The 115,343-nt window shown below is 31.6% G+C and carries 110 protein-coding genes, 4 tRNA genes and 2 pseudogenes (2 of these 116 only partly in view); 71 read left to right on the forward strand and 45 right to left on the reverse strand.

Going from position 1 to position 115,343, the window contains the following annotated elements:
- The 5 genes from ACMC9J_RS05760 to ACMC9J_RS05780 all read left to right on the forward strand — a co-directional run.
- Positions 1 to 1,395: the 3' portion of an McrB family protein gene (locus ACMC9J_RS05760; RefSeq protein ID WP_019266499.1), read on the forward strand. 387 nt of this gene lie to the left of the window's left edge; the window shows 1,395 of its 1,782 coding nt (coding positions 388–1,782); its start codon lies beyond the left edge, outside the window; it ends in the stop codon at positions 1,393 to 1,395.
- A 12-nt stretch (positions 1,396 to 1,407) separates the two neighbouring features.
- Entirely contained in the window at positions 1,408 to 3,252 is a 1,845-nt protein-coding gene (locus tag ACMC9J_RS05765; RefSeq protein ID WP_427003037.1) for a DUF2357 domain-containing protein, read from the forward strand.
- Between the two features lie 83 nt (positions 3,253 to 3,335).
- Positions 3,336 to 3,722 carry a (deoxy)nucleoside triphosphate pyrophosphohydrolase gene (locus ACMC9J_RS05770; protein ID WP_404806233.1) on the forward strand — a complete coding sequence of 129 codons (387 nt, stop codon included), beginning with the start codon at positions 3,336 to 3,338 and terminating at the stop codon, positions 3,720 to 3,722.
- A 5-nt stretch (positions 3,723 to 3,727) separates the two neighbouring features.
- The gene (locus tag ACMC9J_RS05775) at positions 3,728 to 6,598 is read left to right on the forward strand and encodes a DUF3427 domain-containing protein (RefSeq protein WP_427003038.1); all 2,871 of its coding nucleotides are present in this window, start codon (positions 3,728 to 3,730) and stop codon (positions 6,596 to 6,598) included.
- A gap of 9 nt (positions 6,599 to 6,607) precedes the next feature.
- On the forward strand, positions 6,608 to 6,934 hold the full coding sequence (locus tag ACMC9J_RS05780; protein WP_427003039.1) for a hypothetical protein: 327 nt from the start codon (positions 6,608 to 6,610) through the stop codon (positions 6,932 to 6,934).
- Between the two features lie 13 nt (positions 6,935 to 6,947).
- On the opposite strand, the gene dmpI is transcribed toward ACMC9J_RS05780, so the two are convergent.
- Positions 6,948 to 7,136, reverse strand: coding sequence for a 4-oxalocrotonate tautomerase DmpI (dmpI, locus tag ACMC9J_RS05785; RefSeq protein WP_004036440.1), 189 nt, complete (start codon positions 7,134 to 7,136; stop codon positions 6,948 to 6,950).
- Between the two features lie 67 nt (positions 7,137 to 7,203).
- On the opposite strand from dmpI, the gene ACMC9J_RS05790 reads away from it, so the two are divergent.
- Together ACMC9J_RS05790 and ACMC9J_RS05795 are read left to right on the forward strand one after the other, a co-directional pair.
- Positions 7,204 to 7,659, forward strand: coding sequence for a dCTP deaminase (locus ACMC9J_RS05790; RefSeq protein WP_019267770.1), 456 nt, complete (start codon positions 7,204 to 7,206; stop codon positions 7,657 to 7,659).
- 2 nt (positions 7,660 to 7,661) lie between these two features.
- Positions 7,662 to 9,200, forward strand: a complete 1,539-nt coding sequence (locus tag ACMC9J_RS05795; protein ID WP_427003040.1) for a thiamine pyrophosphate-binding protein — start codon at positions 7,662 to 7,664, stop codon at positions 9,198 to 9,200.
- Here the strand turns inward: ACMC9J_RS05795 and ACMC9J_RS05800 are convergent.
- From ACMC9J_RS05800 to ACMC9J_RS05825, 6 genes and pseudogenes are all read right to left on the reverse strand, one after another.
- On the reverse strand, positions 9,193 to 9,483 hold the full coding sequence (locus tag ACMC9J_RS05800; RefSeq protein WP_427003041.1) for a hypothetical protein: 291 nt from the start codon (positions 9,481 to 9,483) through the stop codon (positions 9,193 to 9,195). The genes ACMC9J_RS05795 and ACMC9J_RS05800 overlap by 8 nt on opposite strands.
- Complete coding sequence (locus tag ACMC9J_RS05805; RefSeq protein ID WP_427003042.1) at positions 9,473 to 9,982, reverse strand: DUF2953 domain-containing protein; 510 nt, start codon at positions 9,980 to 9,982, stop codon at positions 9,473 to 9,475. The genes ACMC9J_RS05800 and ACMC9J_RS05805 overlap by 11 nt, the downstream gene beginning before the upstream one ends.
- A gap of 89 nt (positions 9,983 to 10,071) precedes the next feature.
- Positions 10,072 to 10,485, reverse strand: a complete 414-nt coding sequence (locus ACMC9J_RS05810; RefSeq protein WP_019264578.1) for a GerW family sporulation protein — start codon at positions 10,483 to 10,485, stop codon at positions 10,072 to 10,074.
- Between the two features lie 126 nt (positions 10,486 to 10,611).
- Positions 10,612 to 10,839: pseudogene (locus ACMC9J_RS05815) on the reverse strand (hypothetical protein); the annotation flags it as partial.
- Positions 10,839 to 11,657: a hypothetical protein gene (locus tag ACMC9J_RS05820; protein ID WP_427003043.1), complete on the reverse strand. Its 819-nt coding sequence runs from the start codon at positions 11,655 to 11,657 to the stop codon at positions 10,839 to 10,841. The pseudogene ACMC9J_RS05815 and the gene ACMC9J_RS05820, both read right to left, overlap by 1 nt.
- Before the next feature lie 384 nt (positions 11,658 to 12,041).
- Positions 12,042 to 13,184: a pyridoxal-phosphate-dependent aminotransferase family protein gene (locus tag ACMC9J_RS05825; RefSeq protein WP_427003044.1), complete on the reverse strand. Its 1,143-nt coding sequence runs from the start codon at positions 13,182 to 13,184 to the stop codon at positions 12,042 to 12,044.
- A 112-nt stretch (positions 13,185 to 13,296) separates the two neighbouring features.
- Here ACMC9J_RS05825 and ACMC9J_RS05830 point away from each other — a divergent pair.
- The 6 genes and pseudogenes from ACMC9J_RS05830 to ACMC9J_RS05855 all read left to right on the forward strand — a co-directional run bounded on the left by ACMC9J_RS05830 (position 13,297) and on the right by ACMC9J_RS05855 (position 17,895).
- Positions 13,297 to 13,971: pseudogene (locus ACMC9J_RS05830) on the forward strand (YczE/YyaS/YitT family protein).
- On the forward strand, positions 13,971 to 14,636 hold the full coding sequence (locus ACMC9J_RS05835; RefSeq protein ID WP_019266490.1) for a YczE/YyaS/YitT family protein: 666 nt from the start codon (positions 13,971 to 13,973) through the stop codon (positions 14,634 to 14,636). Before ACMC9J_RS05830 ends, ACMC9J_RS05835 begins: the two are co-directional and overlap by 1 nt.
- Positions 14,637 to 14,645: 9 nt before the next feature.
- Positions 14,646 to 15,299 carry a YczE/YyaS/YitT family protein gene (locus tag ACMC9J_RS05840; protein WP_427003045.1) on the forward strand — a complete coding sequence of 218 codons (654 nt, stop codon included), beginning with the start codon at positions 14,646 to 14,648 and terminating at the stop codon, positions 15,297 to 15,299.
- Positions 15,300 to 15,371: 72 nt separating this feature from the next.
- Positions 15,372 to 15,977: a YczE/YyaS/YitT family protein gene (locus ACMC9J_RS05845; RefSeq protein ID WP_427003635.1), complete on the forward strand. Its 606-nt coding sequence runs from the start codon at positions 15,372 to 15,374 to the stop codon at positions 15,975 to 15,977.
- 51 nt (positions 15,978 to 16,028) lie between these two features.
- Positions 16,029 to 16,748: a 6-hydroxymethylpterin diphosphokinase MptE-like protein gene (locus tag ACMC9J_RS05850; protein ID WP_094516247.1), complete on the forward strand. Its 720-nt coding sequence runs from the start codon at positions 16,029 to 16,031 to the stop codon at positions 16,746 to 16,748.
- Positions 16,749 to 16,776: 28 nt separating this feature from the next.
- Entirely contained in the window at positions 16,777 to 17,895 is a 1,119-nt protein-coding gene (locus tag ACMC9J_RS05855) for an ORC1-type DNA replication protein (RefSeq protein WP_427003046.1), read from the forward strand.
- A gap of 3 nt (positions 17,896 to 17,898) precedes the next feature.
- Here the strand turns inward: ACMC9J_RS05855 and ACMC9J_RS05860 are convergent, their stop codons facing one another.
- Positions 17,899 to 18,195 (reverse strand): zinc ribbon domain-containing protein, encoded by a 297-nt coding sequence (locus ACMC9J_RS05860; protein WP_019264569.1) that lies wholly within the window; start codon positions 18,193 to 18,195, stop codon positions 17,899 to 17,901.
- A gap of 71 nt (positions 18,196 to 18,266) precedes the next feature.
- The gene (locus ACMC9J_RS05865; RefSeq protein WP_019264568.1) at positions 18,267 to 18,446 is read right to left on the reverse strand and encodes a hypothetical protein; all 180 of its coding nucleotides are present in this window, start codon (positions 18,444 to 18,446) and stop codon (positions 18,267 to 18,269) included.
- 92 nt (positions 18,447 to 18,538) lie between these two features.
- Here ACMC9J_RS05865 and ACMC9J_RS05870 point away from each other — a divergent pair, with 92 nt between their 5' ends.
- From ACMC9J_RS05870 to ACMC9J_RS05915, 10 genes are all read left to right on the forward strand, one after another.
- Positions 18,539 to 18,961 (forward strand): archease, encoded by a 423-nt coding sequence (locus ACMC9J_RS05870; protein ID WP_019266486.1) that lies wholly within the window; start codon positions 18,539 to 18,541, stop codon positions 18,959 to 18,961.
- A 36-nt stretch (positions 18,962 to 18,997) separates the two neighbouring features.
- On the forward strand, positions 18,998 to 19,318 hold the full coding sequence (locus tag ACMC9J_RS05875) for a hypothetical protein (RefSeq protein ID WP_019264566.1): 321 nt from the start codon (positions 18,998 to 19,000) through the stop codon (positions 19,316 to 19,318).
- Between the two features lie 198 nt (positions 19,319 to 19,516).
- The gene (locus ACMC9J_RS05880) at positions 19,517 to 20,965 is read left to right on the forward strand and encodes an RtcB family protein (RefSeq protein WP_304129643.1); all 1,449 of its coding nucleotides are present in this window, start codon (positions 19,517 to 19,519) and stop codon (positions 20,963 to 20,965) included.
- Positions 20,966 to 20,971: 6 nt separating this feature from the next.
- The gene (gene mtnP, locus ACMC9J_RS05885) at positions 20,972 to 21,730 is read left to right on the forward strand and encodes an S-methyl-5'-thioadenosine phosphorylase (RefSeq protein ID WP_427003047.1); all 759 of its coding nucleotides are present in this window, start codon (positions 20,972 to 20,974) and stop codon (positions 21,728 to 21,730) included.
- A 58-nt stretch (positions 21,731 to 21,788) separates the two neighbouring features.
- The gene (locus tag ACMC9J_RS05890) at positions 21,789 to 22,358 is read left to right on the forward strand and encodes a flavodoxin family protein (protein ID WP_427003048.1); all 570 of its coding nucleotides are present in this window, start codon (positions 21,789 to 21,791) and stop codon (positions 22,356 to 22,358) included.
- Position 22,359: 1 nt separating this feature from the next.
- Entirely contained in the window at positions 22,360 to 22,683 is a 324-nt protein-coding gene (locus tag ACMC9J_RS05895; protein WP_019264562.1) for a NifB/NifX family molybdenum-iron cluster-binding protein, read from the forward strand.
- 124 nt (positions 22,684 to 22,807) lie between these two features.
- The gene (locus ACMC9J_RS05900) at positions 22,808 to 23,161 is read left to right on the forward strand and encodes a hypothetical protein (RefSeq protein ID WP_427003049.1); all 354 of its coding nucleotides are present in this window, start codon (positions 22,808 to 22,810) and stop codon (positions 23,159 to 23,161) included.
- Positions 23,152 to 23,224, forward strand: a tRNA-Thr gene (locus tag ACMC9J_RS05905). The genes ACMC9J_RS05900 and ACMC9J_RS05905 overlap by 10 nt, the downstream gene beginning before the upstream one ends.
- A gap of 28 nt (positions 23,225 to 23,252) precedes the next feature.
- Positions 23,253 to 23,630, forward strand: a complete 378-nt coding sequence (locus ACMC9J_RS05910; protein ID WP_019264561.1) for a hypothetical protein — start codon at positions 23,253 to 23,255, stop codon at positions 23,628 to 23,630.
- 452 nt (positions 23,631 to 24,082) lie between these two features.
- The gene (locus ACMC9J_RS05915) at positions 24,083 to 24,664 is read left to right on the forward strand and encodes a 30S ribosomal protein S3ae (protein WP_427003050.1); all 582 of its coding nucleotides are present in this window, start codon (positions 24,083 to 24,085) and stop codon (positions 24,662 to 24,664) included.
- Positions 24,665 to 24,732: 68 nt separating this feature from the next.
- Here the strand turns inward: ACMC9J_RS05915 and ACMC9J_RS05920 are convergent, their stop codons facing one another.
- Positions 24,733 to 25,308: a LemA family protein gene (locus ACMC9J_RS05920; RefSeq protein ID WP_427003636.1), complete on the reverse strand. Its 576-nt coding sequence runs from the start codon at positions 25,306 to 25,308 to the stop codon at positions 24,733 to 24,735.
- A 151-nt stretch (positions 25,309 to 25,459) separates the two neighbouring features.
- Here ACMC9J_RS05920 and ACMC9J_RS05925 point away from each other — a divergent pair, with 151 nt between their 5' ends.
- From ACMC9J_RS05925 to ACMC9J_RS05980, 12 genes are all read left to right on the forward strand, one after another.
- Positions 25,460 to 26,158, forward strand: coding sequence for a TIGR00297 family protein (locus ACMC9J_RS05925; RefSeq protein WP_019264558.1), 699 nt, complete (start codon positions 25,460 to 25,462; stop codon positions 26,156 to 26,158).
- Positions 26,159 to 26,194: 36 nt separating this feature from the next.
- Positions 26,195 to 26,383, forward strand: a complete 189-nt coding sequence (locus ACMC9J_RS05930; protein WP_427003051.1) for a hypothetical protein — start codon at positions 26,195 to 26,197, stop codon at positions 26,381 to 26,383.
- A 59-nt stretch (positions 26,384 to 26,442) separates the two neighbouring features.
- Positions 26,443 to 27,681: a 2,3-bisphosphoglycerate-independent phosphoglycerate mutase gene (locus tag ACMC9J_RS05935; RefSeq protein WP_304146987.1), complete on the forward strand. Its 1,239-nt coding sequence runs from the start codon at positions 26,443 to 26,445 to the stop codon at positions 27,679 to 27,681.
- Complete coding sequence (gene glmM / locus ACMC9J_RS05940) at positions 27,659 to 29,032, forward strand: phosphoglucosamine mutase (protein ID WP_427003052.1); 1,374 nt, start codon at positions 27,659 to 27,661, stop codon at positions 29,030 to 29,032. Before ACMC9J_RS05935 ends, glmM (ACMC9J_RS05940) begins: the two co-directional genes overlap by 23 nt.
- Before the next feature lie 124 nt (positions 29,033 to 29,156).
- Positions 29,157 to 30,443: a bifunctional sugar-1-phosphate nucleotidylyltransferase/acetyltransferase gene (gene glmU, locus ACMC9J_RS05945; protein ID WP_019264554.1), complete on the forward strand. Its 1,287-nt coding sequence runs from the start codon at positions 29,157 to 29,159 to the stop codon at positions 30,441 to 30,443.
- Positions 30,444 to 30,458: 15 nt separating this feature from the next.
- Positions 30,459 to 30,935 (forward strand): gamma carbonic anhydrase family protein, encoded by a 477-nt coding sequence (locus tag ACMC9J_RS05950; protein WP_019264553.1) that lies wholly within the window; start codon positions 30,459 to 30,461, stop codon positions 30,933 to 30,935.
- A 9-nt stretch (positions 30,936 to 30,944) separates the two neighbouring features.
- Entirely contained in the window at positions 30,945 to 32,045 is a 1,101-nt protein-coding gene (gene hisC, locus ACMC9J_RS05955) for a histidinol-phosphate transaminase (RefSeq protein WP_019268387.1), read from the forward strand.
- Positions 32,045 to 32,749: an anaerobic ribonucleoside-triphosphate reductase activating protein gene (locus ACMC9J_RS05960; RefSeq protein ID WP_427003053.1), complete on the forward strand. Its 705-nt coding sequence runs from the start codon at positions 32,045 to 32,047 to the stop codon at positions 32,747 to 32,749. Before hisC ends, ACMC9J_RS05960 begins: the two co-directional genes overlap by 1 nt.
- A 20-nt stretch (positions 32,750 to 32,769) precedes the next feature.
- On the forward strand, positions 32,770 to 33,906 hold the full coding sequence (locus tag ACMC9J_RS05965) for a tetratricopeptide repeat protein (protein WP_427003054.1): 1,137 nt from the start codon (positions 32,770 to 32,772) through the stop codon (positions 33,904 to 33,906).
- A gap of 1 nt (position 33,907) precedes the next feature.
- Positions 33,908 to 35,434, forward strand: coding sequence for a DUF2142 domain-containing protein (locus ACMC9J_RS05970; RefSeq protein WP_304170350.1), 1,527 nt, complete (start codon positions 33,908 to 33,910; stop codon positions 35,432 to 35,434).
- 92 nt (positions 35,435 to 35,526) lie between these two features.
- Entirely contained in the window at positions 35,527 to 36,150 is a 624-nt protein-coding gene (locus tag ACMC9J_RS05975; protein ID WP_427003055.1) for a TetR/AcrR family transcriptional regulator, read from the forward strand.
- Positions 36,143 to 37,006, forward strand: a complete 864-nt coding sequence (locus ACMC9J_RS05980) for a DUF116 domain-containing protein (RefSeq protein WP_427003056.1) — start codon at positions 36,143 to 36,145, stop codon at positions 37,004 to 37,006. The genes ACMC9J_RS05975 and ACMC9J_RS05980 overlap by 8 nt, the downstream gene beginning before the upstream one ends.
- Positions 37,007 to 37,023: 17 nt before the next feature.
- Here the strand turns inward: ACMC9J_RS05980 and glmM (ACMC9J_RS05985) are convergent, their stop codons facing one another.
- The 3 genes from glmM (ACMC9J_RS05985) to ACMC9J_RS05995 are packed head-to-tail and all read right to left on the reverse strand — an operon-like array spanning position 37,024 to position 39,924.
- Complete coding sequence (gene glmM / locus ACMC9J_RS05985; protein WP_019264545.1) at positions 37,024 to 38,403, reverse strand: phosphoglucosamine mutase; 1,380 nt, start codon at positions 38,401 to 38,403, stop codon at positions 37,024 to 37,026.
- A 44-nt stretch (positions 38,404 to 38,447) separates the two neighbouring features.
- The gene (locus tag ACMC9J_RS05990) at positions 38,448 to 39,476 is read right to left on the reverse strand and encodes an acyltransferase (RefSeq protein ID WP_250416783.1); all 1,029 of its coding nucleotides are present in this window, start codon (positions 39,474 to 39,476) and stop codon (positions 38,448 to 38,450) included.
- Between the two features lie 52 nt (positions 39,477 to 39,528).
- Positions 39,529 to 39,924, reverse strand: a complete 396-nt coding sequence (locus tag ACMC9J_RS05995; protein ID WP_250416781.1) for an exodeoxyribonuclease VII large subunit — start codon at positions 39,922 to 39,924, stop codon at positions 39,529 to 39,531.
- 102 nt (positions 39,925 to 40,026) lie between these two features.
- On the opposite strand from ACMC9J_RS05995, the gene ACMC9J_RS06000 reads away from it, so the two are divergent.
- On the forward strand, positions 40,027 to 40,665 hold the full coding sequence (locus tag ACMC9J_RS06000) for a queuosine precursor transporter (RefSeq protein WP_019266469.1): 639 nt from the start codon (positions 40,027 to 40,029) through the stop codon (positions 40,663 to 40,665).
- Here ACMC9J_RS06000 and ACMC9J_RS06005 read toward each other — a convergent pair.
- From ACMC9J_RS06005 to ACMC9J_RS06025, 5 genes are all read right to left on the reverse strand, one after another.
- On the reverse strand, positions 40,659 to 42,314 hold the full coding sequence (locus ACMC9J_RS06005) for an ATP-dependent DNA ligase (protein WP_019266468.1): 1,656 nt from the start codon (positions 42,312 to 42,314) through the stop codon (positions 40,659 to 40,661). The two genes, ACMC9J_RS06000 and ACMC9J_RS06005, sit on opposite strands and share 7 nt — an antisense overlap.
- Positions 42,315 to 43,589: a phosphomethylpyrimidine synthase gene (gene thiC / locus ACMC9J_RS06010; protein WP_304129640.1), complete on the reverse strand. Its 1,275-nt coding sequence runs from the start codon at positions 43,587 to 43,589 to the stop codon at positions 42,315 to 42,317. It abuts the gene before it with no gap.
- A 21-nt stretch (positions 43,590 to 43,610) separates the two neighbouring features.
- Positions 43,611 to 44,444: a methanogenesis marker 8 protein gene (locus ACMC9J_RS06015; protein WP_427003057.1), complete on the reverse strand. Its 834-nt coding sequence runs from the start codon at positions 44,442 to 44,444 to the stop codon at positions 43,611 to 43,613.
- A 289-nt stretch (positions 44,445 to 44,733) separates the two neighbouring features.
- A complete protein-coding gene (locus ACMC9J_RS06020) occupies positions 44,734 to 46,926 on the reverse strand; it encodes a CDC48 family AAA ATPase (protein WP_019264538.1) in 2,193 nt (730 codons plus the stop codon).
- A 380-nt stretch (positions 46,927 to 47,306) separates the two neighbouring features.
- On the reverse strand, positions 47,307 to 48,617 hold the full coding sequence (locus ACMC9J_RS06025) for a prephenate dehydrogenase (RefSeq protein ID WP_427003058.1): 1,311 nt from the start codon (positions 48,615 to 48,617) through the stop codon (positions 47,307 to 47,309).
- A 46-nt stretch (positions 48,618 to 48,663) separates the two neighbouring features.
- Between ACMC9J_RS06025 and ACMC9J_RS06030 the strand changes: the two genes are divergently transcribed.
- The 3 genes from ACMC9J_RS06030 to ACMC9J_RS06040 all read left to right on the forward strand — a co-directional run bounded on the left by ACMC9J_RS06030 (position 48,664) and on the right by ACMC9J_RS06040 (position 51,844).
- Positions 48,664 to 49,725, forward strand: a complete 1,062-nt coding sequence (locus ACMC9J_RS06030) for an mRNA surveillance protein pelota (RefSeq protein ID WP_019264536.1) — start codon at positions 48,664 to 48,666, stop codon at positions 49,723 to 49,725.
- 103 nt (positions 49,726 to 49,828) lie between these two features.
- A complete protein-coding gene (locus tag ACMC9J_RS06035) occupies positions 49,829 to 50,791 on the forward strand; it encodes a hypothetical protein (RefSeq protein ID WP_019264535.1) in 963 nt (320 codons plus the stop codon).
- A gap of 6 nt (positions 50,792 to 50,797) precedes the next feature.
- The gene (locus ACMC9J_RS06040) at positions 50,798 to 51,844 is read left to right on the forward strand and encodes a glycosyltransferase (protein WP_019264534.1); all 1,047 of its coding nucleotides are present in this window, start codon (positions 50,798 to 50,800) and stop codon (positions 51,842 to 51,844) included.
- Positions 51,845 to 51,846: 2 nt separating this feature from the next.
- Here ACMC9J_RS06040 and ACMC9J_RS06045 read toward each other — a convergent pair whose 3' ends face one another.
- On the reverse strand, positions 51,847 to 53,148 hold the full coding sequence (locus ACMC9J_RS06045) for an FAD-dependent oxidoreductase (protein WP_427003059.1): 1,302 nt from the start codon (positions 53,146 to 53,148) through the stop codon (positions 51,847 to 51,849).
- 92 nt (positions 53,149 to 53,240) lie between these two features.
- On the opposite strand from ACMC9J_RS06045, the gene ACMC9J_RS06050 reads away from it, so the two are divergent.
- Positions 53,241 to 53,516: a HypC/HybG/HupF family hydrogenase formation chaperone gene (locus ACMC9J_RS06050; RefSeq protein ID WP_004032388.1), complete on the forward strand. Its 276-nt coding sequence runs from the start codon at positions 53,241 to 53,243 to the stop codon at positions 53,514 to 53,516.
- Here ACMC9J_RS06050 and ACMC9J_RS06055 read toward each other — a convergent pair.
- From ACMC9J_RS06055 to ACMC9J_RS06085, 7 genes are all read right to left on the reverse strand, one after another.
- Positions 53,510 to 54,025 carry a hypothetical protein gene (locus tag ACMC9J_RS06055; RefSeq protein ID WP_019264532.1) on the reverse strand — a complete coding sequence of 172 codons (516 nt, stop codon included), beginning with the start codon at positions 54,023 to 54,025 and terminating at the stop codon, positions 53,510 to 53,512. The genes ACMC9J_RS06050 and ACMC9J_RS06055 overlap by 7 nt on opposite strands.
- A 103-nt stretch (positions 54,026 to 54,128) precedes the next feature.
- Positions 54,129 to 54,203 (reverse strand) — tRNA-Ile (locus ACMC9J_RS06060).
- Between the two features lie 90 nt (positions 54,204 to 54,293).
- Positions 54,294 to 54,578, reverse strand: coding sequence for an iron-sulfur cluster assembly protein (locus tag ACMC9J_RS06065; protein ID WP_094516228.1), 285 nt, complete (start codon positions 54,576 to 54,578; stop codon positions 54,294 to 54,296).
- 204 nt (positions 54,579 to 54,782) lie between these two features.
- Complete coding sequence (locus ACMC9J_RS06070; RefSeq protein ID WP_019266461.1) at positions 54,783 to 55,697, reverse strand: DUF5591 domain-containing protein; 915 nt, start codon at positions 55,695 to 55,697, stop codon at positions 54,783 to 54,785.
- Positions 55,698 to 55,699: 2 nt separating this feature from the next.
- Complete coding sequence (locus tag ACMC9J_RS06075; RefSeq protein WP_019264529.1) at positions 55,700 to 56,194, reverse strand: TIGR00295 family protein; 495 nt, start codon at positions 56,192 to 56,194, stop codon at positions 55,700 to 55,702.
- A 6-nt stretch (positions 56,195 to 56,200) separates the two neighbouring features.
- A complete protein-coding gene (gene tfe, locus ACMC9J_RS06080; RefSeq protein ID WP_019264528.1) occupies positions 56,201 to 56,722 on the reverse strand; it encodes a transcription factor E in 522 nt (173 codons plus the stop codon).
- 85 nt (positions 56,723 to 56,807) lie between these two features.
- Complete coding sequence (locus tag ACMC9J_RS06085) at positions 56,808 to 57,665, reverse strand: coenzyme F420-0:L-glutamate ligase (protein ID WP_427003060.1); 858 nt, start codon at positions 57,663 to 57,665, stop codon at positions 56,808 to 56,810.
- 64 nt (positions 57,666 to 57,729) lie between these two features.
- Here ACMC9J_RS06085 and ACMC9J_RS06090 point away from each other — a divergent pair, with 64 nt between their 5' ends.
- Positions 57,730 to 58,299, forward strand: coding sequence for a pyruvate kinase alpha/beta domain-containing protein (locus ACMC9J_RS06090; RefSeq protein ID WP_019266459.1), 570 nt, complete (start codon positions 57,730 to 57,732; stop codon positions 58,297 to 58,299).
- Positions 58,300 to 58,376: 77 nt separating this feature from the next.
- On the opposite strand, the gene mtrH is transcribed toward ACMC9J_RS06090, so the two are convergent.
- Entirely contained in the window at positions 58,377 to 59,318 is a 942-nt protein-coding gene (gene mtrH, locus ACMC9J_RS06095) for a tetrahydromethanopterin S-methyltransferase subunit H (RefSeq protein ID WP_019264525.1), read from the reverse strand.
- 830 nt (positions 59,319 to 60,148) lie between these two features.
- On the opposite strand from mtrH, the gene ftsZ reads away from it, so the two are divergent.
- The 12 genes from ftsZ (at position 60,149) to fbp (ending at position 85,963) form a co-directional block, all read left to right on the forward strand.
- Entirely contained in the window at positions 60,149 to 61,282 is a 1,134-nt protein-coding gene (gene ftsZ / locus ACMC9J_RS06100) for a cell division protein FtsZ (protein WP_427003061.1), read from the forward strand.
- Positions 61,283 to 61,417: 135 nt separating this feature from the next.
- A complete protein-coding gene (locus tag ACMC9J_RS06105) occupies positions 61,418 to 61,597 on the forward strand; it encodes a protein translocase SEC61 complex subunit gamma (RefSeq protein WP_019264523.1) in 180 nt (59 codons plus the stop codon).
- A gap of 233 nt (positions 61,598 to 61,830) precedes the next feature.
- Positions 61,831 to 62,301 carry a transcription elongation factor Spt5 gene (locus tag ACMC9J_RS06110; protein ID WP_004032377.1) on the forward strand — a complete coding sequence of 157 codons (471 nt, stop codon included), beginning with the start codon at positions 61,831 to 61,833 and terminating at the stop codon, positions 62,299 to 62,301.
- On the forward strand, positions 62,301 to 62,783 hold the full coding sequence (locus ACMC9J_RS06115; RefSeq protein WP_004032376.1) for a 50S ribosomal protein L11: 483 nt from the start codon (positions 62,301 to 62,303) through the stop codon (positions 62,781 to 62,783). The genes ACMC9J_RS06110 and ACMC9J_RS06115 overlap by 1 nt, the downstream gene beginning before the upstream one ends.
- 156 nt (positions 62,784 to 62,939) lie before the next feature.
- Positions 62,940 to 63,608: a 50S ribosomal protein L1 gene (locus ACMC9J_RS06120; RefSeq protein ID WP_011954010.1), complete on the forward strand. Its 669-nt coding sequence runs from the start codon at positions 62,940 to 62,942 to the stop codon at positions 63,606 to 63,608.
- On the forward strand, positions 63,608 to 64,615 hold the full coding sequence (locus ACMC9J_RS06125) for a 50S ribosomal protein L10 (RefSeq protein ID WP_019264522.1): 1,008 nt from the start codon (positions 63,608 to 63,610) through the stop codon (positions 64,613 to 64,615). Before ACMC9J_RS06120 ends, ACMC9J_RS06125 begins: the two co-directional genes overlap by 1 nt.
- A 68-nt stretch (positions 64,616 to 64,683) precedes the next feature.
- Entirely contained in the window at positions 64,684 to 64,989 is a 306-nt protein-coding gene (gene rpl12p, locus ACMC9J_RS06130) for a 50S ribosomal protein P1 (protein ID WP_427003062.1), read from the forward strand.
- Positions 64,990 to 65,166: 177 nt separating this feature from the next.
- On the forward strand, positions 65,167 to 67,860 hold the full coding sequence (gene alaS / locus ACMC9J_RS06135) for an alanine--tRNA ligase (RefSeq protein ID WP_427003063.1): 2,694 nt from the start codon (positions 65,167 to 65,169) through the stop codon (positions 67,858 to 67,860).
- 119 nt (positions 67,861 to 67,979) lie between these two features.
- Positions 67,980 to 69,167 (forward strand): potassium/proton antiporter, encoded by a 1,188-nt coding sequence (locus tag ACMC9J_RS06140; protein ID WP_019264519.1) that lies wholly within the window; start codon positions 67,980 to 67,982, stop codon positions 69,165 to 69,167.
- A gap of 1 nt (position 69,168) precedes the next feature.
- Positions 69,169 to 70,314 (forward strand): tRNA uracil 4-sulfurtransferase ThiI, encoded by a 1,146-nt coding sequence (gene thiI / locus ACMC9J_RS06145; RefSeq protein WP_427003064.1) that lies wholly within the window; start codon positions 69,169 to 69,171, stop codon positions 70,312 to 70,314.
- A 277-nt stretch (positions 70,315 to 70,591) separates the two neighbouring features.
- Complete coding sequence (locus ACMC9J_RS06150) at positions 70,592 to 84,694, forward strand: Ig-like domain repeat protein (RefSeq protein WP_427003065.1); 14,103 nt, start codon at positions 70,592 to 70,594, stop codon at positions 84,692 to 84,694.
- Between the two features lie 174 nt (positions 84,695 to 84,868).
- The gene (fbp, locus tag ACMC9J_RS06155) at positions 84,869 to 85,963 is read left to right on the forward strand and encodes a fructose-1,6-bisphosphate aldolase/phosphatase (RefSeq protein WP_019265680.1); all 1,095 of its coding nucleotides are present in this window, start codon (positions 84,869 to 84,871) and stop codon (positions 85,961 to 85,963) included.
- Between the two features lie 278 nt (positions 85,964 to 86,241).
- Here fbp and ACMC9J_RS06160 read toward each other — a convergent pair whose 3' ends face one another.
- On the reverse strand, positions 86,242 to 86,487 hold the full coding sequence (locus ACMC9J_RS06160) for a DUF357 domain-containing protein (protein WP_427003066.1): 246 nt from the start codon (positions 86,485 to 86,487) through the stop codon (positions 86,242 to 86,244).
- On the reverse strand, positions 86,484 to 87,050 hold the full coding sequence (gene pgsA / locus ACMC9J_RS06165; protein WP_304159316.1) for an archaetidylinositol phosphate synthase: 567 nt from the start codon (positions 87,048 to 87,050) through the stop codon (positions 86,484 to 86,486). Before pgsA ends, ACMC9J_RS06160 begins: the two co-directional genes overlap by 4 nt.
- A 59-nt stretch (positions 87,051 to 87,109) precedes the next feature.
- Here pgsA and ACMC9J_RS06170 point away from each other — a divergent pair, with 59 nt between their 5' ends.
- The 5 genes from ACMC9J_RS06170 (at position 87,110) to ACMC9J_RS06190 (ending at position 90,829) form a co-directional block, all read left to right on the forward strand.
- The gene (locus tag ACMC9J_RS06170; protein WP_019265677.1) at positions 87,110 to 87,691 is read left to right on the forward strand and encodes an L-threonylcarbamoyladenylate synthase; all 582 of its coding nucleotides are present in this window, start codon (positions 87,110 to 87,112) and stop codon (positions 87,689 to 87,691) included.
- A gap of 39 nt (positions 87,692 to 87,730) precedes the next feature.
- Complete coding sequence (radB, locus tag ACMC9J_RS06175) at positions 87,731 to 88,435, forward strand: DNA repair and recombination protein RadB (protein WP_019265676.1); 705 nt, start codon at positions 87,731 to 87,733, stop codon at positions 88,433 to 88,435.
- Between the two features lie 65 nt (positions 88,436 to 88,500).
- Entirely contained in the window at positions 88,501 to 89,688 is a 1,188-nt protein-coding gene (locus ACMC9J_RS06180; RefSeq protein ID WP_400223058.1) for a pyridoxal phosphate-dependent aminotransferase, read from the forward strand.
- A 2-nt stretch (positions 89,689 to 89,690) separates the two neighbouring features.
- The gene (locus tag ACMC9J_RS06185; RefSeq protein ID WP_427003067.1) at positions 89,691 to 90,446 is read left to right on the forward strand and encodes a DUF362 domain-containing protein; all 756 of its coding nucleotides are present in this window, start codon (positions 89,691 to 89,693) and stop codon (positions 90,444 to 90,446) included.
- 5 nt (positions 90,447 to 90,451) lie between these two features.
- On the forward strand, positions 90,452 to 90,829 hold the full coding sequence (locus ACMC9J_RS06190; protein WP_019265673.1) for a putative zinc-binding protein: 378 nt from the start codon (positions 90,452 to 90,454) through the stop codon (positions 90,827 to 90,829).
- Here ACMC9J_RS06190 and ACMC9J_RS06195 read toward each other — a convergent pair.
- Both ACMC9J_RS06195 and ACMC9J_RS06200 read right to left on the reverse strand, forming a co-directional pair.
- Positions 90,826 to 92,604 carry a ribosome biogenesis/translation initiation ATPase RLI gene (locus tag ACMC9J_RS06195; protein WP_427003068.1) on the reverse strand — a complete coding sequence of 593 codons (1,779 nt, stop codon included), beginning with the start codon at positions 92,602 to 92,604 and terminating at the stop codon, positions 90,826 to 90,828. The genes ACMC9J_RS06190 and ACMC9J_RS06195 overlap by 4 nt on opposite strands.
- Before the next feature lie 150 nt (positions 92,605 to 92,754).
- Positions 92,755 to 93,117 (reverse strand): hypothetical protein, encoded by a 363-nt coding sequence (locus ACMC9J_RS06200; protein ID WP_019265671.1) that lies wholly within the window; start codon positions 93,115 to 93,117, stop codon positions 92,755 to 92,757.
- A gap of 125 nt (positions 93,118 to 93,242) precedes the next feature.
- On the opposite strand from ACMC9J_RS06200, the gene pth2 reads away from it, so the two are divergent.
- The 6 genes from pth2 to ACMC9J_RS06230 all read left to right on the forward strand — a co-directional run bounded on the left by pth2 (position 93,243) and on the right by ACMC9J_RS06230 (position 96,739).
- Entirely contained in the window at positions 93,243 to 93,581 is a 339-nt protein-coding gene (gene pth2, locus ACMC9J_RS06205) for an aminoacyl-tRNA hydrolase (RefSeq protein ID WP_019265670.1), read from the forward strand.
- Positions 93,582 to 93,648: 67 nt separating this feature from the next.
- Positions 93,649 to 94,305, forward strand: a complete 657-nt coding sequence (locus ACMC9J_RS06210) for a delta 1-pyrroline-5-carboxylate synthetase (RefSeq protein WP_049780185.1) — start codon at positions 93,649 to 93,651, stop codon at positions 94,303 to 94,305.
- Complete coding sequence (locus ACMC9J_RS06215; protein WP_011954006.1) at positions 94,306 to 94,467, forward strand: zinc finger domain-containing protein; 162 nt, start codon at positions 94,306 to 94,308, stop codon at positions 94,465 to 94,467. It abuts the gene before it with no gap.
- 24 nt (positions 94,468 to 94,491) lie between these two features.
- Positions 94,492 to 94,761 (forward strand): elongation factor 1-beta, encoded by a 270-nt coding sequence (locus tag ACMC9J_RS06220; protein WP_427003069.1) that lies wholly within the window; start codon positions 94,492 to 94,494, stop codon positions 94,759 to 94,761.
- A gap of 158 nt (positions 94,762 to 94,919) precedes the next feature.
- Positions 94,920 to 95,393 (forward strand): MarR family winged helix-turn-helix transcriptional regulator, encoded by a 474-nt coding sequence (locus tag ACMC9J_RS06225; RefSeq protein WP_019265667.1) that lies wholly within the window; start codon positions 94,920 to 94,922, stop codon positions 95,391 to 95,393.
- 92 nt (positions 95,394 to 95,485) lie between these two features.
- The gene (locus ACMC9J_RS06230) at positions 95,486 to 96,739 is read left to right on the forward strand and encodes a tripartite tricarboxylate transporter permease (protein WP_427003070.1); all 1,254 of its coding nucleotides are present in this window, start codon (positions 95,486 to 95,488) and stop codon (positions 96,737 to 96,739) included.
- Here the strand turns inward: ACMC9J_RS06230 and ACMC9J_RS06235 are convergent.
- The gene (locus tag ACMC9J_RS06235) at positions 96,736 to 97,689 is read right to left on the reverse strand and encodes an SAM-dependent methyltransferase (RefSeq protein WP_427003071.1); all 954 of its coding nucleotides are present in this window, start codon (positions 97,687 to 97,689) and stop codon (positions 96,736 to 96,738) included. The genes ACMC9J_RS06230 and ACMC9J_RS06235 overlap by 4 nt on opposite strands.
- 112 nt (positions 97,690 to 97,801) lie before the next feature.
- Between ACMC9J_RS06235 and ACMC9J_RS06240 the strand changes: the two genes are divergently transcribed.
- Positions 97,802 to 99,271, forward strand: a complete 1,470-nt coding sequence (locus ACMC9J_RS06240) for a CpaF family protein (protein ID WP_427003072.1) — start codon at positions 97,802 to 97,804, stop codon at positions 99,269 to 99,271.
- A gap of 4 nt (positions 99,272 to 99,275) precedes the next feature.
- Positions 99,276 to 100,193, forward strand: coding sequence for a type II secretion system F family protein (locus tag ACMC9J_RS06245; protein WP_019267739.1), 918 nt, complete (start codon positions 99,276 to 99,278; stop codon positions 100,191 to 100,193).
- An 8-nt stretch (positions 100,194 to 100,201) separates the two neighbouring features.
- Here the strand turns inward: ACMC9J_RS06245 and ACMC9J_RS06250 are convergent, their stop codons facing one another.
- The 4 genes from ACMC9J_RS06250 to ACMC9J_RS06265 all read right to left on the reverse strand — a co-directional run bounded on the left by ACMC9J_RS06250 (position 100,202) and on the right by ACMC9J_RS06265 (position 103,622).
- A complete protein-coding gene (locus ACMC9J_RS06250) occupies positions 100,202 to 100,924 on the reverse strand; it encodes an ABC transporter permease (RefSeq protein WP_427003073.1) in 723 nt (240 codons plus the stop codon).
- Between the two features lie 25 nt (positions 100,925 to 100,949).
- Positions 100,950 to 101,672: an ABC transporter permease gene (locus tag ACMC9J_RS06255; RefSeq protein ID WP_427003074.1), complete on the reverse strand. Its 723-nt coding sequence runs from the start codon at positions 101,670 to 101,672 to the stop codon at positions 100,950 to 100,952.
- A 9-nt stretch (positions 101,673 to 101,681) separates the two neighbouring features.
- Positions 101,682 to 102,626 carry an ABC transporter ATP-binding protein gene (locus ACMC9J_RS06260; RefSeq protein ID WP_427003075.1) on the reverse strand — a complete coding sequence of 315 codons (945 nt, stop codon included), beginning with the start codon at positions 102,624 to 102,626 and terminating at the stop codon, positions 101,682 to 101,684.
- Positions 102,627 to 102,905: 279 nt separating this feature from the next.
- On the reverse strand, positions 102,906 to 103,622 hold the full coding sequence (locus ACMC9J_RS06265; RefSeq protein WP_019265660.1) for a DUF4012 domain-containing protein: 717 nt from the start codon (positions 103,620 to 103,622) through the stop codon (positions 102,906 to 102,908).
- A 1,869-nt stretch (positions 103,623 to 105,491) separates the two neighbouring features.
- Between ACMC9J_RS06265 and feoB the strand changes: the two genes are divergently transcribed.
- The 3 genes from feoB to ACMC9J_RS06280 all read left to right on the forward strand — a co-directional run bounded on the left by feoB (position 105,492) and on the right by ACMC9J_RS06280 (position 108,201).
- The gene (gene feoB, locus ACMC9J_RS06270) at positions 105,492 to 107,507 is read left to right on the forward strand and encodes a ferrous iron transport protein B (RefSeq protein WP_019264516.1); all 2,016 of its coding nucleotides are present in this window, start codon (positions 105,492 to 105,494) and stop codon (positions 107,505 to 107,507) included.
- A 228-nt stretch (positions 107,508 to 107,735) separates the two neighbouring features.
- Positions 107,736 to 107,966, forward strand: a complete 231-nt coding sequence (locus ACMC9J_RS06275) for a FeoA family protein (protein ID WP_004032343.1) — start codon at positions 107,736 to 107,738, stop codon at positions 107,964 to 107,966.
- Positions 107,967 to 108,000: 34 nt separating this feature from the next.
- Positions 108,001 to 108,201, forward strand: a complete 201-nt coding sequence (locus ACMC9J_RS06280) for a hypothetical protein (protein ID WP_019264515.1) — start codon at positions 108,001 to 108,003, stop codon at positions 108,199 to 108,201.
- Here the strand turns inward: ACMC9J_RS06280 and ACMC9J_RS06285 are convergent.
- From ACMC9J_RS06285 to ACMC9J_RS06320, 8 genes are all read right to left on the reverse strand, one after another.
- Positions 108,191 to 109,036 (reverse strand): ATP-binding cassette domain-containing protein, encoded by an 846-nt coding sequence (locus tag ACMC9J_RS06285; RefSeq protein ID WP_427003076.1) that lies wholly within the window; start codon positions 109,034 to 109,036, stop codon positions 108,191 to 108,193. The genes ACMC9J_RS06280 and ACMC9J_RS06285 overlap by 11 nt on opposite strands.
- A gap of 15 nt (positions 109,037 to 109,051) precedes the next feature.
- Entirely contained in the window at positions 109,052 to 109,882 is an 831-nt protein-coding gene (cbiQ, locus tag ACMC9J_RS06290; RefSeq protein ID WP_019267733.1) for a cobalt ECF transporter T component CbiQ, read from the reverse strand.
- A gap of 62 nt (positions 109,883 to 109,944) precedes the next feature.
- Complete coding sequence (locus tag ACMC9J_RS06295) at positions 109,945 to 110,250, reverse strand: PDGLE domain-containing protein (protein ID WP_019264512.1); 306 nt, start codon at positions 110,248 to 110,250, stop codon at positions 109,945 to 109,947.
- A complete protein-coding gene (gene cbiM / locus ACMC9J_RS06300) occupies positions 110,251 to 110,892 on the reverse strand; it encodes a cobalt transporter CbiM (protein WP_019264511.1) in 642 nt (213 codons plus the stop codon). It abuts the gene before it with no gap.
- Between the two features lie 247 nt (positions 110,893 to 111,139).
- On the reverse strand, positions 111,140 to 112,183 hold the full coding sequence (msrA, locus tag ACMC9J_RS06305) for a peptide-methionine (S)-S-oxide reductase MsrA (RefSeq protein WP_427003077.1): 1,044 nt from the start codon (positions 112,181 to 112,183) through the stop codon (positions 111,140 to 111,142).
- Positions 112,184 to 112,219: 36 nt separating this feature from the next.
- Entirely contained in the window at positions 112,220 to 113,506 is a 1,287-nt protein-coding gene (locus ACMC9J_RS06310; protein WP_019264509.1) for an oligosaccharide repeat unit polymerase family protein, read from the reverse strand.
- A 12-nt stretch (positions 113,507 to 113,518) separates the two neighbouring features.
- Positions 113,519 to 114,307, reverse strand: a complete 789-nt coding sequence (locus ACMC9J_RS06315) for an adhesin (protein WP_304159337.1) — start codon at positions 114,305 to 114,307, stop codon at positions 113,519 to 113,521.
- Between the two features lie 17 nt (positions 114,308 to 114,324).
- Positions 114,325 to 114,492: a 4Fe-4S binding protein gene (locus ACMC9J_RS06320; RefSeq protein ID WP_019264507.1), complete on the reverse strand. Its 168-nt coding sequence runs from the start codon at positions 114,490 to 114,492 to the stop codon at positions 114,325 to 114,327.
- 175 nt (positions 114,493 to 114,667) lie between these two features.
- On the opposite strand from ACMC9J_RS06320, the gene ACMC9J_RS06325 reads away from it, so the two are divergent.
- A tRNA-Leu gene (locus ACMC9J_RS06325) sits at positions 114,668 to 114,750 on the forward strand.
- 34 nt (positions 114,751 to 114,784) lie between these two features.
- Positions 114,785 to 114,857, forward strand: a tRNA-Thr gene (locus tag ACMC9J_RS06330).
- 51 nt (positions 114,858 to 114,908) lie between these two features.
- On the opposite strand, the gene ACMC9J_RS06335 is transcribed toward ACMC9J_RS06330, so the two are convergent.
- Positions 114,909 to 115,343, reverse strand: the 3' portion of a protein-coding gene (locus ACMC9J_RS06335) for a UPF0254 family protein (protein ID WP_427003078.1). Its footprint extends 126 nt past the window's final position; the window shows 435 of its 561 coding nt (coding positions 127–561); the start codon falls outside the window, past its right edge; its stop codon occupies positions 114,909 to 114,911.

Genomic DNA, 115,343 nt, shown 5'->3' on the forward strand with positions numbered 1-115,343 from the left:
ATGCAATTAGAATATGATAAAAATAATGAAAAATTAAAAAATTATTTTAAAAATTTATTTTCTCAAGATTCTGCCAAAATTGTTGATTTAAAAATAAATATTGGGGCATTTAAAGAGATTTATGATCGTAAATCTAATAATGAAGATTTTATAATTTTGGAACAAAATTCAAACAAAACAGCATTTAATGAAAGGCAATGGTTTATGAATAATAATATTTTTAATTATTTGCCATTTAAATCAGGTTATGTTAATTGTAATATTGTAGTTAAAAATATTAAATCTGCTGCCAAAATTAGGCTGATGCCTAGGTTGTATTTTAAGAAAAATGAAGAATTACAAAACTATTTAAAAGAAAATGAAGGCAAAAAAGTTGAAGTAAAAATCAAAACAGACAATTTCAATTTTGAAAATTTTCGTCCAATATGGGAAAAAGAAGAAGATTCAACAAACCATAAAAAAGATCCAAATTATAAGATCGTTCCTGTGGGTGCTAATTGGACGGAAAATAGGCATGTTTTGGGATTCTATAATGTAATTACTGGGGAATATCATGAAACACCATCTTATTCTTTAATTAAACTTGCTAAAAATGATATTGATTCACCATATTTTTTAATTTTAGATGAAATGAATTTATCTCATGTTGAAAGGTATTTTGCTGACTTTTTATCAGCTATTGAAAGTTCACAACCAATTCCATTGTATTCCAATGATGATGAAAATTATGAATTGGATATTCCAGATAATTTATTGATAGTAGGTACTGTTAATGTTGATGAAACAACTTATATGTTTTCACCTAAGGTTTTAGATAGGGCAAACACTATTGAATTCCCAACAATGTCTGCTAAAGAATATATGAACTCTGATTTTAAAGAATTTGACTTTAAAAACATAAACTATCTAATGAATCCACTTGAAGATTTGGATGTGAGAAATATGAATGTTCATAATTTAAAAGATATTTTCATGTTTATTAATTGTTCTAGAGGGAATTTGTGGGATGTTTTATCTATTGAATTGGATTTATTCCAAAGCATTCTTAAAAAAATAAATTTTGACTTTGGTTTTAGGGTTATTAATGAAATTCTCAGGTTCATGTTTGTTTCATGGAGATATGAAGGATCTCCAAAAAATTGGGAAAATTGGGAGAGATATTTCGATACACAAGTCAAACAAAAAGTTCTTCCAAAACTGCATGGTTCACAAAAAGCTATTGGTCAAACTATCAATGAATTATTTAATGCATGTTTAATTGAAAGAAAAAATAATGCAGATGCAAGACTTGTTGATTTAACTAAAAAAGATTGCAGGTATTATACTTCTGCAGTTAAACTTCAAAATATGGCTAAAATATTATCTAATCAAAGATATGTATCTTTCATAAATTAAATTTAGATTCAAATGATCGAGCAAAAAGTTATTATTGAATTGAGAAATAATCTGGGGGGAGTAGGTACTCTTTATATTAGTGCACTAAATCCTCAGATGACTAATCATTCTAAACATATTATAAATGATTATTTAACATTAGAAAATATTGATTTAGTTGAAACTCCGGATAATTTAACCCCTATTCAATATTGTGTTGATGCATCAACTCATTTTGCAAATTTGATGCTTTTAGAAGAAACTGATTATCAAATTTTATTTGAATCAAAAGATGTAAATTCATCTTATGATATTTTATATTCATTAGTTAAAATGAATAATGATTTTTTTAATGAATTTAGGTTTTCTTTAACTGAATTTGAAAAATATAAAGTTGTTGGAACTCTAAATTTTAGAAGTTATGTTGGTAAATCATTTTTGGATGTTAAAAAGAATGGTTATTTGTCTAATAAGGTTCCAATTGAAGTTAGATCTAAAAAAATAGATTATTTTAATCAATATTCTGCCATGATAGCGGAATTATCTCAATATGCATTAGGTTTGATTTTTGAAAGTGATTCTCCTCTTTATCAGGAATTCGAAATTGATTATAAAAATAAAACAACATATTATGAAGATTTCATGTTTTTGGAATATTTGTTCAGGCCTGAGAACTTGCCGTCTATTTTTGAATACTTGTCTAAGAATTTATATTCTAGGTTGGAAGAATGTGACGATGTGGTTCCAACTTCTTTTGCATCAAATATTGGTGATAAAGAGTTAATTAATATTTTAAACAATCCTGATAAGTTGCAAAAAACAGATTCTGATATGAAATTGGCCAATTATCTTGGAGGGTTTTTACCAATTGAAGTTGAGGAAATGGACTATAATGATTCAATTGATGTTGCTGAAAATAGATTTTTTAAATATTTTTTAGAATTGGTAAGAGATTTGATTGAAAAGTTGTTAGACAATTCAAAAGAGGGTTATATTAAGGATAAATTAACTTTTTTCAATGAAGAAATTGTATATTATCTTTCCAATAAATTATTTGCAGATATTGGTACTTTAGATTACATTCCATTTAATTCACAAGTTTTACAAAAGAGAGAAGGTTATAGGGATATTTTCCAATTCTTTTTAATGTTTGAATTTTCTTTTAAATTAAGTTGGGATGAACTTAACAATCAATTCAAAGGTTTTGAAAAGAAATTAAGTGAATTATATGAATATTGGTGCTATTTCAAAATTTTAAAAGTTTTAAACGAAATGAGTGTTTCTAAAGTTGATTTTGAAGATGTTTTTGAAATTAATAAGAATAATTGGTCAATGGATATTAAAAGAGGACATAAATCAATTAAAAAATTTAAATTAAATTTGTTTGATCAGGATATTTTCATTGAATTATTTTATAATAAAACATTTTCAAATAATACAAAATATAGGTCATATTCTTTAGCTTTTAGGCCAGATTATTCATTACTTATTTATTTAAATGGAGAAAGATATTTTATTCATTTTGATGCAAAATATCGCTCTGAATTGGATGTTATTAATTTTTATAACAAAATTCAAGATAAAACATTCTCTGAAGTTGAAAATGAAGTTAATAATAGGGATTCTAAGGAAAATAAAGATAGAATTTTTAAAAATGGGGATATTTATAAGATGCATACTTACAAGGATTCCATTTTAAAAACTGAAGGATCATACGTTTTATACCCAGGTAATGTACATAAATTGTTTAGAGAAGATAATGATCTAATTATTCCTTCTGTTGGCGCTTTTCCCTTAGCTCCTGGAAATGGTGGCGAGGAGGAGTATAATCTATCTATTTTTATTAAAAATGTAATAAGAAGTTTAATTGTTAATTAATTAATTTATAAACTGAATTAAGAATATTTAAATACAAAGCAGCCAATATATTCAATTAATATTTTAATTCAGGTGTAAAAAACATGAAAGAAATAAAAGTAGTGGCAGCTATTATTAAAAATGAAGATAAAATTTTAGCTACTAAAAGAGGATATGGCGAGTTTATAAACATGTGGGAGTTTCCTGGGGGAAAAATCGAATCAGGCGAAACCAAAAAGCAGGCTCTAGTTCGTGAAATTAAAGAAGAATTAAACATTGAAATTAATGTTGATAAATTCGCCTTAGATATTGAGTATCAGTATCCTAACTTTTATTTATTCATGTCCTGTTTTATGTGTTCAATTAAGGAAGGTTCAATCGAACTTTTAGAACACAATGACGGTAAATGGATTACAAAGGAAGAATTAAACACTTTAAATTGGCTGCCGGCGGATATTGATGCAGTCAATTATCTAAAAGAAAACATGTGATTTTTATGGATAATCAGAATGATATTTTAGAGGGAGCTAAAACCGCTTTTATTAATGAAACTTATAATCCTGCAAATGATTTTAAACCTAAATTCCTTTCAAACAATTTTAATCATAAGGTTTTAAATTCCATTAAGGAGGAACTGCAGAATTGTGATGAATTTTTTATAAGCTCTGCTTTTATTACTTTAGGTGGTCTAACCCCTCTTTTGCAGGATTTTTTGGAACTTGAACAAAGGGGAATTAAAGGTAAGATTCTTACAACTGATTATCTTAATTTTACAGATCCTAAAGCTTTAAAAAAGCTTCAGTCTTTAGATAATATTGAAGTTAAGCTGTATGCTCAGGAAAAGAATGGTTTTCACACTAAAGGTTATGTTTTTAGAAAAAATAACATTTACAAAGGTATTGTAGGCAGTTCTAATTTGACTTTAAATGCTTTGACTGTTAATAAGGAATGGAATGTTGAATTTACTTCTTTACATGACGGTGAAGTGTTGAATAATTTATTGGATGAATTTAACTCATTATGGCAGGAAGCAAGCAATCTTGAAGATGTTCTTCCTGCTTATGAAAAATTATATGATTCTCAAAAGAACTTTACAAAGCTAAAAGAAAACTACAAGAAACTCAGCTCTGAGGATTTGGTTCCAAATTCTATGCAGATTGGTTTTATGGAAAGTTTAAGGTCTTTAATTCAAAGTGGTGAATCAAAGGCACTTCTGGTATCGGCAACTGGTACTGGTAAAACTTATGCTTCTGCTTTTGCTGTTCAGGATTTCAATCCTAAAAAGTTTCTTTTTGTAGTTCACAGAGAACAAATTGCTAAACAGGCTATTAATGCTTATAAAAATGTTTTTAAAAATACAAAAGATTTCGGATTGCTGACTGGTAATTCTAAAGATTATGATTCTAATTTTTTATTCTCAACAATTCAGACATTGTCTAAAGATGATGTTTACACTAAATTTGAAAAAGATGAATTTGATTATATTGTGATTGATGAAGTTCATAAAGCCGGTGCTTATTCTTATCAAAAAATCATGGATTATTTTGAACCTGAATTCTGTTTGGGAATGACTGCTTCACCTGAGAGGCCTGACGGTATTGATATTTATGAACTCTTTGACCATAATCTGGCCTGTGAAATCAGACTTAAGGACGCCTTGGAAGAGGATTTGTTGTGTCCTTTTCATTATTTTGGAATATCTGACTTGGAAATTGACGGAGAAACTGTTGATGATTCAACAGAATTTAATCAGTTGGTTTCAGATGACCGGGTAAATTATTTGCTTGAAAAATCAGCCTATTACGGATATTCTGGAGACAGAATTAAAGCTTTGGTATTTTGCAGCAGGAAAAAAGAAGCAAATGAGCTTTCAAAAGCTTTCAATAAAAGAGGCCATCCGTCAATTGTCCTGACAGGTGATGATTCACAGCAGACAAGGGAAGATGCAATTTACAGACTGACTAATGATGAGGCTAAAAACAAGTTGGAATACATTTTTACAGTTGATATTTTTAATGAAGGGGTAGATATTCCTGAAATTAATCAGGTTTTACTTGTAAGGCCAACACAATCTCCAATTATATTTATTCAGCAATTGGGAAGAGGCCTTAGGAAATTTAAAAACAAAGACTATGTTGTTATTCTGGATTTTATTGGAAATTATAAAAACAATTTCATGATTCCAATAGCTCTTTCAGGTGACAGATCCTATGATAAGGATAATATTCGCCGTTATCTGATGGAGGGAAATAAAGTGATTCCTGGAGCTTCTTCAATCAGTTTTGATGAAGTTTCTAAAAAGAGGATTTATAATTCAATAAATAGTACTTCATTTTCAAGAATAGCTCTTTTTAAGGAAAAATACAACAATCTGAAGTTTAAATTAGGCAGAATTCCAATGCTTTTGGATTTCTATGAAAATGGTGAAATGGATCCTTTATTAATCTTAAATCATACTGCAATGGATTGCTATTATTCATTTTTAAAAAAGGCAGATAAAGATTATGATGAATACCTTTCAGAAGAGGAAATTTCATCTTTAAAATTCATATCCAAAAACTTGGCCAGTGGAAAAAGACCTCATGAGTTGCTGATTTTAAAATCTTTAATTTATAATGGTTATTTCTCAGTTGAATCAATTGAACACTTATTAAAAGCAGAATATGATATTCAAAATGATGTAAAATCAATTAAAAGTGCAATTGATGTTTTAAATCTTGATTTCAGTAAAAAAGATAAAAAAGATTTTCCCGAATTGTCTTTCATGAATGAATTTCAAATCTCAAATGATTTTAAAGAGTATCTGTCTCATGAAACTTACAGAAAACATATTCTGGATGTAATTGATTATGGATTGCTTAAATACAAAACAGAATACAATGCTCAAGTTGAAGGTGAAAATTTAACATTATATGCCAAGTATTCAAGAAGGGACGTTTGCAGATTACTTAATTGGCCAAATGATGACAGCTCCACATTATACGGATATAGAGTAAAACATAACACCTGTCCGATTTTTGTAACTTATGATAAAAAAGAAGACATTTCAGATAGTACTAAGTATCTGGATGAGTTTGTAAATAAAGATGTTTTCAGTTGGATGACTAGAAGTAGGCTTAAATTAGATAGTAAGGAAGTACTTGCAATTAAAAATTATCAGAAAACTAATTTAAAGATACATTTATTCATTAAGAAAAGTGATGATGAAGGTAAGGATTTCTACTATATGGGTCAGGTTGAACCATTTGATTTTATTCAGACAACTATCAGAAGCAAAGACAAGGACTTGCCGATTGTTAATATTAAATATAATCTCCATACTCCTGTTAAAGATGAGCTGTATGACTATTTTGAGAACAAGATATAGGTGAATTAAGTGAATAAGAAAATTAATATATTAATTGTGGTTATGGTGCTTGTACTTTCATTGTCAATTGCTTATATGTTTTTATCAATTAATATGCAAGAAAATAAGAATCCTCCGGCAGTTAACATAACAAACAATGAAACAAATAATGCTGAGACTATAGATCAAAGCTACTATGAAACTGATTATAGTAATGATCCTATGGATGCGGATACTGAATGGTATTTGGATGAAAGACCTCATAAGCAGATGCATAGTATGGATGAAGTCCCCAGTGGTGAACGGGAAGTTCATTATACAGAAGATGGCAGCGGATGGTATGAATATTATGATTAAATGATAAGGAAATTTATTCCCTATCACTTAATAATTCACCAGCTACTCCGATGCTTTCTTTCGGATAAGCTTGAACAAGTACTGTTATTGCTTCTATTGGTAATCCGTAACTGTCAGCTACTATTTCACTTACTTTTTTTACCATTTCTCTTTTATCTTCAACACTGATTGTGTCATTTCCGGCTATTGTTATTACTGGCATAATGTTTTCCTCCCTGTTTTTAAAATTTATTAATCAGATATAATAAACTATCTATTAAGTGATTATTATGCTTGGTGAAAATGAACTTGTTAAACTGTTTCCGGATTTTAAAGATTTGGTTCAGCCTTCAGGAATTGATTTGGCTTTAGATAAAATTTATACTCAGGAAAGTGAAGGTTCCCTGATTGACAATGAAAAAAATCTTCCTGAAATTAAAGAATTGGAAGGTCCTGTTTACACTTTAAAACCCCACACCGCTTATCTTGCTTCAATTGACAGGAAAATCAAAATTCCGAAGGGCTATTCAATGTTATATCTGCCAAGATCAACATTACTGAGGTCTTTTGTCTCAGTTCAGACAGCTGTTGGAGATCCTGGTTTTTTCGGAACTTTAATGTTTATGATTTATAATCACGGAGATTATGAATACAAAATCAAAAAAGGAGACAGAATAGCTCAGGGAGTTGTTTTTGAAGTTGAAGGCTCCGGCCAATACAGCGGATCTTATCAGGAAGAGGAATAATAATGAATGTAGCTGCTTATTTAGTTAAAATCCTTGAAGAGGAAGGTCTGGAAAATATTTTCGGACTTCCCGGAGAACAGATATTGCCGTTTTATAAAGCTCTCAAAGACTCCAAAATAAATCATGTTCTGGTAAGGCATGAACAGGCGGCTATGCATGCAGCAGATGCATATTACAAATCATCTCATAAATTAAGTGCATGTGTAGCTACTGCAGCACCTGGAGCACTTAATTTTACAATGGCTCTGGCCGGAGCATACAAAGACAATGTGCCTCTTCTGGTTTTAACAGGAGATAATCCAACAGATTTAAGAAATAAAGATGTTTTCCAGTCACTTCCGACATCAGAGATTTTTAAAAATATTGTTGATGAATCATTCAATCCATTAAACGGAACTGAAGCAGTATATGCACTAAGGGCAGCTATCTATAAAATTAAACACGATCCTAAAGGTCCGGTTCATATAAATTTGTCAAGTGATGTTCTGTTAAGCGAGGACTTTCAGGACTTTGATTTATGTTATTTGTGTGAAAATGACCTGTCAAATGTTAAAAAAGCTCAGAAATTAATAAACAAATCTAAAAAACCTCTCTTTGTATTGGGTTCAGGAGCCATATCACAAAGGGAAGTTTTAAAACTGATAGCTGAAAGTAATGGAATTCCGGTAACAACTACCTTTAATTCAAAAGGAATCATAGATGAAAACAATCCTTTAAATCTGGGAATGGCCGGTACAAGAGGAACTCCCAGAGCAGATTATGCTCTAAAAAATTCGGACTGTATCATAGCTTTAGGTGCAAGAGCTTCTGAAAGGACATTTACATCATTGGAAGAAATTGAAGACAGATTAATTCATGTAAATATTAATAAAAAGCATCTTAAAGGAGATTATCCGATTCAGGGAAGTGTTGAAGACTTTTTATGTGAAGCTGACTTTAAAAAAGCAGACTGGTTAGATGAAATATTGGAAATTGACAATAAAATAGCTGTTGAAGGATTGGGAGATAAAACACTTCCGTTAAGACCGCAGGTAGCTATTGATGAAATTTTAAAGCAATATAGGGATAATATTGTAATCGGTGATGCTGGAAGTCATATTACATGGGTAACACTGCTTAAAAAATCCTCTGATTTTGGCCAGCTGCTGTTTCAGTCAGCACTTGGACCAATGGGTTACGGAATTCCTGGTGCTATTGGAGCAGCAGTTGCAAATCCTGATAAAAAAATAATTGTAATCAACGGAGACGGAGATTTCCAGATGAATATTCAGGAACTGGCTACAATAAAAGAGTATGGTTTGAATATTTTAATTTTCATAATAAACAACTCACAATATGGCATTATAAGACAGCATGAAGTTAATAAATATGATATGGAACCCTATCAGACAGATTTAAAAAATCCCGATTTTGTAAAAGTAGCTGAAGCATACGGATTAAAAGCAAAAAGAGTAGAAAAGCTTGAAGATTTCCAGGATGCAGAGGATTATGACATTGTGGATGTTGCTGTAAGGTTTGAAGATATTCCCCTTCCTAAATAAGGCATTTTTCAACAAATTTTTTTACAATATCTTCATAGCCATGGCAGTTGCCGTCAAATGAGTAGTAATAGTATTCATCATCTGTGTTGTGGATAAATCCGAGGGGTATCAGTTCATAACTGGCTATTTTATCTTTTAAGATAACTGCTTTTGATTTATAGATAAAATAAAAGTTATCCTCTCCAACAGCTATTTTTTTAAAGGTTAGCTCTTCATCTTTCCTGAAGTATTTGTCAAGCTTTTCCTTTTGGTGTTTTGCAAATCCTGTAAAATCATTTTTCATTTTTATCACCTCTAAAAGCCTTAATCAAAATCCTGATTTCTTTTTTGGAAATTAAACTGACAACAGGCAAAATCAGCTTTAAAAGATTAATATCAACATCTAAGCATCCTTTAAAATCAATTACAGGATCTCCAAAAACAGGTTCGGCACTTACTTTAGAAACAGGATATAATGTTTTAATAAATCCGTTAATTGCCCAGATATATCCAATATATTGTGCAGTATCTGCATAGCTGGCCAGTCCAAATTTAAGATGATTTTCTAATTTTGTAACTTTAATGGATTTTGCGGTTTTTTTTAAAAAATCTGTAATGTAAGGCAGAGCATTTTTAAGAGGGTTCATTAAATTTTTAGGCCCTTTTTTCTCGTCTGCTTCTTCTTCGGATTCTTTTTCTTTTGAAGAATTATAAACAGTTATTTTTTTAAAAATATTTATTTTAACAATAGCTGAAAGCTTGCTTCCAGTTTTTTCAAAGTTAAGTGATATTCTAAGGCCCATATATAAAAAAATAATAATGATTAGAATGATTAAGAGTAAAATCATTCCTAGGATGTATATGGTATTCAAAATATCCCTTTTTAAAAAATTTATTGGTCTTCTTCATCGGTAGTTGTAAACTCAGGTTCAATATATTCTGATTCATCGTAGTCGTCTGAAGATTGTGAAAAATAATTTTTAACAAGATCAGATACAATTAGTCCTAAATCAGACAATGCTTTGTTGGTTTCAGTTCCTTTAGTTAAGTTAACAACTTTAACTCCTTCTCCGCTTTTAGCATTTTTTGGAATAATTACCATGGAAACAGGTTCAACACCAGCACCGGCACCTACAGTATCATTTCCGTCATTGCCCAGTATGTTTTCACAGGCTCCAAAACCTACTCCCATTCTCATTACCGGAATTAAAAATTGGTCTCCTGCATCAATAGGTTTTCCAACAACATTTTCAATACTGATAAGTTTACGTAATTCTTCTACACTTGTTTTAATATTTTCAGCCATATTTTGACACATCCATTTTTTTAGTTAATTATAATATTAGCTATCAAATATTAAATATTTTGTTTATTTAAAAAAATTTCAGGCTTAATAATTTAGCTATTATCAAGCCTATTTTATGAATCATTTTTATGTTTTTAAGGAAGTTATTTTGTCTAAAGTGTCTTTAGGCAGTTTTCCTTTTTGAATTAGTGTTGTTATTTCGTTTTTTATTTCTGTTTTTCCTTCTTTTATTCCTTCAGTTTTTCCTTCTTTTATTCCTTCAGTTTTTCCTTCTTTTCTTCCTTCTTTTCTGGCTTGGTCGTATAGTGTGTTTCTCATTTTTGTTTCCTCCGTTATTGATTGCTGGTGTTTTTTTACATTTTTAAGGAATGTATTTGGTTTAATGTGTCTTGGGGTAGTTTTCCTTTTTGAATTAGTGTTGTTATTTCGTTTGTTATTTCATTTTTCATTTCATTTTTTCCCTCATTTCTTCCTTCTTTTCTTCCCTCGTTTATTCCTTCTTTTCTTCCCTTGTTTCTTCCTTCTTTTATTCCTTCTGTTTTTCCTTCTTTTCTTCCTTCTTTTCTGGCTTGGTCGTATAGTGTGTTTCTCATTTTTATTTCCTCCATTATTGGTTGTTGGTGTTCTTTTTTTATTACTTTGGAACATACTGCCTGTTGAATGTACTTGATGTTGTTAAGTTCGTCTATGGTTAATGTTGTTATTTTATTGGTTAATTGAGCAGTTTTCAATGTTATTTCTTCTGTTGTTTCCTTATAGCTTGTAAACGGCATTAATTTCAAAGCAAGTATTTCTGTTGGTGTTAGTTTTTCGTTGTTTTCTATTTTTTTACTTATACTATTTATTTTTTTATTTCCGTCAATGTTTTTTAAGGACATGATGTTAATTTTAAAAACATTGTCTTTACTGTACTGATGGATGATCTGGTCGTTCGGTATTGCTTGAACACAAATGATGTAGGTTTCAACAAAACAGCCGGTGTATTCATGTAGTAATGCGACATAAGCGAAGATTCTTTGCAATTCCTTTTTTGTTGGAAATCTTGCTTGAAATTCTATATGGATATAAATTTTGTCTTTTGTTTTACCTACGTAGTCCAGATGATATCTTTTATTTTTTAATTCGCTGAATTCTGTTTTGGCTGATTCTACAATTTCATAATCGATGTTCATAAATTCTAACAGTTCATTTATTGAGGTATTCGCTATTTCTTTTAATGTTATGTCCAGTATGTGATAGTTGATGATTAAAACCCCCTGTTGCTTTTATTGGATATCCAATATCTCATTGGTTTTTATAGTTTATAAATTGGTCAGTTTTTTCTAAAAACAATTTTACATTCTTAAATCAATAAAATAATGATTTTAATGTAATTTTGAAATCTTGATTTTTATCGAGTATAAAAGAAATTTTTACTATTTTTTAAAATTTATCGAGTATAGTCGATAAAATTTTCATAGCTGTTGAAAAGTGAAGCAGTTATATTTTGATGATATGCAACTCTAAAAATAAGGATTTGATATAATATCAAATTTAAAAAAAGAAAAAAAGAAGAATCATAAGTATGATTCTGTAATGGATGCTACTCCAGCACCTGCATCTTCAATTGCACCGAGACCTTTTAAAGTCATTCCGATAGCTGCAAAGGTTTGTACTAATTCTTTGTAGGAAATGTTTCCCATATGTCCTATTCTGAATATGTTTCCTTTTAAGTGGTCTTGTCCACCAGCTAATTCTACTCCGTATTTGTCACGGACAGTTCCTCTGAAGTCTGCATCAGTAATGCCTTCAGGCATTTTAACTGCAGTTACAGTAGCTGAGGATACTTTTTCATCTGCGAATAATTCTAAACCTAATGCTTTTACAGCAGCTACACTAGCTTTAGCAGCTTTGTGGTGACGTGCAACTCTGTTTTCTAATCCTTCTTCCATAACCATTTTTAATGCTTCGTTCATAGCATAAGTTAGAGATACAGAAGGAGTGTATGGAGTTTGAGGTGGATTTTTGTCTCCACTTTTTTTAGCAGCTTGCATATCTAAGTAAAAAGTATGGGAGTCTACTTTATCTGCAGCAGCCCAAGCATCATCACTTAATGTAATAGCAGCCATTCCAGGTGGTGCTGCAATACATTTTTGGGATCCGGTAATACATACATCTATTCCGAATTTGTCTACATCAACATAGTCTCCTCCAAGGGAAGATACAGTATCTACAATGTAGAGGGCGTCGTAATCTTTCATTACTTTACCGATTGCTTCAATAGGTGCTGCTACACCAGTTGAAGTTTCATTATGAACAACAGATATAGCTTTAATATCTTCATCAGCATCAAGAGCAGCTTTAATAGCTTCAGGAGTTACTGCAGTTCCCCATTCTACTGCTAATTCTTCGGTGGTAATTCCATGAGCATTAGCTATTTTCATGAAACGTTCTCCGAATTTTCCTCCTACAACATTTAAGACTTTTTCTCCGGAATTTACTACATTACTTATAGCTGCTTCCATTGCTGCAGTTCCAGACCCGGTTAATAAATAGGATTGGTTAGAGGTTTGGAAAACATCAGACATTAATTCGCTGGTTTCAGTTAAGATTTCTCCATATTTAGCTCCTCTATGATTTACAACAGCTTGAGACATAGCATTAAGTACTCTTGGGTGTACTGTTGTTGGACCTGGAAGCATTAATAAAATTTCATCCATTTAAAATTTCCTCCGTATGTAAAAATAAATTTTATGATTTAGCTTATGATAAAGCTATATAAATGTCTTATTTTTATAGTTTTTAAATATTGTGTAGTACATATAGTATAGTATGGATTTTTTTGGAAATGACAGATTAACATTTAAAAGAGTATTTAACTATCTTCTGGGATTGTGGTTTATAACTCTGGGGATAGGTTTTTCAATAAAATCTAATTTAGGAGCAACACCTGTCAGTTCAGTTCCATACACTTTAAATTTGATTTAGGGAATTGAAATAGGTCAGGCTACAATTATATTTCATGCAATTTTAGTTTTAATAGAATTGGTATTGTTAAGAAAGGACTTTAAAGTTAAACACTTCCTGCAGGTCTTTGTTGGAATATTGTTCGGATATTTCACAACTTTTTCAGTTGGATTAATGGGTTTTATTCCTGATTCAACCAGTATTCTATTTGAACTGCTGCTGACATGTTTAAGCATATTCAGTGTAGCTTTGGGATTGTTTTTCTATGTTCCTGCAAACATTATTCCGGTATCTGTTGACGGGGTAACACAGGCATTAGCTATTGCATTTAACAAGCCTTTCTCAAAAACCAAGGTTGTTTATGATGTTGGCCTGCTTGTTATTTCTTTAATATTGTGTTTTGTATTTTTGGGAGTAATTGGGGGCAGTATTGGTATTGGAACAATTCTTTCAGCTGTTTTTGTTGGAATTGTATTAAAATACATTCATAAGCTTAACAGCTATTTGACCGGAGAAGTAGTGGATTTTAAACAGATGTGATGATTATGAACGGAAATATGATTAAAAGGATTTCATTATATGTCCTGGGACTTTTTGTAATGACTGTAGGTATTGCATTTTCATTCAGGTCTGATTTAGGCTCTTCTCCAGTTAGCTCAATTCCCTATTCCATGATGCATGTATGGGCAATAGAAGTAGGATTTGCAACTATACTGTTTCACATTGCTCTTGTAATACTGCAGTTTTTAATTCTAAGAAAGAATTTTAAAGCTAAAATACTGCTGCAGGTTGTTGCAGGAGTTCTTTTCGGATATTTTACAACTTTGGCAGTGTATCTGGTTTCATTTGTACCGAAACCTCCAGGTCTTATTGGAGACTTTATATTTCTGGGAATCAGTATTGTGGTTCTGGCATTTGGAATATTTTTATACCTTCCGCCTCATATTGTTCAGCTTGCAGGTGAAGGTGTAATGCAGGCAATAGCTATTACATATGATTTGCCTTTTCCAAAGGTTAAAGTAGGATTTGATGCTGCAATGGTAATTATTTCTGTAGTGATGTGCTGGATATTTATTGGAAATCCTTTGGCTAGTGTTGGGATAGGAACAATTGTAGCAGCATTTTTAGTTGGAACAGTGTTGGAATATATTGTTAAAGGATTTAAAAAAATAACAGGTCGTGAAGTTGATTTAAAACAAATGTGAGATGATTTTATGTGGATTAAAAGAATTATATTATTTGTTGGTGGATTATTTGTAATGTCATTAGGTGTAGGTCTTTCAATCAAATCAGGATTAGGGGTCACCCCTATCAGTTCAATTCCTTATTCTTTAACATTGGCCTCAAGTGTAAATATTGGAGTTACAACAGTAATTTTCAATGCACTTCTTGTATTTCTCCAAATACCAATTTTAAAAAAGAGATTCAATTCGAAAAGGCTTTTGCAGTTGATTAATGCATTTATGTTCGGGTATTTTACAGATCTTTCACTGTGGATTTTATCTCCGATGCCGGACCTGCCTTTGGATGTTAACTTTACACTGCTGATTGTAAGTATGTTTTTAATAGCTGCCGGTATTTTAATATACATGCCTGCAAACATTGCACCGCTTCCAGGTGAGGGAGTTGTGGAAGCTGTATCTCTGGCTTATGATAAACGATTTTCCAAAGTCAAAGTATGTTTTGATACATCAATGGTTGTATTATCTTTAATCATTTGCGGACTCTTTACATCAGATATTCTTGGAAGTGTAAATGTAGGTACAATTCTTGCAGCAATATTCATAGGAATTATTATAAGATATCTCACAGAATTGTATGAAAAAATAACAGGAAAGTCAATTACAGTAGTTAATAAAGAAAATTAGGAGCATGAAAGAATTAAAATTACAAATGAGTTAATTAAAAGAATAATATATTATATAATCGGAGTATGCATACTGTCTTTTGCTGTAGGAGTTTCAATCAAATCTGAATTGGGTGTTACTCCAATTAACTCCATTCCCTATGCAATAGCTTTAATTACAAATATTGATGTAGGTTTGTCATCAGTTTTATTTTATCTGGTAGTTATTTTTATACAAAAACCAATTTTGAAAGAGAGATATCATCCGAAAAGACTTCTTCAATTAGTCAGTGCTTTTTTATTCGGATATTTTGTTGATTTTTCATTGCTGGTACTGGCACCGATTCAGAATCTTTCAGTAATAGGTAAGTTTCTGATGCTGGCATTAAGCATAATTCTTATAGCTGTCGGAATTTTAATAATGATGCCTGCAAATATTGCACCTCTTCCTGGAGAAGGTCTTATAGAAGCAATAGCTATAGCTGCTGATAAGAAATTTTCATCAGTTAAAATATGTATTGATTCATCAATGGTGATAATAACAGTTATTTTATGCTGGATATTTTTAGGTGATGTTTTGGGAAGTGTAAGTATAGGTACAGTAATCTCAGCAGCATGTACTGGTTTTGTTGTAAGGCAGTTCCATGATTTGTATAAGTATTTTACAGGTAAGGACATTAGGGTTGTTAATAAAGAATAAAGAATATTAATAATCTGCAACTAAATTAACAATATATAAAAGGTGATTTCAATGGATTTTGGCCTTTGGGAAAATTATTATAAAAAAATATTGGATGATTTCGGATTTGAAAGAGAAGATGATGAAAAAACTGCTCAGGTATTGGATGACCTTCTTTTTGAACAGGGCTGCTTAACACTGGAAGATTTATATGAAAAAGTAGATTTTTCCACTAAATTCATAATATTTGGAGCAGGACCATCTTTAAAAGACCATATTAAAAAAATAAAAACGGAATATGATTTGTTTGATTATGTTTTAGTAGCTGCAGACGGAGCAACAACAGCTTTAACTGAAGAAAAAATAGTTCCTGATATAATAGCTACTGATCTGGATGGGAAAATAGATGATATTTTATATGCAAATGCATGTGGTGCAAATTTAGTTATTCACGGTCATGGAAATAATCTGGAAGCAATTTTAAAATACACTCCATTTTTTGACAATGTTTTAGGAACAACACAAGCTCAGGCACATGGAAATCTCTATAATTTTGGAGGATTTACAGACGGAGATCGAGCAATGTTTTTGGCTGTTGCACTTGGAGCCACTGAATTGATATTGGCTGGAATGGATTTTGGAAATGTTGTAACTAAATACTCAAGACCAAATATTGCAGAAGATACTGCTAAAGCAGATAAAATTAAAACAAAAAAATTGGAGTATGCAGAATTGTTTACAAAGTGGATTGACGATAATGAAGATGTTAAAATTATTAATTTAAAGTCATAATAATTTTTTTATAATAGTTTAAATATAAATGATAAGTATGGGAATTGAAGATATTTTAATGCATGATGAAAGTCTTTTTCAAAATATAAATGCTTTTGATCCGGATTATGTGCCTCCGAATTATAATTATAGGGATAGGCAAATGGAAGCTATGGCAATGGCAATCAGACCGGCTATAAGTGGGGGGCAGCCATCAAATTCTGTTGTTTTAGGTTCATGTGCAACTGGAAAAACAACAGCTATTAGAAAAGTATTTGAATTAGTTGAAAAAAGCACAGAAAAAGTCACTTGTGTTTATATAAACTGTCAGCTCCATACAACACGTTTTGGAATATTTTCACAAATTTATAAAAAGCTATTTGGCCATATTCCTCCGGAAACAGGAGTTCCATTTTCAAGAATTTATGACCAAATCATGCATAAACTTCAATCAGATAAAAAAGCATTAATCGTTGCATTGGATGATGTTAATTATTTATTCCAAAGTAAGGCCGCCAATAAAGTATTTTATGATTTGTTAAGAGCATATGAAGAATATCCTGGTGTTAAAACTGGAATTTTTGCAATATTGTCTGATCTGGAATTCAGGTATGCCTTTGATAAAAATGTAAATACTGTTTTTATACCTCAGGACATTACATTTCAGCCATATAATTATTCAGAAATTGAAGATATCTTAAAAGACAGGGTAAATGCAGGTTTTTTTCCCGGTGTAATGGGTGATGAAATCCTTGAATTGGTAGCTATGCATACTTATGATGTCGGAGACTTAAGAGTAGGCATTAATCTTTTAAGGTCTTGCGGTAATATTGCTGAGGCTGATGCCTCTAGAGAAATCACTGAAGAACATTTCCAAAAAGCAGTTGATTCTTTAGTTTCAGTGCAAATCTCAGAAACTTTAAAATCATTAAATGACACCGAAAAGGCATTATTAAAAATAATTTCAGATTCAGATAAGATTTTTACAGCCGGAGAGTTATCTGAATTGTTTAAAGAAAAAGAAAATGTAAGTTATGCTACCTTTAACAGAACCCTTGAAAAATTGGAGTTTTTAAGATTAGTTGACACAAAATTCACAGGAAAAGGGTCAAGAGGAAATTCCAGAGAAATTATTTTACGTTTTAACCCTTGTGATTTTAAATTATGAAATTCATTTCCATCTTTTAAGTTGTGGAAATGTTTCATTTAACATTTTTCTAACTGTTTTTTCATCCATGTCTGTATTTTCGACAGTTTTTGGAACACAAAAATCAATCATTTCTTCCATAGATATATCTGCTGTAAATTCACCATTTTCATAGCAGTAAATACAGTAATCTTCGTTTTTACTGCCATCTTTGTTGCTGCCATATAATTCTTCAGTCATTGGCATTGCACAGGACTGACAGAATTTCATATTTGAATCAAATTCCATATTAATCATCCTTATAACATTAGATTTTTGCATGGGTCAACCTGTTTTAATCTAATGCTTTTTCTGCGCCAAGGGTTTGGTAGCATATAATTAGAAAAAACCAATTATACTAAATTGGGATTTTGCGCAGTTACAACAGAGATTATTGATAAAAGCAATACTATCATTATAACAAGTATCACCATGCAAGCTTGAATATTATAGTTACTATATTCTATTTCATCTATTATAGAACTTTTCTTTCTTAAATCAGCTTTTATTGTAGTATCTGAATTTTTCAACATTTCTATCACATCGCTAAATTAATATTGTTTGAAAGTGTAATATAAAGAAAGAGAGACACCCCATTTGAAAAGTAATATTTTAGGAAGAAACTATGAAAAAATTTGAATTTTTTGATGTAACTGCAGATATAGGATTTTATGCTTATGGAAACAACTTAAACGAAGCTTTTGAAAATGCAGGATTGGCATTATTTAATATAATTTCCAAAACAGAATATATAGAACCCATAACTTCCAAATCATTTGAAATAACTTCAGAAGACAAAGTTTCTTTATTGTATGATTTTTTAGAGGAACTTTTATTTTTACATGAAATAGAATTCATGTTATTTTCACAATTTAAAGTCACGATTAATAAAACAGATGACGGATATCACTTAAATGCAACAATTGAAGGTGAAGGGATTAATTGGGATAAACATTATCGCGGTGATGAGGTTAAAGCTATAACATTTCACAAAATGAATATTATTGAAAAAGATATTGTAAAACTTTCAGCAATTGTGGATTTATGAAAACATATATAATAAATTATATTTAAATAATTAAATATGCAAAGAAGAAAATCAGTTTCAAGAATATTTGAACTAATTGTAGGAGGCTTAGGGGCACTTATAAGTTTAGTTTCTAGTTCATTTATCTTATTGATTGGAAGTTTTGGATTTGGAGCAACCTCCTTTTTAGGACTTATAGCTACTATCGGATCATTTTTAGGTATTTTTGCATCTATTCATGTATTTAAAGATAGTGATGTTGGCGGATTCTTATTTATTGTTTCTGCAATATTGGTTTTATTAGGATCCACTTTCTTTGGTGTTCTTGGAGCAGTATTATTGTTGGTTGCAGGAATGTCTGCATTATTTAGAAAATAAAATTTTTTAAAGTACTTTTTTTAAGTCTTTAATGGATTTTATTTTTCTCAATTTATTAATGAGGTTTATATCCTCATTTAACTTGTTTTTTTCCCAGCTGCAAAAAATAGCAGTGATTTGTATTAATTCATTCTGTTTTTTACCAAAAAATTATTTATTATCCTTTTAATAAATATTATAAAATAGTTTGTGATTTTTATGAGTATTAAAGATAAAATTAAAAAAGTTAGAGATAACGTCTATGAGGTTCCTGGAAGTGTTAATAAAAAAATGAGGGCTTCTGGAAGATTGTATCTTGATGATGAAAGTTTTGAAGCTTTAGAAGATGGAGCTATTGATCAGATTGTAAACATTGCCTGTCTTCCAGGTGTTCACAGATATGCAATAGGCTTGCCTGATATTCATTTTGGATATGGATTTCCAATAGGTGGTGTAGCAGCATTCAGTGAAAAAAACGGAATTGTATCTCCTGGAGGAGTAGGTTTTGATATTAACTGTGGAGTCAGGTTAATAAAAACCAATCTTAAACAATCTGACATTGAAGATAAACTTGATGAATTAATTGAAGCATTGTTTAAAAATATTCCGTCTGGTGTAGGAAGCAAAGGAAAAATCAAGCTTAAAGAAAATGAAATAGATGATGTTTTAAATTTTGGAGCAGAGTGGGCTGTAGAAAATGGATATGGATGGGAAGAAGATCTTGAAGTTTTAGAAGAAAACGGAAGAATCAAAGAAGCTGACTCAACTAAGGTCAGTGACAAAGCTAAAAGAAGAGGAATACCTCAATTAGGTTCTTTAGGTTCTGGAAATCACTTTTTAGAAATTCAGGTTGTTGATGAAATCTATAATGATGAAGTAGCTGGTGTATATGGTCTTGAAAAAGGAATGGTTGTAATTATGATTCACAGCGGCTCAAGAGGCTGCGGACACCAGGTCTGTTCTGATTATTTGAGAGTAATGGATAAAGCTTATAAAAATCACCAAATTGATCTTGCAGACAGACAGTTAGCTTGTGCACCATTCGATTCAAAAGAAGCTCAGGACTATTTGAAAGCTATGTATGCAGCAGCCAATTATGCATGGGCAAACAGACAAATGATGACTCATTGGATAAGGGAAACCTTTGAAGACATTTTAGGAAAATCAGCTAAAGATATGGGAATGGATATTGTTTATGATGTAGCTCACAACATTGCTAAACAGGAAACACACAAATTCAAAGGCAATGACATGAAATTGGTAGTCCACAGAAAAGGAGCCACCCGTGCATTTGGACCTGGAAGTGAAGAGATTCCTGAAAAATACAGGAAAGTTGGTCAGCCGGTGTTAATTCCGGGAACAATGGGAACAGCATCTTATGTATTGCATGGAACACAAACAGCAATGGAAGAAACATTCGGATCCACTGCACATGGTGCCGGAAGGGTTTTATCAAGATCACAGGCTAAAAAAGACTACAAGCCTGAAGAAATCAAAAACAATTTAGCTGCAAATGGTGTTAAAATCAGAGCTACAACTGAAAATGTAATCGCTGAAGAAGCACCGGGCGCATACAAAGATGTGGACAGTGTAGTTAAAATATCTGACAGTACAGGAATAGCTAAACTTGTTGCAAAAGTAAAACCATTAGCTGTTACAAAAGGATAAGATAAGATGATTGGAATTATTGGCGGCAGTGGAGTTTACGAAATAACTCAAAAGGCAGATAATGTTGAAAAAAAATTAGTTAAAACAGATTATGGGGACGTTGAAGTTTCTGTTTTAGATATGTTTAATAAAACAGTAGTTTTCATTCCAAGACATGCTTCAGGACATAGTATTCCTCCACATAAAATCAATTTCAGAGCTAATATTGATGCACTTAAGAATGTGGGAGTTACACAGATAATAGCTACCAATTCTGTCGGATCTATGAATCTGGAAATGCCTCCGGGGTCATTTGTAATTCCTGATGACTTTTTAGATTTTACCGAAAACAGAGACAAAACCTACTTTGAAGACCATGTTGTTCATGTAGATGTAACTGAACCTTATTGCAGCCGTTTAAGGGATATAATAGCTGATTGCGGTGAAGTTATTACTGGAGGAACATATGTCTGTACACAGGGGCCTAGATTTGAAACACCTGCTGAAATTAAAATGTTCAAACTTCTTGGAGGAGATCTGGTAGGTATGACTGGAGTTCCTGAAGTAACACTTGCCCGTGAAAGGGCAATCTGTTATAACTCAATTTGCATAGTTTCAAATTATGCATCTGGAATTTCACAGGATAATTTAACTATTGATGAAGTATTTGAAATGGTTAAAGCTAAAGAGGAAGATTTGATGGTTTTAATTTATGAAATTATTAAGCATTTGGATGATGATTTTGACTGTCCATGTCAGCATGCTTTAAACGGTGCTGAAGTTTAAATTCTTTTTTCCAAAAGATTTATTATTTGATTAACAAAATTTTATTTAGGTTGATGTTATGGCAAAAGTTATATTATTAAATTCTAGTCCACGAGCTAACAGCAACACTCAGGATGTTCTGGAAGTTTGTGCTGAAGAAATTGAGAAAAATGGTGTTGAAGCTGAAATCATATCTTTAAGAGGAAAACAGATACAGTCCTGTATTGCATGTAACGGATGTGCCGGAACTGGAAACTGTGTTTTAAATGACGGTTTGGAGGAAGTCATTGAAAAAATCAGACATGCTGACGGATTTATTCCTGCAGCACCAGTTTACTTTGGAACTGCAAGAGGAGATATAATGGCTGCTCTTCAAAGGATTGGTAAAGTTTCAAGAGGAAATGATAAATTTTTAGACTGGATGGTTGGAGGTCCGATTGCTGTTGCAAGACGCGGTGGGCAAACTTTAACCTTACAGGAAATGACAATGTTTTTCCCAATTAACAATATGGTAATAGCTGGAAGTACTTACTGGAATATGGTATTTGCAGGTCCTGAAGGTACGGCTTTAGATGACAGTGAAGGAATAGACACTATTAAGTTATTTGGTCAAAATGTTGCCAATATAATTAAAAAATTAGTTGATTAAAATGAGAATTGCACTTGCATCTTCTAACGGAGATGCTGTTGATTTGCATTTAGGAAAAGCAGTATCATTAGCTATTTATGATGTGGTTGATGATAAATTTGATTTTGTTGAAACAAGAAAAGTAGCTATTGATAAGAATGCTAAACATCAGGGTGGAGATGTTATTCAAAAATGCAGTGACTGTGATGTTATAATTTCTACTCAGCACGGATTCAAATCTAAAATTAAAGCAGAAGATGCGGGTATTAAACTGGTTAGTGATGAAGGTCCTGTTGAGGAAGTTTTACAAAGATATATTGATCACTATAATTTTATGAATAGCTAATTTTCTTTTTATTTTTTAACAAGTTTTATATATGATAATCACAATATTATTATTATGGAAGAATTATGTACTATTATTTTAGGAGTGCTTATTGCACTAGTGATATTTTCTATTTTAGGATAATATGAAAAATAAATCAAATATTGTGATAGTAATTGGCACATTAGCTATTTATAGTTTAAATCAGTTGGTTTTAAAGAATTTGGGAATTCCGTTTTTCAATAATTATCTAAATGATTTACTAGCTGTGCCTTTATTTTTTGCTTTAATAAACAGCATTTCATTATACAGGTCAAATACCCAAGTAACGTCCTTTAAATACTTGTTTGTAATTACAGTAGGTCTGTCTTTTTTAGGGGAATATCTGGCTATTTTTTTAAGACCTGGCAGTGTTTCTGATTGGTGGGATGTTTTATGTTATTTTATCGGAATGTTTGTATACTACTTAATTACAAATGTAATAATTAAGCCTATATAGTTCAGATGGTAGAACGATTGACTCGTAATCAATAGGTCTGGGGTTCGACTCCCCATATGGGCTTTTAAAAAATTAATTGGAGGTTGTTTTAATGGAATCTAAGGATTTGATTATAATAATTTGCGCAATTATTGCTGGGGCATGCATTATAGCATTTGCAATTGCTTTCGTGGATGATTTCCATGATGATGAAGACGATATGTCATATACTAACTGCACTGCTGAAAATTTAACTAATAACACAACTGCAAACAATACGAATGATAACAGTCAGCCAAAACCATCATCTGATTCAGGAGTTTATGTTGTAAGTGAAGTGGTAAAATATAATTATCAGGCAGATGACGGCAGCTATTATCGTGAAGTAACTTATTCTGATGGTGGTTTTAGACAGTATAATACTTCTAATGGAAAATTAATTGGGTCCAGCTATGCTTCAGACCAAAAATATTTGCCTAGTATGGAATAAGGAGTTTCAATGCTCCTTATTTTCCGGCCAATGTTATGAAATCATATTTTTATTTTGTTTTAATGAGTTTTTACTATTTTAAAATGATATTATAATCATTCTTTTTGTTTAAGTTTGTAATAACTGATGTTATAAGTTATATTGAATAAATCTTTAATCCTTTAACAAGCTTTATATATCATGAAGAAAAAAAGTAATAATAACCTTTAAGGGCGGGTTTTAATAATTTAAAACTTTATAATGAATTATTCTTTAAAATAAGTGAGTAGAACTCACAGTAGTCGATTAACGGATTATAAAACTATAATCAATTATAATCTTATTTTATATTCTGTGTTGTGTTTGATTTAACAAATACAGTATTTGGTAGGCTATTTTTAAATTTACTATAGCGATAGCTATATTTTTAATGATAATAGAAATTTACGGAAAAACTATAAAAGGTTGATATAATGGCAAAAGCAAAAACAAGGCGTAGAGTACGTGATACATGGAAAGAAAAATCCTGGTATACTATTAAAACACCAGTAAACTTTGAAGACAAAGAAATTGGAGAAACTCCAGCAAGAGATCCTGATTACCTTATCGGTAGGGGAGTAGAAGTTACTATGAGGGAATTGTCCGGTGACTTTTCCAAACAGTACATCAAACTCAGATTTGAAATTGACAATGTAGCAGGAGATGTTGCAAACACCAAATTCACTGGTCACAAAACTACTACTGATTATGTAAGAAGTATGATTAGAAGGGGAACCAGTAGAATCGATGCTTCTTCTATTGTTAAAACTAAAGATGGCCGTAAAGTTAAACTTCATGTACTTGCAGTAACTACCAGAAGAGCTAAATCTTCCCAACAAAAATACATGAGACAAGTTATCAATGATTTATTGGCTGAAACTGCAGCAGAAAAATCTTTCGATGAATTAATAAAACTTGTTGTAAACGGTAAATTAGCATCTGAAGTTTACCACAATGCTAAAAAAATCTACCCTCTCAAAAGAGTGGAAATTATCAAAAGTAAAGTATTAAACTAAATACTTTTACTTATTTTTTTTCATTTCAGCATATCACACTGTTATATTTCATTATAAAAAAATAAAAATCAGAACTGTACTTTCGGCACAGCTTTTTCATCTTCAGTAATTTCAATAAAGTTCGCAGTTTTAAATCCAAATAACTGTGCAACTAAATTACCTGGAAACTGTTCACAGCTGTTATTGTAGACTAAAACAAAATTATTGAACCTTTCTCTATAAGTAGCTATTTTATCTTCGCTTTCTTGTAGTTGTCCCTGTAAATTTAAAAAGTTTGTATTGGCTTTTAGTTCAGGATACCTTTCAGCTATTGCGAATAAATTAACAAGACTTCTGGATAGCTGAGAATTGGATTTCTGTATATCATCAATATTTCTTGCATTCATTAATGAAGCTCTAGCCTGACTTACCTGACTGAATGTCTCTTTTTCGTGTTGGGCATAACCTTTAACAATTTCCACTAAATTCGGAATTAAATCAGTTCTTCTTTTTAACTGAACATCAATTTTACTCCAGGAACTTTTTACCTGGTTTCTTTTAGTCACTAAGTCATTGTAAATTGAAATGGTGTAGCTGATGATTCCTGCAAGGATTATTAATATAATTAAAACATAAACGAAACTTCCAGGGATAATATGTCCCATTTCAATACTTACAAATAAGATAGCCAGTACAATAATTATCTTATATAATGTTCTCATAAGATAAATTATGGTTAATATATTATATTAATTATATGGTTAAAATTAGGTAGATTTTTATATTATTCTTTAGAAATACTATCATGTTGATAATATGGTTGAAAAGTTAATAATGATTAATTGGGGTTATGTTTTAATTCTATTTTTATTAGGGTTCTTAACATACAAAAGAAAATCCTTAGATGCTCTTGGATCAGTTGTTATGATTGTTATGGGTATTATCATTATTTTTTCAGCGGGATTTAACTGGTTATTATTAATTTTGATATTCCTTATTTTAAGTTTGGTAGCTACAAAATTCTCAAAATCCTATAAAAAATCTTTAGGAGAATTTGAAGGTAGAAGGACTACTAAAAATGTTATTTCAAATGGTATTGTAGCAGTTATGATGGCAGCATTTGGCGGTTACTATTTATCATTTGTCGGAGGATTTATTGGAGCAATAGCTACTGCAACAGCAGATACTTTAGCTAGTGAGATAGGAGTATTGCATCAGCCTAGATTAATTACTACTTTTAAAAAGGTCGAACCGGGAACTGATGGAGCAGTATCTGTTTTAGGAACTGTTGCAGGTATGGTTGGTGCAGCGGTTATTGGTATTTGTGCTTATTTGCTTGGAATTATTCACGATCCTGTTTTAGGTGTTATTTTAGCAGTTATTCCAGGAACATTAGGCTGTTTTATGGACAGTATCCTTGGAGCAGTCTTTGAGAGAAAAGATTTACTTACAAATGAACATGTAAATCTTATAGCTACTATTACCGGAGCTTTGATTGGTATTTTACTTGTTTAATTAATTATTTTAATAAGTTAAAACAGATAGTAAATTATGTCAGTGGCAGAGTTTAATTTTGATATTACTGTATCAACACTTATTGCAGTAATTATTGCAGTGTATTATAAACGCAGGTATGGCGATGAGATTTTTAAGGATAAACGTACCTGGGTTAAGATACTTGTACTGTTTTCTGTTGCAAATTTAATTAAAGTTATGATTAAACCTTTAATAGGTTTTTAGACTAATAATTTTATAACTATTGAAAAATATATTTAAAAGTATTATATTAAGGTGACATTATGAAGGGAATAGTTTTAGTTATGGATGGTATGGGGGACCGTCCACTTAAAGAATTTGATAATCAAACCCCTCTCCAAGCAGCTAACACTCCAAACATGGATGAAATGGCTAAAAATGGTATAACTGGAATTATGGATTCTATAGCTCCGGGAATTATACCGGGTAGTGATACTGCTCATTTATCTATTTTAGGTTATGACCCATATGAAGTATACACCGGAAGAGGTCCTTTTGAAGCAGCTGGTGTTGGAGTGGATGTTATTCCTGGAGATATTGCATTCAGATGTAATTTCTCAACAGCTGATGAAAATGGTATAGTTACTGACAGGCGTGCAGGAAGAATCAGAGAGGGAACTCATGAAATCGTTGAAGTGTTAAATACAATGGTTCTGGAAGATTATCCTGACATTAAAATTATTTTTAAAGAATCAACTGGCCACAGAGCAGTTTTAGTATTAAGAGGTGAAGGCCTTTCAGATAAAGTAAGTGATGCTGATCCTAAAGTGGAAGGAAACAAACCTAAAGAAGTCATAGCTTTGGATGATTCTGAAGAAGCTAAAAAAACTGCAGATATCTTAAATAAATTAGTAGCTAAATCTTATGAAATGATTAAAGACCACCCGGTTAATTTGGAAAGAATAGAAAACAATGAACCTCCAGCAAATATTATTATTCCTCGTGGTGCAGGTGAAGTTCCGGTTGTAGAAGCTCTAAATGACAAATATGAAGTTAATTCTGCATGTATTGCTGAAACTGGCCTTATTATGGGAATAGGCAGATTTGCAGGTATGGATATTGTTGAAATGGATGATGTTACTGGTGGAATTGACACCAATTTGGAAAATATCAGAGACACTATCCTTGATCAGGTTAAAAATTCAGACCATGACTTTTTCCTGATAAACATTGACGGAGCAGATGAAGCAGGTCATGACGGACAGGCTATTGAAAAACGTGACTTCATTGAAAAAGTTGACAGAGTTGTTATGAGCGAACTTAAAAAACTTGAAGATGTTTATATTTTCTTAACTGCTGATCATTCAACTCCAATTTCTGTTTTAAACCATTCAGGTGATCCAGTACCTGTTATTATCACAGGTCCTGAAGTAAGAGTAGATGATGTTTGTGAATACTCTGAAGTAGCTGTTGCAAAAGGAGGGCTTTGCAGAATTAGGGGATCTGATGTTATGAATATCATGATGGATTTAATGAACTATGCTCATAAATTTGGAGCTTAAAAGAGTTGATTTAATGGCTGTTAAAAAACTGTTTGGAACTTCAGGAATCCGGGGGAAAATAAATTCTGAAGTTACCTGTGAACTTGCATTAAATGTCGGTAAATCTTTAGCTTACTATTTAGGTAATGAAGGAACTGTAGTTTTAGGTTATGATACAAGAACTACCAATATAATGCTTGATCAGGCTATTTGTGCAGGTTTGCTTGAAAGCGGAGTAGATGTAATTAAAATAGGTATGGTTCCGACTCCTTTAGTAGGTTATGCTACTGATAAATTAGGAGCAGATGCCGGAATAATGTTAACTGCATCACATAATCCTTCACAGTACAATGGGATTAAAATATGGAATTCTAACGGAATGGCATATACATCAGTTCAGGAAGCTGAAATTGAAGAAATCTATTCAAACAAATCCTACACTTCAGTAAGCTGGGATAAAGTTGGTAGCTTAAAAGTTAATGAAGAAATTAAAGGAAAATACATTGATGATTTAGTAAGTATGGTAAATATTAAACCAGGATTAAAAGTTGTTATTGATTGTGCTTCAGGTGCTGGAAGCGAAATATCTCCTTTGGTATTTAGAAAAGCTGGATGTGAGGTAACAGCTCTAAATTCTCAGCCTGACGGATTTTTCCCAGGAAGAAATCCAGAACCAAATGCAGAAAACCTGCAAAATTTAATGAAAACTGTAGTAGCTATCGGAGCAGATTTGGGAATTGCTCATGACGGAGATGCAGACAGAATGATTACAATTGATGAAAACGGAAATATTTCACCATTTGACTCTTTACTCGCATTGATGTCTAAAGAATTTGATGGAGATATAGTTACTACTGTAGATGCAGGTTTATGTATGGATGAATCTGTAAAAGGCGATGTTTTAAGAACTAAAGTCGGAGATGTAAATGTAGCTGAAGTTATAATAGAAAAAGATGCTGCATTTGGAGGAGAACCTTCAGGAACATGGCTGCATCCTGATTTCTGCATGTGTCCTGACGGTATTCTTTCAGGTTTGAGAATGGCCGAACTTGTATCAAACAAAGGCAAATTGTCTGAATTGCTCTTAGAGATTCCTTCTTATCCCAATATCCGTGAAAAAATAACCTGTTCTAAAGAAGCTAAAACAGCAGTTATGGAAAACATGGAAGATTTATTGAAAGACAGTTTTGATGATATTAAAGAAATCAATTCCATTGATGGTGTTAGATTAACTTTCAATGATGACAGCTGGGTTTTAGTAAGGCCTTCAGGAACTGAAGATTATATCAGAATAACTTTAGAGTCTAAAGACAGCACAAAAGCTCAGGCAATTAAAGAAACCTGTGTTAAAATCATAAAAGAAAATATTTAATTTCTTTTTCATGCAGCTGTTATACTGCATGTTTTTTTCAATCTTCTTTTTTCAATTAAAAAAATTAATTAATAAGTATAAACTTAACATATTATAATAGTTTAAAGTAATAACTTATGGGGTAATGAAATTGAAAGCTATAATTTTAAGTGCCGGCGAAGGTTCTAGAATGAGGCCGCTGACCCTTACAAAACCTAAAACAATGTTGCCGGTAGCTGGAAAACCAATTATTCAGTATAATATTGAGTCTTTAAGAGACAATGGTATAACTGATATTTTACTTATTGTACGTTATAAAGAGGAAATGGTTAGAAATTACTTTGGAGACGGAAGTGATTTTGGTGTTAATATTTTCTATAAAACTCAAAAAGACTTTTTAGGAACAGCTAATGCTATTTCATATGGTGAAGATTTTATTGATGATAGTATTATAGTTTTAAATGGAGATATTATACTTGATGATGAAATTATTCATGAAATAATTAAGAAGTATAATTATTTAACACCTGATACTTTAATGCTTTTAACTGAAGTGGAAGATCCTTCAGCATTTGGTGTTGTTGAAATTGAAAACGGAAATATTAAAAGCATTGTAGAAAAACCAAAACGTGAAGAGGCGCCAAGTAATCTGGTTAATGCTGGAATTTACATATTCAATAAAGATATTTTTGACAAGATTCGTAAAACAGAAATCTCTGAAAGGGGTGAATATGAAATTACTGATTCAGTATCTTTGCAAATTAAAGATAATAAAACAGTTATCGGTCATAAAACTTCTAAAGATTGGATTGATGTTGGCAGACCATGGGAATTAATTGAAGTAAATGAAGATTTAATCGGCAAACTTAAAACAGAAATTAAAGGAACAATTGAAGATGGTGCATTTATTCATGGTGAAGTATTTTTAGATGAGGGAAGTGTTATTAAAGCCGGTGTGTACATTGAAGGAAATGTGTACATTGGTAAAAACTGTGATATAGGTCCTAACTCTTATATTCGTGGAAACACTTACTTTGGTGACAATGTTCATGTTGGAAATGCTGTTGAGATTAAAAACTCAATTATTATGGAAAATACCAATGTCAGTCATTTAAGTTATGTAGGTGACTCTGTTATTGGTTCTAACTGTAATATAGCAGCAGGAACAAATATAGCTAATTTGCGTTTTGATAATGCAACTATTAAAACCAAAATCAAAAATCAAAAAATAGACAGTGGAAGACGTAAGTTAGGAGCTATTATTGGCGATTCTGTAAAAACAGGTATTAATTCAAGTTTTTCTCCAGGTGTAAAAGTAGGTCATAACTCTACTATAGGATCTGGTGTTTTATTATATGAGGATTTGCCTTCTGATACAAGAGTATTGGAAAAGCAAACTCACATTGTTCAAAAGAAAAAGAAAAAAAATTAACTAAATGGTGATATTATGGAAAATAAAAAAGACTCTGTTGTAATATGTCCTGGTGCACAAGTACTCGGTGATGTTGAATTAGGTGAAGATGTATCAATTTGGCATGGTGCTGTTGTTAGAGGTGATGTAGATTCTATTAAAATAGGTAACAACTCCAATGTACAGGATAACTGTGTGTTACATTGTACTGAAGATTTTCCAATAACAATTGGAGATAATGTATCTATAGGTCATGGTGCTGTTGTTCATGGCTGTACTTTAGAAGACAATGTATTAATCGGAATGAATGCAACTGTGTTAAATGGTGCACATATAGGTAAAAATTCTATTGTAGGTGCCGGAGCTGTTGTAAGTGAAGGTAAAGAATTCCCTGAAGGCAGCCTAATCTTAGGAGTTCCGGGCAAACTAATAAAAGAAGTTTCTCCTGAACAAATTGAACATATTCAGGAAAACGCAGATAATTACAAAAAACTTTCAAAACAATATAAATAAGGTTAAAAAATGAAACCAAGGGCAATAGTTAGTGAAATGGATTCTTATGTTCCAGGTAAATCTCAGGATGAGATAGCTAGCGAATTTAACTTAAATAAAGATGAAATAATTAAATTAGGATCTAATGAAAATCCATTTGGCCCATCTACTAAAGCTATTGAAGCTATTGAAAATGAATGTAAAAATATAAACAGATATCCGGAATCAGTTTTAAATGAGCTTCAACAGGAATTAGCTAATTACTCGGGGGTTAAACAATCCCAGATTATTATTGGCGGTGATGGTGCTGATGAAATCATTGATGTTTTAGCTAAAACATTTATTAATGAAGGAGATGAGTTTATCGTACCTCTGCCTTCATATATGTATTATGAATATTTATTGCAGCAATATGGTGCTCGTCCAGTTTATGCCGAATGGAATATGGATGAAAATAAATTGGATATTGATTCAGTTTTAAATTCTATAACTGACAAAACAAAAATGATTTTCTTATGCACTCCAAATAATCCTACCGGTACTTTAATTGATAAAAAGGATATTAAAGACATTGCATCTAAAAATCCTGATGTTTTAATTGTCGTAGATGAAGCTTACTTTGAGTATGCTGAAGTTACTAACAAGGATTTAATCAATGAATTTGACAATATTTTCATTATCAGAACAATGTCTAAAGTAATGGGATTAGCTGGAATGAGAACGGGTTATGGTTTGGCCTGTAGCGAGATTATTGAATATATGCACAGAATCAAACCAGTATTTTCTCTAACAAGATTGTCTTATGTAGCTGCTCTTAATACTTTAAGAGATAAGGACTACATTGAAACATCTATTGAAAAAGGAATTGAAAGTAGGGAATATCTTTATAATGAACTGTCAAAAATTGATTCATTAAATGTTTTCCCTTCAAAATCTAATTTTATGCTGATCGGCATAAAAGACACAGGATTTACAGCATCTGAATTTGCAGTGGAGCTTATGAAAAAAGGTGTCATTGTAAGAGACTGTACTTCATTTAAAGGACTGGATGAATATTGGATTAGAATAAGTATCTGTACTTTGGAAGAAGATAAAAAATTCATTGAAATTGTAAAAGAGGTATTGTCATAATGTATGTAGGGGGAACTGTAATTTCTTCTGTTGAATTTCATGGGAATATGTCTTTTGTCATTTTTATGTCAAAATGCCCTCTTGCTTGCCGTTATTGTCATAATGTTGAACTTTTAGATGATAGCACTCAGCAAAGTTTTGAAGAAATTAAAAAAGAAATAGATGATGCCAGCGATTTTATTGATGCAGTTGTAATATCTGGAGGGGAACCTCTAGTTCAAAGTGATGCAGTCATTGAAATATTGGATTATGTCCATAAAATAGGCCTTAAAACCAAATTGGATACCAGCGGAATTTATCCGGATAAGCTTGAAGAGATTTTAAAACTAAATATTTTGGATTTCATTTCTTTGGATGTTAAAGCTCCTTTTGAGAAATACAGGAAAATTACAGGATCCAATATAGGTTCTCAGGTTCACAAATCAATGAATCTTATAAACAAATATGGTGTTCATCTGGAAGCCAGAACAACTTATGTCCCAACCCTACATACTAAAAAAGATATCTATAATTTGGTAATGGATATTGAAGCTGAAGTTTACACTATTCAGCAATTTAGAAACAGAAATGTTTTGGATCCTGCATTGGAGGTGGTGGAAGTGCCAAATCCTCATGATTTAAGAAAACTTGCAGAATCTGTAAAACCTTATTTTGATGGTGTTGTAAAAGTAAAATCTGCAGAATTCGGTGAAGAAATAATATAAATTTATTTGGGGGGAGAAAAATGCCAATCTTATCATTTTCAAGTCAGGACATTGATATAATCACTGGAAAAAAGACAATGACAATACGTAAGCTTTGGAAAACTCCTCTTAAAAAAGGCGACAGGCTTTATTGTTACTGGAATTTAGTTTCTAAAGAAAAAAAGAAAATTTTTGAAGCTAAAGTAGCAGATGTGCAAACAATTCCTTTTTCTGATTTGAAAAATAATGATGAATTAGCTAAAAAAGAAGGATTTGAAAGTGCTGCTGAAATGGTTAAAGATTTCAAAAAGATGTATGCCGGCAAAATTGAAGATTCTGAAATGTTTCAAATTATTTACTTTGAAAAATTAGATGTAAATGATTGGAAAGGGGATAAAATCGATGAAAAAGCTATGATAACACAAAGAGCAGATATTCTTTTTGACAGCGGTAAATTTGACAAGTCTACAATGTGTTATGATGCTGCTTTAAGAATTGATCCTGAAGATGTTTATCTGTTAAATAAGCAGGGAGACAACCTGTCAAGGCTAGGACACTTTGATCAGGCAATACTGTGTTATGATAAAGCTTTAAAAATTGAACCTCATAATGAGTATATACTGAACAATAAGGCAATAGCTTTACTTAACTCCGGAAAATTAGACGATGCGCTGAAGGTTAGTGATATTGCGCTGGCTATAAATCCGAACAGTTCAATTGTTTTATATTGGAGAGGATTTATTTTAGAAGTTTTAGGTAAGTTTGATGAAGCTTTGGATGTTTATGACCATTTGATTTTAATAGATAGTGAAAATCCGGAAGTATGGAACTCAAGAGGAAATTTATTGTCTGATATGGATAAATTAGAAGAAGCTATTAAATCTTTTGATAGGGCATTGGAAGTATGTTTTGATGATTCTGAATTAGATGCAGGTTCTATAAATCGTATGGGTAATGCTTATATTGATTTAGGTAAATTAGATGAAGCTCTGGAATGTTTCAACACAGCTATTTCTTTAGAAAAAAACAATATTGATTTTTTATTAAATAAAGGAGTAGTTTTAATGGAGCTGGGAAAATTTGAAGAAGCTGTAGAAAGCTTTAATAAAGTTTTACTTAAATCTCCAGATAATGAAGATGCATTTTTCCTAAAAGAAGAATGTTTGGAGAATTTGTAGTATGTTTAAGGATAAATTAGAATTGTTTTACAATGAAAGTATTTTAAATAAAAAATATATTTTCTTTTATTTGATTTTTATAGTGGCCGCATTTTTCTCAATGATGAGTTTAAAAAATTATGCTGCTCCTAAATTGGAAATTCTTGTTTTTGCAGTTGTAGCTATTTTGGGAATCTTTTTAATTAATTATTATAGTTTAAACAGTAAAAAGAATCTGTTTAAAGTAGTTTTTATAGCTATTTTATGTTTTGGATTAATATGTTCCTCTTTGATGCCTCTTTTTGATGCATGTGATGAGGAAGAGCATTTTGAAAGAGCATTTTTAACTTCTCAGGGAGATTTTTTCCCGAATTATCAGAATAACAGTTTTAATTCAATTCAAAGTGTTTTACTTTTAATTGATAACAGGCCTGCAACAGTTTTTGATACAAATGTTGATACGCAGCCTATTAATTATACATCTACTCATTATCACTCTGCATTTCAGCAAAATCCGTTTTTCGGTTATTTGGCACAGGGACTGGGAATTTTACTTGCTGAAATTTTATCTTTAAATCAGATTTGGATGCTGTGGTTAGCCAGGGCTTTCAATGTTTTATTATATGCAACTCTTGCAGCTTATGCAGTTAAAAAAACACCGATTGGAAAACATTTGTTTTTTGTAATGGCAGCTGTTCCATTAGCTATTTATCAAATATCTTCAGTAAGTATTGATGCAACTATTTTTGGTTTGGCTTTAGTAACTGTTGCCTATCTGTTTTCACTGATTAAAAGTAGTGAAAAAGTAACTCCTAAACAAATTGCTGTTTATGCAGTGCTCTGTCTGCTTTTAGGTTTATGTAAAGTTACTTATTTTGCATTTATATTTTTAGTTCTGCTTATTCCTAGAGATAACTTTGAAAGAAACAAACAGTATTTTTTTGGCATTTTGGCAGTTGCTGTTTTAGCTGTTGTAGCTTTATTATGGTCAAAATATTATGCAACTCCTGCAATATTGCATTCCTACAGAATGGATTATATGGCTCAGCACAATATTAATGCTGCTTCTCAGGTACAGTATCTGATTTCCCATCCTTCACAATTTGTAATAGCTATTAATTTTGCTTTAAATAATTTAGGTTATATTTTCAGCTCTTTATTTACGTTTTCATATCCTCATGAAGGACATATGCATAATTCAGATTTCATGTCTCCGATGTATCAGCTGTTTTTAGGAGCTCTGATTTTTTTATATCCTTTAAAAGAGAAATTTTCCAGAAATTTCAGAATCGGTGCTCTGGCTGTTGCTGTTTTGGTTTATATTGGCACATTTGTAATTCAGCTATTGACCTGGACTCCTGTAGGAAGTATTTATACTGAAGGTATTCAGGCAAGGTATTTTTTACCTCTGTTTATTTTACTGCCATTTATATTTAATTTTAATGATAATTTAGGTTTGGATACTGAAAAAATTGATAATTATATTGTAGTTTTAGTTTTAGGTTTTGTAGCAGCTACTGTTTTGTGTCTTGTTTGTGGCTGTTATTAGCCGTATTTTTTTTAATTATTTAACTAACAAGTGTTAGTTTTATATACTATTAAAACAATAGTATAACTAACGACTGTTAGTTTGGGATATTTATGAAAATACAGACAAAAGATAAAATATTTGATGTAGCATTAGATTTATTTTCTAAAAAAGGATATGATTCAGTATCTATTAGAACAATAGCTTCAGAAGTAGGAATTAAAGAAAGCTCAATTTATAATCATTATTCAAGTAAAAAAGAGATTTTAATGTCAATTTTAAAATATTTTGAAGAATATTTTCAGGGAAATCCCTTAGATGATGAAAATGTCAGAAAATTACTTGAAAAAAACCCTGAAGAGTTCTATCATCAGGGATCGGAAATGTTTAAACAGCAGATTTTCGAAGAAAAGATTTTAAAAATCCTGAAGCTTATTTTTGTTCAGATGTATCAGATAGATGAAATTAAAGAATTTTTCCTAAATGAAATACTTGGAGGGTCTGTTGCCTTCTGGAGTGATGTTTTTGAAATATTAATCCAAAAAAATGTAATAGAAAGTGACTGCAGTCCGAATAAATTGGCGGAAATGTATTTTGGATTTTCCATGTTTAAATTATGGGAAATATTTCTGAAACATGAGGAATTTCCAAAAGCAGAAATTGAAATTATGTTTGATGAAGTTGAAGAGTATCATAAATTCCTCCTGAATAGTGTAAGGGCTGATAAAGATGATTAGTCCGGATTCACCATATGAAGTTAATGACATGTATTATGATGATGTAAAAAAATTAGCTGATGAATTTCTGGAATTTGCTCACAGCTGCTTTGATGATGATGAAAAAATTCTTGAGGGATTAATTGTAAGTGTTTACTGGAAGTTATGCTGTGATAAATTTTCTTCTTTAGCACAGATAATTGATTATTTGGAATATATTGGGGATTTTAATGATCAGCTCCCTTATTTAAGAAAATGGGAAAATACTGATTTTTCCCCATATCTTATTTTGGGAGATTGGTTTTGTAAAAATGCTTCAAAATACTTGGCACCATATACATTTAATTTAAATTATTATTTGGAAAAGTATAAGGATAAGCCTAAATCAAAACAAGAGAAAATATTTTTCAATAGTTCAAAAGAATTATACTATTTAAACATGCTTTGCTCTGAAATAATGGGGAGAATTTTCAGACCAGATTATGAATCAAGAAAAAGAAAAGCAATAGTCCTGCCAACATGCATGAAAATAAATCAGAAAAGCTGTCATGCTATTGAAAAAAAACTTGGAGAAGTCTGTCAGGAATGTAATCCGGAATGTGAAATAGCTAAAATAACTGAAGAGTATGACTGTGAAGTATATCTGGTTTCCCATAAATCCTCGGCATTTCAAAATACAACAGATACTGATAAAAAAGAGCTGGCTATTGTTGGAGTTGCATGTCCTTTAAATTTAATTTCAGGAGGATGGAAAGCAGCAGCACTTGGAATGCCTCCGCAATGTGTACTGCTTGATAAAGTAGCATGCAGCAGACATTGGCTTAATGAGGATGTTCCATCATCAATCAATAAAAAAGAGTTAAAAAAAATATTTTAGAAGTAAATTAATACTTCTTAATCTTTGTATTTTTTAATTAAACTTAATCCCCAGTCAGTCATTGCATCTGCTTTTTCCTGAGAGTCAGATTCAGCAAAACATCTGAAGATTGGTTCAGTACCTGACGGTCTGATAATTACCCATCCATCATCTTTTAGGATTTTAACACCGTCAGTAGTGTCTAAGTCGAAATCAGTAGTGGTTTTTATTTCATTAGCTATGTTTTCCATAACTTCTTCTTTTAAATCATCACTGCATTCAATTTTTGTTTTTGTTGCATAGTAAACAGGAAGTTCTTCAACTAATTTGGATAATGGCTTTTTCTCTTTAGCTATTGTTTCAAGTATTTTAGCTACAGTCATAACTGCATCTCTTCCGTAAACAAAATCAGGGAAGATTAATCCACCGTTTTCTTCTCCACCAAATAATCCATCTTCATCTTTTAATTTACGGGCTACAAGCAAATCTCCAACAGCAGTAGCTATTACTTCACCATTGTACTCTTCAGCAATATCATAAATAGCCTGTGAGGTTGCAACAGTTGTAACTATTGTACCGCCGTTATTTTCTTTAAGCATCTGTTTTTCAACAAGTGAAAATGTTTTATCTCCAAGTACGAAGTTTCCTTTTTCATCAATACAGATGGTTCTGTCTGCATCTCCGTCATGAGCAAGTCCAATATCTGCATTTAACTGTTTTACAACATTAATTAGCTCCTGTAAATTTTCTTCAATTGGTTCTGGGTCACGACCCGGGAAAAATCCGTCAGCCTGACAGTTTAGAGTAGTTACATCACAGCCTAATTTCCTAATTAAATAAGGAGCAGTGTATGATCCGGCTCCGGAACCGCAGTCAACAACAACTTTTAAATTGGCTTTTTTAATAGCTTCAACATCTACTTTGCTGATTGCTTCATCAATGTATTCGTCAATAATTTTGTCATTGTGGTATAATTGACCAATTTCACTCCAGTGAGCTCTTTTTGGTTCTTCATCAAAATATAATTTTTCAATTTCTAATTCCATATCATCAGGAATTCCAATACCTAATTCATCTAAAAATTTGATTCCATTATATTTAGGAGGATTATGTGAAGCAGTAATCATAACTCCGCCATCATAATACTTGCGAACACCATATTGGACTCCAGGAGTAGGTAGGATTCCTAAATCTACAACATCACAACCGGAAGATAAAAGTCCAGCTTTTACAGCTTCCATTAACATGGGACTGCTTGTTCTTGTATCTCCACCAACAGCTACAGTTCCTTGAACTACTGATCCGTAACATGCTGCAAGTCTGGATGCAAATTCAGGAGTTAAAACTTCATTAGCTACTCTTCTAACTCCAAAAGTCCCGAATAATCTTTTTTTATCTGACATTATTAATTGCCTCATAATTTTTTATATTACATTTATTTTTATTTTTAATAAATAAAAAGTTAATGATATCCTGAAAATTCTTTTAAATAAGGTATTTTACTTAAAATTACAGTTACAATCCATGTTATTAAAAATACTCCAATGGTCATTAGCACTAATCTTATAACTATTCCAAATCCATTTGCTCCTGCTGTAAATATACTTAAATGATTTCTGATAAATAAAAACAGGGTTATATGACTTAAATACATTCCATAACTGGCTTTACTTATTGATAATGTTAATTTTCCTGTTGTTGTAGCAGTATTTAAGAAAAGACACCTTACAAATAAAAATACTGATGCGCCTAATCCTAAACGGAAAATTGAGAAATCCAAATATGAATTTAAATATAAATAGGGATTGTTAAATTCATAAACTCCAATTTCAGGCATCTGGTAACTTACAAACAGTGAAATCAGAAACAGTAAAACAGTTCCTGCCATAACTTTTTTAGGGGATTTTATTTTTACATTAGCCAAATAATAACCTACAATAACATAGGACAATCCTCCAATAAAGAATCTTAAATCTAAATATGAAGTGATATTAAAGAATCTGCAGGCAGTATAGAATACTGAAGCTAAAATAAATATCATTATAAAGTATCTGACTTCATTCAATCCTCTATTTCTTATAAACTCATTGATAAATGGTATTGCAAGATAAACCCCAACAATCAAATAAAAATACCATCCTAAATTATTTAGAAATGTGTTGGCTATGTCATAGCTTAAATTACTGATTCCCGTGGTGTGCAGTGAGTAAATTCCATAAATAATAATCCAGAATATAAATGGGATGGTGATTCTGGGAAATCTCTTTTTATAAAATCCTGATACTGTCGGGTAGTTTTTATTTAGTAGAAGAGCTCCGCTAATCATTAAAAAGATAGGAACACCAATATTTCCAATTGTTGATGCAAGTTTTTGCCAGTCAACACCGACAATTGTAGATGTTACCCATAAAGAAGCAATGTGAACTAAAATAATAGCAAATATTCCAATAACTCTTAAATCGTCTAAATATTTAATTCTTTGCTGATTCATAGTTTCACCAGTTATCTATAATTTTAGTTTCAAATAATATTAAAAACTTGTGTCAAACCATTTTTATATCATCTCCACTTGATAAAATAAGCTCAAGCTGGGAATTGTATTGGGTAACTGTTCCGACAACATTAACCTTTTTACCTTTATAACTTTCAATGTCTATTCCATTGTCTTCCAGCTGGGCTAATTGGCTTTCAAAGATTATTAAAGACATCTGGCCGGTTCCGTCATTGACAGTTAAAAAATAGCTGCTTTTACTTGCTGAGGATTTAACATCACTGACAACACCTTCAATGCTAACTTCCTCATCAATCATCCCTCTGTTTATATCCTGAATTTCTACTTTTTTAACTTCAATTGATGGAGTAAATATGATTAAACCGATTAAACCTATTAATGAAGTTATCAGAGCTATTTTCAGTAATTTATCGTCTGTAATTTCCATGAATTCATCTTGGTTTTTATTTTAAAAATAGCTGATAGGTTTTTATTTTAAAATATTGTTTTGCAAAATCTTTTTTTACATCAAAGTATAATTTTAATATGTATGTTTAAAAACACTGATTTGACAAAAACAGATTTATATGCAATACTTGTGGGAATATTCTGTGCAGGATTAATCATTTCCAACATAATTGCAAGTAAAACATTTGAATTTTTTTGGATAACTTTACCATGTGGAGTTATAATTTTTCCATTAATTTACATAGTTAATGATGTGCTTGCTGAATGTTATGGTTTTAAAAAGGCCAGAAGAGCTATTTATTTGGGATTTTTCATGAATTTAATAGCTGTAATCTGTTATAATGTAACTATGTTTTTACCTGCTCCGGCATATTTTACAGGTGATGGCGCTTTCCATACAGTTCTGGGAAGTACTTTAAGATTATTGGTAGCTAGTTTTGCAGCTTATCTGATTGGTTCACTGATAAATGCAAAACTGATGGTTTACTTAAAAGGAAAATATGAAAATAAATTGTTTTTCAGATGCATTTCATCTACATTTGCTGGTGAGGGAATGGATGCACTTATATTTATTACAATAGGATTTTTAGGAACAATGCCTGTATCTGCACTTTTAACTATGATTGTGGCACAGGCATTATTCAAAACAGCTTATGAAGTTGTTGTATATCCTTTAACAAGGCATGTAATACATAATGTAAAAGATTTGAAGGATTATTGAGTTTCATACATTGAAAGCAACCTTTCAACTGTATCAATATCATTTATTCCTTTGTCTTTTCTAATATTTTTAACAACAGGGAAACGCAGGGAGTATCCGGTTTCATATTCAGGACTTTTAACAATTTCACTAAATGCCACTTCCAATACGATTTTAGGTTCTACAACGATTTCTCTGCCTTTTGTAGATAGTTCATATTCTTTCATTTTTTTAGTAAGGTATTCTAAGGTAGCATCATCAAGACCTGTAGCTACATAAGCAACTGTTTTTAAATTGTTGTCTTCATCACGTAGAGACACTAAATATGATCCGACAAAATCTCCTCTTTTACCGATACCGTAGGTTCCCCCAACAACAACCATATCTAATGTTTCAGGTTCTGCTTTATATTTAAGCATTTTTTTACCACGAAGTCCTGGAATATAAGGTTCTCCAGCATCTTTAATCATTATTCCTTCATGATGTTGAGCCAGGGATAATTCAAATAGATTTTCCACTTCTTTAACAGTATCTGGAGTTCCATAAACCATATTGCTTAAATTGATTTCATCAGGTGTGGTGTTGACAATTTCTTCAAGTTTTTTTCTTCTTTTAAGCAGAGGTTCATCTATCATTGGAACTATATAATATAATAAATCAAACAGGAAAACTTTTAGAGGGACCTGTTCCATAGCTTCATCGATATTGTGTTTTCTTCTGACCCTATGAAGGATATTCTGGAAAGATAGAGGTTTCCCGTCTCTTGTAGCTATTACTTCACCTTCTACAATATAGTCCTCATGAGGAAGGTATTCATTAAACAAATCTACAATTTCAGGCAGTGCATGAGTAATGTTTTCAAGTCTTCTTGTGAATATTTTTATTTCATCGCCGTGTCTGTGTACCTGAAGACGGATTCCGTCATATTTGGTTTCACAGATAGCAACGCCCATTTCACTGATGATTTCAGGAATTGGTGGTGCAAGCTGTGCAAGCATAGGTTTTACAGGAGTTCCCGGAGTTAAGTTTAACTCTTTAAGTCCGGCTTCTCCTTTTTCTTTTGCAACAACAGCTATTAAACCTAAATCATTTGTAAGCATCATAGCTCTCTCAACAACTGATTTGTCAATATTGAATGCCTGGGCTATTGCATCTCTTACAACACCTTCTCCAACACCAATTCTAAGTTCTTCAAGAATAGTTCGTGTTAAATATTTTGCTTCACTGGCTGAAGCCTGAGACAGCATTTCTAAAATTATATCGATTTTACGTTTTGTTGATCGGGCACCACTTTTTTCAGAAAGCTTTCTTAAGCTTTTAAATACAAAATCTATTGTTAAAGGCTGGGAAAAAAATGTAGTTTGTGATTTTTTAGCATATAAACTAATACATGCAAGTCCAATGTCACCATGATCGCGAACTGCATCTTCAACTTTGTCAGGTGTAACTCCTACAGCTTCACCGACAGCCTGCATAACCAATTTATTTCCGATTCCTATTTCTTTATCACTCCAGGCAGGAAATACACTGCCTAATATTAGTAAACCTACCTGTTCAAGAGTAGTACTGTCTAATTTTAATAAAAAATCAGATATAATCTCTGTTTTTTCCAGTCTTTTAGTTGTATTTTCCAGAGCAGAATATACATCTACTAATTCCTGATATTTCATTTAAAAGTCGCCTTTAGCTATTTTTACTGCACAATATTCTCCGCACATTGCACACATTTCTTCATCGTCAAGTTCACATTTGTTTCTGTAACTGCGAGGTTTGGAATGGTCAAATGCAAGTTCAAACTGTTTTTCCCAATCAAATTCTTTACGTGCTTTTCCCATTTCACGTTCTCTTTCCCATGCAGATTCAAGTCCTTTAGCAACATCAGCAGCTTCAGCAGCTATTTTAGATGCAATTACTCCTTCTTTAACATCTTCAAGAGAAGGTAAGGATAAGTGTTCTGCAGGAGTTACATAACATAAGAAGTTAGCTCCGCTACTTGCAGCTATTGCTCCTCCGATAGCTCCTGTAATATGGTCATAACCAGGTGCTAAATCAGTTACAAGAGGGCCTAAAACATAAAATGGAGCTCCATAGCAGATGGTTTTTTGTATTTCCATATTTGCTTTAATCTGATTTAACGGCATATGTCCGGGACCTTCAACCATTACTTGGACATTTGCATCCTGAGCCCTTTTAACAAGACCTCCTAAATTAACAAGCTCTTGGATTTGAGGAATGTCACTGGCATCACTTAAGCATCCAGGTCTTAATCCGTCACCTAATGACAATGTAATGTCGTATTCATAGGACAGCTCAAGAAGATAATCGTAATTTTCATATAACGGGTTTTCCTGCTGATTGTGTTTAATCCATGATGCAAGGAAAGTTCCGCCTCTGCTTACAATTCCCATCATTCTTTTAGCTTTTTCTAATTTTTCAACTAAATCTTTGGTAATTCCGCAGTGAAGGGTCATGAAATCCACACCTTCTTTTGCCTGATTTTCAATAGCTTTAAAAAGGTCATCAGGATCCATGTCAATGATTTCTTTGTTTTTATTAAGTGTAATAACTCCTGCTTCGTAAATAGGCACTGTTCCAATAGTTATGTCTACAGCATCCATAATCTTTTTTCTAAATGTTGTCAAATCAGATCCTGTAGATAAATCCATTAATGCATCTGCACCATATTCCTGAGCTAATTTAGCTTTGTTTATTTCCAATTCAATATCATCAATTTTACTTGAGGAACCGATGTTTGCATTGATTTTAGTTTTAAGACCATCACCAATTCCGCAGGCTTTTGAATGACCGTTGATATTTTTAGGAATTACAACTTTTCCATCAGCAATTAATTTAGCTAGTTTGTTAACATTTATATTTTCATCATGAGCAACAACTTCCATTTCTGGTGTAATATTGCCTTTTTGAGCTTCACTTTTTTGTGTCAATGTTTTCCCCCATAATTTAATTTATATTAATGGATTAGGTAAGTCGGGATTCTCTTTTTTAGGTTTTTCTCCTCCAATTTTTTCTAATCTCATTTCTAAGAATTTTTTACCATCTTCGGTTTTTGAATAAATTGGGATTGATTGGCCGACAGTTTTTAGGCTTTCAGCATCTCCAATTTCTCTAATGTATTTAGATGCACAGGCAGTTGCAACATCACAGGCATCAAAAAGAATTCTAGCTTCCTCTTTTGTTCTATTACTTGTATGTACAACAAATGTGTAAATATTTACATCAGGGTGTGCTTTTTTAAGTTCTTGGATTTTAAGGGCATCTTGGGCTAGAGCTATTGTTACAGCCATGTTTTTATAACCTTGTTTAATAGCTAGTTCGATTCCAGCTATTTGGTCAATTTTAGCAGTTTCCGGATCTAGGATATTTTCTATGCCTAATTGGTCAAATAATTCTGGAATAGGTTGGGTTTTAACAAGACCAGATACTCTTCCTCCAATACCTTGAACCAATTCACTTTCAGTTACTATTAATGTTCCGCAACCTTCACAAACCACCACTGCACAATCTATCACATTTTCTTCAATTAATGTAGACATAATTTCTGAAATTCCAAAAGAAATGAAATCTTTCATTCTAAGTTTTCTATTTGGAGTACACATTCCAAAATCATCGATTCTGAATTGTATGTTGTTCCAAATAGCTTCTTTAGTTATTTTTTCCATTCCTCTGTGGTGGTGAAATAAAGGACAGTAATCTAGTTTAGGTTCACTAACATCAATTACTTTACCATCTTTTATGGTTACTTTACTTAGTCCGATTGCTTCAACAATATGTTCACTCATAATTTTTATATTAGTTAATCAATAGGTTAAAATTTACTATTTATTATGATTTTTAAAAAAAGGGGGAAGATTTGGGTAAAACTTTTATTGTATTTTTTCTTTTATAACAGCAGATATAGATTAAAATTGGGCTTGAACTATCGACAAAGTGCTGAAGATTGAAAATATCTGCATCTGATGGTAAATGGGTTAAATTGGGTTGTTTATTTCAATAAATAACTCAACTTTAATATAGCTAAAAAGAGATAATATTCTATAAAAAATAAGGAAGAAATTTAATCTTCCTTATCTAAATGTATTGAACCTGGTCTCCAGGATTGTTAGACGGTTTGACTTTTTCAAGAGCTTCTTTGAAGTATTTGTTAGGTACATTTTCAGCATCAAGGTCATTTCTTAAAGTTAACATTGCTGCTTCACGGCATACTGCTTCAATATCTGCTCCAACATATCCGTCAGTTTGTTTAGCTAATTTTTCAAGACTTACATCATCAGCTAATGGCATACCTTCAGTATGTACTTTGAAGATAGATAATCTGGCTTCTTCATTTGGTAAATCAACTTTGATATGTCTGTCAAATCTTCCTGGTCTCATTAAACCCGCATCCAATATGTCCGGTCTGTTGGTTGCCGCAATGATTGCAACGTCTTCAAGTTCTTCTAAACCGTCCATTTCAGTTAATAATTGGTTTACTACTCTTTTAGTTACTCCACTATCACTGTCATTTGCACTACGGGTACTTGCAATTGAATCGATTTCATCGAAGAATATTACAGTAGGTGCAGTTTGTTTTGCTTTTCTAAATACTTCTCTTACACCTTGTTCAGATTCTCCCACCCATTTGGATAGCAGTTCAGGACCTTTAACAGAGATGAAATTGGCTTCACTTTCACTAGCTACTGCTTTTGCAAGTAATGTTTTTCCTGTACCTGGAACTCCGTAAAGCAGGGTTCCTTTTGGTGGTCTTACACCGAATTTTTCGAATTTTTCAGGATGTTTTAATGGCCATTCAACAGCTTCTTTTAACTCTTGTTTGACATCATCAAGTCCACCTACGTCATCCCATTTAACATCAGGAACTTGTACAAGAACTTCCCTTAATGCAGAAGGTTGAATTTCTTTTAAAGCTGATTTGAAGTCATCGCTTGTAACAACAATTTTTTTAAGAACTTCTTCTGGAATCTCTTCATCGTTTTTGATTTCAGGAATGATTCTTCTGACTACTCTCATTGCTGCTTCTTTACATAATGATTCTAAATCTGCTCCTACGAATCCGTGAGTTGTACCGGCTATTTTATGTAAGTCTACATCCTCTGCAAGAGGCATATTCCTGGTATGGATTTCAAGGATTTCTTCCCTTTCTTCAGCATCAGGAACACCAATTTCAATTTCACGGTCGAATCTTCCAGGTCTTCTTAATGCTTGATCAAGAGAATCTGGCCTGTTAGTTGCACCGATAACAACAACTTGGCCTCTGGATTTAAGACCGTCCATTAAGGTTAAAAGTTGAGCTACTGTTCTTCTTTCAGTTTCACCTTGAGTATCTTCTCTTTTTGGAGCAATAGCATCTAATTCATCAATGAATATGATTGATGGGGCGTTTTCTTCTGCTTCTTCAAAGTATTCCCTTAAGTTTTCTTCAGATCCGCCGACATATTTGCTCATAATTTCAGGCCCATTTATTGCAATGAAATGAGCATCACTTTCACTAGCTACAGCTTTAGCCAGTAATGTTTTTCCTGTACCTGGTGGTCCGTGCATCAATACTCCTTTTGGAGGTGCAATTCCTAATTTATCAAAGAGTTCTGGTCTTTTAAGAGGAATTTCAATCATTTCTCTGACTTTTTTAACTTCTTCTTTAAGACCACCGATATCTTCATAGCTTACATCAACTAAATTAGTTACACCTTCGATGTTGGATACATCTACTGGACTTTCATGTAATTCTACTTCTGTATTTGGTCCAACTACAACGATTCCTGCTGGTTTGGTAGATACTACAGCAAATTTAATTTCTTTCATTGGTGAGAAATCCATTAAATCGTTAAATATGCTGTCAAAGCCCATTCCCATACTTGCTGGCCTGGTTCTGATTTGAGATCCTATGATATCTCCTTGAACCATTGCTTTTCCTTGGAATAATCCACGTACATCTCCTTGTACACGAATGTTATTTTCAGTTGGTGCAAGAACAACTTTTTTAGCTTCAATAGCTTGTGCTTTTTTGATAGTTACTTCCCCGCCGATGGTTGCTCCTGAGTTTTTACGAACTAATCCGTCAATTCTTATTACTCCAAGACCAATGTCTGTCTGTGAAGGTAGGGCAATTGCTGCTGTTTTTTTCTCACCAGTAATTTCAATAAGGTCTCTTTCATTAATTCCGAGATCATTCATAGTTTTTGGATCTAATCTTGCGATTCCTTGACCAATATCTCTTTGTGAAAGAGCTTCAGCTACTTTTAAAGTAATTTCATTTTGTGCCATATTATCATCTCCTTTTTTAAATGGCGCATTATATAGCTTTAAAAAACTACATGCTTAGGATAAATTCCTTTAAATTCACTAAATAATAAAAATAATATAATAATTTTCTTTTTGCTTATTTTATGTTTCTTTTCTTAGAAACAATTATATATTGATATGTATTACTATATAAAGCTTTCGGTTCAAGTGTAAAACATAAAATTGATTATTGTATTTGATTTATTTAAAAAAGAAGTAATTTATTTTCAATAGTTTAATATATTTTTTTTAAAATTTTATTTTTAAAATTAACAAGTATAATATATTATTTTTAAAAAATAAGTAATTTGGAGATGTATTTGAATAATGAATTTGTTTCGTATACATTCAAACGAACTAATTTATCTTATGATTCCACCAAATCCGGTTAGCAATGATTTAACATTTTCAATGCTGTCTTTGTAAAGGCCAGTGACCTCAAAAGTTAAACTGACATCATCTTTTTTAATTTGAGGACCTTGATAAATATCCGTGATTTTTGCATCAATTATATTGTCTAAATTAATTATTGTATCTAAAATAACATGTTTATCAACACGTATTGGGAAAACACAGCTTATTGATTCGGTTTTATTATTTAAATTCCTGACTTTCCAGTCATAAAGTTCACTGTCACTTAAAACTTCAATGTTTGCTACAACTAATTTTTTAGTTTTATTTCCATTTTTTAAGATAGCTGTATCTTTATCAACTTTTTCTAAAATTCCCACATGGATTTTTCCTGAGTAAATATGTTTTAAGCCAATTTCTTTACCGATTGATTGGTTTAGTAAGCTATGTTCATGATTTAGTGAATTAATGGCTTTATCACTTCTACCTAATGCTCCTCTGATATCTCCCATATTTTTGGTAGCTTTAATGGCTAAATCAACAAATTTTTCTTCATCAGCATTATTTATAACATCTCTAAGTTCGTTAACTGCCTCTGCAAAAGTATTTCTTATTTTCGGACCGTTATTGTTCATTGATTGGATGTAATAGGTTAAATAAGGATTTTGTGCTACAATCCTTGCAATCATATCAATCATAAGATTGTAAATCGGACTTTCAAAGTCTTCAGTTTCTCCAATATCTACTTTCAGCTTTTCCATAGCTGATGCAGTTGAAATAAATGAAAAATGAGTTAAAACTTGAACAATACTCATCATGTAATCATGTTTTTTAGCAGTAGTTTCAATTATTCTCATATTTTTACTATCTAAATAACTGTAGATTCTGTCGAACCATTTTCCTTTTTTATCAGGAGTTAAAACAATTACCTGATTATCAAGTTCGGTAGTTCTCGGACCAAATATTGGATGTGTTGGAAGATATTCTACATCATCAGGTAATGATTCTTTCATAGTTTGGCTTGGAATTTCTTTAACGGATGTTACATCAACCATTAAGGATTCTTTTCTCATAAACGGAGCCACTTCACGAATAACGTCAGGAGTGAAATGAATAGGGACAGATACAATTACCACATCACACATTTCAGCTAACTGTGTGTTTGATTCAATATATTCAATACCTAATTCATTAGCTATTTTTCTTCCTTTCTTGTGATCTCTTGCACTTATGATCACGTCAAAATCATCTCTTAAAAAGTAAATGAGGGTTTTTCCCAAACCGTCACTTCCACCTATTATTCCAACTTTCATTTTAATCATTAATAATTTAAGTTATCAGATATATAAATAATTAAGATGTGAAAATATGAAAATTGTAAAACAAGATAAAAAAGAAGGAATTGTAACATTAGTTCCAGAAACCCTTGATGATTTATGGCATTTATCTCATATTGTAGAAGTTGGAGACAGCATATCCTCTAAAACTACCCGACGTATTCAGGACAATACCGGAGATAAGTTAAGAAGTGATAGGGGAGTTAAAAAAACATTCACTTTAAGAATTGATGTTGAAAATATTACTTTTCATATTTTTACTGGAAAATTAAGATTTACTGGGGTAATTACAAAAGGTCCGGAAGACCTTATTCCTTTAGGTTCACACCATACAGTTGAAGTTAAACTCAACACTCCAATAACCATTAAAAAAGAAAGATGGGCGAATTGGGCATTAAAAAGACTTAATCAGGCTATTGAAGCATCTAAAAAATTAGCTGCAATTATTGTTCTTTTAGAAGATGACACAGCTACTTTAGGTTTAATGAGACAATTCGGTATTGAATATTACGGTCCGATTAAAGGTGCAGTTTCAGGAAAACGTATTGTGGATAAAAACCGCTCAAAAGCAATTGCTCAATTTTATGAAAAAGTCATTGAATCAGTTAACAAATTCAATGATATTCAGAATATTGTAGTTGCAGGGCCGGGTTTTGTTAAAAATGATTTTTATGATTATATTAAAAATAAACATAAGGATTTAGCTGCTAAGGCTGTTATTGAAAGTACTGGTTCTGGAGGAAGAGTTGGAATTCATGAAGTTCTTAAAAAAGGAACAGTTGAGAAATTAACTGTGGAAAATAGGGTAGCTAGTGAAATGGTTGCTATTAACCATCTTCTTGAAGAAATTGGTAAAAATTCATCTAAGGTGGCTTATGGTGAAAAAGAAACTGTTAAAGCAATAAACCTTGGTGCAGTTAAACAATTATTAATATTGGATTCTGCAGTAGCCAATAATGACATGGGAAATTTAATGGACATGGTTGAAAATATGAATGGTGAAGTGATGGTTATCAGTAGCCAGCATGAAGGTGGAGAGCAACTTAAGGGTTTGGGAAGTATGGCAGCTATTTTAAGATATGAAATAGCTTAATTTCTTTTTTAAATAAGATTTATATAATATTAATTATTATAAGTTATAACTAGTAACAATATTAAAAATTGGCTACATTTTTAATTGAAAAACTGTGATTAACATGTTGTATACAGGTATGATTGAAGCATTTATTATTGTATTTATTTTATCAGCTGTAGGTTCGCTGGTTTTAAATATGGTATTTCGCTTTTTTGGTAAAAAAGGTTATTTGGGTAACTTATATCCAAATGTACGTGGTGGAATTCCTCGAGCTATAGGTTTAGTTCCATTTATTATACTGTGTTTCTTTTTCTTACCGAAATATAATACATTAGTTTTAATTATGGGTCTTTTTGCATTTTTTGATGATGTTTTAGGAAGAACTCCTTCTCCAATTGGTATTGAATGGGGTCAAATTTCCAGAGGCGTAGGAATGCTTTTTGTTATGATTGCAGGATTCTATTTTGGATTTGGAATATCTTCAATATTCATTGCATTATTGGTACAGCCAATTAACATTTCTGATATGCAGCCGGGATCAACCTGTATGGTTACAGTTATTATGTCTGTTGTAACTATAATCTGTATGCTGATTGCCGGATCTCCACAAGTTTCAGAATTACCGGCTATTTATACTCCATTATTATTGATAATTGTTTGTATAGCATATTCTCCATTGGATTTTGCTGGAAAAATCATGTTGGGGGAAGTTGGGAATCATTCATTTGCAATAGCATTAGGAATTTGTTTCTATTTGATTGGAGGATTCTGGTGGTTAATTGTTTTATCTTTTGTGACTGTATGCCTTACAGCATTTGTTAGAAGAAGTACCCTTAAAATATTTTTCAATCAAAGATTGGGCATTTTAAATCCAACATTTGGAGATTTTTTCATGGATGTTTTAACTGGTGGAGGATTGGGAGATTTATTTAGAAGAATTATATTAAAAACAAAACAGTATGATGTAGAAAATCCATTTTTAATAAAATTAGGATTTAGAAGACTTCTTTATAATCCTTATGCTCCAACTCATGGCAGTAATGAACAGAACAATGCATATAAAGTAAGACTTGATGGGAGTTAAAATATCATGAAAGCGTTAATTGTAATTACAGGTAGGGGACTTGGCGGCGATTCAGTTATAGCATATAATATAATTGAAGGTCTTGAAGCTAAAGGAGTTCAATGTGAAATCGCATTAGATGAATCTGCACCAGGTTTGTTATTTAAGAAAAAAGGCAGGACATGGCATAAAATAAAAATTCCTCAAGCTGGAGGTCATGCTGCAACAAAAGCTTCTTCTATTAAAGCAGCATTTAAAATGTTAACTGCAACATTTAAAGCAAGGAGTCTTATTAAAAAACTAAATGTTGATTTTGTTGTAGGGGTTATTGGTGGAGGAGCTATTGTAGGTTCTGTTGGTGCTAAATTAGCAGGTAAACCCGGAATATCAATAATATCCACTCCTTTAGATTCTAAAATATGTCCTAAATTTAATCAATGTTATTCATTGCCGGAAATGAAATATTTCTTACCTGAACAACTTCCAAAGAATATAGAACATACTTTATATCCTTTAAGTGAAGGTGTCGGTAATGGTGATTACAAAATCGCTCTTGAAAAATTAAAAGAATCTCCAAAATTCGATGAAAATAAAAAAACAATATTGTTTTCTTCAGGATCTTCAATATTTAAAGGAATAATAAATGGAGCTAATAATTTTGCTAAAATTACTGATGAATACAATATATTATTGGTTGGTTTGCCTTTAAAAGAAGATTATCTGGATGATTTAAATGATAATGTAATTTATTTAGGTTACATTGACTGGATGAGTCATTTACTTACTTATATTGATTTAGCTGTTTTAACTGATGATGGAGTATTGCTTGAAGAAACAATAGCTTCCAAACTTCCTATTGTAACACTGACAAAAGTAAAATGGGGAAGATATCATAATATGGCAGGTGTATTTAAGGGAGCTATTATAGAATCTGATATTGATAATTTAAATGACAATATATTCAAGGCATTTGATGAGTTTGATGAACTTAAAAAGAATGCTGTTAAGTATGCTAAAGAATCTTTAGAAACTAAATCTAATTTAGCTCAAAAAATAATTGATGTGGTTAAATAAATTTACAACCACATATTTTTTATAATTTTATAATTTGCATCTGTTGAAGGATGTATTTCTAAAAAGTCTCCATATGCATCTAATGGTGAGTTTATTCTCATTAAATAAGATAAATATGCAACATCACTGACTGAAGACGGTGATATGGAAGTTATTTTTTTAATTTTGTTTTGCTTTTTATCAAAAGATATTTTTGTATAACCTGTATCTCCACTTAATATTTTCCAAAACGCCCCGGGTCCTGCTATTCCTGGGATTCCGATATCAACTTTATTTTCATCAGAACAGTTATTTTTTTCATCTTCAACAAAACTTACTTCAGTGTTCAAACTTAAGGTTTGTGGAATCTCATGGTAAACAACTTTATTAGGGTAGTTGGCCATATTCCTTGCAGCTGTTATACCTTCCATTCTAGCTACTGGTGTTAATTGATATCCTCCAGTAACATCACCTGCTGCATATATGTGTTCCACATTAGTTTCCATCATTTCATTAACTTTTATGGTATTGTCATGATTTAACTCAACAATTTCTTTAGCTATTTCTGAATTTGGCACTCTTCCTGTTGCAAAAAAAGGAACTCCTTCCAGTTCTTCATTTTTATTGGTAATTACTTTATTTTTCTCACATTCGACAATTTCGGTGTCTTCTATAAGATTTATTTTGGAAAGCAGATTTTTAAAAATATAATCTTTGACATCACTGTCAATTTCCTTCAATGCTTCGGATCTGGCTATTATGTTAACTTCACTTCCAAGTGTTGAGTAAATATTAGCTACTTCAACAGCTATGATTCCTCCACCTATAATGTTTAATTTTTCAGGAACCTTATCTATTTTTAGAATATCTCTGTTAGTTAAACCGTATTGGCTGCCTGGAATGTCTGGGATGAAAGGACGTGCACCGGTAGCTATTAATAGGTTATCCCAGTCAAAGGACTCTCCATTTACTTCAATTTGATTGCCGTTAATTTCAGCTTCACCATAAACTATATTGTTTCCAGCACTTTCATTTTCTTCTTCATTTATTTTTCTAAGTGCCTTTTGAGTTTCAGTGATTTTTTCTACTATTTTTTCATATGAAATATCTAGCTGACTTTTAATGAATCCGTAGCTGTTGAACCTGTTGTTGCTTTCAATAAATTTGGTAATGTCTGTTAATGCACATATAACCATACAACCTTCATTTAGACAGGTTCCTGCTATGTGATTTTTTTCAATTAAAGTAACTTCTTTACCTAGTTTTCCGAGTTCTAAAGACCCTAATCTTCCTGCAGGTCCGGAACCGATAACAATATTTTTCATTTATACAACCTCATAGATAATTATATATAGGTTTAATTTATTATAGATAATATATTATATTTTTGAATTAATTTTACAAGAGGGAGAAAATTATGTGTATTGCAGCACCTGCTAAGGTTGTTGAAATCAACAGAGAAAAAGAAAGTTTATTTGCAGATTTCGGAGGAGTAAGACAGGAAGCAAAAATTAATCTCTTGCCAGATGTTGAGATTGGTGATTATGTACTTATTCATGCTGGTTATGCAATAGAAAAACTATCTGAAGAAGCAGCTAAAGAATCTTTAGAAGCTTGGGAAGAACTTTTAGAAGTTCTTGAAGAAGAAGATAGAGAAATGGAAAAAGCTAGAATGGCTGATTTAAATCAATAAATTGATACTCTATTTACTCCTTTTATTTTTAAAAATTCACTTATTAAATCATTATCTATTGGATTTTCTGTAATTACTGTAAGAATTGGATTTTCTTCAAGTTCATTATCTTCAGCATAAGCCTGTCTTATGTTTATACCTTTTTTTGAAATTATTTTTGTAATTGCAGCCAGCATCCCTTCGTTTTGCGCTCCAACTTCTATTTCAATAACTCCAAGATTCAAATTTTTAGCTATGTTTTTTAAAAGAGTTCCAGCAGGTAAAACATTGTTGAAGATATTAAAGAGATCCTCATCATTTTGAATTATTTCAATTGTTGATTTAATAGCTCGTCTATCAACATCTGCAGCAATAGCTAGTGATTTATCACTTATTTTAAGATTACCACAATATATTTTCCCGTCATTGTTTAGAGATAATCCTAATTCAATCATTTTTTCAGCTACTTTCATACGTGCCGGATATTTTTTGAATTTTTCGTTAATCTTTTCCCACATTTTAATCATCATTCCAACTTTTTGTACATTGATGTAATTTTTAGTTAGAATTAGTATATAAAAATTAGTATTTTAAATTATAGGTAAAAGTTTGTTAGTAAAAATAGTTTTAAAGTAGGCTAGATGGGATTCGAACCCATGACCTCCCGGTTATCAGCCGAGCGCGCTAACCAAGCTGTGCCACTAGCCTATGATAATGTGTCGCTAGGATGTAAGCAACACTTATACTTATGATTGTTACTATATATAACCTTTTCGGTTATTCTAGTTTTGTCACTGATTATTTGTTTAACATTTCATTAATTGAGTCTGCCATAGCATGACCTTCAACTTGAACTTCAACTTTGTTGACGCCATCTACATTTTCAGCCGCATTTTTTGCATCAGCTGCAATACGGACAATACTCATACAACCAGGGTTTGTTGGTTTGATAATTAATTTTGCTTTATCATCATTGACAATAATGTCTTGTACAATCCCCATTTCTATAATACTTACACCCATATGAGGGTCATTAATTACTGAAACAGCATTTTTAATATCATTTACTAAATCTTCTGACATATCTTTTTTCTCCTAATTTTTAGAACTTGTTAATATTATTTGGTTTTGTTATATTTATAAGTAATTATTTGGATTTATGCTTTGTTTAACAATAAAATAAGAAAATTTAAGCAGTTGATTTATATATTTTTGATATGCCTAAATTTTATAATACATTTTCAATTTTAAAAGACTTTCAATTTAAATTTTCAAAAATAAAAGTTTTTAGTTGTTTTTTACTCTGTGTTTTATTTTGACACCAATACCATTATTGCACTGTTCCATTTCACGGCCGGTTAATATTGCCTTTCCGACACCTACGACTTCATCATCTTTGACAACAACCACTTCATCATTAGGTATGATATTGTGATCGGCTTTTCTGATTCCCGGAGCAAATACTGTATTTGTTTCCAAATCAAAGTCAATGTTGACAACATTAATGTTTAAATCTTTTAATATTTCTCCACCAGCTAAATTAAGTCTGTACAATCCGGTGTCCTGATTTAATAAAGCAATCTGTTTTCCGTTGCTTATTATTTTTCTGTGATATCTTCCTTTTGTCTTAACATCATCTGGAATAAGTTTGTTTCCCTCTTTTCCAAATTGGTAAGTAGCTATTGATTTAAGTTCATTTAAAACTTTATCTCTTCTATTGTTCCTTTTATGTTCTTTAAGTTCCATTCTTAAATTATAAATGGAATCTGGTGAAGTTGGACGTCCATCTTTACAAGTGTAAGTACATTCATCAAGATATTGTCTGCAGACTTCTTCATAGCCTCCATGAACATTAGCTATGACATTTTTGCCTTTTACATATTTTTCAAGTAGCTTTCCAGATTCATCTATTTCATCCTGGGACCATGAACCGGTTACTGCAACATCATATGACTGAATTGGAAAAGTATTTTCTAATTCTCTTGGGCAAATTCCAAAAGGTGATGTTATTATAAGCTCCTGAAATGATCTTGTCACTTTTCTAAATTTTTGGTGGGATTTGGAATTGGAGTAAGGTTTTTTCATACTGCAGGGCAATAAAACAACAGTATCTCCAAGAGGTTTCATTAACTCCATTCTTTGACGCCATCTTACTGCTTCGGGTCTGTATAATGATTCTTCGCTTGAACAAATTACTTTCATATTTAGTCATCCTCAAATGCTTTGATTAATTCATTATCTAATTCAATTAATCGTTTAATATTTTCTTCAGGTTTATCTATTTTTCTTTTCCATTTGGCAATATCAAAATCAATGTCCACATCTTTTGTTCCACTAAGCAGATTGTCGGCATGTGCAACTATCTTTTCCTCAATTGTTTGTGGAATGTATGATTTTTTAGGAAGACCAAGTTTAACAGATTCCTCTTCAGTGATACCTGCTCCAATATGTCTTTCTACAATATTTTGAACTTCTTCAGGATAACCGTATTGTTTAACTATTTTCGCCCCTTCAACAGCATGACTTATGCCATGGGTTTTAGACCGGCCAATATCATGTAACAATGCTCCTTTTTTAATAAGATCTTTATCAGCATTTTTAAAATTAGCTGCAATCACCATAGCTTTTTTATAAACTGCTTTGGAATGTTCAATTACATTTTCAGGTGTTTCTTCTTGTTTTAAAATTTTTAATTCCATATTATCTTAAGCATCAACCTTTTTGGTAAAAGATTTGTAATTGCTTTCAACAGTTTTGATATCGTCTTTTATTTGTTTAATTAAGCCAGTATTATCGAAGAATTCTAATTCATCACCACATTCAGGGCAGATGAAATCATATTCTGTAGCAGTTTCAAAATCAAGTCTGATGTGTCCTTGAGGACATACAAAATACATTGTATCTTCTTCTTTTTCTAGTTCATTATTAAGCATTTTTAGACATTCTTCTGAATCCTTTTTAATATGATTAATTACTTCTTGTTCTTCAAATTTCCAGGAGTAAGTAAACCATTGTGTTTCCGGATCTTTACTTCTTTTGTAAGTAGCCAATCCTATATCATAAAGTTTGTAAAGGATTTTTCTAACGATATTTAATTTAATTCCGGTTTTTTCAGCAATTGCTTCATCTGTTTCAACACCCTCAATTAATGCCTGAACAATAGCTAAATTACTTTCATCTTCTACAACACTGGTTAACAAGGTTTTTACTAAGGGATCATCTATCATTTAATTTCTCCTAAAAATGCTTTGATTTTAAAAAAATAATAATGTAATAATCAATGATTTATTTATGTAGTTTCTACTATAAATATTATTTCTTTCTTATAATTACAGCAGGGGTATGAGTTATTGAATCAAGAGCTTCTATAGTCACATTGTTTTCATCAGTTCCTAAAACAGATTTGACACTATGTATTGTTGACATTTCAGTAGCTAATGATTTTTGATAGTCTTCAGCAATATTGGCCATTTTTAAACCTTCTTCAACACTGATATTTTCACTGCAGCCTAATGGTGTTGATCCCATATTCTCACCTAACTGTCCTTTAACATAGCCGATTACACCTTTGTTTGCTTCAATACCGTCAATAGCTATTGGAAGTCCTGTGAAATATTTCCCGTTCTTTTTATATGTTGCATCAGTGTCGATAATCATTACACAAACATCTTTCCCAATTTCGCCTTTCAGTTGTTTAGCTACTTTTTTAGGATTTTCAGGAAGAAGAGATACGCAAGTTCCAGGAGCATTACTTAAATCAATTCCAGCTTCGGATGCCGGTTTTAGGGCATGTTTTAAACCGTATAATTGTAAAACTACTTCTTTATGAGCATAAGTTTCTTTAGGAAGTCTTCGTAAGTTTTTAATGGTTCTTTTTTTAATTCCTAAAAGAGGTCCAAAGACATATCCCCATAAATATTTGCTCCAGACCGTTGTAAGAAATTTGGCTTTAAGTGATGGTTTGTATTTGGATTCATCAACCAGTCTTCCCTGTGAAACTGAAATCGGTGTTTCAGCTATTACTAAATAATCCCCGTCTTCCATAATTTCTTTTGCAGGATTTATAATTGAATTTAAATTTTCATTAGGCTTGATATATCCGGTTTCAATAGGTATTACAAAGTAGTCTCCATTGCTTATGTGTTTAATATTTTCCAAATCCTTACTCATAAAATTCCTTCAACTATTCAATATAAATAATATATTGTATTTATTATTATTTAAGGTGATTTCAATGGAAAAATCTATAACATATTTTGAAAAAGAAGGAGAAGATTATACTGATGAATTAATTTCTCTTGTTAAACAAAGATTAGATGAATCTGATGAGATTAGATATATTCTTATTGCTTCAGCATCCGGTGCATCAGCTTTAAAATTAGCAGATGCTATTGAAGGAGATGCACAAATAATCAATGTAAGCCATCATGCAGGATTCAGCGGACCGAATGAACTTGACATAACTGATGAAATGATTGATGAACTTGAAGAAAAAGGTGTTGATACTTTTATCGGATCCCATGCATTTAGTGGAGTTGGTCGCGGAATCACTAATAAATTAGGGGGTATAAATCCTCCGGATATTATAGCTGATACTCTTCGTATGTTTTCACATGGTGTAAAAGTAGCTTGTGAAATTTCTATTATGGCTGCAGATGCGGGATTAATTCCTGTTGATGAAGAAATCATAGCTGTTGGTGGACGTGCACATGGTGTTGACACTGCACTTGTTTTAACTCCGGCTAACATGACTAATGTTTTTGATTTAAATATTCATGAAATTATAGCTATGCCTCGTCAATAGCTTCTTTTTTTTATTTTTTTTTAATGGTGATGGTTTATTGGTTAAATGGAATATAGAAAATAGGTAATTATTATTTTTTATAATAGATTATTAATTGGATGTGATTCGATAGATTCAGTATCAAGTTCTGCAGCAGCTTCTGCAATAAACATATCAGTTTGAGCAATAGCTGGGAAACAGATTGTTGCATTATCAATAGGTCCAAATAAAACAAAGTCTCCTCCAACCATTACTTGAAGAATATTTGCACCAATATCACAAACAGTAAATGCAGTTTTATTTCCGCTTTCGTTTTTGTAATCTCTTAACCAGTCCCAAGCAGATGGGATGTTGTGAATACCTGATCCGACTGGATATCCCCATTTGGATTTTTCTGCAAAAGTAGCACTACCTGCAATACCTGCACCTTGTCCTAATGGAGTTACAGCAGTATCCATCATAAATTTAGTAATACCGCAGTCTTCAGCTACTTCAAGTAAACCTTTTTCGTAAGATCCGTCATCTCCGTCTTCCCACATAGCTATTTTTCCTTGAACAGTACTGTTCATTGGGTTGAATCCTAAGATAATGGATGAGTCAATATCAGTTTCTTTAAGTGCTTCTAATTCAGATTTTTCTGCAGACATATTAATGGAATTGTAAATAGCTCTTTCAGTTAAACCAACTTCATCAGCATATCTTGCACCAGCTACTCTAGCATCTCCGGAAGTGGAGTCTATAAGAAATGGAAGTTCATAGTTGTCTCCAACAAATTCAAGATATTTTACAATAGCTTCTTCAGTTTGTCCGAAAACTTGAGCAATACAAGGGTTTCCAGTTACATCAGACATTTCAATCATGTCAGTGAGAAGTTTGTCTGCTCTGTCTTTATCGAAATCTCCTGTTAATTCATCGTTAACTATGTTGTGTCCGCCGTAGAAAATAGTACCACATAAAACTGTTGGATATTCTCCTGGTTGTCCACCCATTTTTACTCCACCAAAATCAAATACGGTTTGTTCTTTATCAAATTTAAACATTTAAATTACCTTTGTTGTTTTTGTAATCTCGAAGATACATGAATTATCAAATATTATTTAATAAAACTACATTTTTCTTTAATAAAATTATAATAAAATTTTGAACATCATTATAAATTTATAAAAATATCTTAATTTTATTAAATAATATTCATTAAATATTCTTTTTAATTAGTTTATTTTCAATATTTCTTTGAGATTATTTAATAGTATAATGTTTAGACATATATAAAACTATTGTATTTTATTCAATAATTATTTTTATTTTTTAATTAACTGTTTATTTTTATTTAATTTTTTTATTTAATTTTATTTTTAAATAATTTTATTTTTTTTCAATTTTTTAACTTAAAATAGATTTGTTTTGTCTTTTTTCAAAAATAGAAGGTATGATGTCACTATTTTCAATAAGTTAATATTTAATCATGATTAATAATAAAAAATCCAATAATTTCTTTCAATGTTTTATTTTAATTTATATTTTTTGTTATTTTACTTAATTATACATTTGTAATTAAATATTTCTTGTATTAAATGGTTATAATTAAGATATTAAAATTTAATAGTATTTGGATTGTTTTAATATTTTGAACTTTTATTTTTTATACTTAAATTCCTTTTATTCTTTTTTGTAAATTTATTTTGATTTTAATCTTGTATTTCGGTTATATTTAAAATATTTAGATAATTATACTTCATTTCATAGCTAAATTATATGCCAAATGGATTTATTTTAGTTTTTTCCAATCAAAATTTAAAAAGTAGTGGCATTTAAATATTAGTTGTTACAAAAATAGTTAACATATTTAAAGAGTATGTGGGGTTAACTCGTGAAATTTATAGATGATGCAATCAAAGAATCCGAAGAAAGAATGGAAGAGAAAGCACCTAAAAAAATTTCCTCAGATATTGACAATGATTTAATAAAATTATTTAAACAAAATAAAACTAATATTTTTGTTGTTGGTGCTGGGGGAGCAGGTAATAATACTATTTCTAGATTAAATGAAATAGGTATTGAAGGAGCAACAACAATTACTGTAAACACTGATGCTCAAGATTTATTTTATAGCCAGTCTAGTAAAAAAATCCTCTTGGGAAAACAAACATGTGGCGGATTAGGTGCTGGTGGAGATCCTTCTGTTGGTGAAGAATGTGCTGAAGAAACAGAAGATGAACTTAGAGATGAACTTGAAGGTGCAGATATGGTATTTGTAACCTGCGGGCTTGGTGGAGGAACCGGTACTGGTTCAGCACCAATTATAGCTAAATTAGCTAAAAAAGCAGGTGCATTAACTGTTGCTGTAGCTACTATGCCTTTCTCAGCTGAAGGTATTAGAAGAAGGGAAAATGCAGAAAACGGTTTGGAAAAACTTAAATCTGCTGCAGATACTGTAATTATTATTCCAAATGATAAATTATTGGAAGTAGCACCAAACCTCCCTTTAAACAAAGCATTCATGGTTTCTGATGAAATTTTAGGTAGGGCAGTTAAAGGCATTACTGAACTGATTACTAAAAGCGGTCTTGTAAGTCTGGACTTTGCTGATATTAAAAGTATTATGGGCAGTTCCGGTATGGCTATGATTGGTATGGGTGAATCTGATTCTGGCGACAGAGCATTAGAATCTGTCCATGAAGCATTAAGCAGCCCATTATTAGACATTGACATTTCCAATGCTACTGGTGCTTTAATTAACATTGCAGGTAGTTCTGACATGACTTTACATGAATCAGAAAAAATCGTACAGGTTGTTGCTGACAAATTAGATCCTGAAGCTAACATTATTTGGGGAGCTCAAATTGATGAAAGCTTGGAGAATACTATTAGAACAACTATTGTTGTTTCAGGTATTTCTGAGTCTAAAGACAGCAACTCTGTAAATGATGATGATTTTGAAGATTCTCAGGAAACTACTTCTAATGAAGATCAATTAGATGATTTCATTGATGGAATATTCTAATTCCATTTTTCTTTTTTTATTTCATAGAAAACTTTATTAATAAATAAAATTAAAAATTATTTCATTACTATTATTTTATTATAATTCACTACTATGGGATTAAATTCTGTAGTTTTTTATTAAAGGGTATTTAATATGAATGTTCAAGAACGTTTTGATAAAACTATTAAAGATTGTAAAAGAGTATTAAAAGTATCAAGAAAACCAGACAAAGAAGAATATTTGGAATTTTCAAAAATTGTAGCAATTGGAATTGCTATTATTGGTGTTGTCGGTTTTGTAATTGTATTAATCGGTGAATTAATAGGATTATAATTATTCATTTTTGCATAATTTAATCTCAAGAAATTATAATAAAATTTAATTTGTAATATTAATTTTATTTCAAAATTTAATTTTTTGAAAACTTTAAATACTATTATCAATATAGATATAGATATTATAAGAATCTAATTATTTCATGATTCGTTTCTTGTTTAATTATGTTTTTATAATAACTTTTAACTTAACTATATGATTTTATTAACTTAAAAATAGGTGATTTTTTCATGGAAGATGCTAATAGTTCCATATATGCTCTTAAAACCTCTGCAGGTCAGGAAAGAAATGTTGCTAGACTTTTAGCTCATAAAGCTATCAGTGTTGAAGGCATAGGTATTTCTGCAATTCTTGTCCCAGAATCTTTAAAAGGATATATATTAGTAGAATCTTCAACAAAAATAGATTTAAGGAATCCTGATCTTAAAGTACCTCATTTAAGAGGTGTTGTCGAAGGTAAACATGGAATTACTTTTGAAGAAGCTAAAAGATTCTTGAAACCTGAACCTATCATTTCCTCTATTCAAAAAGGAAGTGTTGTTGAACTTATTTCTGGTCCGTTTAAAGGAGAAAGAGCAAAAGTGGTTCGTATTGATGAATCACGTGAAGAAGTAGTTCTAGAGTTAATAGAAGCAGCAGTACCGATTCCGGTTACTGTAAAAGCTGATCAAATTAGAATTATTCAAAAGGAGGCTGACTGATGGCTAAAGATACAGTTGAAATTCTTATCGAAGGCGGAAGCGCAACTCCTGGACCTCCATTAGGTCCAGCATTAGGACCTTTCGGTATTAACATGATGCAAGTAGTTGAAGAAATTAATAATAAAAGTGCAGACTTTGCAGGAATGAAAGTGCCTGTTAAAGTTAGCATTGATAGAGATACTAAAGAATTTGAAATTGAAATTGGTACTCCTCCAACTACTTCTCTCATTATGGAAGAACTCGGCATTGAAAAAGCTTCTCATGAACCAGGTGCAGATATTGTAGCTGATTTACCTATTGACAAAGCTTTAAAAATAGCTAGAATGAAATTTGATTCATTATTAGCTAATGATTACAAAGCAGGTGTCAAAGAGGTAATGGGAACCTGTGTAAGTATGGGACTTTCTGTTGATGGTAAAGACCCAAGAGAAGCACAAAAAGATGTTGATGCTGGAAAATACGATGATGTTTTAGTTGAATAAACATTGTCTATTCAAATTTAAAATTTAAACTTATAAAACAGTGTATATGATGTTATAATTGCGATTATAATTGATATACTGTTTAATTCATGCAATCGAAGAAGAATTTTTTCTTTAATCGATTACTCATGAAACCAAATTTAAAAAAATAATCCAATGAACACGTATTTGTTCATGGGGGATAATATGACACAAGAAGTATTAGAAGCGGTGAAGGAGGCAAAAGAACAATCAAAGCCGAGAAACTTCACACAGTCTGTGGATATGATTGTTAATATTCGCGACTTAGATGTCAAAAAACCAGAAAATAGGTTTAATGAGGAAGTTACTCTTCCTAACGGCCGTGGCAAAGAAGTCAAAATCGGAGTCATAGCTGATGGGGAACTTATTGTTCAAGCTAAAGATGCTGGTGTCGCTCTTGTGATTAATAAAGCGGATTTAGAAGAGTTAGGAAAAGACAGAAAAGCAGCTAAAAAAGCAGCAAACTCTGTTGATTTCTTTATAGCTCAAGCTGATATGATGCCACTTGTTGGTAGATTTTTAGGTCCAATTCTTGGTCCTCGTAATAAAATGCCAAAACCAGTGCCAGCTAGTATCAAATTAGATCCTCTTTTAGAAAGATTACAAAGCACAGTTAAAGTTGGTATCAAACAACAACCTGCTATTCAGATTATTGTTGGAAGCCAAGATATGTCAGATGAAGATTTAGCTGAAAATATTGAAACTGTTCTTACAGTCTTAGACCGCCATTTAGATAAAGGAAGAAATCAAATTAAATCCATGTTTATTAAAACAACTATGGGTCCAATAGTGAGGGTGATCTAATGGCTCATGTTGCTGAATGGAAAAAAGAAGAAGTTAATGAGCTCAAATCTTTAATTGATAAATATGATGTTATCGGAATTGTTGATTTATTAAACATTCCAGCAAAACAGCTCCAAGAAATGAGGAAATCTCTTCATAACAAAGCTGTCATCAGAATGTCAAAAAAGAATCTTATTGATTTAGCTCTCGAAGATTGTAATGCTAGTAAAAACAACATTGTTGATTTATCAGAGCATATGGAAGGTCAAGTTGCAGTTATCGCAACTGAAATGAATCCTTTCAAATTGTATAAAATATTAGAAGACAGTAAAACTTCAGCTCCTGCTAAACCGGGCGCTATTGCTACTGATGATATTGTTATACCTGAAGGAGACACAGGTTTTGAACCAGGTCCATTCCTCGGTGAATTACAACAAGTTGGAATTCCAGCTAAAATTGATAAAGGTAAAATTGTTGTTTCTAAAGAAACCGTTCTTGTAGAAGCAGGTGAAGAAGTATCTGCTGCTGTTGCAAGTACTTTATCAAGAATGGATATTAATCCTATGGAAGTTGGGATTGATTTAAGAGCAGTATACGAAGAAGAAGCAATTTATACTTCTGAAGTACTCGCAATCGACGAAGAACAAACTTTAGCAGATGTTCAAAATGCATTTAAAAGTGCATTCAACTTGTCTGTTAATGCAGCTATTCCTACAGAGGAAACTATTTCCACAATCATTACTCTTGCTTACACCAGAGCAATCAATGTTGGTGTTGATGCAGCAATAATGACTTCTGAAACCTCAGAGCCAATAATTGGTCTCGCACAAGCTAAAATGTTAGCTTTAGCATCTGAAGTATCAGGTACTGAAGGTGCTTTAGATGATGAATTAGCTGAAAAACTTTCTAATGTAGCAGTTGCAGCAGCTCCTGCTGTTGAAGAAACTGTTGAGGAAGAAGAGGAAGAAGAAGAGGAAGAAGATGCAGAAGAAGAAGCAGCAGCTGGGTTAGGGGCTCTCTTCGGTTAAAATAATTAATTAAAATTTTTTATTATTATAAACCTTACAAATTAGATTATAAAACTAATGGTGATAACATGGAATATATATATGCGGCAATGATTTTGCACAGTGCAGATAAAGATATTAACGAAGAAAATGTTAAAAGTATTATAGAAGCAGCAGGAATTGACGCTGACGATGCTAGAATTAAAGCATTAATCGCAGCTTTAGAAGATGTTGACATTGATGAAGCAATGGAAACTACTGCTATGGCAGCAGCTCCTGCAGCAGCAGCTCCAGCAGCAGCTGAAGCAGCTGTAGAAGAAGAGGAAGATGAAGAAGAAGAGGAAGAAGAAGCTGAAGAAGCAGCAGCAGCTGGTTTAGGAGCTTTATTCGGATAGATTTTTTCTATCTTTTTCTTTTCTTTTTTATTAACTACTATTTTTATTAATTAAAACTTATTTTCAACTTAACACTTATTTTGAGCACTTATTAATGTAATTACTTTTTCTAAAAATATATTTATTATATTAAAAACAAATAGTAAATTATAATAAATAGATTTTAAATTGATTGAAATGCTTGAAATATTCGATAAACTTGGTTATAAAAAACAAAAATGTAAAACTTGTGGACATGAATTTTACGCACAAGTTGACAGGGATACCTGTGGGGATGCTCCATGTGATGAATATGAATTTATTGGAAATCCTGCAACTGATAAACCTTATACTTTATATGAAATTCAACAAGTTTTCAGAGAATTTTTAGAAAAAGAGGGACATACTCCTATTAAGAGATATCCTATTTTAGCTAAAAGATGGAGAGATGATGTATTTTTAGTTGGAGCTTCTATATTCTGTTTCCAGCCATGGGTTACTTCCGGTATGGTTAAACCTCCAGCAAATCCTTTAGAAATTGAACAGCCTTCTGTTCGTTTAAATGATGTTGATAATGTCGGAAGAACCGGCAGACACATGACCTGTTTTACAATGGGATCCCATACTGTAATAAATACTGAAGAAAATTTTATTTACTGGGAAGATGAAACAATAAGACTTTGTCATGAGTTTTTCAAATATATCGGAATCAACACTGAGGAAATCTGCTTTATCAAATCATGGTGGAGCGGCGGAGGTAATGAAGGACCTTGTTATGAAGTTTGTGTCCGTGGTGTAGAATTAGCTACTTTGGTTTTCATCCAATATAAAACTTTAGACAATGGTGAAAAAGAAGAAATTCCAATTAAAGTTGTAGATACAGGTTACGGTTTGGAAAGAATCGCCTGGATTTCTCAGGGAACTCCTACTGCTTATGATGCATGTTTCGCTCCGGTAGTTGATAAATTAAAAGAGTTGACTGATGTTAAAGTCAATACTGAGATTTTGGCCCGCAATGCTCAGATAGCTGGTATGATGGATATTGAGGATATTGGAGATATTAAAGAGCTTCGTCAACAGGTAGCTAATAGTTTGGGCATTACTTTAGATGAACTTTTAGAATCTGCAGAACCTATGGAAGCAATTTATATTATTGCAGACCATACCCGCTGTCTTGCTTTCATGCTGGCTGACGGCATTATTCCTTCAAATGTAAAAGAAGGTTATTTGGCCCGTTTAGTTTTAAGAAGAACTGTCCGTTTCATGAAAGAATTAAACATGAAAGAGTCTTTGGCAGAGGTTATGGGAATTCAGCTTGAATTTTTAACTAAATTTTATCCTGAAATTAAAGATTCTGAAAATCATATCATGAACATTATTTCTCTTGAAGAGGAAAGATATAAATCTACTATTAAAAAAGGAACCAGTATTGTTAAAAGATCCATTAAAAGACTTAAAAAAGAAGGCAAAACTGAAATGCCTTTGGATATGCTGATGGATTTATATGATGCTCATGGAATTCCTCCGGAAACAGTTGTTGAAATAGCTGGAGATAATTTCACTGTAAATGTTCCTGATAATTTCTTTACTCTTGTAGCAGGAGCACATGAAAAAGACACCTCCAATAAAAAGGAATCTTTTGAAATTGATTATCCTGAAACTGATTTACTGTTCTACAAAGATTTTAATCAGAAAGAATTTGAAGCAGAAGTTTTAGGAGTAGTTGAAAAAGACGGTAAAAACACACTGGTATTTGATAAAACAGTATTTTATCCTGAAGGTGGAGGTCAGCCTTCTGATACAGGTACAATTTCTGCTGACGGTAATGTAATCAATATCAATTATGCTGAAAAAGTCAACGATGTGGTATTGCATCATGTAGATGGAGACATTGATTTAGATAAATTTGTCGGTAAAAAAGTTGAAGGTAAAATTGACTGGAACAGAAGAATAACTTTAGCCCGCCATCACTCAGCAACTCACCTGATTGTAGCAGCTGCCCGTAAAATCTTGGGAGAACATATCTGGCAGGCTGGTGCTCAAAAAGGAGTATCCAGATCACGTATAGATTTATCTCATTATAAACGTATTTCTCAAGAGGAACTTAATGAAATTGAGAAATTAGCTAATGAATATGTAATGGACAACATTGAGTTGGATATTAAATTTTATACAAGAGATGAAGCAGAATCGTTATATGGATTTAAACTTTATCAGGGCGGTATTGTACCGGGCAAGTCAATTCGTGTTGTTAAAATACCGAGGATTGATGTTCAGGCTTGTGCAGGAACTCATGTTTTAAGAACTGGAGATATAGGTCCAATTAAAATCAATAAAACCGAAAGGGTTCAGGACGGTGTTGAAAGGATTGATTTCTCAGCAGGTACAGCTGCAGTTGATTCTATTCAAAATGAAAATAAACTGCTTCGTGAAAGTTCCGGAATCTTTAAGGTTGATAATGATCAGCTTCCAAAAACATGTGACAGATTCTTTTTGGAATGGAAAGCACAGAAAAATGAAATTGACAAGTTAAAGTCTGAAATAGCCAGTTTAAAAATGAATTCATTAGCTGATGATGTTAGTGAAATCAAAGGTCTTAAAGTTGTTAAACAGTTAATTGATGCTGATTTTAAAGAGCTTCAAAAAATTGCAACTGACTTTACAGACAATGACAAGGCTGATGTTGTTTTAATGGGTAACAATGACGGTAAAATCGTTGGTGCAGCTTCCCAGAGGGCTATTGATGCAGGCATTAAAGTAAATGAAATAATTAAAAAAGCTGCAAATGTTCTTGGCGGCGGTGGTGGCGGCCGTCTAACTCTTGCTCAGGGAGCAGGACCTCAATGTGAAAATATGAATGAAGCATTAGATACTGCTATTGACCTTATTTAATTAAATAGGGTCTTTAACAATAATGCTTATAAATGTTAAAATTAAAGATTTATATGAGCTGTTATATTTTTTAGCAACGGCGATATAAATCTGAATTTTTTTAAAATAATTTGATATGTATGTTTGATGTTCATTTAGTACTGTTGTTTATAGGATTTTTACTTTTAGTCTGTGTATTGTTAAGTAAATTCACAGCTAAAATCGGTGTTCCTGCATTATTGATTTTTTTAATTGTAGGTTTAATTTTAGACACTAACCAATTTATATCCTCATCGATAGCGGATTATAACCTGATTCAATCGATAAGTATATTTGCCCTGATTATTATTATGTTTTCGGGAGGTCTGGATACTGAACTTGCCAACATTAAAAGGGTAACCTGGGAAGGAATCTCCTTATCTACCATAGGGGTTTTTATTACTGCAATGGTTGTAGGAATACTTGTTCATCTGTTATTCGGTTTGGGATGGCTGGATTCATTTTTAATAGGTTCAATTATATCTTCTACAGATGCAGCGGCAGTGTTTTCAATTTTCAAAACACAAAAGTTACATATTAAAGATAATTTGGACCATATGCTTGAGCTGGAAAGTGCTACAAACGATCCGATGGCGTATATACTTGTAACATCAGTAATTTATTTGATAATGCATCCTGAAACTTCCATACTGCTTTTGGTATTTAATTTCTTTAAATCATTAGCTTTAGGATTAGTAATGGGTGCAATTTTAGGTAAAGGATTTTCAAAATTACTTGCAAGAATTAAATTAAGTGTTGAAGGATTGTATCCTGTATTGCTGTTGTCAGCAGCTATTCTTTCTTTTGCAGCTACTGAAGTTGTTGGGGGAAACGGATTCCTGTCAGTATATCTTGCAGCAGTAATAATTGGTAACTGCAAAATCAAATATAAATATACGCAATTATCATTTTTCGAAGGTATTGCATGGATTATGCAAATTGTAATGTTTGTATTGCTTGGTGCATTTTCATCAATAAAGGAACTTATACCTGTTCTGATTCCGGCAATATGGATTGCAATGATACTGACATTTGTGGCAAGACCAATTGCAGTATTAATATCTTTAGCTCCATTTGATATAGACAGACCTTCAAAGGCATTTGTTTCATGGGCAGGAATTAAAGGGGCAGTGCCTATTGTATTTGCATTTTATCCGTTGGTACATGGTATTTATAATGCACAGCTGATATTTGATATTGTAATGGTTGTTACTTGTATTTCAGTACTGGTACAGGGATCCACTCTTAAATTTATGGCTGGACACCTTAAAGTATTAAAAGAGGAATAATATGAATTATGATGTAGTTATAGCACGTTATGGTGAAATTGGTTTAAAGAGTTCAAAAGTAAGGGCACGTTTTGAGCGTAAATTAGTTAAAAATATTAAAGCAGCTATTGACTGTGAAGTTGACAGAAACCAGGGAAGAATATATATCTTTCCAAAAAACTATGGCGAGTGTTTAGAAAATTTAAATAAGGTATTTGGTGTTGTATCTTACTCTCCGGCTGTTTCAACATATGGAAATTATGAGGATATTGAAAAAACATTAGGTGAATATGTGGATGGTCTTCTTCGTGAAGGATTTATAGGTGAAGATACCAGATTTGCCATAAAATGCAGAAGGGTGGGAAACCATGATTTCACATCTCAGGAAATGGCTGCATTTTGCGGTTCTGTAGTTGTTAAAAAAGTGGGATGTCCTGTTGATTTAACAAATCCTGAACTTAAAATATATGTTGAAGTAAGGGATGATGAAGCTTTTATTTACCATGAAAAAATTGACGGTCCGGGAGGCCTTCCACTGGGAACACAGGGAAAGGTAGTTGTTTTGGTTTCCAGCGGTATTGATTCTCCTGTGGCTGCTTATCTTATGATGAAAAGAGGCTGTGAGGTTATAGCACTTCACTGTGACAATGCTCCATTTACAGGTCCTAAAGTTCATGAAAACTTTGATAAAATAATTGATCAGCTTCAAAGCTATGCAAAAGGAGTTCCCATTACAAAAAAAGTTGTTAAATATGGTGAGTATTTGCAGCAGGCTAAAGACTGTGCTCCTGAGAAAATGACCTGTGTTTTATGCAAATCAGGAATGTATCAGATAGCTGAGAAATTAGCTCATAAATACGGTGCACTTGCTATTGTAGACGGAAGCAGTGTAGGCCAGGTTGCTTCACAGACACTGTCTAATATATTAGCTACCCGTCATGGTGTTGACATGCCTATTTTAAGTCCTTTAATAGGTCTGGATAAATTGGAGATTACCAGAATAGCTGAGGACATCGGAACTTTTGAAATTTCTAAATTGGATGATGGGGGATGTCATGCAGTTCCAAGATATCCTGAAACAAAAGCAGATGTTGATAGAGTTGAAGAGGCTTGCAGGGCAATGAATCAAAAAGAAGCTATTGAAAAAGCCTTCAATTCTATTGTTTAATCTTTTTTCTTCTTTTTTTTAAATTCTGATGTAACTTATTTTTTACTTTTCAAAAATATTTGATAAATCTTAAATATGTCCTTATAATATAAATATAAATCATATTCAAAATTTGTTTAGTTTTGATAAATTTATTTTGAATTTATTGATGTGTGTTGTACCGGTTTTAATCCGGTTTAACTTATTGGGGGTTATAATTGATATTTTGGCGGTGTTTAATAATATAAAGACTTTAAAAATTTAAAATTTTCAAAATAAAATAAAAAGGAGGATACTCATGGATAAGAAAATTTTAATAATCTTTCTTATAGCTATTGTGGCATTTTCAATATCTTGTGTAAGTGCAGCAGATAGTAATGAGATAGTTATGAATTCATCTGATGCTGTCAGTATTAGTGAAGATGTTTCTGTCGATGATGGTGCATTTGCTAATCCGATAACTTCAGAGGATTCTCAGGTAGTTGGCGATCCTTCATCTGATGGTGTGTGGGTAGCAACTACTGGTGATGATACAAATGATGGTAGTCAGGCTAATCCTGTAGCTAGTGTCAGCAAAGCTGTAGACTTAGCTCAAAGCGGATCTACTATTCATATTAAAGAAGGAACTTATAATCAGGGAAAAATAGGTCTTAATAAATCTTTATCCTTTGTTGGTGAAGGTAAGGTTATATTAAATAGTAATGGTGCAAATGTATTTGAATGTGTTGAAAATGATTGTACCTTAGAATTCACTAATCTTGTTTTCACAGGGGTTTCATCTGTTAGTGGTAGTTCCTGTGGTTTAAGAGTAGGAGGTAATGGAAATCTTAAAGTAATTAATTGTACTTTTACAGATATTAGTGCTAAATATGGTGCAATGCAATTATACACAACAGGTGTTGCAGATATTATTAATTCTACAATAAAAGATGTGACCTGTGGAGTAACTAGGGGATCTATTGTTTATAATTCAGGCACTGGTAAATATAATTTTGATAATATATCTATTATTAATCCTAAATTATCTGATTCTGTAACTGGTGCTGCGGTACATTTAAGAACTGTGTTTTATTTAGATAACAAAGAAGCAACAGTAACTTTAACTAATTCTCGTATAACTGGAGCTAGTGGATCTATGATGTCTCTTATAGAAAATAAGGGTACTTTAACTATTTCCAATACTGTAATTTCCAATAATGTAATTGGAAAAACAGAAAGTGGAATTAATGGTCAATATTTGTTATATTTGGGCTATGCTAATTTTGTAACTGCATTAAATATGACTAACTGTATAATTGAAAACAATACTTTTGGTAATGCAGATACTAGTGCATTAGCTTATATTTTTAAAAATTCCATTGTTAATTTAACTTATTCTTCTATTATGAATAATGGATTCAGTAAAAATTTAAATATTGCATCTGGAGTTACTCCAACTGTTAATTTAGATTACAACTGGTGGGGAACTAATACTTATACTGGTGATAATGTAAATAAATGGGTAGTTATGAGTACTCCTGAAACTACTATTGATGCTGAAAGTGGTAAAGCTATTGATGTAAGTGTTAACTTTAATCATTATACTGATGCTTCTGGTAGTATTCAAGATTTAGCTCAGTCTATTTCTGGAATCAATGTTGACTTTAGTGCTGTTAGTGGTACTTTAAGTAAAAATAATGTAGCTAGTGTAGATGGTATAGCTACTGTAACATACACTACTACAACTAATGATAAAATCACTGCTAAGTCAGGTAGTCAAAGTTTAACTATTGATGTTGTTGCAAAACAAGCAGCAGCTGATATTTGGGTAGCAACTACTGGTAGTGATGATAATGACGGTAGCCAAGCTAGTCCTGTAGCTACTATTACAAAAGCTATTGAACTTGCTGGTGATGGTTATATTATTCATATTGCTGATGGTAATTATGTAATTGATAAAACTTTAAGCATTTCTAAAAGTTTAACTTTAGAAGGTAGTGCTAATACAGTAATTGATGGTAATGCTTCAAGAATTATGGAAGTAACTGCTGATGCAACTGTTGTTTTAACTAATTTGTCTTTCACAAATGGTAAAGCTGCTTTTGCAGGTGCTATTTTAAATGAAGGTAAGTTAACCATTTCTAATTCTAACTTTTATTCAAATAAGGCTACTGGTAGTTCTGGAACTATAATTACTAATAAAAATAAATTAAATATTAATAATTCTAAATTTTATCAAAATTCTGCAGGCAGAGGTGTTGTATTCAATCAAAATGATGCAGTATTAGTTATTGATAATTCTGAGTTTTATAATAATGATATGACTTCATTTTCTAATTCTTATGGTATAGTTTATACAACTTCAGCAAATGCAACTATCTCCAATACTGTATTTAGAAATAATGTTGTTAAATATGGTGGAGCTATTTATGCAACTAAATCATCTGATGCAACTATCGGTATTGTTAATATAATTAATTCTACATTTGAAAGTAATAGTGCAAATACTGGTCAGGGAGGAGCATTATTTGTTTCTGGTGGAGAATGTATTGTAAAAGAATCTATGTTTATTAATAACAAAGCTAATCCTGGAAAATACACTGGTGGTCAAGGAGGAGCAATATACACTTCATTAAACGGTAATGTCAGTGTTACAGATTCTGTTTTCAAAAACAATCAGGCTAAATTAGGTGCTGTATTATACTTAAACGGTGGCAGTAATTCAATCATTTCATATTCAGTTTTATTAAATAACACTGCTGAAGGAGACTATGCAATATCTAATGGTGAATCTGCATCTGGTGTAGCTACAGTTAATTACAACTGGTGGGGAACTAATTCTCCTAAAAATTTAGTGCCTTCAACAGTAACATTAAACAATTGGGTAATCATGAGTGCAGATCCAACTACTGTAACAGATGCTGAAATAGGTGATGTAAAAACAATATCTGTTAATTTCAACAAATATTCAAGTTTTGGTGCTATAAAAGACTTGTCAAAACCTCTTCCAGCTATTGATGTAGAATTTAGTGCTGTTAATGGTACTTTAACAAGTAACCTTGTTTCTACTGTTGATGGTGTAGCTAGTGTTACTTACACTGTAAACGGCAATGATCAAATTACTGCTAAATCAGGTAGTCAAACTTTAACTATTGAAGTTGTTGCAAAACTTCCAGTAACTGATGTTTGGGTATCATCTACTGGTAGTGATGCAAATGACGGTAGTCAGGATAGTCCTGTAGCTACTATTGCAAAAGCAATTGAGTTAGTTGCTGAAGGTCACACAATACATGTAGGTGAAGGTACTTATATTGCTAATTCTTTAACAATAGCTAAATCATTTGCAATGATCGGTTCAGGAAAAGTTATCATTGATGGTAATGCTTCTAAGATTATGACTATAAATGAGAATACAATTGTTAACTTCACTAATGTTGCATTTACTAATGCATTAAATAATTATGGTGGAGTTATGCAAAATCTTAAAGGGACTGTAAACTTAAATAATGTAAGCATTTACAAAAACACTCAAAAATCAGGAAGTACTCCTACTGTAAGTTCAATATACAATACTGGTGTAATGACTATTATTAATTCAAATATTTATGAAAATGACGGTTACGGATTAATATTTAACTCAGGTAATCTTGATATTATCAATACAACTATTTCCAGTAATAATGTTGCTAAAGGAACTACTTATGCATTTTTATATATTGATGGTGGTGTTGTAAATGTAATTAACTCTACAATATCTGATAATACTGCTAGATTAGCTGGTATTTGGCTGAATAAAGGAACTTTAAATGTTAATAATGCAACATTTGAAAATAATGTAGTTACTGTAGGAAATGGTGGAGCAATTCACATTGAATCTGATTCAAGTACTGCAACCATTAAAGATTCCAAATTCATTGGAAACAAAGCTAATAAAGATGGTGGAGCTATTTATAATAAGGGTACATTAAATATTGAAACTTCTATTTTTGATGCTAATGCAGCTTCCAATGGAAATGCTGGTTATCATGGTGATGATATTTACAATTCAGGTATCTTAACTCTACATTACTCTGCATTACTTGGAAAAGGAACTAATAAATTAATTTACAATGAAGGCCGTGAACCAAGTGCTAATGCCCAATACAACTGGTGGGGAACTAACAGCAATCCTTCAACTTTAGTTGGTGCTGGTTTAGATTATGATGATGAACCATGCGATGATGTTGATGTTTCTAACTGGGTTGTTATGAGTGTTGATCCTGTAAGTATTGAAAATGCCAATGTTGGTGATGAAAAAACCTTAACAGTTAACTTCAATCATTATAATGCAAATGGTGTAATTAAAGAATTAACTAAAGCTATTCCATCTGTTGCTGTTAGTTTTGAAGCTGTTAATGGTACTTTAGCAGGTAATATAATTTCTACTGTTGATGGTGTAGCTAGTGTTACTTACACTGTACACGGCAATGATCAGATTACTGTTACCTCCGGTAGTCAGACTTTAACTATTGATGTTAGTGCAAAACAGATTGTAACTGATGTTTGGGTATCTGCTAGTGGTAGTGATGCAAATGACGGTAGTCAGGCTAATCCTGTAGCTACTATTGCAAAAGCTGTTGAACTTGTTAAACCTGGTTATACTATTCATGTGATGGATGGTACTTACACTGTTTCTGATTTAGCTATTAATTTCAATGTAGCTATTATTGGTGAAAATGAAGTTACCTTTACAGGGGACACTAAAACTATGTTCACTGTAGCTAATGGAATTGCTTTTAATTTAACTAATTTAAATATTACTGGAATTAATCGTGGAACCAGCAATTATGGTGTAATCTATAACAAAGGCGGTTCTGTTTACTTAAATAAAATCAATGCTTATTCAAATACTGCAAATCAAGGTGCTGTTGTTTATTCTGATAAAGGTTCAGTAAATATTGTTGATTCTGAATTTAGAGCAAATAGTGGTACTGTAGGTGTTATCTATGCTAATGCTGCTAATGTAGTCATGAATAATTCTAAAATTTATGATTCTACTTTCAGCGGTAATGGTGTTATTTATGGTTCAGGCAGTTCTGTAATCGATTTATCTAATGTAGATATTTCCAATAATAAAATGACTGGTAATGCTTTAATTGGTCTTGCAGGTACTGAATTAACTATAAGTGACTCTTATGTTCATAATAATACTTTAAGTTCTGGTGCAATATTCTATGGTGCATCTTCTGATAATGTCCTTAATATACGTTATTCTATATTTGGTGATAATACTGTCAATAAAGGATTTGCTTATTGCTTATTGGGTACATTTAAAGCAGATATTTCTGATTCTATTATAATTAGTAATGAAGGTACAACATTTGATGCATTGATAGGAACTATTTCAGGTACTATTGATAACAACTGGTGGGGAACTAACTCTCCGAAAACCGGTAAATTAACTCCATCCAAATGGGTTGTTTTAACTGCTACTTCTAATTTCACTGAAAGCCTTAAAGCAGGTGAAGTCATTGGTATAACTGCTGGATTAAACACTCTTCGTGATGCTGCAGGCAATAATTATACTCTTGGCGATACTGACATCTTTGATGGATGGAATGTTGAAATTAATGGTGAAAAAGCTACTGTTAAAGATGGAAAAGCAACTGTGTTATATACTTTAACTTCTGGAGAAAATGTTATTCCGGTTAAAGCAGATAGTGAAACTCTTACTTTAACTTATAATGTCGGATCTTCAACTACCAATATAGTAACTAATGACACATTCTTTAACTTCTTTGATAATGCAGGTACCTTATTGGAGAGTATTACTTATGATACTTTAATCTTCAAAGGCGAATTCTCAGATCTTGGGGTAAATGTTGTTTACGTTCCAAGAGCTATTACTATTAATGGTGATAATGCAGTATTGAGAAATATTGCAATAATGTGTGAACAAGGAACTGTTTTAAATAACTTAACTTTAAATGCTACCAATTATGTTGCCGATACTGATGGTGCTCTTATATATGCTATCGGTAGTGATGTCACAGTAAATAATATTACTATTGATTATAATGCTACTGACGGATCTAAGAATGCAATTGCAGTTTATGCTAGTGGTGCAGATAACTTTAAATTAGTAAACAGTACAATTACTTTCACTGGAAACAATGTTAACGGTAAAGTATTTGCTCAAGGTATAAAAATAGCAAACAGTAACAATGCTGTTGTTGATTCAAACATAATTACTACTTCCTGTCCGTTAGTGGATGTTGATTACAGCCATTGGGGAAGTATCGACACTGATTTGGTATTTGCAATTGGTGTGGAAAAATCAGAAAATGTTAAAATTATTAATAATGTAGTGGATAATTCTGCTTGGACTAAAGGAAATGGTGCTAATTTCCCTACTTTCGATGCATTTATTGCTCATACTGCTAATAATTTGTTGATTAAAAACAATACTATTTCCCATACTGATTTAATAACTCCAAAAGGAACTTCAAGTTATATTTATGCACTTGATTTTTATGAATCCAATAGTGTAATTGTAGAAGATAATCGTGTATTGCTTAATACTACTGGTGGTAAAGAAGGTGCAGGCGCTGCTTATGCTGTACAGGTTACCGGTCCTTATAATAATTTTGTAGTCAGAGGAAATAATTTAACCACTGTATCTAACGGTCCTAATTTAGCTGTGTACTCACAAAATTATTATGGTACTACTGAGATTACTGTTGAGAACAATTGGATTAATGTAACTGGTTTTGCTGGACCTGCTGACTTTGCATTAGTTTCCGGTATGGAATTCCAGGATACTGTAGCTAAAGCATATAATAACACTATCTATGTTCAAAATGTAAACGAATATAATGATAATAATAATATTGCAGGAATTACTTATGTCCAATCAACCAGCGGAAACCACAAATTTGATATTCAGAATAATACCATTTATTCTGAAGGAAAATATGCAGTATTAATTAAATCTGCTGAAAACTCTCAAATAATTGGCAATACATTATATGCTCATGAATTAAAAGGTGATGATGCAGCAATATTCAAATCTGGAACTAATAATATTATTAAAGATAATAAACCAATAGCTTCTGACATTATAATTGATGTAAATAATGTATGGATTGGTAAAGAAGCAGTTATAGGTGTAACCCTTAACTCTGCTGCTACTGGTAGTGTAAACATCACTGTAGGTGGTAAAACTTACACTGTTAGCTTAACTGATGGTAAAGCTACTTTAAAAGTATCTGATTTAGTTGCAGGAGTTAATACCGTTGTTGTAAATTATTATGGTGATGATAACTTCAAATATTCAACTAACTCTACAACATTTAAAGTATTGGTTGGTGTTGTAACTAATGAAACTTTCTTTGACTACTTTATTAATGGTACTTTAGCAGATTATGTTCCTGAAGGTGCAACTTTAGACTTCAGAGGTAAATTCTATAGTCATGATGATGTCAAATTTGATTTGGCTATTAATAAACCAATTAATATGATTTCAACTACTGGTGATGCATTCATTGATTTAAACACTACTGCAGGCAGTTTACTTGGTGAAAATCCTGGTTCTTGTTTCACTATCAATAATGGCGGTTCAGGATCCAATGTGTCTGACATTATATTCCATAACTCTCAGGTTTGGATTTATGATGCTCATAATGTAGTTTTAGATAATATTAGTGTAATTGTTGAAAATAAAAAAGTTGGTTCTGGTGTTGGAACTACTTCCATACGTCACGGATCTACTAATGTAACCCTTAAAAACAGTTATATTTACACCAGTAACAATGGTGGATCAAGCAGTATTGTTTTAACTCACGTTCAAAATTGTACTGTTGAAAATAACACTATTGTCGGTGAAGGTAATGTCGGTAATTTACTTTACTTGAATACCTTTAATGATGCAGACTGTGATTTAAGTAATGATTACAATAAAATCATCAACAATAAAATAACCGGTCCAAGTCCGACTTCTGCATTTTGTTACGGTATTGGAATTACTGGTAACAATAATTTAATTGCCGGAAATGTAATTAATTATGCTGGTGCTGGTATTGTTAATGCATGGGGTGGTGTTCCTAACAACATCACTTACTGCGACAATGTTTTAATTGGTGGAGCTAGTATGACTGTTGCAGCTAATTCTGTTGCTTATAACAACACTGTTTCAGGTGCTTTAAATGTTGGATCAGGTTCAGTTGCTTATAACAACACTGCAAAATCCATATCTGCCAGTTCTAATTCTGTTGTATCTGATAGTATTGTAACTGCAACTTTAACAGTTCAGGCAGGAGTTAAAGTAGCTAATGTAACTGCTGCTTCTTTATCTGTAAACGGTAAAAATGCAGTTATTGAAAATGTGTCCATTAGCGGTGTTGGAACTATTAAATCCAGTGCAACTAACACTACATTAATTAACTCCACATTTGGAGGTATGCTTACTGTTCAAAGTAATGATAACACAATAAAATACAATAACATTGTACTTGCTACTGGTAATGCAACTATTCTTGTAACTGGCGGAAATAATGTAATTACTGATAATTATTTAGTTGCTGGAGATAAAATAGGTGATAATGCAGTTAATTCTACTGTCGATACAAACATTATAAAAGACAATCTTCCAAACGAACTTATCAATGTTACAATTACTGCAAAAGATGTATTTGAAGGCAGTGATGTAATAATTGATGTAGTTGTCGGAACTGTTTCTGATTTAACTGGAAAATTCACCCTTAAAATCAATAATAATGAATATGATCTTGTTTTCTCAGATTCAAAAGCTAGTGTAGTTATTTCCAATTTAACTGCAGGTAAATATGATATAACTGTAACTTATAGTAATTCATCATACGCTTTAAGTAATGCTACTTCCAGTGTTAATGTTTATGGAAATGTTGTAACTAATGAAACATTCTTTGTCTACTTTGATGAAGACGGATTATTAAGAAAAGAAGTTCCTTTCGATGAATTAGTATTTAAAGGTGAATTCTCAAATCTTGTAAATCTTATTTCAATTGAAAAACCTCTTAAAATAACCAGTGATAATGCAGTATTAAGAAACATAGCATTTGCTGTGCTTTCAGATAATGTAGTATTAAACGGATTAACTTTAATCTCTAATGTTTCATGTGATGATAACGGTGGAACTCTCATATTGGTAGCTGGAAATAATGTGAATATTACTGATATGAACATTAGCTATATTATTAAAGAAAGTGTCGATGCTGTTGCAATTAATGCAAATGGTGTTTCAAACTTAAATGTTGTTAACAGCAATATTTTCTTTGAAGCATGTCCTAAAGATGATACATTAACTGCATGTGCTATTAATATGGAAGGCGTTTCCAATTCATTTATTGATGGAAATAATATTACTGCAGTCTTACCTTATTTATTCGCATCTAATTATGATTATACATACTTTATGATGGGTGTAAATACTGTAAATCCAATTAGAATGAGAGAATGTACTAATGTGACATTTTCCAAAAACAATGTAAACACTACTGCAAATGATGGAAGTGCTAGTTTCCCTACTTTACAATGTATGTTTATTGTCGGATCTAAAGACTGTGTAATTGATGGTAATAATTTCTCAATGATTGATACAGTTATTCCTGCAGGTACAAGTAATTACCTCTATGGAATTAACATTGGATACAATAAAAACTTAATGATTTCCAATAATGACTTTAAAATGTCTACTGCTGGAGGTAAAGATGCTGCAGGTACTGCATATGCAATACAAGGTGTAGAATGTGAAGTATCTATGATTGGAAACAATATTACAAGTGTAAGTAACGGTCCAAACTTAGGTATTTACTTTGCAAGTATGACTGGTGGAACATCTGAACTTTACATTGCCAATAACTTAATTAATGTTACTGGTTTAGCTTCTGCTAGTGGTAGCTGGGCTTTAGTATCTGGTATTGAAGTACAAAACGGTAATGCAAAAATATACAACAACACAATTTACACTTATAATGTAGGAGCTTACAATCCGGGAAATTATATGTATGGTATCAGTTATGCTCAATACATGTACGGTGACCGTTCATTTGATGTACGTAACAACACAGTATATGTTGATGGTCATTATGCAGTGTCATTCTTAAATGCAAATAATTGTAATGTAACTGATAACTTTTTAATCACTCGTGATTTAGCAGGAGATGCAGCTGTTGAAATTAAAGCAGGTAAAAATAATGTAGTTGAAAACAACTATCCTAGAAGTTCTGATTTAATATTCAACATTACTTCTGAAGAACCTGGAAAAATTTTAATCAATGTAACTATTGATAAAAAAGCTACTGGAAATATGACTATTAAAGTAAATGGTGAAGAATACACTGTAACTATTGTGGATGGTTCTGTTAGTTTGACTTTGGATAATTTAGATAATGGAACTTATTTCATTGAAACTGCATATGGTGGTAATACTTTTATTACTGAAAGTTCTAACAGTACTTTCTTTAACTTAGGTTTAATTGAATCTTCAATTGTTCTTAATGTAAGTGATATTAAAGTAGGTCAGGATGCAATTATCACTGCAAATATTACAGATGGTGCAACCGGAACTGTAACATTCTTTGTAAATGGTAACTCTTACCTTGTATTTATTGAAAATGGTACAGCTACTTTAAAAGTTAGTGATTTAACACCTGGTGATTACTCTGTATTTGCCCAATACAATGGTGATAAACAATATACTATATCAAGCAATTCTACAGTATTTAATGTAGCTAAATTGTCTTCAAAAGTAGCAATTAATGTAAATAATATTAAAGTAGGTCAAGATGCAACTATCAGATTAACTCTTCCAAATGTTAATTCTGGAGTTGTAAGTGTAATTGTTAATGGAAAAACATACAATGTAAACATAGTCAATACTAAAGGTACATTAACAGTATCTAATTTAGCAAACGGAACATACACAGTGATTGCTAAATTTGAAGGTAATGATATGTATGCAGCAAGTGAAGCTAATACAACATTTAGTGTGTCTAAAATTGCTTCAACTACAACTGTAAGTGTTAGTGATATTAATGCAACACAAGATGCAGTTATTAACATAGCTGTTCCGGGTATTGCTTCTGGTGTAGTTAGTGTTACTGTTGGCGATGCAATTTATAGTGTTGCTGTTGTTGACGGTAAAGGATCTTTAACTGTTTCTGGTTTGGCTGCTGGTTCTTATGATGTTGTTGCTAAGTTTGCTGAAACTGATATGTATTTAGCTAGTGAGGCTAATGCTACATTTAGCGTATCTAAATTAGCTTCTACAATTACTGTTGCTGTTGGCGATATTGATGCAACACATGATGCTATTGTTAATGTTGAAGTTCCTAATGTTGATTTAGGAAGTGTAACTGTAACTATTGGCAAAACAAGTTATAATGTAGCTATTATTGATGGTAAAGGTACTTTAAATGTTCCTAATTTGGATGGTGCTACTTATGATGTTGTTGCTAAATTTAATGGTAATGATAAGTATTTGGCTAGTGAAAACACTACTAAATTCACTGTATCTAAAATTGCTTCCAATATTGTTGTGTATGTAAAAGATATTGATGTGGATGGACTTCTTGTTTTCGATGCTTTTGTTAGTCAGGGTGCTACTGGTTCTGTATTCTTCAGGAAAGGACTTACTGAAGTTGGAAATCACATTATTGATGGTAGAGCTACTGTGAGATGGGGATATATGTCTACTGCAGGTACTTATACTTTTGAGGTTAGGTATGCAGGGGACGGCAAATTTTTACCTTTCTATTCCACTGTTTCAGCTAATGTAAATAAAATTGCATCTAGTGTATCTGTTAATGTAAATGATATTAATGTTGGGGAAAATGCAATTATTTATGCAACAGTCAGTCCTAGTGGTGTTGCTGGTGATGTAAAACTTACAATTGATAATAAAACTTACACTGAAAAAATTAGTGATGGTGTTGTTAAATTTACAATTCCAAATTTAACTGCAGGTAAACATGAAATTAGTGTAACTTATGCAGGTAATTACAAATATCTGTCTTCAACAAGTTCAACATCAATCAATGTTTCAAGATTTGATTCAACTACTCATGTTAGTGTAAATGATATTAATGCTGGAGAAAATGCAGTTATTAATATAGCTGTTTCTAACGGAACTTCTGGTGTAGCTAGTGTTCGTGTTGGTGATATGAGTTATAATGTTGCTGTTGTTGATGGTAAAGGTACTTTAACTTTATCTAATTTAATTGCAAAATCCTATGATGTTGTTGTTAAATTTGAAGGTAATGATGTTTATTTACCTAGCCAGGATGCAACTAAATTCACTGTATCAAAAATAGTTTCTGCAACTAATATTACAGTAAGTGATATTAATGTTGGAGATGATGCAGTTATTGATATAGCTGTTTCTAATGTAACTTCTGGTGTAATTAGTGTTCGTGTTGATAATACGGTATATAATGTTGTTATTGTTGATGGTAAAGGTACTTTGGTTGTATCTAATTTGGCTGCAGGATATTATACTGTTGTTGCTAAATTTGCCGAAAATGATATGTATTTAGCTAGTATGGATACTGTTAGATTTACAGTTTCAAAATTAGCTTCTACAATTACTGTTAATGTAAGTAATATTAATGTTGGTGAAGATGCTGTTATTGGTATTGCTGTTCCTGAAGTAACTTCTGGTGTGGCTAGTGTTACTGTTAATGGTAAATCTTATAATGTTGCTATTGTTGATGGTAAAGGTACTTTGGTTGTATCTAATTTGGCTGCAGGATATTATACTGTTGTTGCTAAATTTGCCGAAAATGATATGTATTTAGCTAGTATGGATACTGTTAGATTTACAGTTTCAAAATTAGCTTCTACGATTACTGTTAATGTAGGCAATATTAATGTTGGTGAAGATGCTGTTATTGGTATTGCTGTTCCTGAAGTAACTTCTGGTGTGGCTAGTGTTACTGTTAATGGTAAATCTTATAATGTTGCTGTTGTTGATGGTAAAGGATCTTTAATTGTTTCTGGTTTAGCTGCTGGTTCTTATGATGTTGTTGCTAAGTTTGCTGAAACTGATATGTATTTAGCTAGTGAAAACAGTGCTAAATTTACTGTTTCCAAATTAGTTATTTCATCTATGGATGTTGATGTTAAAGACATTAAAGTAGGTGATGATGCTGTAATTAGTGTTGCATTGCCTGAAGATGCTACTGGAAATGTAATTGTAAACGTTAATGGTAAAAATTACACTGCTGTAGTTAAATATGGTGTAGCTAGTGTAACTGTCTCTAATTTAGCTAATGGAACTTACAGTGTAAGTGTATTCTACAATGGTGATGATACATACATGCCTATGGAGAATTCTACTAAATTTACTGTTTCTAAAGTGTCTGATTATAATATGACTGTTGATATTGCAGATATTATTAAAGGTGAAAATGCTACAATTACTGTTACTGTTCCTAAAGATGGAACCGGTAGTGTAGTTGTAACAATAAACGGTACAGATTACAAAGGAACAGTTACTAACGGTACTGCTAAAGTTATTATTCCTGGTTTGGATGAAGGAACCTACAAAGTAGTAACCTTCTACACAGGAGATGCTAAATACGACTCCATGATAGTTAACGGAACAATAACAGTTAATAAAAACACTAAAACCACCTTAACAATGGACGATGTTGTAAAATACTTCAGCGGTGCTCAAAATCTCACAGCTAAACTTGTTGACGCATTTGGAAACCCAATAGCTAACGCAACTGTTTACTTCACAGTAAACGGCAAAGTTTATGCTAAAACAACTGATAAAAACGGTACAGCTTCCATGGGTATCGGATTAGTTCCTAACGAATACAAAGTAAATGCTGTATTTAACGGAACCAAAGATTATGATAAAGCAACAGCTAATGCAACAGTAACTATTAAAAACACCGTCTTTGGAAACGACACTACATTATACTTCTGTAACGGAACAAAATATGTAGCTAAATTCTTAGACAGTAACGGAAAAGCATTAGCAAACACAACTGTTAAATTCAACATTAACGGTGTGTTCTACACCCGCGTAACTGATGAAAACGGTACAGCTGGTTTAGGCATCAGATTAAATCCAAAATCATATGTTATAACAGCTTACAACCCGGCAACCGGTGAAGAAAGAGCTAACAACATAACAGTTTTACCAAGATTAACTGCACAAGATCTCTCCATGAAGTATCTTGACGGCAGCACATTTAATGCTACTCTTGTTGATGGTCAAGGTAAAGCTTTAGCTGGTGCAAACATAACCTTTAATGTAAACGGTGTTTTCTATCATAAAACAACCAATGCTAATGGTGTAGCTAGCTTAAACATCAGATTAATGGCTGGTGAATATATCATAACATCAATGTATGATAACTGCTGGGCATCAAATAAAATAACAATTTCAGCTTAAGAAGTTAAAATCTAACTTCTTAACTTTTTTTCTTTTTTTAACTCATTTTAAAACATAATTATTAAATAGTATACAATCTAAAAATATGAATGTATATTAAATAATTTTTTAAGCTAGTTGCTTAACTTTTTATTTTCTACTAAACTTTAGAATATACAATTTTGAGGTGTTTAAATGAAAACAACTGTTAGTGTAATTAAAGCTGATATTGGAAGTGTGTCTGGACATTGTGTTGCACACCCAGATTTAATGGATATTTGTGATGAAGTTTTAGCAGAAGCTTTGGATACAGGTATTTTAACTGATTATTATATCTCCCGTTGTGGAGACGACATTGACTTAATTATGACTCATAGAAATGGGGAAGAAAACGAAGAAGTTCACAAAACTGCTTACAATGCTTTTATGAAAGCTACTGAAAGAGCACGTGAATTAAAATTATATGGTGCAGGTCAGGATTTATTGTCTGATACATTTTCTGGAAATATTAAAGGTATGGGTCCTGGTGTTGCTGAAATGGAATTTAAAGAAAGGCCAAGTGACCCTGTTTTAGTATACTGCTGTGACAAAACCGAACCTGGTGCATTTAACTTACCTATTTTTAAAATGTTTGCAGATCCATTTAATACTGCAGGTCTTGTTATTGACCCAAGTTTACACGATGGATTCAAATTTGAAGTATTTGATGTAATTGAACACAGAAAAGTTATCTTAAACTGTCCTGAAGAAATGTACGATTTACTTGCATTAATTGGTTCCACTGGAAGATATGTAATTAAAAGAGTATGGAAGAAAAATGGAGAAATCGCAGCAGCTATCAGTACTGAAAGATTAAACTTAATGGCTGGTGAATATGTTGGTAAAGATGACCCTGCAGCTATTGTAAGAGCACAATCTGGTTTCCCAGCTAATGGTGAATGTGTAGAACCATTTGCATTCCCTCACATGGTAAGTGGATGGATGAGAGGTTCCCACAACGGTCCTATGATGCCTGTATCTGAACAAGATGCAAACCCAATTAGATTCGACGGACCACCTAGAGTAATTGGTTTAGGTTTCCAAGTATCAGATGCTAAATTAATCGGTCCTGTTGACTTATTTGATGACCCTGCATTTGATCCTACTAGGGAAGAATCTGCAAGAATTGCTACCTACATCAGAAGACACGGTCCATTTGAACCTCACAGATTACCTGCTGAAGAAATGGAATATACTTCATTACCTGGTGTAATGGCAAAACTCGAAGACAGATTCGAAGATATGGAATAAATTTAAGAGATTTTAATTAATCTCTGCTTTTTTTTACTTTTTTTATAGCTATTGTATTTTGCATTACATATTGTTGGGTATTGTATTTTGCATTATGTATTGTATTTTGCATTACATATTGTTGGATATTGTATTCATACTCTTGAAGTTAAATGTGTATTTCCATTTAGAACTATATGAACTTATATTCAATTAGCTACTTTAAAAATACAACCATAATATGCTTTTCAAAATAATTGTTAATTCTGTTTATTTAAATCAGTTTTGGGGAAATACTTTTAAATTAAACCATGAATCATCCGAAGGGCATCTAATAATCCGTGACTATATTCAATACATCCAAATGCTGTACGCATATCTTTTTTCTTTTCAAGATAATATTTTGAATCGTTCATATAATCAACAGCTCGGCCATAAACTTCTTTTTCCTTTCCTTCAAAGTTTATGTCTTCAACCTGTTTCAGATTGCGTTCTAATTTCTTGATGTCAATACTTATTTTTTCTGCACTTTCCAAATCATTCATTTAAGCTGCCTCCATACGTGATATATTCTTTGTCCTACTGTAATGTAAGATAATATTACTAAAATCATTATTGTGTATGTAAAGTAAATTGGGCTTGTTAAATATCCGATAATCGCTCCAATCATTAGTATTATCATACGAACTGCTCTTTCAGCTATTCCAACTTTACATTCAACTCCCTGAGACTCTGCTCTAGCTCTAACATAACTGACTGTAATAGCTGAATGTATAGCTAAGGCACCAGTAAACCAATCGCAATAGCCTCCGAAGATTATTCCGATGTAAATTATTGCATCTGCAAATCTGTCCATTGTTGAATCAAGAAATGCTCCAAATTTAGAGGTTCTGTTGTGATATCTGGCTACTGCACCATCTACAACATCTAAAAATCCGCTTAATAAAATAGCCAGTGTTCCAATAATCAGTAAATGGCTGGCAAATCCGTAAGCAGCAATTATTGCAATAAACGGGGAAATTACTGTTACGACATTCGGATTTATATTTAAATGTTTAGCTAGCGGATTTAATATTTTTGTTAAAAAAGGACGTAGACTTTCAAGCATAATTTATATATAAAGATTTTACTCATATATAATTGTTCATAAAATATTAAGGTAATCTAATGAAAATATTAAAAACTAATCAGAATGAAGTAGATAAAAAGGTTATTGATGAAGCTGTAAAGGTTTTAGCTGACGGGGGAGTTATTTTATATCCTACAGATACTGTTTACGGTTTGGGAGCTAATATTTTCAATAGAAAAGCGGTTAAAAAAGTTTATAATATTAAAAAAAGAAGCTATTTAAAACCAGTTTCTCTTTTAGTTTCTTCTAAAGATGCAATTCCTTTAGTTTCTAAGGCTTCTCTGAATCAGCTTAATTTTATAGATAAATACTTGCCGGGGCCTTATACATTTATTTTAAAAAAGTCAAAAATTGTTCCAAGACATTTAACAAGCGGGTCTGTTAATGTTGGCGTTCGTGTTCCTAAAAGTGAGATTGCATGTAGTCTGGCTAAAATTTTTCCGATAACTACTACCAGCGCTAATCTGTCAAATAAAGATACATTAGACACTCCTGAAGAAATATTAAAACAATTGGGCTGTGAAGTTGATTTGATTATTGATGTTGGTCCTTTAAAATCTGGAAATCCATCAACAATTATTGATTTGACTGGTGAGGAACCTGTTTTTGTTAAAAGGTAAGCTTAAAAATATATACTTTGTATAACCAAATAATATATTATGAAAGTCTTAGCTAATTTTGAGGATAATCATAAAATCCCAACTAATTCTGCCATTGATAATTTATTAAATGGTGGTGTGGAAAAAGGAACTATTACTCAAATATTCGGACCACCTGGATCTGGTAAAAGTAATATTGCTTTAGTATTGGCAGTTAATGTAGCTAAACAGGGTAAAAAAGTTGTTTATGTTGATACTGAAGGTGGAATTTCAATTAACAGGATTAAACAAATAGCTGGGGAAGATTTTTCCAAAATAGTTAATAATATTATTGTTTTTGAACCGACTTCATTTTTAGAGCAAAATGAAAATCTTAAAACTATTGAGCTCTGGATTAGAAAACATCATGATGATGTTGATTTATGTGTTTTGGATTCTGCTGTTGCTCTTTATCGTGTTGATGACATGAAATCTTCAAGGCTTAATAAGGAATTAGGTAAACAGATGGGGATTTTAGCTAAAATAGCTCGTAATTATGATGTTGCAGTTGTACTGACCAATCAAATTTACAGCTCTTTTGATGATGATAACAAGGATGCTGTTAAAGCAGTTGGGGGAACTATTTTGCAGTACTGGAGCAAAACCATAATTCAACTGGAGCGAAATGAAGAGTTCAATAAAAGAATAGCTACCTTAAAAAGGCATAGAAGTATTGGTGAAGGTAAACAGGTTACTTTTAAAATAGTGGAAAGAGGAATTATTTAAACATTAATTTTATAAATAACTTAAAATAAATAATTACTTTGGAATTTTATTGTTATGTGATTTTTATGAAAAATAATTTAAGCAGTCATGGGGAAGACAGTATAAAACATCCTAAAAAGAAATTTGAAAAGGTTGTAAGAGTTCCCCCTGAAGGATATGATTCTTCAAATGATTTTTTTGAAGATGTATTCATGGATAAAGATATGATTTGGATGGGTCAAAACACAAATCATTTGCATGGTGATATTATAGCTGATGCTATGGCTAGTTGCGCTAAAGCTAAAGAATACTGTAAATATCCTCCTCCAGAAGGATTTTCAGAGCTTAAGCAATTAATTTTAGATGATTTAGGTTTTGAAAATTCAGATATTTTATTAACTGCCGGAGCTACTGAATCATTATACCTTTGTATGCAGGCATTATTGGGACCGCAGGATAATGTAGTCATGTCTGATCCGGGTTATTTAATTATCGGAAACTTTGCAAACAGATTTGCAGGTGAAGTAAGGTATGTGCCTGTTTATAATGATGAATGCGGTTATAAATTAACTCCTGAACTTCTTCGTGAAAATATGGATGAAAACACCAAAATGGTAGTTTTAATCGATCCGTTAAATCCGTTAGGTTCAGGTTATACTGAAGAAGAAATAAAAGAGTTTGCTGAAATAGCTATTGAAAATGATATTTATCTTTTAGATGATGTAACCTACAAGGATTTTGCAAGAAATCATTATCTGGCTGCAAATTATGCTCCTGAACAAACATTGACTATTTACAGCTTTTCAAAAATATTTGGAATGGCTGGTGTTAGGATTGGAGCAGTTGTTTCAACTTCAGATATCATTGATGTTTTAAAAAATGCTGTTGTCAATGATTTGGGAGTTAATATAATTGCTCAGTATGGCGCAATTGCCGGTTTAAAATCCAAAAGCGAATGGGAAGATAAAATAAAATCAATCACTTTCAATAATCAAAAATTAATTAAGGAAGTTGTTGATGAGATTGATGGTGTATTTTTACCGGTTTATCCGTCTGAAGCTAATATGATGGCAATTGATTTATCTGGTGCAGGTATAAGTCCAAAAGACATGTCAAATTACTTACTTAAAAGAAAAATATTCACAAGGGAAGGAGAATACACCAGTAATTTATTTGGTGATAATTATTTACGTATAAGTTATTCCATTCCTGAGGAGCAAGTAAAAGTATTCTGTGAAGAATTCCCTAAAGCTGTTGAAGCATTAAGGAAATAATTATGTGTTTCGAAATTACGGATGAAGATTTTAGATTTAAATATCATCATCCGCTACCTGATTTTTATAAAGTTTCAAATCCTGCAAATCCCAAAACCCAAATTGATAATTCTATTTTAAAAGATTTGGAAAACTTAGCTATTGAAAATAATTGTGCAGGCATTAGCTATTCTAAATTAAGTGATGAATTTAGGGAAGAATGGAATATTGATTTTGACAATGTTATTATTTTTAAATATATGATGTCTCCTGAAATTTTGGAAATGGAACCCTCAAAACTAAAATGTAAGCTTACAGATGATGAATTTCAGGAAATCGGCCGTAAGATGTATGGGTTTGCTGATTTTTTAAGGAAAAAAGGATTTGCTGCAGAGTTGCTTAATCCGTTAGATGATGAAATCAGTTTAAGGGCAATAGCTATGCAGTCAAATGATGCGGTTATTACAAGAAGCAACATGTGTCTTTTTAAAGAGGGTTTAAATATCGGATTTTTCATGATTCACACATCAATTGAAAATTTGCCTTTCAAAAAAGAAAATGATATGTGCTGGGTTGGAGAATTTTGTAAAACCTGCGGAAAATGTATCAGAAAATGCCCTGAAAATGCATTTGATGAAAATGAGCTGGTACTGAAAAAAGTTTGCACTGCTCATAGAGAAGGATGCAGTCAGTGTATGCTGGTTTGTCCATTTTATAAAAAAGGTTATATTAAAATAAAGCAAAAATATGATAAAAGAGTAGCTAAAAAGAGAGGTTGATTATTATGAGTGATAAAATAGCATTAGTGTCATGTAGTGGATTAAGTCCCCTTGGTTTGGTAGTAAGGGCTGCTACGGTGGAATTAGCTCTGGATAATGAAAATATTGTTGCAGCATGCATAACTGAATATTCTGCACAACCAAATCAATGCAGTCCTATTCTGGAAGGTGCAAAAGTAGTATCAATAACAGGATGTACGGATGATTGTGTTTCAACTATTCTAAAAGAAAAAGACATTGATATAATGAGGAATATTGATGCTGAATCAGTTGTCAAAGAAAATGATTTGAATCCTAATGATTCAGTCAGGTTAGATGATGATGGTGAAAAAGCCGTTAAGGCTTTAAAAGATTATATCTTAAAAGAATTGGAGAATATTTAATCTGATAAGTAGTAATATTCTCCTTTTTCTTTTTGTTCACGATCAAGATAGCTGTCTAATTTGTTGACTCTTGGTCTTTTTGTTTCTTTATCTCTTCTAAATGTAATATTCAGATTTCCTAAAAATTCGTTCATGGAACTTCTTAAATCTGTTGGTTTGGATGCATGTCCTTCTAAACCCGGAGTACCGTTAAATACCATTGCCCTGTCTGATATATAATCGATAAATACAATATCGTGGTCTACAATAAGTGATGCTGCATTTCTGCTTTCCACCATCTTTCTAATGACTCTTGCAGCTATCAGTCTTTGTTCTACATCTAAAAATGCAGTAGGTTCATCGAAAAGATAAATTTCAGCATCTTTTGAAAGTGTTGCAGCTATTGCAAGTCTTTGAAGTTCTCCTCCACTTAACTTTTTAACTTCCTTTTCAAGCATATCTTCTAATTTAAAAGGATTCATAATCTCACTTTTAAAGATATTGCTTCCGAAACTTGGTGCATTCATGTATAAAAAGTCGCTGACAGTTCCTTCAAAATCAGAAACTATATATTGTGGTTTGTATGCTATTGTAACTTCTGTATCTACTTCTCCACTTGTTGGTTCTTCCACTCCAGCCAGCATTTTGGCAAATGTGGTTTTTCCGATACCGTTTGAACCGAATGCAGTTACAATTTCATCATGGAAAATTTCTCCAGCATCTGCAGTTAACTTAAACCCTCCATAATCCTTACTTAAATCGGAATAGCTGGATAATGACTCCCCTTCATCTTCGGGAGTTGGTGGTCTGATTGTAAATTCAATAGGGTTTTTTCTTATTCTTACATTTTCTTCAGCTAAAAATCCATTTATGTATGCATTAATTCCAATTCTAACACCTTTTCTACCTGATACAACACCATATCCTCCAGGTTCACCAAATAAAACATGAATATTGTCAGATAATGCATCTAAAGTAGCCAAATCGTGTTCAATAACTAAAACACTTTTACCGTCTTGGGCAAGTGAACGAATTACTTTTACTGCATTTAATCTTTGTGAAACATCCAGCCATGATGTAGGTTCATCGAAGTAATAGAAGTCTCCTTCTCTTAAAACAGTTGCAGCTATAGCTACTCTTTGGAGTTCCCCACCACTTAAGTTTTTCATTTCACGGTCTAAAACATTATGAAGATCTAATTCATCACAAACATAATCTAATTTTCCTCTTTCATCAACATTTGTAAGCAAATCACTTACTTTTCCTTTTACAACTTTGGGAAGCTGATCTACCATTTGAGGTTTTAAAATAGCTTTTATTTCTCCAGCAGCTAATTTTGTAAAGTAGTTTTGAAGAGCTGAACCTTTATAATGTTCAATTACTTTATCCCAATTATTCTGAGGGTTTTCATAATCTCCTAAGTTTGGAATTAAAGTTCCAGATAGTATGTTCATTATTGTTGACTTACCGATTCCATTTGGACCAAGCAAACCTAATACGCTGCCTTCAGTTAAACTGGGAAGTCCGAATAATTCAAATTGGTTTTGTCCGAATCTATGAATTGGTTCTCCTATAGCTTCAGGCAAGTTAATAATTGAAATAGCATCAAATGGACATCTGTTTGTACAAATACCGCATCCTTCACATAATTCTTCAGAAATTAATGGCTTGTTAGTGTTTTCATCAATGATGATAGTATCTTCATCCATTCTAACTCCTGGGCAGTAATCAATACAAACAAAATTACATTTCTTAGGTTGACATTTGTCTTTGTCTAATATAGAAATACGACTCATTTATATCTCCTTTAATTAAATAATAATAAAAATAAAAATTAATAGTATTTTTATATTAGTTTTTTTTCATTTTTAAAGGATTTGGTCATATATTATTTAAGTTTTAAATTAAAATTTTAAAAAATAGTTATGGAAGGTTAAACTTCCATTTTAAGCTTTATGATAAAAGTACACAGTTGCAAACCCTTCGTTAGGAGCTCTTCCTCTATTTATAACAGTATCATCTCCGTCCAATAATGAAATTGTGGAAGGTCCGCCTCTATATTGATTAAATGTTATACTTGCAGAATCTATCTTTCCCAGGTTGATTGTTCTGGAACCGTTTCCTTCTATAAGTGAATGATGTCCGTCAACTATAAGGTCAAGTCTCCATGTTCCGCCACTTTCAATCTTGATTTTAAAATCGCTTTTGTCATCTGTTTTTGAGGAGTCATTTTCTGAAATAAATGCAGGTATTGTAAATGCAGCTATTATACAAATCGCAATTATTATTACAATAACTTTTTTATTCATAAGTACATCTCCTTATTTAAGTAAATTTTTTTCACTTAAAATAGTAATAATCTATATAAACATTATAGGTATTATACTTTATTGAAGCTAAAATTATTTAAATAGACACATAGAAAAATGTGTGTATGAAACAGGTGATGGTTGTAAGAAGAGATTTAAAAATGGGGAAAGGAAAAATTGCAGCTCAATGCTGTCATGGTTCTATAGGTTCCTATAAAAAAACAGATTCTAAAATAATTAAAAAATGGGAAACAGATGGTTATGCTAAGGTTGTTTGTAAAGTTGATTCTTTAGAAGAATTGCTGGACCTTAAAAAAGAAGCGGATAAAAACAATGTTTCCAATTATCTGGTAGTTGATGCTGGAAGGACTCAGTTACCTACATCAACTACAACAGTTTTGGGTATTGGGCCTGATGAGGATGAAATAATGGACAAGATAACTGGGGATTTAAAACTTTTGTGAGTTTCATTTAATTTAATGATAGCTATTTTTAATTAAACACATAGTAAATTAGGTTGGGGATATCATTATCAAACAAGTTGTTAAAATTGGGGGAAGTTTATTTCCAAAAGATGCAATAACTCTGGCTAAAAAACTGGAAAATACAAATTCTTTAATTATTTTAGGTGGGGGAGAATTTGCTAATTTGATAAGAAAATATGATTCATACTATCATTTTTCTGATGAAACTAGTCATAATACTGCGATTGAATGTATGGATATTTTATCTAAATTAGTCAATGATAAGGTAAACTCTACAAAATTGGCATATACTATTGATGAAGCTGAAGAAATTTCAGATAAGGGATTTACTCCTATTTTCAGTGTTTCTGAATTTTTAGAAAAAGAAGATCCTTTTGAATGTTCATGGGATGTAACTTCAGATTCAATTGCAGCTTATGTTGCACACTCTTTAAATGCAAAGCTTTTAATAGTAACAAATGTAAATGGTATATATACCCGAGAACCTAATGAAGAAGGTTCGGAATTTATTAATGTCATTGATGCAAAAAAACTACTGACTTTTGATGAAACATCAATAGACTTAATGTTGCCTTCTCTTTTACTTAAATTCGGGGCTGATTGTTTTGTTGTAAATGGAAAGTACCCTGAACGGGTGTTATCTCTTATTGATGATAATATAGATAATTATAATTTCGATTACACACAAATAATAGGTGATTAGATGAAAGAAGTAGAATGTATTTCATGTAAACAAGAAATTCCATTAACCGGACCTTTCGTTGAATTTGAATGTCCTGTTTGTGGAGCAAAAATAGCAAGATGTGAAAAATGCCGTACTTTCGGTCATGCTTATAAATGTGAATGTGGTTTTGAAGGACCATAAATACTTATTAATGGAGGAATATTGATGGGTGAAGTTGTAGCAACTTTAAAAATCATGCCAGAAAGTCCTGATGTAGATTTAGAAGCTTTAAAAGTAGATATTCAAGCAGCTATGCCTGCTGAAGCAGAATTCCACAAAATTGAAGAAGAACCAATTGCATTTGGTTTAGTTGCATTAAACCTCATTTTCATTATTGAAGATGGTGAAGGTGGAACAGAATCTACTGAAGAAGCTATGGCACAATTAGCTGATGTAGCTAGTGTAGAAATTACTGATACTAGAAGATTAATGTAAATCTTCTTTTTAATTTACTTTTTTTTATATTTGCAAATTATTGTTGTACATAACAACATTTATATATTATTTTTCAAAAAAATTAAACCAGTTAATAATTATTGATTAGTTTCAATAGATTATATATGGTTTTTTATAAATTTTAATGGTGTTTTTCAATGTATACAACAGATGATCTTATTAGATTAAGTCCCCATATGATTTGTCATATAATAAGCCTGCATTCTTTCCATGATATTTTTATTAATCAGTATCTCAAAGAATTTGACATTAATAAAAATCAGTATTATATGCTGATGCATATCTTTTATAATGATAGTTCAACCCAGTCAGATATTGCAACAGCCTGTTTTATGGACAGGTCTGGAGTTTCAAGGGCATTTGGTGAACTTGAAGAAAAGGGAATTCTGACCAGAACTTATACTGAGGAAAATAAAAGAGCTTATAAAATTGACCTCACTGAAAAAGGAAGAGTATGGGGTAAATTTTTCCGTGATAAAGAAGCAGAATGGGAAAATGAAATTGCAAATGAAATAGAAATGTCTAGGGGAGAGCTGCTTGTAACATTAGAGAGATTAGCTTTAAAGGCATTGGAATTTGACAGACAAAATGTTGATAATTTCAAATATTAATATTCTTTTTTTGAAGCATTTTTTTAAAACTAGCTAAATATTCTCATTTGAATTAAACAAAGTATAAATTATAGTTAGTTTAATCAATAGCTATGTTAGAATTAGTATTTGCTTGTTTTATAGGAATTTCAATTGGAACTTTAACTGGAATGATTCCGGGGATTCATGTCAATACTGCCGGCGCAATACTGTTTGCATCATCTGCATTTCTTTTAGGGTTTCTATCTCCGGAATTTTTATGCGTTTTAATGGTATCAATGTCTGTAGCTCATGCATTAACTGAATTTGTACCTTCAATGCTTTTAGGAGTTCCACAGGAAGGAACTGCAACATCTGTTCTTCCCGGCCATAGAATGGTTTTGCAGGGAAGGTCAAAGGAAGTTATAAGAATAGTGGCTATTGGGGGATTTGGGGCAATTGTAATTACAATTTTGATGATGCCTGTTTTTGCAATAACCTTGCCTTTTTTACATGAGCTTACAAAGCCATACACTTGGATTATTCTGCTCTCAGCTTCAGTTTATTTAACTTATGCACTTACGAACTCAAAAAGAGACTTTGCATGGTCATTACTCCTGTTTTTACTTTCAGGAATTTTGGGATGGACTATTTTTCAGACTCCAATTTCATCAGGTGTTTCCTTGATGTGTATTTTTTCAGGATTATTTGGAATAAGTACTATTTTATTTAGTTTAAATGATAATTCAACTATTCCTCATCAGAACAATTTTTATGAGCTAAACATAGATTTAAATAAATTTAAAAGCATTTTTGCCGGAGGAATTACAGGAGCTATTTTGGGATTCCTTCCGGGTTTCGGTCCTGCTCAGGGAACTGTAATAGCTCAGGCAGCCAGCGGTACAAATGATAATTCTGAAGATGATACAGTTAATTTTTTACTGGTTACTTCAGGTTTGAATATTTCAGATTGTCTTTTTTCTTTAATGGCAATTTATATAATTGGAAATCCCAGAAGCGGCATTGCAGTTTATATGTCTTATTTAATTTCAGACATGTCCATTAACCATCTGATGATCTTTATTTTTGCATCATTGATAGCAGTTTCAATATCTTTGGTTCTATGTTTAAAATTAGGTGACTCTTTTTCAAAGTTAATGGGTGGAGTTGATTATCGTAAATTATCAGTAGCTGTGATTATTTTACAAATTGGGATTTTATACATTTTCACATTATATTATAAAGCCCCGATTTTTTATATGGTGCTGGCTTTAATTACATCAACTGCTCTTGGAATGCTGCCTCATTATATTGGAGTTGGAAAATCTCATCTGATGGGAGTTTTAATAATTCCAGCTATTGTAATTTATATGCAAATGTTTATTTAGATTATTAATACATTGTCAGCTATTTTCTCGGCTTTTTTGATAATTTCTTCAATATCTGTCTGGGGATAGCTGTCAATTACACACAAATCACATTTTTCAACTTCCAAATCTTCAAATGCTTTATTGTAAATTTCATAATTTCCGAGTATTTCATTAACTTCAAGATTAAATTTCAGATTTTCAATAGCTTCGCTGTAAATATCATTGAATATTACTTTTTCAAATCCGTATTTGAGCAAATAGATTCCAATTGATCCGTTACCGCACATTCCATCAATAGCTATTCCTTTTTTGACATTGCTGTTTTCCAGGTAATTGTGAAGCTTAATCAGCTTTTCTTCTGTTGTTGGTGCTACTTCAATATGGTGCTGGTGCTGATTTTTGTTTATAATTATTTTTTCCAGTTCTGCCTCATTTTTAATAAGTGTTCTCATAACATCTGAACGCTTATCACAGCCGGAGAGTAATTCAAAGTTTTTTATAGGGGAATCTTTGTTTATCATGCCGTTTACTTCTTGAGGATTTCCTTTTAAAACTCCTTTTACTTCATCTACTTCATTGTTTAATCTTTCGGCAACTTTTTTATTGAAATCAGGGTGGATTAAAATTACTGAATCCTTGCCTATAAACTGTGCCATCTGTGTTGAATAATAAAAGCTTGGAAGTGGAATCGGGCTGTGCCTTCTTAGTGTTGCATTTTGAGGAACTATTTCCTCTTCAATCATTATTTTTAGAATATGGCTCATTACAATGTCAATAGGCCTTTTTCCGCATTCGCATTTTTTATAATCTGAATCAAGCTTATTGAAGTCAATTAATTCATTTATTGGACTGAATTTTTTTATTGTAATGTCTTCACACTTTTCACATGGGTTTAAATCAGCTATTTTGTCAGCTATGTTTTCTTTTGTTGTAATACAGTTTTTTCCACAGAAGCAGTTTTGTGTCATATTCTTGTATATTGATGTTAGTATGTAATTATTATTTGGAAAGTAATAAAAAATTTATTAATTAGTATTACTAATGTCTAAAATAGATTTAAAATCGTTTTAGGTTGTAAATATGAACAATAATATAATTAAAAAGCAATTTGGCAGTATTGGGGGCAATTTTGATGTTGTACCACAATATAATGTTTTTAAACAAAAATACTCTTCTGAGGAAAAACTTCTTTTAAGTGAACTTCGTGAAAATTTAGTTGATTTAGCTATATCATCTGATGAATCTCTTCAGGTAAATGAAGACAAGCTATTGAATGATATTAAGAACTTTTTATTTGCAAAGTTGGCAAACAACTCTCAAAATAATGACATTTCAAATGAATATTTAGACAACTTAGCAAGAAAGCTGTTTCAGGATCTTGTAGGTTATGGTGAAATTGACCCCTTAATTCGTGATGATAATCTTGAAGAGATTATGGTAATTGGTATGAATAAGCCGGTTTTTGTTTATCATAGGGAATACGGTATGATGAAAACGAATATTCTGTTTAAAGATGCTGATGAGCTGATGAACCTGATTGATTCCATAGCCAGACAGATAAATCGTAGAATAGACCAGGAATCACCAATTTTAGATGGTCACCTGTTGGACGGTTCAAGAGTTAATGCAACAATTCCTCCAATTTCAGCAGACGGTCCGTCAATGACAATACGTAAATTTAAAAGAGATCCGTTAACTATAATTGATTTGATAAATTCAAAAACAATTTCAGTTGAACTTGCAGCATTTTTCTGGCTGTGTTTTGACGGTTTGGGAGTAAAATCAGCTAATGCAATAATATCCGGGGGAACCAGTTCAGGAAAAACCACAACATTAAATGCATTATCTTCATTTATAAATCCGAAAGAGCGGATAATTACAATTGAAGACACTCTGGAGCTTCAAATACCTCATGAACATGTCATTAGAATGGAAACCAGACCTCCAAATGTTGAAAACAAAGGTGAATTAACAATGAATGATCTGGTTAAAAACTCACTAAGACAAAGGCCAGACAGAATAATCGTTGGTGAAGTTAGAGGAAGTGAAGCAATTACACTTTTTACAGCACTAAATACAGGACATTCCGGATTTGGAACACTTCATTCAAATGATGCAAGAGAAACAATCACAAGATTAACAAATGCTCCAATGTCTGTTCCGAATATTATGATTTCAGCTATTGATTTTATAATAATGCAGAACAGAATTTATAAACCGGATGGGGTGTCATTTAGAAGAATAAGTGAAGTTGCTGAAGTGTCTGGAATAGAGGAAGGTGTAGTTCAATTAAACAAAATTTTTGAATGGGATCCTCAAAGTGATACAATTAAAAATGTGGGAATTGCCAGTAAAACATTGGCTGAAATAGCTAAAGTCAGTGGAAATTCCTTAAACAGTCTTCATGAAGAAATCAAAAACCGTGAAATTGTTTTGCAGCATATGGTTAATCAGAATATCAGTTCAATCAGAGATGTCAGTACTGTTCTGGAGATGTATTATCTGGACCCTCAAAAGGTTTTAAATAGAATTTTATTGACTGGACAGTGATAATGTGTTTGGCAATTTCTTTATAATTGTAGCTGATGTGTTTTTAGATATTTTTAACTTTTTTAAAAATTTCAATTTTAAAAATATAAAACTTCCTAAAAGAAATAAAGTAAAAAAAGAGTTAAATCCCAAATTATTTGCTAAAATTAATTTCACTGAAGTCAAAAAACAAAAAGAATCCCAGAATAAACTGTTAAATAAATCACGAAAAGTATTCTTGAAATATTTTTTAAGAAAAAAAGCAATAGCTATTGGGGTTTTAATATTTTTCATATTGTTTATAACTGCAGAATTTGAAATTGCAGGAATTTATTTAACGTTAATGGTTATGATTTATATTTTTATGCTGTATTTTCCAAAAATCAGTCAGAAACATAAATATGATGATTTGAATTTTGAATTGCCTTATGCTTTAAGGCATATGGCAACTGAACTAAAGGCAGGAAAAGGATTGCATGATACATTGCTTACTGTATCTATGGCAAATTACGGATCTCTTTCAGGGGAGTTTAAAAGAGTTTTAAAAGAAATCAAATATGGTAAATCAAGTGAAGATGCATTAATGGAAATGTCAGGCAGAGTATCATCAGAGGGTTTGTCAAGAGCAGTTCATCAGATTGTAGGAACTTTGAGAGTTGGCGGAAATTTAGCCGGCAGCTTAAATGTGATTGCTGAAGATATTTCATTTGATATGCAGATTAAACTAAAAGAATACTCTCAAAAATTAAATGGTTTTATTCTGATTTATACTTTTGTGGCTATTCTGGCTCCGGTTATAATTTTAATCATGTTAATGGCAGCATCAACAGTTGTGGGGGATATTGTATCTGGAGAAATGGTACTCATAATGTATATGTTCTTTTTCCCGTTGATTGTAGTTTTCATGGCTTTGTTCATTAAAAAAATGGAGCCAAAAATTTAAAGGGATGTTTATAGGCAAACATCCTTTTTTGTAAAGTAGATATATGAAATTGTCATTCCGATTGCAAATGTGGCCAGTATTATAGCTAGTGAAGTTGCTGTGCTGCAGGAATAGTTGGATATTTCATTTGATCCGATCAGATAAGGACTGCACCATGGAATATATGGAGTATATTTGGTTGAATAAACAAATAAGTTTATAATACTGAATATAGCACCTGTAACCATTGAAAAAACCATATTTGGCATAACCAGTGAAAGAAATACAAATGGAGAAAAGCTTAAACAGAGTAAAAACACTGAAATTAACATTTCCTTATAGCTATTTAATCCAGCAGACAGTGTAATATCTGAAATTCCGCCGAAGTATGCAGCAAGTACAGTGCCTGTAAATGTAATTGTAGTGATTATAAATGTCCATATGAAAAACATCAGATATTTTCCAAACAGCAGTTTTGTTTTAGATAGTGGAGCAGTTAATACTGTTTTTAAAGTATGTTCCGTGTATTCTCTACCAAAAAGATAAGCTATAGTGATTGTAAATATGATTATATAAAACAGTGCACATGCATAAGTGGCACAATAGTCAAGCAGACCCTGAAATGTTGCATATTCTCCTGTAAGAAGAGCAATATAGAGTAAAGCAGGAATGCTAAGTGCTCCAAGAACGGTCAGCAGGAATATTTTTGAATGTTTCAGTTTTATAAATTCTGTCTGAATAAGTGTTATCATTGTAAAAACCTCTGTTAAAGGATGTTTAAATGTAAACATCCTTTTTTGTAAAGTAGATGTATGAAATTATTGTTCCTGCCGCAGATGCTGCTAATATAATAGCTAGTGAAGTTGCTGTGCTGCAGGAATAGTTGGCTATTTCATTTGCTCCGATTAGATATGAACTGCTCCACGGAAAATAGGGAGCATACTTGGTTGAAGAAATCATGAGATTTCCAATGCTGAATGCAGCCCCTGTAACCATTGCAGCTACCATGTTCGGCACAATCAATGATAAAAACACAAATGGGGTGAAACTTAAAAATAACAAAATATTTGTAATAAATATTTCTTTACAGCATCCAATAGCTCCTGTTAGTGTTATATGGTTGACTCCACCAAGATATCCGAAGATACATGTGGATAAGAATGTAATAGCTACTAAAATCATCGTCCATATGAAAAACATCAGATATTTTCCTAAAATGAATTTTCCACGGGATATGGGAATTGTCATCATTGTTTTTAAGGTATGTTCTGTGTATTCCCTTCCAAATATGTATGAAACTACAATTGCAAAAAGAACAATATTAAACATTGATCCTGTAAACTGATTACATGCCCGAAGCATACTTTCGAATCCGTCAGCAGTTCCGCTGATTAAACTTAAATAAAGCAGGAACGGAAATGTAAGTGCTCCAAGAACAGTCAGCAGGAATATTTTTGAATGTTTAAGTTTTATAAGTTCACTTTGAATAAATGTTATCATAATAATCACCTATGAAAAACGTACATCATTGCCTATGAGTCTTGTAAAGAATTCTTCCAGGTTTTCTTCACATAATATTAATTTTGATACTTTAATCCCGGATTTGACAAACTCTTCATTAATTTCATCTCTTGAATCCAAATGACTAATTAAACGGATCAAAAGAGTATTTTCTGGAGTTTTTTTAACTGCAAAATCAATGTTTTCTCTAAATCCTGTTTGTTTAAGAATTTCTGAAGCTAGCTGAATGTCTGAAACTTCAAAATCAACATACTTATTTAATCTGTTTTCCAGTTCTTCTTTAGACAGTTCTTCAATGAGATTTCCATGGTCCATAACGCCGATAACATCAGCAATATGTTCAATTTCACTTAGGATGTGGCTGGAAATAAGAATTGTTGTTCCGTAGTCATTCGCCAATGTTTTTAAAAGGGATCTTATTTCTTTAATTCCAACGGGATCCAGTCCGTTTATAGGTTCATCTAAAATCAACAAATCAGGACTGTGCATTATAGCTGCAGCTATTCCCAATCTTTGTTTCATGCCTAAAGAAAAGTCTTTAAATTTTTTATATTTTGCATCATATAAACAGACAAGATTCAGAACTTCATCTATTGTTTTTCTGTTGTAATTGCCTCTTAATTTAGCTATTATCTTTAAATTTTCAACTGCATTGAGGTTTTCGTAAAATCCTGGAGTTTCAATTATGGATCCTGTTTTGGAGTAATTTTCTTTTTGGTGTTTTTTGTAGTCTTCTCCAAAAAGCTTAATTTCACCTGATGTTGGTTCTGACAGATTTAGAAGCATGCACATAGTTGTAGTTTTTCCAGCTCCATTTCTGCCAAGTAATCCATATATTTTCCCCCTTTCAATTTTCATATTAATTGAATTAACTGCAATATCTTTTCCAAAGCGTTTTGTTAGGTTTTTTGTTTCTATAATGTATTCTGTCATAGTATTACCTTTTTGTAATAGCAGTAGGGTCTTTGTTATTAGCTATTTTATAACTTGTAAATGTAATATATATTTTACATATATGGCAAGTAGGAAGTGATACCTGCTGTAATTTTGATTTAAAATTCAGGATTTTAAAAAATAAAATATGTAATATATACATTACATATGTAAAAATTAGTTTACATTATATATAAAGTTTTCTTATAAAAATTGAAAATATGCTATTTAATTTTGTTTAAATTTTAAAAAATAAGGATATAATGAAAGTAATTTCCATTATATTAAATTATTAATTCCTTTGGAAGCAAGTAAACCTACAAATGCTCCTTGAGGTTCCATTACAATATTTCCTTTTGAATATTGGTCTAAAGCAGCATTAATCATTTCTGCTTTTTTAATGGGGTCGCTTGCTGCGTGACCTGCAGCTTTTACAATATCCATTACTGCAGCTCCTCTAGTTTGCCCACCATTATATTGTTCTTCTCTTATTAGGTCAATACCACTTGCATTCATTTGAGTACCATTAACATCTAATGTTCCAGCACTTTTCAATATTGCATCTAATGCTTCACTGTTAACAGCTACAACAGCATCAATATTTTCACTAGTATTGTATTCTACAATTTCTTTTGCTAGTTGCATTGATTTTTTAGTGTCATTATCCCAGAAGGAATCATGAAGTAACAATTTTTCGCCAGCTCCTTGTTCTTGAGCTTCTTGTGGCTCTGAAGCATTAGGGTGAGTCATTCCATGAGGATATATTTCAGTATAATTGACAAGTTCACCATCTTGTAGTGATACAATAAATGCCATATCACAAGCACCCATTCCAGGTCTTGGTTCACTTTCATCAATTGCACATACAAGTATATTCTTTGAACCTTGAGCTAATTCGTTGTCCTGTGGTAAGAATAATGCACCGGCAATTACTGATATTAATCCAATTAGAATAACAAGTAAAATGGCGATAATCAATTTTTTTCTTCTTCTCATATTACGCCTACTTAAAATTTTATTAATATTGTAATTTATTTATCTTTTTCATTATACTTAAATGTTTATTCTGTTTTTATCATGTTTATTGTTTATATTTTTTTTAAAAAAAGCCTTTATTGTATTAGTTCTATTAAAATAATGCTATTAAATAATGGTTTTGTTTAGTTTTTGAAATATTTTAAAAAAAGTTTATAATAAAATTAAATAATTTTTATAATTTTTTATTTTTTATTTTTGCAGCATCCGAAGAAGAAATTAAATACTTTTTTAATATTCTTTTTTACTTTGCTTGTTTCTTCTTTTGGTGCTTCGCAACAACTTGGTCTTACACCCATAAGATCATCTCCATATACTTTGATTATTCTGTTTAATCTTAAAAATAAATATTTTATTTGATAGGTGAAATTAAATATGATAATACATATTTAATTTCGTGAGAGTAGTTATATGCTTTTTATTAAATTAGAGAAAGAGAGTATAAACTAATTTAATAACAATCGGAGTGTAGTAATATGGTTTTAAACCAACAACACATTAGTAATTTCAAATTAGATATTTTTAGGTATACCTAATTTTCATCACCAGTTATACTGTAGTTCATGATAGTATATAAATGTTTTTATTTTTTTAGGTTTACCAAAAATTCATATATAAAAATAAAATTAATTTTTTAAAAAGAGAGAAGTAGGTGTTTAAATTGATGTTTGTCCGATTTTAAACACCTAATTTGAGGAAAATAATATGGAGGTAAAATATTAAATTAGGGAGTGGATTGTTTTAATTTAATATCTATTTGGAGACCATATTCATTTTATTTTGACTGATATAGGTAATTTTAAATTAAGATCCCAATAAATTTAGGCATGCCTAATTTCAATCACCAGTTATACTGTAGTTCGTGATAGTATATAAAGGTTTTCATTTTTTTAGGCATGCCTAAAATTTTCAGATAAAAATTAATTGTTTTTTAAAAAGAGATAATTGGTGTTTAAATCTAAGAATTCATGTTTTTTAAACACCTTGTGTTTTTTTGTCATGGAAACTTGGCAGTGTTGTTTCCATGTTTTTTTATATTAAATTAGAAAATTGTGAAAACCAATTTAATATAATATAATTTTGGAGTTTTATTATTTGACTAATAATGTGTTTTTTTAAGTAGTTGTAATTTTAGGACCCTATAAGTTTAGGTGTGCCTAATTTTACACCACTATGTATTAGGTTAGTTGTTGTGGTATATAAATGTTTTCATTTTTTTAGGCATGCCTAAAATTTTCAGATAAAATTTAATTGTTTTTTAAAAAGAGATAATTGGTGTTTAAATCTAAGAATTCATGTTTTTTTAAACACCCTGTGTTTTTTTGTCATGGAAACTTGGCAGTGTTGTTTCCATGTTTTTTTATATTAAATTAGAAAATTGTGAAAACCAATTTAATATAATTTTGGAGTTTTATTATTTGACTAATAATGTGTTTTTTTAAGTAGTTGTAATTTAGGGATCCTATTAATTTAGGTGTGCCTAATTTTACACCACTATGTATTAGGTTAGTTGTTGTGGTATATAAAGCTTCCTATTTTTTTAGGTACGCCTAAACTTTTTACTTACTTTTAATAATTAATATAACTATTGTTATTGGATAGTATATAAATTCTTCGATATTTTTGGCTTACCTAAACATTTAAATAGCATTAAAACAAAAGTTAAGTGTAGGTTTAGGCAAGCCTTATTTTTAAGTTGCAAATATTTGATAAATTATAATAAATTTTTAAACTTAAATTTAGGTATGCCTAAATTTAAATTTTTATTTAATTAATATAAAATAGAATTTTTAATAAAAATTCGTTCTAACAAAAATAGGAGAATGGTTAATGAAAGAATGTATTGTAGGATTAGCAGGAAACCCGAATGTGGGTAAAACTACAGTATTCAATCAATTAACAGGTATGCATCAGCATGTAGGTAACTGGCCCGGTAAAACTGTTGAAAGGGCAGAAGGTCATTTTGATTATGATGCTACTCGCTTTGATGTTGTTGATTTACCTGGTAATTATGCATTAAGTGCTCATTCTATTGAAGAAATCGTTTCAAGGGATTTCATTGTAGATGATGATTCTGATGTGATTGTTAATGTGGTGGATGCTGCTAATTTAGAACGTAATTTGTATCTGACTGTTCAAATGATGGAATTAGGTGCAAACTTAGTAATGGCTCTTAATATGAATGATTTTGCAAAGAAAAAAGAACATATTATTGATATTAAATTAATGGCTGAGTTATTAGGTTTTCCAGTTGTTGAAATTAATGCTAAAAATAAAGATGGTTTTGATGAGTTATTGTCTACAGTTAAAAAAGTAGCAAATAAACATATTGACACCACTCAAAAATTGGTTTATGGCCCTGAATTAAAAGAACATTTAGGAGATCTTCAATCATTAATTGAAAAAGACAGTAATTTAACTGACGTTCCAGCAATGTGGACAGCAATAAAATTATTGGAAAAGGATGCTATTGTAATAGAAAAAGTTCAAAAATCTAAAAATGCTTCTCAAATATTGAGAGAAACTGATAAAGTAGCTGCACACTTAGCAGATATTTATAATGAAGGTGCAGAAGAAGTAATAGCTAATGCGAGATATGCATTTATTGATGGACTTATGAATGAAGCAGTAAGTAAACCTGCTGTGGAAAAACCAACAGTATCTGATAAGATTGATAAATATTTAACTAACAGAATTTTAGGAATTCCTATATTTTTAGTTATTATGTATATTATGTTCCAGCTTACTTTTACAATTGGAGCACCTTTCCAAGATCTGATTGATGAAGGTTTTGGTTTATTAGGTGAAGCAATTGGCGGAGTATTAGGTGATTCAGTACTTTCATCTTTTATTGTTGACGGTATTATTGGAGGAGTAGGTGGAGTATTAACCTTTTTACCAATTATTATCATCATGTTTTTATTCATAAGTATTCTAGAAGACAGCGGTTACTTAGCTAGAGCTGCTTTTGTTATGGATAGAGTTATGCATAAATTAGTTGGTCTTCATGGTAAATCTTTTATTCCTATGATTTTAGGATTTGGTTGTGGTGTTCCAGCAATTATGGCTACCAGAACAATGGAAAACGAATCTGATCGTTTACTTTCCATGATGCTTGTTCCATTCATGTCATGTACTGCAAGATTACCGGTATATGCATTATTAATTTCAGCATTTTTCGCTGCAAATCAGGGTCAGGTATTATTCTCAATTTATTTATTGGGAATCGTTGTTGCACTTATTGTTGCAGCTATTCTTAAAAGAACTATGTTTAAAGGAATGTCTTCCCCATTTGTTATGGAACTTCCAACATATAAAGTTCCATCCTTAAAAGGTGTATTATTACATACATGGGATAAAACTAAAGGATTCCTTAGAAAAGCAGGAACTATTATTCTTGCAGCATCCATTATTGTATGGGTTTTAAGTAGTGTACCATTTGGTGTTGAATACGGATCTCAGGAAAGTGCAATTGGTCAAATAGGTACTGCAATAGCACCAATTTTCGCTCCTCTTGGTTTCGGAGAATGGCAACCAGCTGTAGCAATCTTATTTGGTTTAGTTGCTAAGGAGGTTGTTGTATCTACATTCAGTTCACTGTTCGGTGTAGAAGAAGAGGGTTCGGGTATTGATGCAGCTGTTCATCAATTGTTCACTCCGCTTTCAGCATATGCATTTATGGCATTTGTACTGCTGTATGTTCCTTGTTTCGCGGCTATCGGTACAATCAAACAGGAAACCAACAGTTGGAAATGGCCGTTAACTATGTCTGTTATCACATTAGCAACCGGTTATATTGTAGCACTTATAATATATCAAGGCGGTTTGTTACTGGGTTTTGCTTAGGTGATGATTTTGCGTAGTAAAAGTGGTATTAGGGGTATCAGGATCCCTAAAAATAAAAAAGTGGGAGGAAAATCTCCTTCCAAATAATTTTTTATATTATTTTTGGATTACCTAAATATTTATATACTATTTTTTCTAAATATTAGATTAGATTTTAATTAGGTATAACTAAAAAACTTTATTTTAGGTAAGCCTAAATTTTTATAGATATGTCATGGAGTTGATAAAATGGTAAAATCTTTATTAGATGTGAACGCTGGTGACGAAGTAACTATTGTAAAATATAATGATGGTGGAAACACTGATTTAAAAAGACATTTATTAGGTATGGGATTCGTTAGAGGTTCAAAAATTAAAATCCAAAAAGTTGCACCTTTAGGCGATCCTATTGAATTCAAAATTAAAGGATATGATGTTTGTCTTCGTAAAGAAGAAGCTAAAAACATCATAGTAGAATAAACCCTTTAATTTTTATTTTTTCTGGATGATTTTTATGAAATGTAGAATGTGCGGATATGAATTTGACGAAAATAATGTTCCCAACAGGGGCTGCTCTGGTTGTGGAAAACACGGATGTCAATCTGTTCATTGCCCTAATTGTGGATTTGGTAACTCACCAGAACTGGATGAAGAATTTGATTTTATTATAAAACTTAAAGATAAAATTAAAAATAGAAAAAAAGCTACTCATTAATTTGTTTAGCTTTTATAATTTCTGCACATGTGTCTGCAACGCTTATTTTTTCGGTATTAACATTTAAACCGGATTCTTTTAAATTGTACAATATTTCTGTTGTTAATGGTGTTCTTAAATGAGCTTTTTTTAATAATTCTCTATTTGAAAATATTTGGTTTTTATTTCCGGATTCAATTATCTCACCATTATAAAGAATAAATATTTTATCTGCATATTTGCTGATCATATCTATATCATGAGATGAAATGATTAAGGTCATTCCTTCTTTATTAAGCTGATTCATGATATTCAGAACTTTTTCTACTCCATCAGGGTCAAGTCCCGCTGTTGGTTCATCTAAAATCATTATTTCAGGTTTCATAGCTATTATTCCGGCAATAGCTATTCTTTTTTGCTGTCCTCCACTTAAATGGTGGGGGGTTTTGTTTTCATAATTTTCCATTCCAACCATTTTCAGTGCATCTTCAATACGTTTTTCCACTTCGTCGTAGCTTAAACCTAAATTCATAGGTCCGAAAGCAATGTCTTCTTTAACTGTTGGTGCAAACAGCTGGTCATTTGGGTCTTGAAATACAATTCCAACTTTTTGTCTAACTTTAAGCAGTTCATCCTTCTCAAAAGAGATAGCTTTTCCTTCTATTTTAACACATCCTGAGGTAGGCTCTGTCAAACCGTTGAAGTGTGAGAAAAGTGTTGATTTTCCTGCACCGTTAGGTCCGATAATAGCTACTTTTTCTCCTTTTTCAATTTCGATATTGATATTTTTTAAAGCCTGTGTACCGTCAGGGTATGTGAAACTTAAGTTTTCAGTTGATAATTGTATATTTGTCATGTTATTTTCCTAATTTTAATTAATTGTAAGTTTCATTCCTAAATAACCTAACTGATTTGTGTACTTGTATAATATAACTTCAATAACAATCATGAGGGTTATTATGGAAATTAAATAAATGTAATCTGATTTTTCAAGCTGTGTTTTTTCATTGAATAGCTGGGAAGTATCTGAAAATCCACGGCTGATCATGCTTTTATGAACTCTTTCTCCCTGTTCATAAGATTTTAAAAACATCATAGCTATTGTATAGCCAACTTGCCTTACTATCCATCTGTAAGGAACTAACTTGGAATGAATATTAAAGTTTCTGGATTTTTGAGCATTTCTGATAGTTGTTAATTCATCAATAAATACAAATAAAAATCTTACTGTAATACTTAAAATCATAGCTAACTCTTTTGGCATTTTTAATTTTCTAAATGATGCCACAATTTCCTGCATCGGACTTGTAGAAGATAAAAGTACGATAGCTGTAAGTGATGTAATCAGTCTTCCGAATAATAAAATCGCCCAGTTTAGCCCGGCATCAGTTATTTGCATCCATGAATATGCCCAAAGTACATTTCCGGGATGGATAAATGGTTGAAATATTATGATAGCTCCACCAAAAGGCAGCAATAATACTATTCTTTTAAATGCATCTTTTATAGACACTTTTGATAAATATAAAATAAGCAGTAAAAATATTTCCATTATTATTGGAACAATAATCTGCTGTGAGAAAACAGTAAAAACAATGATTATAATTGCTGAAATTAGTTTTACAGGTCCATTTAAGTTATGAATTATGCTATCTCCTGATGCAATATCATCTAACTTAAGTGTTTGAGTAATGTCTGCCAATTATTAATCTCCAAAAAATTTCTAAAATATAGTAAAAAATATGAAAAAAAGAAGTTATAAATTTAACCTCTTTTTTCTATAATTTTTCCAACAATAAATCCTCCTGCAAGGCATATTACAGCACCTAAAATGAGGACTCCAATTTCACCAAGTGATCCTAATGGTTCAAAAGTGTAGTCTGGGAATGGGGATGAGTAAATTTCATTTAATCCGTCAACACCATAGTCTTCAGCTAATCCAGCATCTTCTGCAGATTTTTCAAGACCATCTGGGTTTCCAGAGGCAATAAATGGGGATAAACAGCTAATTATAATACAGATAATAACTGCTACAATTATTAAGTATCCGTCTTTTTTACTAAGATTCATTTATTTTCCCCCTTGTGATTGTTTGTTCCACATAAGTAAATCCGGTCTGTATTTTTCTAAAGCCATTATTACAATTACAGTTAAAACAGCTTCGATAATTCCTATAAACACATGGTATAATACCATTGAGTAGATTCCTAAAGTAAGTGGGAATGTTCCAGCTATTGCGAGTTCAACAGCAGCTGCTGCTGCAGCTACTACAGTTGCTAACCATGCAGCAACTCCAACTGCAGGGTATTTTCCGATTGTATTTTTTAATCCTTTAAATGTGTATAATCCAACACATCCTCCAATTATTCCCATATTCAATACATTGGTTCCAAGGGCAGTAAGTCCGCCATCACCGTAAATTAATGCCTGTATAAGTAATACTATAGTAAATACTAAAACTGCAGCTTCCGGAGCACAGAATACTAATGCCACTAAGCATCCACCAACCATGTGTCCGCTGGTTCCGAATGGTATTGGCATATTCATAGACATGATTGCAAAGATTCCTGCAGCAAGTATTGCCATAAGTGGGACATGTTTGTCATCAAGGTTCTTTTTAGCCCATTTTGTTGCAAAATAAAGAGCTACAATTAAAATAACATAGTATATTGCACATTGTGTCCATGGTATAAATCCATCAGGTATATGCATATTTTTTCCTCCATTTTCCTATATTGAGTAATACTTTTTTTTAAAGAAATTATAGAAAAGTATTACTTTAATTGGTTTATTTGTATTGATTTATTAAAATATCATGTATTCTCTACTTATTCAAGAAATAACCTTTTTGTAGTTGTTTTTATCATGATACTATATATAATTATGGAGAATTGTCTTATATAAAGGTTATTAAAGTATTACTATTTTATATTATTTTTTGATAAAAGTAATACTTAATTTACTTTTCAAAATATTTGATATATTCTCCATAACCTTCTTTTTCCAAATCTTCAAAAGCTATGAATTTTAAAGCTGCGGAATTGATGCAGTATCTCATGCCTCCCAATTCTGAGGGTCCGTCATTAAATACATGGCCTAAATGAGAATCTGCTTTTTTACTTTTCACTTCTGTTCTAATCATATTGTGACTGGTGTCTTTTATTTCTTTAATGTTGTCTTTTAATAGAGGTTTTGAAAAAGAAGGCCAACCACATCCTGAGTTGAATTTGTCCAGGGAAGTAAATAATGCTTCACCACTTACAACATCGACATACAATCCTTTTTTATTAAAATCATTGTATTTTCCGCTAAATGGAAGTTCAGTAGCACTGTTTTGTGTAACTTCATATTCAATATGATCCAACTTTTTGATATTTTCCTTTATTTTTAATTTTTCTAAAGATTCATCAATTGCCGGAAGTTTGCTTAAATCAATATGGCAGTAGCCATTAGGATTTTTTTCCAAATATTTCTGATGGTAGGTTTCTGCGGGATAAAAATAAGTTAAAGGCATTACTTCAACAACTATTTTTTTGGAATAGTTTAACTGTTTTTCTTCAATAAACATTTCAGCTATTTGCTTATCTGCAGTATCTGTGTAATAAATTCCTGTTCTGTACTGTGTTCCTATATCTGGGCCTTGTCGATTAATTGCAGTCGGATCTATTATTTTAAAAAATTCTTCCAATAACTCTTTTAGGGATATGAAATCTGGTGAGTAAATCACTTTTACGCATTCTGCATGTTTCGTATCAAAGTTGCACACTTCTTCATAAGTTGGATTTTTTGTGTTCCCGTTTGCATATCCGACTTCTGTTTTATATACTCCCAATATTCGTGATATATAGGTTTCAACGCCCCAAAAACAGCCTCCTGCCAAGTATATTGTTTTCAGGTTTTCTTTGTTAAATTGTATTTTATTGTTTATGTTTTCTAAAGACATACCAAAACCTCCAATAATTGGGGATTTTTTCATAAAATAGTATATAATATTAAAAAACATTTAGTATATAAAGATTTTTATTAAAAAATAGTAGGATTAGCATTTATCTGATTTAATAATAAATGCTAAATAAATAAAAATAGCTACTGCAAAGTATAATAAAACCTGAATATCTAATATTCCTGTTTCAACACCTAAAATTGAATATGTTAAAAGTAAACTGTAGAGTCCAGTGTATGCAAAGTCATTGGTTTTTTTCATTATTTTATATCCAATACCTAAAATAAATCCAAGTCCGCACATTTCAACAGCTACTCCGACTTTACCGAAGTCAATTACCATTTGTCCAATTAATGTTGGTGTTACAGTAACTTCTGTTCTCCAGGCTATTAATTTTCCAATCATCATTCTTGGTCCAAGGTCACTTCCGGGTATGGAACTGGCCAGTACATTTCCATGTGTTACTCCAAAGTTTCCTCCAATAAAATCAAGGAGGTTCAATACATTTAATGTAAAATCAGCCCTGCTTTCTAATGTGTAAAAAGGATTGGTAGCTGAAGTGATTGTATATTCTTCAACTGATCTGAAATAGCCGATTCCTATAATTGCACATACACCAATTAGGGCACCTACCACAACTTCCCACACAGCTAAGATATTTCCATAGTAACCCATAATTATCATGATAAGTAATACTGCAAGTAGTGGTGTCCTGTAACCTAAAGCCAATAAAAACACACTGCTGATGACTATCAAAATCAGGAATCTAAATCTTGTCTGTGAACGGGTGATTTTGTTTTCCTGAAATTTTTTTAAATAAACACTTGCCAGTATACAGACTCCTGGAATTATTAAAAACACAGGCATTGTAAATAAAGGTTTTAACTGATATCTTAAAGAGGTTTTAAGAATTGGAATTCCGCCAACTGACGCTACACTTACAAAAAAGAATAATATACTTATTAAAACAAGGCAGAATCCGATTGAATACAAATCTTCACTTTTAAATTGGATTGCCGGTTTTTTGAAGTCTTTATTTAAGAAGTATCTTGGCAATATTGCAGAGCCTATAAAAAATGCAATAAATGCAATAGCTAGTGTAATAGCTAAACTAGCTGAAACAGCATTTATAGACAATATTAAAAAGACTCCAAATACAATAAGCACAATCAGCGGATTAAATACTTGTGAATTTAATATTTTATTTTTTTTAATAAATCCTAAAAAGTTTTCACCAGGATAAAGTCCTTTAAAATAGCTATTGACCCATGCTTTTTCAAAATAATTTAAAATTGAAAAAATAATTGTAAATAAAAGGGATTCATGAAACAGCTGTGATATTTTATTTACAATTGATGTTAATTTTGCATATATTAAGCTCATAAGCTACACATCTTAAAATGTTTTGATATTTGTAACATTATAGTTATTTTCAATAGTTTTTAAGTCTTGTTCACTGCAGTCATAAATTCTAATTGTTATTGGGCTTGTTTTACCATCAAAATTTCCTAAAATATTGTCTGCAAGATTTATTTCTTCGCTAGTTGCTCTAGTTATAATTAATTGGTTGTATAATCCGGTATTTGATCCTTTTAGGGATATTCTTTTATCATGTGAATAAAGGTTGTTAGATAAATCTTGATAATCTATTGTACTTAATTCATCAACTGATACCGTAGTTGTAATTTCATAATCGGTATTGTTGTCAATTCCTGAAATTAAATCACTTAATGAAGTAATATTTTCCGGATTAATTGTTACTTCTGTTAAATTGTTAAATTTATTTCCGTCACTCTCAAGAGAAATAGTATCTATATAAATGTCTGCATTAGGAATATCTTTGTATAATCCTGCTAGGTATTCTTTTCCATTTGAATTGATTAATACTTTGACATTTGATCCTTTATCATCATCAATCCATGTTATATTTCCATGTAATTCAACTGATTCTCCAGTACTTGCATTATATCCGCTGACAGTTGTTTCTACTATATTTCCTTCCATATATAATTTCAAATAATTTTCAACTATTTTATTCATTGTAGATGAGTCATATGAAGATGTTTTTACATCATCTGAATCATCAGTAGTAATATGGATAAATGCAAAAACAATTGCACATATTACTGCGATAATTATAATGTAGTCAACAATTGTAAGTTTATTTAATATTCCTTTTTTCATAATCTCAAAATCCTTGGTTATTCATCAAAAATAGCACCTACTGGACAAATGTCTACACATTCTCCACAGTCATCACATTTATTTTCATTAATTTCAACTTTAAATGCTTTTTTTATGATAGCTTCTTCAGGACATACGTCTATGCAGTCTTCACAAACTCCACATTCTTCATTATCGATTTTCAAGGTAAACACCAATTTTTTAATTTAATATTATAAAACCGTAATATTTATATATTTAATTAACTCAATATTAATATATCTTTTCTATGTACTTTTAGTTATGTTTGTTTAATTTAATGACTGAAACATAACATTTATATAGTATTAGATACAATCTTATATTGTATGTAAATCATATGCAAGGGTGCCCGAGCGGCCAAAGGGGGAGGACTTAAGATCCTCTGGTATAGGCCTTCGAGGGTTCGAATCCCTTCCCTTGCACTATTCTTTAAAACTGTATTTTTTTCTCGATTTTGCCTTAGTGGCTCAGCCGGTAGAGCGCCACCTTGGTAAGGTGGAAGTCGGGGGTTCGAATCCCCCCTAAGGCTTCTTTAAAAACTATTTTTCTTAATTAATTTTATAAAAAAAGTTTTGATAATTTATTTTTCTATAATTTTTATATTATTCATAGATTCAATAGAATCAAAATCATCATTTAGAAGAAATAAAAGGATTTTTACACATTTTTCAATTCCATTTTCCTGTCTTTGGAATAATTCTTCGCTGTTGTTTTCTCTTAAATCACTAGCAATATCACTGGTTGTTATAATTGTATAATCATTAGTTACAATAGATATTCCACCTCTTCCGATTCCTGCAGTAGTTCCAATAGCTATATCACAATCAGTTATTTTTTTTACAGCTTCAGCCATAATTTTGCTGACCTTTTTATCTTCTGCTTCATTGTAGCATTTGATTCCTTTAATTAATGTTGTAGGTTCCGGAGGATTTTCAATTTGCAGAACACTTTTTACAGCTTCAATAGTTGGTATAAAAAGACTGCATATTACACTAAGTTCATTGTAGTTAAAATT

The sequence above is a fragment of the Methanobrevibacter intestini genome, from assembly GCF_047402955.1.
Taxonomy (GTDB): Archaea; Methanobacteriota; Methanobacteria; order Methanobacteriales; family Methanobacteriaceae; genus Methanocatella; species Methanocatella intestini.

Coding starts and splice junctions, on each gene's coding strand:
- ACMC9J_RS05765 (WP_427003037.1), top strand. CDS start 1,408: ATGATCGAGCAAAAAGTTATTATTGAATTGAGAAATAATCTGGGGGGA.
- ACMC9J_RS05770 (WP_404806233.1), top strand. CDS start 3,336: ATGAAAGAAATAAAAGTAGTGGCAGCTATTATTAAAAATGAAGATAAA.
- ACMC9J_RS05775 (WP_427003038.1), top strand. CDS start 3,728: ATGGATAATCAGAATGATATTTTAGAGGGAGCTAAAACCGCTTTTATT.
- dmpI (WP_004036440.1), bottom strand. CDS start 7,136: ATGCCAGTAATAACAATAGCCGGAAATGACACAATCAGTGTTGAAGAT.
- ACMC9J_RS05790 (WP_019267770.1), top strand. CDS start 7,204: ATGCTTGGTGAAAATGAACTTGTTAAACTGTTTCCGGATTTTAAAGAT.
- ACMC9J_RS05795 (WP_427003040.1), top strand. CDS start 7,662: ATGAATGTAGCTGCTTATTTAGTTAAAATCCTTGAAGAGGAAGGTCTG.
- ACMC9J_RS05800 (WP_427003041.1), bottom strand. CDS start 9,483: ATGAAAAATGATTTTACAGGATTTGCAAAACACCAAAAGGAAAAGCTT.
- ACMC9J_RS05805 (WP_427003042.1), bottom strand. CDS start 9,982: ATGGGCCTTAGAATATCACTTAACTTTGAAAAAACTGGAAGCAAGCTT.
- ACMC9J_RS05810 (WP_019264578.1), bottom strand. CDS start 10,485: ATGGCTGAAAATATTAAAACAAGTGTAGAAGAATTACGTAAACTTATC.
- ACMC9J_RS05820 (WP_427003043.1), bottom strand. CDS start 11,657: ATGAACATCGATTATGAAATTGTAGAATCAGCCAAAACAGAATTCAGC.
- ACMC9J_RS05825 (WP_427003044.1), bottom strand. CDS start 13,184: ATGGATGAAATTTTATTAATGCTTCCAGGTCCAACAACAGTACACCCA.
- ACMC9J_RS05835 (WP_019266490.1), top strand. CDS start 13,971: ATGATTATGAACGGAAATATGATTAAAAGGATTTCATTATATGTCCTG.
- ACMC9J_RS05840 (WP_427003045.1), top strand. CDS start 14,646: ATGTGGATTAAAAGAATTATATTATTTGTTGGTGGATTATTTGTAATG.
- ACMC9J_RS05850 (WP_094516247.1), top strand. CDS start 16,029: ATGGATTTTGGCCTTTGGGAAAATTATTATAAAAAAATATTGGATGAT.
- ACMC9J_RS05855 (WP_427003046.1), top strand. CDS start 16,777: ATGATAAGTATGGGAATTGAAGATATTTTAATGCATGATGAAAGTCTT.
- ACMC9J_RS05860 (WP_019264569.1), bottom strand. CDS start 18,195: ATGCAAAAATCTAATGTTATAAGGATGATTAATATGGAATTTGATTCA.
- ACMC9J_RS05865 (WP_019264568.1), bottom strand. CDS start 18,446: ATGTTGAAAAATTCAGATACTACAATAAAAGCTGATTTAAGAAAGAAA.
- ACMC9J_RS05870 (WP_019266486.1), top strand. CDS start 18,539: ATGAAAAAATTTGAATTTTTTGATGTAACTGCAGATATAGGATTTTAT.
- ACMC9J_RS05875 (WP_019264566.1), top strand. CDS start 18,998: ATGCAAAGAAGAAAATCAGTTTCAAGAATATTTGAACTAATTGTAGGA.
- ACMC9J_RS05880 (WP_304129643.1), top strand. CDS start 19,517: ATGAGTATTAAAGATAAAATTAAAAAAGTTAGAGATAACGTCTATGAG.
- mtnP (WP_427003047.1), top strand. CDS start 20,972: ATGATTGGAATTATTGGCGGCAGTGGAGTTTACGAAATAACTCAAAAG.
- ACMC9J_RS05890 (WP_427003048.1), top strand. CDS start 21,789: ATGGCAAAAGTTATATTATTAAATTCTAGTCCACGAGCTAACAGCAAC.
- ACMC9J_RS05895 (WP_019264562.1), top strand. CDS start 22,360: ATGAGAATTGCACTTGCATCTTCTAACGGAGATGCTGTTGATTTGCAT.
- ACMC9J_RS05900 (WP_427003049.1), top strand. CDS start 22,808: ATGAAAAATAAATCAAATATTGTGATAGTAATTGGCACATTAGCTATT.
- ACMC9J_RS05910 (WP_019264561.1), top strand. CDS start 23,253: ATGGAATCTAAGGATTTGATTATAATAATTTGCGCAATTATTGCTGGG.
- ACMC9J_RS05915 (WP_427003050.1), top strand. CDS start 24,083: ATGGCAAAAGCAAAAACAAGGCGTAGAGTACGTGATACATGGAAAGAA.
- ACMC9J_RS05920 (WP_427003636.1), bottom strand. CDS start 25,308: ATGGGACATATTATCCCTGGAAGTTTCGTTTATGTTTTAATTATATTA.
- ACMC9J_RS05925 (WP_019264558.1), top strand. CDS start 25,460: ATGGTTGAAAAGTTAATAATGATTAATTGGGGTTATGTTTTAATTCTA.
- ACMC9J_RS05930 (WP_427003051.1), top strand. CDS start 26,195: ATGTCAGTGGCAGAGTTTAATTTTGATATTACTGTATCAACACTTATT.
- ACMC9J_RS05935 (WP_304146987.1), top strand. CDS start 26,443: ATGAAGGGAATAGTTTTAGTTATGGATGGTATGGGGGACCGTCCACTT.
- glmM (WP_427003052.1), top strand. CDS start 27,659: ATGCTCATAAATTTGGAGCTTAAAAGAGTTGATTTAATGGCTGTTAAA.
- glmU (WP_019264554.1), top strand. CDS start 29,157: ATGAAATTGAAAGCTATAATTTTAAGTGCCGGCGAAGGTTCTAGAATG.
- ACMC9J_RS05950 (WP_019264553.1), top strand. CDS start 30,459: ATGGAAAATAAAAAAGACTCTGTTGTAATATGTCCTGGTGCACAAGTA.
- hisC (WP_019268387.1), top strand. CDS start 30,945: ATGAAACCAAGGGCAATAGTTAGTGAAATGGATTCTTATGTTCCAGGT.
- ACMC9J_RS05960 (WP_427003053.1), top strand. CDS start 32,045: ATGTATGTAGGGGGAACTGTAATTTCTTCTGTTGAATTTCATGGGAAT.
- ACMC9J_RS05965 (WP_427003054.1), top strand. CDS start 32,770: ATGCCAATCTTATCATTTTCAAGTCAGGACATTGATATAATCACTGGA.
- ACMC9J_RS05970 (WP_304170350.1), top strand. CDS start 33,908: ATGTTTAAGGATAAATTAGAATTGTTTTACAATGAAAGTATTTTAAAT.
- ACMC9J_RS05975 (WP_427003055.1), top strand. CDS start 35,527: ATGAAAATACAGACAAAAGATAAAATATTTGATGTAGCATTAGATTTA.
- ACMC9J_RS05980 (WP_427003056.1), top strand. CDS start 36,143: ATGATTAGTCCGGATTCACCATATGAAGTTAATGACATGTATTATGAT.
- glmM (WP_019264545.1), bottom strand. CDS start 38,403: ATGAGGCAATTAATAATGTCAGATAAAAAAAGATTATTCGGGACTTTT.
- ACMC9J_RS05990 (WP_250416783.1), bottom strand. CDS start 39,476: ATGAATCAGCAAAGAATTAAATATTTAGACGATTTAAGAGTTATTGGA.
- ACMC9J_RS05995 (WP_250416781.1), bottom strand. CDS start 39,924: ATGGAAATTACAGACGATAAATTACTGAAAATAGCTCTGATAACTTCA.
- ACMC9J_RS06000 (WP_019266469.1), top strand. CDS start 40,027: ATGTTTAAAAACACTGATTTGACAAAAACAGATTTATATGCAATACTT.
- ACMC9J_RS06005 (WP_019266468.1), bottom strand. CDS start 42,314: ATGAAATATCAGGAATTAGTAGATGTATATTCTGCTCTGGAAAATACA.
- ACMC9J_RS06015 (WP_427003057.1), bottom strand. CDS start 44,444: ATGAGTGAACATATTGTTGAAGCAATCGGACTAAGTAAAGTAACCATA.
- ACMC9J_RS06020 (WP_019264538.1), bottom strand. CDS start 46,926: ATGGCACAAAATGAAATTACTTTAAAAGTAGCTGAAGCTCTTTCACAA.
- ACMC9J_RS06025 (WP_427003058.1), bottom strand. CDS start 48,617: ATGATTAAAATGAAAGTTGGAATAATAGGTGGAAGTGACGGTTTGGGA.
- ACMC9J_RS06030 (WP_019264536.1), top strand. CDS start 48,664: ATGAAAATTGTAAAACAAGATAAAAAAGAAGGAATTGTAACATTAGTT.
- ACMC9J_RS06035 (WP_019264535.1), top strand. CDS start 49,829: ATGTTGTATACAGGTATGATTGAAGCATTTATTATTGTATTTATTTTA.
- ACMC9J_RS06040 (WP_019264534.1), top strand. CDS start 50,798: ATGAAAGCGTTAATTGTAATTACAGGTAGGGGACTTGGCGGCGATTCA.
- ACMC9J_RS06045 (WP_427003059.1), bottom strand. CDS start 53,148: ATGAAAAATATTGTTATCGGTTCCGGACCTGCAGGAAGATTAGGGTCT.
- ACMC9J_RS06050 (WP_004032388.1), top strand. CDS start 53,241: ATGTGTATTGCAGCACCTGCTAAGGTTGTTGAAATCAACAGAGAAAAA.
- ACMC9J_RS06055 (WP_019264532.1), bottom strand. CDS start 54,025: ATGATGATTAAAATGTGGGAAAAGATTAACGAAAAATTCAAAAAATAT.
- ACMC9J_RS06065 (WP_094516228.1), bottom strand. CDS start 54,578: ATGTCAGAAGATTTAGTAAATGATATTAAAAATGCTGTTTCAGTAATT.
- ACMC9J_RS06070 (WP_019266461.1), bottom strand. CDS start 55,697: ATGAAAGTAATTTGTTCAAGCGAAGAATCATTATACAGACCCGAAGCA.
- ACMC9J_RS06075 (WP_019264529.1), bottom strand. CDS start 56,194: ATGGAATTAAAAATTTTAAAACAAGAAGAAACACCTGAAAATGTAATT.
- tfe (WP_019264528.1), bottom strand. CDS start 56,722: ATGATAGATGATCCCTTAGTAAAAACCTTGTTAACCAGTGTTGTAGAA.
- ACMC9J_RS06085 (WP_427003060.1), bottom strand. CDS start 57,665: ATGAGTAAGGATTTGGAAAATATTAAACACATAAGCAATGGAGACTAC.
- ACMC9J_RS06090 (WP_019266459.1), top strand. CDS start 57,730: ATGGAAAAATCTATAACATATTTTGAAAAAGAAGGAGAAGATTATACT.
- mtrH (WP_019264525.1), bottom strand. CDS start 59,318: ATGTTTAAATTTGATAAAGAACAAACCGTATTTGATTTTGGTGGAGTA.
- ACMC9J_RS06105 (WP_019264523.1), top strand. CDS start 61,418: ATGAATGTTCAAGAACGTTTTGATAAAACTATTAAAGATTGTAAAAGA.
- ACMC9J_RS06110 (WP_004032377.1), top strand. CDS start 61,831: ATGGAAGATGCTAATAGTTCCATATATGCTCTTAAAACCTCTGCAGGT.
- ACMC9J_RS06115 (WP_004032376.1), top strand. CDS start 62,301: ATGGCTAAAGATACAGTTGAAATTCTTATCGAAGGCGGAAGCGCAACT.
- ACMC9J_RS06120 (WP_011954010.1), top strand. CDS start 62,940: ATGAACACGTATTTGTTCATGGGGGATAATATGACACAAGAAGTATTA.
- ACMC9J_RS06125 (WP_019264522.1), top strand. CDS start 63,608: ATGGCTCATGTTGCTGAATGGAAAAAAGAAGAAGTTAATGAGCTCAAA.
- rpl12p (WP_427003062.1), top strand. CDS start 64,684: ATGGAATATATATATGCGGCAATGATTTTGCACAGTGCAGATAAAGAT.
- alaS (WP_427003063.1), top strand. CDS start 65,167: ATGCTTGAAATATTCGATAAACTTGGTTATAAAAAACAAAAATGTAAA.
- ACMC9J_RS06140 (WP_019264519.1), top strand. CDS start 67,980: ATGTTTGATGTTCATTTAGTACTGTTGTTTATAGGATTTTTACTTTTA.
- thiI (WP_427003064.1), top strand. CDS start 69,169: ATGAATTATGATGTAGTTATAGCACGTTATGGTGAAATTGGTTTAAAG.
- ACMC9J_RS06150 (WP_427003065.1), top strand. CDS start 70,592: ATGGATAAGAAAATTTTAATAATCTTTCTTATAGCTATTGTGGCATTT.
- fbp (WP_019265680.1), top strand. CDS start 84,869: ATGAAAACAACTGTTAGTGTAATTAAAGCTGATATTGGAAGTGTGTCT.
- ACMC9J_RS06160 (WP_427003066.1), bottom strand. CDS start 86,487: ATGAATGATTTGGAAAGTGCAGAAAAAATAAGTATTGACATCAAGAAA.
- pgsA (WP_304159316.1), bottom strand. CDS start 87,050: ATGCTTGAAAGTCTACGTCCTTTTTTAACAAAAATATTAAATCCGCTA.
- ACMC9J_RS06170 (WP_019265677.1), top strand. CDS start 87,110: ATGAAAATATTAAAAACTAATCAGAATGAAGTAGATAAAAAGGTTATT.
- radB (WP_019265676.1), top strand. CDS start 87,731: ATGAAAGTCTTAGCTAATTTTGAGGATAATCATAAAATCCCAACTAAT.
- ACMC9J_RS06180 (WP_400223058.1), top strand. CDS start 88,501: ATGAAAAATAATTTAAGCAGTCATGGGGAAGACAGTATAAAACATCCT.
- ACMC9J_RS06185 (WP_427003067.1), top strand. CDS start 89,691: ATGTGTTTCGAAATTACGGATGAAGATTTTAGATTTAAATATCATCAT.
- ACMC9J_RS06190 (WP_019265673.1), top strand. CDS start 90,452: ATGAGTGATAAAATAGCATTAGTGTCATGTAGTGGATTAAGTCCCCTT.
- ACMC9J_RS06195 (WP_427003068.1), bottom strand. CDS start 92,604: ATGAGTCGTATTTCTATATTAGACAAAGACAAATGTCAACCTAAGAAA.
- ACMC9J_RS06200 (WP_019265671.1), bottom strand. CDS start 93,117: ATGAATAAAAAAGTTATTGTAATAATAATTGCGATTTGTATAATAGCT.
- pth2 (WP_019265670.1), top strand. CDS start 93,243: ATGAAACAGGTGATGGTTGTAAGAAGAGATTTAAAAATGGGGAAAGGA.
- ACMC9J_RS06215 (WP_011954006.1), top strand. CDS start 94,306: ATGAAAGAAGTAGAATGTATTTCATGTAAACAAGAAATTCCATTAACC.
- ACMC9J_RS06220 (WP_427003069.1), top strand. CDS start 94,492: ATGGGTGAAGTTGTAGCAACTTTAAAAATCATGCCAGAAAGTCCTGAT.
- ACMC9J_RS06225 (WP_019265667.1), top strand. CDS start 94,920: ATGTATACAACAGATGATCTTATTAGATTAAGTCCCCATATGATTTGT.
- ACMC9J_RS06230 (WP_427003070.1), top strand. CDS start 95,486: ATGTTAGAATTAGTATTTGCTTGTTTTATAGGAATTTCAATTGGAACT.
- ACMC9J_RS06235 (WP_427003071.1), bottom strand. CDS start 97,689: ATGACACAAAACTGCTTCTGTGGAAAAAACTGTATTACAACAAAAGAA.
- ACMC9J_RS06240 (WP_427003072.1), top strand. CDS start 97,802: ATGAACAATAATATAATTAAAAAGCAATTTGGCAGTATTGGGGGCAAT.
- ACMC9J_RS06250 (WP_427003073.1), bottom strand. CDS start 100,924: ATGATAACACTTATTCAGACAGAATTTATAAAACTGAAACATTCAAAA.
- ACMC9J_RS06255 (WP_427003074.1), bottom strand. CDS start 101,672: ATGATAACATTTATTCAAAGTGAACTTATAAAACTTAAACATTCAAAA.
- ACMC9J_RS06260 (WP_427003075.1), bottom strand. CDS start 102,626: ATGACAGAATACATTATAGAAACAAAAAACCTAACAAAACGCTTTGGA.
- ACMC9J_RS06265 (WP_019265660.1), bottom strand. CDS start 103,622: ATGAGAAGAAGAAAAAAATTGATTATCGCCATTTTACTTGTTATTCTA.
- feoB (WP_019264516.1), top strand. CDS start 105,492: ATGAAAGAATGTATTGTAGGATTAGCAGGAAACCCGAATGTGGGTAAA.
- ACMC9J_RS06275 (WP_004032343.1), top strand. CDS start 107,736: ATGGTAAAATCTTTATTAGATGTGAACGCTGGTGACGAAGTAACTATT.
- ACMC9J_RS06280 (WP_019264515.1), top strand. CDS start 108,001: ATGAAATGTAGAATGTGCGGATATGAATTTGACGAAAATAATGTTCCC.
- ACMC9J_RS06285 (WP_427003076.1), bottom strand. CDS start 109,036: ATGACAAATATACAATTATCAACTGAAAACTTAAGTTTCACATACCCT.
- ACMC9J_RS06295 (WP_019264512.1), bottom strand. CDS start 110,250: ATGAATCTTAGTAAAAAAGACGGATACTTAATAATTGTAGCAGTTATT.
- cbiM (WP_019264511.1), bottom strand. CDS start 110,892: ATGCATATACCTGATGGATTTATACCATGGACACAATGTGCAATATAC.
- msrA (WP_427003077.1), bottom strand. CDS start 112,183: ATGTTTTTTAATATTATATACTATTTTATGAAAAAATCCCCAATTATT.
- ACMC9J_RS06310 (WP_019264509.1), bottom strand. CDS start 113,506: ATGAGCTTAATATATGCAAAATTAACATCAATTGTAAATAAAATATCA.
- ACMC9J_RS06315 (WP_304159337.1), bottom strand. CDS start 114,307: ATGAAAAAAGGAATATTAAATAAACTTACAATTGTTGACTACATTATA.